The sequence below is a fragment of the Oscillibacter sp. 1-3 genome (assembly GCF_000403435.2).
Classification (GTDB): Bacteria; Bacillota; Clostridia; order Oscillospirales; family Oscillospiraceae; genus Oscillibacter.
Window position 1 is genome coordinate 1,130,369 of record NZ_KE159703.1, and the last position, 114,713, is coordinate 1,245,081.

At 55.2% G+C, this 114,713-nt stretch carries 110 protein-coding genes, 3 tRNA genes and 4 pseudogenes (2 of these 117 running past the window's edge); 59 read left to right on the plus strand and 58 right to left on the minus strand.

The window, feature by feature from the left end:
* The 4 genes from C816_RS05425 to C816_RS05440 form a co-directional block, all read right to left on the minus strand.
* On the minus strand, positions 1-483 hold the 5' portion of the coding sequence (locus C816_RS05425; protein ID WP_016321416.1) for a hypothetical protein. Its footprint begins 495 nt before the window's first position; only the first 483 of its 978 coding nucleotides appear in the window; its start codon is at positions 481-483; the stop codon falls past the left edge of the window.
* A gap of 106 nt (positions 484-589) precedes the next feature.
* Entirely contained in the window at positions 590-2,863 is a 2,274-nt protein-coding gene (locus tag C816_RS21590) for a hypothetical protein (protein ID WP_016321417.1), read from the minus strand.
* A gap of 189 nt (positions 2,864-3,052) precedes the next feature.
* The gene (locus C816_RS05435; protein WP_016321418.1) at positions 3,053-4,309 is read right to left on the minus strand and encodes a DUF4367 domain-containing protein; all 1,257 of its coding nucleotides are present in this window, start codon (positions 4,307-4,309) and stop codon (positions 3,053-3,055) included.
* A 33-nt stretch (positions 4,310-4,342) separates the two neighbouring features.
* Positions 4,343-4,837, minus strand: a complete 495-nt coding sequence (locus C816_RS05440; protein WP_016321419.1) for an RNA polymerase sigma factor — start codon at positions 4,835-4,837, stop codon at positions 4,343-4,345.
* A gap of 299 nt (positions 4,838-5,136) precedes the next feature.
* On the opposite strand from C816_RS05440, the gene C816_RS05445 reads away from it, so the two are divergent.
* The 6 genes and pseudogenes from C816_RS05445 (at position 5,137) to C816_RS25430 (ending at position 9,559) form a co-directional block, all read left to right on the plus strand.
* The gene (locus C816_RS05445) at positions 5,137-5,742 is read left to right on the plus strand and encodes a recombinase family protein (protein WP_040654948.1); all 606 of its coding nucleotides are present in this window, start codon (positions 5,137-5,139) and stop codon (positions 5,740-5,742) included.
* Between the two features lie 64 nt (positions 5,743-5,806).
* Positions 5,807-6,391: an RNA-guided endonuclease InsQ/TnpB family protein gene (locus C816_RS24755; protein WP_016321421.1), complete on the plus strand. Its 585-nt coding sequence runs from the start codon at positions 5,807-5,809 to the stop codon at positions 6,389-6,391.
* Positions 6,392-6,484: 93 nt separating this feature from the next.
* Positions 6,485-6,547, plus strand: a pseudogene (locus C816_RS24760) (hypothetical protein); the annotation flags it as partial.
* Between the two features lie 68 nt (positions 6,548-6,615).
* Positions 6,616-6,936, plus strand: coding sequence for a zinc ribbon domain-containing protein (locus C816_RS24765; protein WP_242832141.1), 321 nt, complete (start codon positions 6,616-6,618; stop codon positions 6,934-6,936).
* 251 nt (positions 6,937-7,187) lie between these two features.
* Positions 7,188-7,538, plus strand: a complete 351-nt coding sequence (locus C816_RS05455) for a carbon storage regulator (protein ID WP_016321423.1) — start codon at positions 7,188-7,190, stop codon at positions 7,536-7,538.
* 167 nt (positions 7,539-7,705) lie between these two features.
* Positions 7,706-9,559, plus strand: coding sequence for a flagellin N-terminal helical domain-containing protein (locus tag C816_RS25430; RefSeq protein WP_016321424.1), 1,854 nt, complete (start codon positions 7,706-7,708; stop codon positions 9,557-9,559).
* Positions 9,560-9,627: 68 nt separating this feature from the next.
* On the opposite strand, the gene C816_RS05465 is transcribed toward C816_RS25430, so the two are convergent.
* The 19 genes and pseudogenes from C816_RS05465 to C816_RS05555 all read right to left on the minus strand — a co-directional run.
* On the minus strand, positions 9,628-10,440 hold the full coding sequence (locus C816_RS05465) for a class I SAM-dependent methyltransferase (protein ID WP_081646285.1): 813 nt from the start codon (positions 10,438-10,440) through the stop codon (positions 9,628-9,630).
* 405 nt (positions 10,441-10,845) lie between these two features.
* Complete coding sequence (gene aepY, locus C816_RS05470; RefSeq protein ID WP_016321426.1) at positions 10,846-11,964, minus strand: phosphonopyruvate decarboxylase; 1,119 nt, start codon at positions 11,962-11,964, stop codon at positions 10,846-10,848.
* Positions 11,934-13,064, minus strand: a complete 1,131-nt coding sequence (locus tag C816_RS05475; RefSeq protein WP_016321427.1) for a phosphonoacetaldehyde reductase — start codon at positions 13,062-13,064, stop codon at positions 11,934-11,936. The genes aepY and C816_RS05475 overlap by 31 nt, the downstream gene beginning before the upstream one ends.
* 5 nt (positions 13,065-13,069) lie before the next feature.
* Positions 13,070-15,079, minus strand: a complete 2,010-nt coding sequence (gene aepX, locus C816_RS05480) for a phosphoenolpyruvate mutase (RefSeq protein WP_016321428.1) — start codon at positions 15,077-15,079, stop codon at positions 13,070-13,072.
* 127 nt (positions 15,080-15,206) lie between these two features.
* Positions 15,207-16,790: an alkaline phosphatase family protein gene (locus C816_RS05485; RefSeq protein WP_155978895.1), complete on the minus strand. Its 1,584-nt coding sequence runs from the start codon at positions 16,788-16,790 to the stop codon at positions 15,207-15,209.
* Positions 16,791-16,977: 187 nt separating this feature from the next.
* Positions 16,978-18,267, minus strand: coding sequence for a glycosyltransferase family 2 protein (locus tag C816_RS22445; RefSeq protein ID WP_016321430.1), 1,290 nt, complete (start codon positions 18,265-18,267; stop codon positions 16,978-16,980).
* An 8-nt stretch (positions 18,268-18,275) separates the two neighbouring features.
* Positions 18,276-19,133, minus strand: a complete 858-nt coding sequence (locus C816_RS05495; RefSeq protein WP_155978896.1) for a hypothetical protein — start codon at positions 19,131-19,133, stop codon at positions 18,276-18,278.
* Between the two features lie 84 nt (positions 19,134-19,217).
* Entirely contained in the window at positions 19,218-19,571 is a 354-nt protein-coding gene (locus C816_RS05500; RefSeq protein ID WP_016321432.1) for a glycosyltransferase family 2 protein, read from the minus strand.
* Positions 19,572-19,596: 25 nt separating this feature from the next.
* Entirely contained in the window at positions 19,597-20,727 is a 1,131-nt protein-coding gene (locus C816_RS21595; protein WP_016321433.1) for a glycosyltransferase, read from the minus strand.
* Positions 20,728-20,754: 27 nt separating this feature from the next.
* Positions 20,755-21,324: a D-sedoheptulose-7-phosphate isomerase gene (locus C816_RS05510; RefSeq protein WP_016321434.1), complete on the minus strand. Its 570-nt coding sequence runs from the start codon at positions 21,322-21,324 to the stop codon at positions 20,755-20,757.
* Complete coding sequence (locus tag C816_RS05515; protein ID WP_016321435.1) at positions 21,324-22,628, minus strand: HAD-IIIA family hydrolase; 1,305 nt, start codon at positions 22,626-22,628, stop codon at positions 21,324-21,326. The genes C816_RS05510 and C816_RS05515 overlap by 1 nt, the downstream gene beginning before the upstream one ends.
* Entirely contained in the window at positions 22,616-23,563 is a 948-nt protein-coding gene (locus C816_RS05520) for an NAD-dependent epimerase/dehydratase family protein (RefSeq protein WP_016321436.1), read from the minus strand. The genes C816_RS05515 and C816_RS05520 overlap by 13 nt, the downstream gene beginning before the upstream one ends.
* A 13-nt stretch (positions 23,564-23,576) precedes the next feature.
* Positions 23,577-24,563: a GHMP family kinase ATP-binding protein gene (locus C816_RS05525; protein ID WP_016321437.1), complete on the minus strand. Its 987-nt coding sequence runs from the start codon at positions 24,561-24,563 to the stop codon at positions 23,577-23,579.
* Positions 24,560-25,684 (minus strand): glycosyltransferase family 32 protein, encoded by a 1,125-nt coding sequence (locus C816_RS21600; protein ID WP_016321438.1) that lies wholly within the window; start codon positions 25,682-25,684, stop codon positions 24,560-24,562. Before C816_RS21600 ends, C816_RS05525 begins: the two co-directional genes overlap by 4 nt.
* Positions 25,681-26,040: a hypothetical protein gene (locus tag C816_RS05535; protein ID WP_016321439.1), complete on the minus strand. Its 360-nt coding sequence runs from the start codon at positions 26,038-26,040 to the stop codon at positions 25,681-25,683. The genes C816_RS21600 and C816_RS05535 overlap by 4 nt, the downstream gene beginning before the upstream one ends.
* A 22-nt stretch (positions 26,041-26,062) precedes the next feature.
* Positions 26,063-27,064: a galactitol-1-phosphate 5-dehydrogenase gene (locus C816_RS05540; RefSeq protein ID WP_016321440.1), complete on the minus strand. Its 1,002-nt coding sequence runs from the start codon at positions 27,062-27,064 to the stop codon at positions 26,063-26,065.
* On the minus strand, positions 27,061-27,768 hold the full coding sequence (locus tag C816_RS05545; protein ID WP_016321441.1) for an IspD/TarI family cytidylyltransferase: 708 nt from the start codon (positions 27,766-27,768) through the stop codon (positions 27,061-27,063). Before C816_RS05545 ends, C816_RS05540 begins: the two co-directional genes overlap by 4 nt.
* A gap of 17 nt (positions 27,769-27,785) precedes the next feature.
* The gene (locus C816_RS05550; RefSeq protein ID WP_016321442.1) at positions 27,786-28,448 is read right to left on the minus strand and encodes a ribulose-phosphate 3-epimerase; all 663 of its coding nucleotides are present in this window, start codon (positions 28,446-28,448) and stop codon (positions 27,786-27,788) included.
* A 33-nt stretch (positions 28,449-28,481) separates the two neighbouring features.
* Positions 28,482-28,913, minus strand: a pseudogene (locus C816_RS05555) (FkbM family methyltransferase); the annotation flags it as partial.
* A 158-nt stretch (positions 28,914-29,071) separates the two neighbouring features.
* Between C816_RS05555 and istA the strand changes: the two are divergent.
* The 12 genes and pseudogenes from istA to C816_RS05605 all read left to right on the plus strand — a co-directional run bounded on the left by istA (position 29,072) and on the right by C816_RS05605 (position 40,405).
* Complete coding sequence (istA, locus tag C816_RS23460) at positions 29,072-30,277, plus strand: IS21 family transposase (RefSeq protein WP_016320838.1); 1,206 nt, start codon at positions 29,072-29,074, stop codon at positions 30,275-30,277.
* A complete protein-coding gene (istB, locus tag C816_RS05565; RefSeq protein WP_016320839.1) occupies positions 30,270-31,067 on the plus strand; it encodes an IS21-like element helper ATPase IstB in 798 nt (265 codons plus the stop codon). The genes istA and istB overlap by 8 nt, the downstream gene beginning before the upstream one ends.
* A 108-nt stretch (positions 31,068-31,175) precedes the next feature.
* Positions 31,176-32,558 (plus strand): serine racemase VanT catalytic subunit, encoded by a 1,383-nt coding sequence (vanT, locus tag C816_RS05570; protein ID WP_016321444.1) that lies wholly within the window; start codon positions 31,176-31,178, stop codon positions 32,556-32,558.
* A gap of 224 nt (positions 32,559-32,782) precedes the next feature.
* Positions 32,783-32,995, plus strand: coding sequence for a helix-turn-helix transcriptional regulator (locus C816_RS05575; RefSeq protein ID WP_040654959.1), 213 nt, complete (start codon positions 32,783-32,785; stop codon positions 32,993-32,995).
* A complete protein-coding gene (locus C816_RS05580) occupies positions 32,992-33,426 on the plus strand; it encodes a helix-turn-helix domain-containing protein (protein WP_016321446.1) in 435 nt (144 codons plus the stop codon). Before C816_RS05575 ends, C816_RS05580 begins: the two co-directional genes overlap by 4 nt.
* A 492-nt stretch (positions 33,427-33,918) precedes the next feature.
* Positions 33,919-34,326, plus strand: coding sequence for a hypothetical protein (locus C816_RS05585; RefSeq protein ID WP_016321447.1), 408 nt, complete (start codon positions 33,919-33,921; stop codon positions 34,324-34,326).
* A gap of 129 nt (positions 34,327-34,455) precedes the next feature.
* A complete protein-coding gene (locus tag C816_RS05590; protein WP_016321448.1) occupies positions 34,456-35,625 on the plus strand; it encodes a tyrosine-type recombinase/integrase in 1,170 nt (389 codons plus the stop codon).
* Positions 35,583-37,016: a tyrosine-type recombinase/integrase gene (locus C816_RS05595; RefSeq protein WP_016321449.1), complete on the plus strand. Its 1,434-nt coding sequence runs from the start codon at positions 35,583-35,585 to the stop codon at positions 37,014-37,016. The genes C816_RS05590 and C816_RS05595 overlap by 43 nt, the downstream gene beginning before the upstream one ends.
* A gap of 361 nt (positions 37,017-37,377) precedes the next feature.
* Positions 37,378-37,653: pseudogene (locus C816_RS24780) on the plus strand (site-specific integrase); the annotation flags it as partial.
* Between the two features lie 9 nt (positions 37,654-37,662).
* Positions 37,663-38,487, plus strand: a complete 825-nt coding sequence (locus C816_RS05600) for a tyrosine-type recombinase/integrase (protein WP_242832142.1) — start codon at positions 37,663-37,665, stop codon at positions 38,485-38,487.
* Positions 38,488-38,622: 135 nt separating this feature from the next.
* On the plus strand, positions 38,623-39,267 hold the full coding sequence (locus C816_RS23465) for a hypothetical protein (RefSeq protein WP_016321451.1): 645 nt from the start codon (positions 38,623-38,625) through the stop codon (positions 39,265-39,267).
* Positions 39,236-40,405, plus strand: coding sequence for a helix-turn-helix domain-containing protein (locus tag C816_RS05605; RefSeq protein WP_016321452.1), 1,170 nt, complete (start codon positions 39,236-39,238; stop codon positions 40,403-40,405). Before C816_RS23465 ends, C816_RS05605 begins: the two co-directional genes overlap by 32 nt.
* Positions 40,406-40,571: 166 nt before the next feature.
* Here C816_RS05605 and C816_RS05610 read toward each other — a convergent pair.
* From C816_RS05610 to C816_RS05620, 3 genes are all read right to left on the minus strand, one after another.
* Positions 40,572-40,648, minus strand: a tRNA-Val gene (locus tag C816_RS05610).
* Between the two features lie 60 nt (positions 40,649-40,708).
* Positions 40,709-40,783 (minus strand) — tRNA-Glu (locus C816_RS05615).
* A 170-nt stretch (positions 40,784-40,953) separates the two neighbouring features.
* A tRNA-Met gene (locus C816_RS05620) sits at positions 40,954-41,030 on the minus strand.
* Positions 41,031-41,966: 936 nt separating this feature from the next.
* On the opposite strand from C816_RS05620, the gene C816_RS24465 reads away from it, so the two are divergent.
* The 6 genes from C816_RS24465 (at position 41,967) to C816_RS05650 (ending at position 45,276) form a co-directional block, all read left to right on the plus strand.
* On the plus strand, positions 41,967-42,152 hold the full coding sequence (locus tag C816_RS24465; protein WP_242832116.1) for a hypothetical protein: 186 nt from the start codon (positions 41,967-41,969) through the stop codon (positions 42,150-42,152).
* Positions 42,153-42,173: 21 nt separating this feature from the next.
* Positions 42,174-42,359, plus strand: a complete 186-nt coding sequence (locus tag C816_RS05630; protein WP_016321453.1) for a hypothetical protein — start codon at positions 42,174-42,176, stop codon at positions 42,357-42,359.
* Positions 42,360-42,670: 311 nt separating this feature from the next.
* On the plus strand, positions 42,671-43,453 hold the full coding sequence (locus C816_RS05635) for a ZIP family metal transporter (RefSeq protein ID WP_016321454.1): 783 nt from the start codon (positions 42,671-42,673) through the stop codon (positions 43,451-43,453).
* Entirely contained in the window at positions 43,437-44,348 is a 912-nt protein-coding gene (locus C816_RS05640) for a ketopantoate reductase family protein (RefSeq protein ID WP_242832117.1), read from the plus strand. Before C816_RS05635 ends, C816_RS05640 begins: the two co-directional genes overlap by 17 nt.
* A gap of 17 nt (positions 44,349-44,365) precedes the next feature.
* Positions 44,366-45,034, plus strand: coding sequence for an L-2-amino-thiazoline-4-carboxylic acid hydrolase (locus C816_RS05645; protein WP_016321456.1), 669 nt, complete (start codon positions 44,366-44,368; stop codon positions 45,032-45,034).
* Positions 45,028-45,276, plus strand: coding sequence for a heavy-metal-associated domain-containing protein (locus C816_RS05650; protein WP_016321457.1), 249 nt, complete (start codon positions 45,028-45,030; stop codon positions 45,274-45,276). The genes C816_RS05645 and C816_RS05650 overlap by 7 nt, the downstream gene beginning before the upstream one ends.
* A 77-nt stretch (positions 45,277-45,353) precedes the next feature.
* Here the strand turns inward: C816_RS05650 and C816_RS24785 are convergent, their stop codons facing one another.
* Entirely contained in the window at positions 45,354-45,497 is a 144-nt protein-coding gene (locus tag C816_RS24785) for a hypothetical protein (protein WP_242832146.1), read from the minus strand.
* On the opposite strand from C816_RS24785, the gene C816_RS22465 reads away from it, so the two are divergent.
* From C816_RS22465 to C816_RS05695, 8 genes are all read left to right on the plus strand, one after another.
* On the plus strand, positions 45,435-45,578 hold the full coding sequence (locus C816_RS22465; RefSeq protein WP_242832143.1) for a class I SAM-dependent methyltransferase: 144 nt from the start codon (positions 45,435-45,437) through the stop codon (positions 45,576-45,578). The two genes, C816_RS24785 and C816_RS22465, sit on opposite strands and share 63 nt — an antisense overlap.
* Before the next feature lie 364 nt (positions 45,579-45,942).
* Positions 45,943-46,212, plus strand: a complete 270-nt coding sequence (locus C816_RS05665) for a hypothetical protein (RefSeq protein WP_040654659.1) — start codon at positions 45,943-45,945, stop codon at positions 46,210-46,212.
* A gap of 1 nt (position 46,213) precedes the next feature.
* Entirely contained in the window at positions 46,214-46,828 is a 615-nt protein-coding gene (locus C816_RS05670; RefSeq protein WP_016321459.1) for an acyl-CoA thioester hydrolase/BAAT C-terminal domain-containing protein, read from the plus strand.
* Positions 46,829-46,840: 12 nt separating this feature from the next.
* The gene (locus tag C816_RS05675) at positions 46,841-47,662 is read left to right on the plus strand and encodes a class I SAM-dependent methyltransferase (protein ID WP_016321460.1); all 822 of its coding nucleotides are present in this window, start codon (positions 46,841-46,843) and stop codon (positions 47,660-47,662) included.
* 102 nt (positions 47,663-47,764) lie between these two features.
* Complete coding sequence (locus C816_RS05680; protein WP_016321461.1) at positions 47,765-48,379, plus strand: TetR/AcrR family transcriptional regulator; 615 nt, start codon at positions 47,765-47,767, stop codon at positions 48,377-48,379.
* A gap of 110 nt (positions 48,380-48,489) precedes the next feature.
* Positions 48,490-49,863 (plus strand): MATE family efflux transporter, encoded by a 1,374-nt coding sequence (locus C816_RS05685; RefSeq protein ID WP_051147034.1) that lies wholly within the window; start codon positions 48,490-48,492, stop codon positions 49,861-49,863.
* A 17-nt stretch (positions 49,864-49,880) separates the two neighbouring features.
* Positions 49,881-51,656 carry an ABC transporter ATP-binding protein gene (locus C816_RS05690; RefSeq protein ID WP_016321463.1) on the plus strand — a complete coding sequence of 592 codons (1,776 nt, stop codon included), beginning with the start codon at positions 49,881-49,883 and terminating at the stop codon, positions 51,654-51,656.
* Positions 51,653-53,386: an ABC transporter ATP-binding protein gene (locus C816_RS05695; protein ID WP_016321464.1), complete on the plus strand. Its 1,734-nt coding sequence runs from the start codon at positions 51,653-51,655 to the stop codon at positions 53,384-53,386. Before C816_RS05690 ends, C816_RS05695 begins: the two co-directional genes overlap by 4 nt.
* Before the next feature lie 169 nt (positions 53,387-53,555).
* Here C816_RS05695 and C816_RS25560 read toward each other — a convergent pair whose 3' ends face one another.
* Together C816_RS25560 and pepD are read right to left on the minus strand one after the other, a co-directional pair.
* Entirely contained in the window at positions 53,556-53,750 is a 195-nt protein-coding gene (locus C816_RS25560; protein ID WP_371254355.1) for a hypothetical protein, read from the minus strand.
* Positions 53,751-54,050: 300 nt separating this feature from the next.
* Positions 54,051-55,574 (minus strand): beta-Ala-His dipeptidase, encoded by a 1,524-nt coding sequence (gene pepD, locus C816_RS05700; protein WP_081646268.1) that lies wholly within the window; start codon positions 55,572-55,574, stop codon positions 54,051-54,053.
* A 96-nt stretch (positions 55,575-55,670) separates the two neighbouring features.
* On the opposite strand from pepD, the gene C816_RS05705 reads away from it, so the two are divergent.
* The 10 genes from C816_RS05705 (at position 55,671) to C816_RS05750 (ending at position 65,875) form a co-directional block, all read left to right on the plus strand.
* The gene (locus tag C816_RS05705; protein ID WP_016321466.1) at positions 55,671-56,828 is read left to right on the plus strand and encodes a DUF819 family protein; all 1,158 of its coding nucleotides are present in this window, start codon (positions 55,671-55,673) and stop codon (positions 56,826-56,828) included.
* Positions 56,829-56,842: 14 nt separating this feature from the next.
* Positions 56,843-57,532 (plus strand): M24 family metallopeptidase, encoded by a 690-nt coding sequence (locus C816_RS05710; RefSeq protein WP_016321467.1) that lies wholly within the window; start codon positions 56,843-56,845, stop codon positions 57,530-57,532.
* Between the two features lie 23 nt (positions 57,533-57,555).
* Positions 57,556-57,927: a nuclear transport factor 2 family protein gene (locus C816_RS05715; protein WP_016321468.1), complete on the plus strand. Its 372-nt coding sequence runs from the start codon at positions 57,556-57,558 to the stop codon at positions 57,925-57,927.
* Between the two features lie 93 nt (positions 57,928-58,020).
* Positions 58,021-58,464 (plus strand): C-GCAxxG-C-C family protein, encoded by a 444-nt coding sequence (locus tag C816_RS05720; RefSeq protein WP_256378387.1) that lies wholly within the window; start codon positions 58,021-58,023, stop codon positions 58,462-58,464.
* Positions 58,465-58,725: 261 nt separating this feature from the next.
* On the plus strand, positions 58,726-59,256 hold the full coding sequence (locus C816_RS21605; protein ID WP_016321470.1) for a C-GCAxxG-C-C family protein: 531 nt from the start codon (positions 58,726-58,728) through the stop codon (positions 59,254-59,256).
* A 28-nt stretch (positions 59,257-59,284) separates the two neighbouring features.
* Positions 59,285-60,985, plus strand: a complete 1,701-nt coding sequence (locus tag C816_RS05730; protein ID WP_016321471.1) for an FAD-dependent oxidoreductase — start codon at positions 59,285-59,287, stop codon at positions 60,983-60,985.
* An 83-nt stretch (positions 60,986-61,068) separates the two neighbouring features.
* A complete protein-coding gene (locus C816_RS05735; RefSeq protein ID WP_016321472.1) occupies positions 61,069-62,457 on the plus strand; it encodes an aldehyde dehydrogenase family protein in 1,389 nt (462 codons plus the stop codon).
* Positions 62,458-62,509: 52 nt separating this feature from the next.
* Positions 62,510-63,712, plus strand: coding sequence for an MFS transporter (locus tag C816_RS05740; RefSeq protein WP_016321473.1), 1,203 nt, complete (start codon positions 62,510-62,512; stop codon positions 63,710-63,712).
* A complete protein-coding gene (locus C816_RS05745) occupies positions 63,709-65,055 on the plus strand; it encodes a butyryl-CoA--acetate CoA-transferase (RefSeq protein WP_016321474.1) in 1,347 nt (448 codons plus the stop codon). The genes C816_RS05740 and C816_RS05745 overlap by 4 nt, the downstream gene beginning before the upstream one ends.
* Positions 65,056-65,116: 61 nt before the next feature.
* Entirely contained in the window at positions 65,117-65,875 is a 759-nt protein-coding gene (locus C816_RS05750) for a DUF108 domain-containing protein (protein WP_016321475.1), read from the plus strand.
* Positions 65,876-65,940: 65 nt separating this feature from the next.
* Here C816_RS05750 and C816_RS05755 read toward each other — a convergent pair whose 3' ends face one another.
* The 7 genes from C816_RS05755 to C816_RS05785 all read right to left on the minus strand — a co-directional run bounded on the left by C816_RS05755 (position 65,941) and on the right by C816_RS05785 (position 73,058).
* Positions 65,941-66,669, minus strand: coding sequence for a maleate cis-trans isomerase family protein (locus C816_RS05755; protein WP_016321476.1), 729 nt, complete (start codon positions 66,667-66,669; stop codon positions 65,941-65,943).
* A gap of 69 nt (positions 66,670-66,738) precedes the next feature.
* Positions 66,739-67,488 carry a maleate cis-trans isomerase family protein gene (locus C816_RS05760; RefSeq protein WP_016321477.1) on the minus strand — a complete coding sequence of 250 codons (750 nt, stop codon included), beginning with the start codon at positions 67,486-67,488 and terminating at the stop codon, positions 66,739-66,741.
* Between the two features lie 43 nt (positions 67,489-67,531).
* On the minus strand, positions 67,532-68,806 hold the full coding sequence (locus C816_RS05765; RefSeq protein ID WP_016321478.1) for a TRAP transporter large permease: 1,275 nt from the start codon (positions 68,804-68,806) through the stop codon (positions 67,532-67,534).
* On the minus strand, positions 68,803-69,306 hold the full coding sequence (locus C816_RS05770) for a TRAP transporter small permease (protein ID WP_016321479.1): 504 nt from the start codon (positions 69,304-69,306) through the stop codon (positions 68,803-68,805). The genes C816_RS05765 and C816_RS05770 overlap by 4 nt, the downstream gene beginning before the upstream one ends.
* A gap of 84 nt (positions 69,307-69,390) precedes the next feature.
* Positions 69,391-70,467: a TRAP transporter substrate-binding protein gene (locus C816_RS05775; RefSeq protein ID WP_016321480.1), complete on the minus strand. Its 1,077-nt coding sequence runs from the start codon at positions 70,465-70,467 to the stop codon at positions 69,391-69,393.
* A 63-nt stretch (positions 70,468-70,530) separates the two neighbouring features.
* Positions 70,531-71,604, minus strand: coding sequence for an NAD/NADP octopine/nopaline dehydrogenase family protein (locus C816_RS05780; RefSeq protein WP_016321481.1), 1,074 nt, complete (start codon positions 71,602-71,604; stop codon positions 70,531-70,533).
* 71 nt (positions 71,605-71,675) lie between these two features.
* On the minus strand, positions 71,676-73,058 hold the full coding sequence (locus C816_RS05785) for an MmgE/PrpD family protein (protein WP_016321482.1): 1,383 nt from the start codon (positions 73,056-73,058) through the stop codon (positions 71,676-71,678).
* 379 nt (positions 73,059-73,437) lie between these two features.
* Between C816_RS05785 and C816_RS05790 the strand changes: the two genes are divergently transcribed.
* Entirely contained in the window at positions 73,438-74,145 is a 708-nt protein-coding gene (locus C816_RS05790; RefSeq protein ID WP_016321483.1) for an aspartate racemase/maleate isomerase family protein, read from the plus strand.
* Between the two features lie 6 nt (positions 74,146-74,151).
* A complete protein-coding gene (locus tag C816_RS05795; protein WP_016321484.1) occupies positions 74,152-75,483 on the plus strand; it encodes a sigma 54-interacting transcriptional regulator in 1,332 nt (443 codons plus the stop codon).
* Positions 75,484-76,206: 723 nt separating this feature from the next.
* Here the strand turns inward: C816_RS05795 and lpdA are convergent.
* The 10 genes from lpdA to iorA form a co-directional block, all read right to left on the minus strand.
* Entirely contained in the window at positions 76,207-77,610 is a 1,404-nt protein-coding gene (gene lpdA, locus C816_RS05800) for a dihydrolipoyl dehydrogenase (RefSeq protein ID WP_016321486.1), read from the minus strand.
* Positions 77,611-77,629: 19 nt separating this feature from the next.
* Complete coding sequence (locus tag C816_RS05805; protein ID WP_016321487.1) at positions 77,630-79,210, minus strand: dihydrolipoamide acetyltransferase family protein; 1,581 nt, start codon at positions 79,208-79,210, stop codon at positions 77,630-77,632.
* A gap of 69 nt (positions 79,211-79,279) precedes the next feature.
* On the minus strand, positions 79,280-80,260 hold the full coding sequence (locus tag C816_RS05810; protein ID WP_016321488.1) for an alpha-ketoacid dehydrogenase subunit beta: 981 nt from the start codon (positions 80,258-80,260) through the stop codon (positions 79,280-79,282).
* Positions 80,261-80,277: 17 nt separating this feature from the next.
* Positions 80,278-81,243, minus strand: coding sequence for a thiamine pyrophosphate-dependent dehydrogenase E1 component subunit alpha (locus tag C816_RS05815; protein ID WP_016321489.1), 966 nt, complete (start codon positions 81,241-81,243; stop codon positions 80,278-80,280).
* A gap of 56 nt (positions 81,244-81,299) precedes the next feature.
* On the minus strand, positions 81,300-82,577 hold the full coding sequence (locus tag C816_RS05820; RefSeq protein ID WP_016321490.1) for a TRAP transporter large permease: 1,278 nt from the start codon (positions 82,575-82,577) through the stop codon (positions 81,300-81,302).
* Complete coding sequence (locus tag C816_RS05825; protein WP_016321491.1) at positions 82,574-83,062, minus strand: TRAP transporter small permease; 489 nt, start codon at positions 83,060-83,062, stop codon at positions 82,574-82,576. Before C816_RS05825 ends, C816_RS05820 begins: the two co-directional genes overlap by 4 nt.
* 155 nt (positions 83,063-83,217) lie before the next feature.
* The gene (locus tag C816_RS05830; protein ID WP_016321492.1) at positions 83,218-84,276 is read right to left on the minus strand and encodes a DctP family TRAP transporter solute-binding subunit; all 1,059 of its coding nucleotides are present in this window, start codon (positions 84,274-84,276) and stop codon (positions 83,218-83,220) included.
* Between the two features lie 317 nt (positions 84,277-84,593).
* A complete protein-coding gene (locus tag C816_RS05835; RefSeq protein WP_016321493.1) occupies positions 84,594-85,925 on the minus strand; it encodes a butyryl-CoA--acetate CoA-transferase in 1,332 nt (443 codons plus the stop codon).
* An 18-nt stretch (positions 85,926-85,943) separates the two neighbouring features.
* Positions 85,944-86,516 carry an indolepyruvate oxidoreductase subunit beta gene (locus C816_RS05840; protein WP_016321494.1) on the minus strand — a complete coding sequence of 191 codons (573 nt, stop codon included), beginning with the start codon at positions 86,514-86,516 and terminating at the stop codon, positions 85,944-85,946.
* Between the two features lie 2 nt (positions 86,517-86,518).
* A complete protein-coding gene (iorA, locus tag C816_RS05845) occupies positions 86,519-88,273 on the minus strand; it encodes an indolepyruvate ferredoxin oxidoreductase subunit alpha (RefSeq protein ID WP_016321495.1) in 1,755 nt (584 codons plus the stop codon).
* Positions 88,274-88,419: 146 nt separating this feature from the next.
* On the opposite strand from iorA, the gene C816_RS21610 reads away from it, so the two are divergent.
* The gene (locus C816_RS21610) at positions 88,420-89,340 is read left to right on the plus strand and encodes a LysR family transcriptional regulator (protein ID WP_016321496.1); all 921 of its coding nucleotides are present in this window, start codon (positions 88,420-88,422) and stop codon (positions 89,338-89,340) included.
* Positions 89,341-89,546: 206 nt separating this feature from the next.
* Here the strand turns inward: C816_RS21610 and C816_RS05855 are convergent, their stop codons facing one another.
* Positions 89,547-90,206 carry a Crp/Fnr family transcriptional regulator gene (locus C816_RS05855; protein ID WP_040654664.1) on the minus strand — a complete coding sequence of 220 codons (660 nt, stop codon included), beginning with the start codon at positions 90,204-90,206 and terminating at the stop codon, positions 89,547-89,549.
* Positions 90,207-91,121: 915 nt separating this feature from the next.
* Between C816_RS05855 and C816_RS05860 the strand changes: the two genes are divergently transcribed.
* The 6 genes and pseudogenes from C816_RS05860 to C816_RS05890 all read left to right on the plus strand — a co-directional run.
* Positions 91,122-91,625, plus strand: a complete 504-nt coding sequence (locus C816_RS05860) for an RNA polymerase sigma factor (protein WP_016321498.1) — start codon at positions 91,122-91,124, stop codon at positions 91,623-91,625.
* On the plus strand, positions 91,615-92,526 hold the full coding sequence (locus tag C816_RS21615; protein WP_016321499.1) for an anti-sigma factor family protein: 912 nt from the start codon (positions 91,615-91,617) through the stop codon (positions 92,524-92,526). Before C816_RS05860 ends, C816_RS21615 begins: the two co-directional genes overlap by 11 nt.
* 443 nt (positions 92,527-92,969) lie before the next feature.
* Positions 92,970-94,187, plus strand: a complete 1,218-nt coding sequence (locus tag C816_RS05875) for a hypothetical protein (RefSeq protein ID WP_016321501.1) — start codon at positions 92,970-92,972, stop codon at positions 94,185-94,187.
* Positions 94,184-94,855, plus strand: a complete 672-nt coding sequence (locus C816_RS05880) for an ABC transporter ATP-binding protein (RefSeq protein WP_016321502.1) — start codon at positions 94,184-94,186, stop codon at positions 94,853-94,855. The genes C816_RS05875 and C816_RS05880 overlap by 4 nt, the downstream gene beginning before the upstream one ends.
* 1 nt (position 94,856) lies before the next feature.
* The gene (locus C816_RS24200; protein ID WP_016321503.1) at positions 94,857-95,012 is read left to right on the plus strand and encodes a hypothetical protein; all 156 of its coding nucleotides are present in this window, start codon (positions 94,857-94,859) and stop codon (positions 95,010-95,012) included.
* A gap of 131 nt (positions 95,013-95,143) precedes the next feature.
* Positions 95,144-95,614, plus strand: a pseudogene (locus C816_RS05890) (transposase); the annotation flags it as partial.
* Here C816_RS05890 and C816_RS22475 read toward each other — a convergent pair.
* The gene (locus C816_RS22475) at positions 95,538-95,885 is read right to left on the minus strand and encodes a transposase (RefSeq protein WP_371254360.1); all 348 of its coding nucleotides are present in this window, start codon (positions 95,883-95,885) and stop codon (positions 95,538-95,540) included. The pseudogene C816_RS05890 and the gene C816_RS22475 sit on opposite strands and share 77 nt — an antisense overlap.
* On the opposite strand from C816_RS22475, the gene C816_RS24790 reads away from it, so the two are divergent.
* The 3 genes from C816_RS24790 (at position 95,847) to C816_RS05905 (ending at position 98,142) form a co-directional block, all read left to right on the plus strand.
* Positions 95,847-96,134: a hypothetical protein gene (locus C816_RS24790; protein ID WP_242832147.1), complete on the plus strand. Its 288-nt coding sequence runs from the start codon at positions 95,847-95,849 to the stop codon at positions 96,132-96,134. The two genes, C816_RS22475 and C816_RS24790, sit on opposite strands and share 39 nt — an antisense overlap.
* Before the next feature lie 147 nt (positions 96,135-96,281).
* Positions 96,282-96,506 carry a helix-turn-helix domain-containing protein gene (locus tag C816_RS05900; RefSeq protein WP_016321505.1) on the plus strand — a complete coding sequence of 75 codons (225 nt, stop codon included), beginning with the start codon at positions 96,282-96,284 and terminating at the stop codon, positions 96,504-96,506.
* Entirely contained in the window at positions 96,478-98,142 is a 1,665-nt protein-coding gene (locus tag C816_RS05905) for an Eco57I restriction-modification methylase domain-containing protein (RefSeq protein WP_016321506.1), read from the plus strand. The genes C816_RS05900 and C816_RS05905 overlap by 29 nt, the downstream gene beginning before the upstream one ends.
* 36 nt (positions 98,143-98,178) lie before the next feature.
* Here C816_RS05905 and C816_RS21620 read toward each other — a convergent pair whose 3' ends face one another.
* The 3 genes from C816_RS21620 to C816_RS05925 all read right to left on the minus strand — a co-directional run bounded on the left by C816_RS21620 (position 98,179) and on the right by C816_RS05925 (position 101,707).
* The gene (locus C816_RS21620) at positions 98,179-99,363 is read right to left on the minus strand and encodes a phospholipase D family protein (RefSeq protein ID WP_016321507.1); all 1,185 of its coding nucleotides are present in this window, start codon (positions 99,361-99,363) and stop codon (positions 98,179-98,181) included.
* A 301-nt stretch (positions 99,364-99,664) separates the two neighbouring features.
* The gene (locus C816_RS05920; RefSeq protein WP_016321508.1) at positions 99,665-100,993 is read right to left on the minus strand and encodes a sensor histidine kinase; all 1,329 of its coding nucleotides are present in this window, start codon (positions 100,991-100,993) and stop codon (positions 99,665-99,667) included.
* Positions 100,994-100,996: 3 nt separating this feature from the next.
* A complete protein-coding gene (locus tag C816_RS05925) occupies positions 100,997-101,707 on the minus strand; it encodes a LytR/AlgR family response regulator transcription factor (protein WP_016321509.1) in 711 nt (236 codons plus the stop codon).
* A 211-nt stretch (positions 101,708-101,918) separates the two neighbouring features.
* Between C816_RS05925 and C816_RS05930 the strand changes: the two genes are divergently transcribed.
* The 3 genes from C816_RS05930 to C816_RS05940 all read left to right on the plus strand — a co-directional run bounded on the left by C816_RS05930 (position 101,919) and on the right by C816_RS05940 (position 105,955).
* The gene (locus C816_RS05930; protein WP_016321510.1) at positions 101,919-102,677 is read left to right on the plus strand and encodes a TraX family protein; all 759 of its coding nucleotides are present in this window, start codon (positions 101,919-101,921) and stop codon (positions 102,675-102,677) included.
* Positions 102,678-102,772: 95 nt separating this feature from the next.
* A complete protein-coding gene (locus C816_RS05935) occupies positions 102,773-103,522 on the plus strand; it encodes an ABC transporter ATP-binding protein (protein ID WP_016321511.1) in 750 nt (249 codons plus the stop codon).
* Positions 103,523-103,813: 291 nt separating this feature from the next.
* The gene (locus tag C816_RS05940; RefSeq protein WP_016321512.1) at positions 103,814-105,955 is read left to right on the plus strand and encodes an ABC transporter permease; all 2,142 of its coding nucleotides are present in this window, start codon (positions 103,814-103,816) and stop codon (positions 105,953-105,955) included.
* A gap of 71 nt (positions 105,956-106,026) precedes the next feature.
* Here the strand turns inward: C816_RS05940 and C816_RS05945 are convergent, their stop codons facing one another.
* Positions 106,027-106,515, minus strand: coding sequence for a DUF4330 domain-containing protein (locus C816_RS05945; RefSeq protein WP_016321513.1), 489 nt, complete (start codon positions 106,513-106,515; stop codon positions 106,027-106,029).
* A 156-nt stretch (positions 106,516-106,671) separates the two neighbouring features.
* On the opposite strand from C816_RS05945, the gene csaB reads away from it, so the two are divergent.
* Positions 106,672-108,900: a polysaccharide pyruvyl transferase CsaB gene (csaB, locus tag C816_RS05950; protein ID WP_016321514.1), complete on the plus strand. Its 2,229-nt coding sequence runs from the start codon at positions 106,672-106,674 to the stop codon at positions 108,898-108,900.
* A gap of 56 nt (positions 108,901-108,956) precedes the next feature.
* Here csaB and C816_RS05955 read toward each other — a convergent pair whose 3' ends face one another.
* The 5 genes from C816_RS05955 to C816_RS05975 form a co-directional block, all read right to left on the minus strand.
* Positions 108,957-110,003 carry a G5 and 3D domain-containing protein gene (locus tag C816_RS05955; RefSeq protein WP_016321515.1) on the minus strand — a complete coding sequence of 349 codons (1,047 nt, stop codon included), beginning with the start codon at positions 110,001-110,003 and terminating at the stop codon, positions 108,957-108,959.
* Between the two features lie 316 nt (positions 110,004-110,319).
* The gene (locus C816_RS05960; protein ID WP_207636891.1) at positions 110,320-110,646 is read right to left on the minus strand and encodes a hypothetical protein; all 327 of its coding nucleotides are present in this window, start codon (positions 110,644-110,646) and stop codon (positions 110,320-110,322) included.
* A 24-nt stretch (positions 110,647-110,670) separates the two neighbouring features.
* Complete coding sequence (locus C816_RS05965) at positions 110,671-111,609, minus strand: hypothetical protein (protein ID WP_016321517.1); 939 nt, start codon at positions 111,607-111,609, stop codon at positions 110,671-110,673.
* Positions 111,606-112,025: an RNA polymerase sigma factor gene (locus tag C816_RS05970; RefSeq protein ID WP_016321518.1), complete on the minus strand. Its 420-nt coding sequence runs from the start codon at positions 112,023-112,025 to the stop codon at positions 111,606-111,608. Before C816_RS05970 ends, C816_RS05965 begins: the two co-directional genes overlap by 4 nt.
* Before the next feature lie 531 nt (positions 112,026-112,556).
* Positions 112,557-113,897 carry an MATE family efflux transporter gene (locus tag C816_RS05975; protein WP_016321519.1) on the minus strand — a complete coding sequence of 447 codons (1,341 nt, stop codon included), beginning with the start codon at positions 113,895-113,897 and terminating at the stop codon, positions 112,557-112,559.
* A gap of 278 nt (positions 113,898-114,175) precedes the next feature.
* On the opposite strand from C816_RS05975, the gene C816_RS05980 reads away from it, so the two are divergent.
* Positions 114,176-114,511: a hypothetical protein gene (locus C816_RS05980; RefSeq protein WP_016321520.1), complete on the plus strand. Its 336-nt coding sequence runs from the start codon at positions 114,176-114,178 to the stop codon at positions 114,509-114,511.
* Positions 114,512-114,556: 45 nt separating this feature from the next.
* Here C816_RS05980 and C816_RS05985 read toward each other — a convergent pair whose 3' ends face one another.
* Positions 114,557-114,713, minus strand: the 3' portion of a protein-coding gene (locus C816_RS05985) for a YgeY family selenium metabolism-linked hydrolase (RefSeq protein ID WP_016321521.1). Its footprint extends 1,028 nt past the window's final position; the window shows 157 of its 1,185 coding nt (coding positions 1,029-1,185); its start codon lies beyond the right edge, outside the window — the gene reads right to left on this strand; its stop codon occupies positions 114,557-114,559.

Here is a 114,713-nt window from a genome sequence, read left to right on the forward strand (position 1 = left end):
ATGGAGCTCCCAGGTCTCCTCCGTGGCGCCGCCTTCGCCCTCCAGGGCCTTGGACATCCAGCCGGGCATGTCGTAAAAGGCGCCGGAACCAGTTTCCACGTCCTCCTCCAGGGCCGCCGCCATGGCGGCGTGAAAGGCGTCGTAGTAGTTGGGAGCGGCGAGGGTGACCTCCACCGTGCCCCAGGTCTCCTTGCCCTCCACCGCCTTGGCGGCACAGGTGAGGGCGCCGGTTTTCTCCAGACAGGCTTTATACACCGGGGCCATCTCTCCGCCCACGGCCTCGTCCGTACCGGAGAAGAGCTGGTGGAGGGGGTTGTCGTCGGATATGTAGGGCTTGATTCCCTCGTAGTCCCCCTGCTGGAAGGCCTGGATCAGAGTGTTCACGACTTCCTCGTCGGAGAGCTCCTCCGTCTTGGCCATAGGGCCGCAGGCGGTCAGCAGAAGGCACAGAACCGCCGCGGCTGTAATCAGATATTTTTTCATCAATATTCTCCGTCCTTTGCGTGTTTTATTGGACCATGTGTGATAAATGGCAAAATCCTCAACAACGAGAGATTTTTTTGCCAATCAAGGCGATCTGACGCCGCCGTCAGGGGGCCAGGGGCTCGATCTCCGGCAGGGTCAGCGCGTAGGCGCTGCTGAGCTCCAGCCGCAGGGCGGGGTAGTCCTCGTCCATCTGCTCCGGCAGATAGGTGATCTGCGCAGAGAGGTAGTAGCCCTCCTGCTTGCAGTCCGCGTACAAGATGGCGATTCTGGGAGCGCCGGCCTCCAGATACGCCGCCTGCTTCACGGCGGTGTCATACTCCGGGAAATACGTGGTGTCCGACACGCTCTCGGGGTAGAGGTCCGCGCCGGAAGCCTCCAGCGCGGCATAGGCCTGATCCACCACGTCTCTGGCGTCTTCGCCGGCGGCGATGGTGACGGTGGCCTCCATGCCGTGGGCCGCGGAGCGGAGCGTATAGCCGTCGTCCAGATAGACGGGGGAGCCGAAGGGGACATGGGCGTCCACAAAGGCGTCACGGCCGAACATATCATGGGGGGCCTTGATGTACCCCGCGGCGGTATATTGATAGTCCAGCTCCTCCGCCAGGTGGAACAGGGACTGGTAGTTTTCCTCTGTAATTTCCACCTGGGCGGAGCCGGTGCGCTGGAGATTTTCCAGCATGAAGAGGATGGTCCCCCGGACATCTTCGCTCTTTTTGCCGCTTCCGCCGCTCTTCTGCCGGGCCTCTACCGTCACCAGCAGACCGTCCTCCGCCAGGGCCGTGCCCACATGGACGGCGCTTCCGTCCTTCAGGTACAGCGTGAGGATCTCGTATCGGTACTCCGTGCCGTCCGCCGCCGTCAGGGGCACCAGGGTCTCCTCCGCTCCGGCGTGGGCGAACTGGAAGTAGTCATACTGGGGTGAGGTGCGGTAGTCGCTGATGGGCTGGAGCAGCGTGTCAACGGCCGCGTCCTCGTCCGCGCCCGTTTGGACGGTCAGCGTGAAGTCCGTGTTTGTGACGGAGTCGTGGAAGGTGTTGATGTCGGTGACCTGGAACGCGCCGTCCACCAGGTAGTACACGCCGTCCGTCTCATAGCGGTGGACCTCGCTTTTCGGCGTGCGGGCGGTCACAGCGGCGGAGCCCGTCTGACCGGCGGACCCTGTCCGGCCGGGGGAGGCTGCGCCGCCGGAGAGGGAGCCGTCCAGCAGGGCCCCCAGGCCGTATCCGGCGGCGCCCAGCGCCAGGGCCAGGACCAGCGCCAGGACGCACAGTCCCCAGCGCCAGGGGGCCGGCTCCTGGGGAGGCTCCAGACCGTAGACCGGAGCGAAATTGGGATAGACCTTGGCGATGCGGATTTTCTTCTGCCGCCCGTTTTGCAGGGAGTACTGCCCCTGCCAGCTCCACTGGTCCTCCTTGATAAGCTCGAAGTCCGTAAGGGGGCGCACCACCAGGCTCAAAGAGCTGCCCGGCAGCACCTGACCGCTGGTCAGCAGAGAGACGGCCCGGAGGATGGAGGCTTTGGCCCGCTCCTGCTCCGTCTGGGAGAGGTTTTCCCATCTCAGGGCCCGGAGGCGGGCGGCCTTCTCTGTGAAGCGATATGTATCCATGACGTTGAGGGCGTTGAGATTCACCTGCCAGAGGTGTCCTGCCGTCCGGACGAAGAGGAAGGCCTCTGCCTGATTGATCCGGCTGATGGGCAGGGCGAAGATCATGGCTACGAAAGAGCTGAGAATGGCCAAGAGGGCGGCCATAGTCAGGGGAATGGGGGCGTCCCGTCTCACGGCGATTATCAGCAGCGCCACACCCACCGCAAGCCCTGGCAGCAGGGCGAAAAGGAAGCTGAACCGCAGGGGCCGCAGCCACCCCTTGCCCGCCGGGTAGAAGTCCGCCTCGCCCGCCGCCGCAGATGCCTCCGGAGAGGCGGGAGGCGGAGGAAGCTCCGGCGCGCCGGTATTCCGCAGGCCGCCCAGGATGGTGGGCACTGCGCCCAGCAGGGTGAAGAGGTACAGCATGACCAGGTCGCCCCAGTAGGCGGCGCTTTTCAGCATCCCCCGTTCCAGCAGGAAGGAGATGGACCGGTATGCCTCCAGAATCCCCCAGTCCAGCTCCGAGGAGACGGCGATGGCCCAGGTGAGCCTGTGGGCAAAGAATGTCATCAGCAGGATCAGGACGGAGGAGACCGCCGCGCCCTTTTTGCTCAGCATGCCGCCCAGCATCTCGTAGCCCTTCAGGGCACAGACCGCCATGACGAGTCCGGATATAGAGGCCACATACCCCATCTGTCCGATAATGACTGTGCAGACGACGCCGATCAAAGAGCCCAAAAAGGCGCCGACTATGCCTGCCGCCACATTTTCCCGTCGTTTTTTCTGTTCCACATGAACAGCTCCTTTCTAAAAAATCTGTCTCTCTATATTCAATGAGGCTGAGAACCTGCAGCTATAACCGGAGAACGCCGGATTGGCAGGGAACGCTGCCGTCAGCCGAGGCTGTTGGACTTCAAAAATTCAACTGCGGGCGGCGGCAAAGGGTCTTCCAAAACGGTGTGCAGCGGCTGTGAACAGGCCCTAGGACCCCATGATTACGCTCTCCGCCATCTGGATAAACTCCTGGGCGGTCAGGGGACCGGAAATCCAATAGAGATCGCCGAAAGGGTTGGTCCAGACCAAGTGGCCGGTGCCGTCAGGCTGCCGATACAGCTGGGCGGGAAGGCCGTTAATCAGGACCTCCTCTGCCACAAGACCCGCCGCGGCCTCTGTGATCTCGGCCCAGGACTTTTCCCGGTCGGCGGAGCCGGCGGTGGCGTATGTGTAGCAGAGCCTTCCGCCGTCGTCATTGGTGCAGAGAATCCCGATGCGGGAGATGCCGTCGCCGCTGTTCAGCAGGGTATAGCTGTCCGGAAACCAGAGGGGGCGGTTGGGCGGCTGTTCGCCGGAGACGGGCCGGATGCTCTCCGCAATGCGGAGCAGGTCCTCCCGGGGCAGATCGGCAAAGATGGACATCAGCAGCTCCGCCTCCGTATCTCCCCAAACCAGACCGTTGGTATTTCCTTCCACCAGGCTGAGATACAGGTCCGCCGGATTTCCCCGGACAGTCACGGTCTCCGACGGGCCCTCCATATAGATGGAAAAAGCGCCGGAGGAGGTCGGGAAATACTGGAACACGAGACCGTATCCGTTGGCGGTCTCATAGAGCAGCGAGACTGAGGCGCCCTGATCGGAGATATTGGTCAGCCGGCAGCCCTCCGGCACCCAGGCCGGGCGGTATATGACAGCCTGATTGTCTGTGCCGGCGGCTTCGTCGGAAGATGCGTAGCGGTATTCGAGGTGGTCCCCGCAGATCTCCCGGACCCATCCTGAGAAAACCGCCCTGGCCTCGGGGCTGAAGGTCAGCAGCAGGCCGCCGCTGAGGAGCAGGCACAGCGCCAGACACGCCGCCGTCCGGAGAAGCCGATACCATATGGGATGGCTGGCCTGCCGGGCCAGCCGCCGCATCCGCCGGCGGAGGGAGGGAGACGGGGCGGGCCGTGGCTGTACAGCCACGGCCGAGGCGCTGGGCGCCTCGGCGCTTTCATAAAGGGAGCTGCCGCCGGCAAAAGGGCGGTATTTCTCCAGAAATTCTGCCCAGGCCCGATCCGCGCCGCCGTCGCCCTGCCGGTGCTGCCGCGCCGCCAGAATCTCCGCGGCACGGAGGATCTCGTCCATCTCCGTCTCGCCGGTCTCCTGAGACTGGAAATCCAGCAGGAGCAGCGCCTCCAGGTCGGCGGAACTGGTCCGCTCAAGGGCTTTCAGACGTTTTTGCCGCACCTTTTCAGACTGTGTCATCCTGAATCCCTCCTCTCAAACAGACGCGCCGCGTCAAATGCAGGCCTCGATTTTTTCCTGTAACCGCTTTCGGGCCCGCTGGACCCGCTTTTTGCAGCTCTCCACAGAAATCCCCAGTTCCTCCGCCACCTCCAGCATGGTGCAGCGGTCCAGGGCGATGCGCTTGAGCAGCCGGAAGTCCTCGCTGTCCGACAGATCGCCAAACAGAACGTCCACGCTCACAAGGTCCGTCGTCCCGGCGGCCAGGCATCTGCCGGGATCCAGGGACAGCAGGAGCTTTTTCAGCCTTGCCTGGGTGCGGAGCATGTTCTGGCAAACGTGTTTCAGCGTACACATGATCCAGCGACGGGGGTCGGAGCTGGCGAGGAACTGTTCCCGCTTGGCGCAGGCGATACAGAAGGCGTCCTGAATGGCCTCCTCCGCCAGGGCGGATTCCCCCAGGACCCGCAGGGCGTAGATATGGAGCGCCGGATAGAGCTCCTTATACAGTTGTTCCACCGCGGCTTCCCACGTGTTCCGGTCCTCCATTGCCTCACCTCCTGCCGGACTGTGCGGGCCTGCTTTACATAATTCGGCCGTCCGTAATATATATGTCGAAAGAGCGTTGCCTGGGGACACCTGAATGAAAATTTTTCAAGGGGCCAAGGGGCGGGTTCTTAACTTAATCTTATAACCTTTACCGCGAAAGTCAAGGGACTATTTTGCCGTATTTTTCGCGCTTTGCGAAAAATACTATTGGCATTTTGTTCCGTCTCCTTTATGTTCAATAGTAACTATATTGAGGAAATCAGTCGTTTTAGACCGTGCCTCAACAGGAGGTGGAGAACATCGCGGCATCAACTTACGGATACATCCGGGTCAGCACAAAGGAACAGAATGAGGACCGGCAGCTCATCGCCATGCGTGAGCTGTCTGTCGCAGAGAAGAACATATTTATGGACAAGCAGTCGGGAAAGGATTTCCGGCGGCCGCAGTATCAGAGGATGGTAAAAAAACTAAAGCCGGACGATCTGATCTACGTCAAGAGCATTGACCGGCTGGGGCGCAATTACGAGGAGATCCTGGAGCAGTGGAGGATTCTCACCCGGGAGAAGCGGGTGGACATCGCCGTTTTGGATATGCCGCTGCTGGACACCCGCCGGGGCAAGGATCTGATGGGGACGTTTCTCAGCGACATTGTTTTGCAGGTGCTGTCCTTTGTGGCGGAGAATGAGCGGAGCAATATCCGACAGCGTCAGGCGGAGGGCATTGCAGCAGCCAGGGCCAGGGGCGTTCGGTTCGGCAGGTCGCCGCATCCCCTGCCGGAGAACTTCCGACAGATCCACCGGGACTGGAGGGGGAAGAAGCTCACTCTGAAAGAGGCTGCGGACGCCTGCGCCATGCCGGTGGGAACATTTTACGCCAAGGCCGTCCGGCTGGAGAACGACAATTGAACGGTTGAAAACCGCCGGTTTGTAAAAGTACACCATTGCACATTTAACGGATGGAGGCGCGGGGATGAAAGAGTATACCACCGTCAAGCTCCGCCTCCATCCCACCGCGGATCAGGCCGTGCTGATGGAGAAGACCTTTGGCTGCTGTCGCTGGCTCTGGAACCGGATGCTGGCGGACGCGGGGGAGTTTTACGCCGCCTCGGATCTGCAGTACATTCCCACGCCGGCCCGCTATAAAAAGGAGGCCCCTTTCCTGCGGGAGGTGGACAGCCAGCCGCTTTGCTGCGTCTACCAGAATCTGCGGCAGGCCTTTCTGTACTTCTTCCGGAACCCCGGGGCCTTTCAGTGCCCGCGGTTCAAGGCCAAGAAGGACCGGCGGGACGCCTTTACCGTCTATTGCCGTCAGTACTGCACCGGGCCCTCCATCCGCCTTTTGAAGGACAGCATCCAAATGCCGAAGCTGGGCCTGATCCCGGCTGTGGTCCACCGCAGGCCCCTGCGCCAATGGAAGCTGACGTCCGTGACGGTGACAAAGTCCAGGACCGGGAAATACTTTTGTTCCATTGTCTTCGGCTATGAGGCGCCGGAGCGGGAGACGGCCGTGCCGGCCGCGGAGCGGACCCTGGGTCTGAACTGCTCTCCGGCCTGATTGTATGTGGACAGCCGGGGCGGCAGTCCTGTCCTGCCGGATCTGGCAAAGTCTCGGGAGAAGCCGGCCCGGATGCAGAGCAGGCTCTCCCGTATGGAGTCCGGCTCCCGGAACTATGAGGAACAGATGCAGAAAATCCGGCTCCTGCATGAGCATATCGCCAACCAGAGAAAGGACTTCATTCACAAGGAATCCCGGCGGATAGCCAACGCCTGGGACGCCGCGTGCGCGCGGGACAGCGACCTGGTGGAGTTATCCCGGAGACTGAGGGGAGCGGACGTGATGAGCGCCGGCTTCGGGATGTTTCGGGACTGCCTGAAATACAAGCTGGAGCGGCAGGGAAAGGCATACATCGTGGTGGACCAGTACGTCCCGCGGCAAAGACCTGCCATGTCTGTGAATGCGTCAACGAACAGCTGTCCGCCCGTGCGCGGACCTGGGCCTGCCCCGCCTGCGGCGCGTCCCTCACACGGAAGGTCAACACCGCCCGGAACCTCCGGGAGTTTGGATTGAAGGAGATTGGCGCTTTGAGCGCTGTTTCATAACCCTCAGCATGTGCTGGCCGGGACGCCGGTGAACGCCCAGGAGCGGCGGGAAGCGCTGATTTGACCGGCAAGCCTCTTTGCCTGTGAAATCAGCGCTCCCCAAGGCCGCGAAATGGGAACAAGAGAGGGCGGCTCCCTTCGGGGACACAGCCTGAATCTCGCAAGAGAGGTCCACTCAGCATAATATTGTGACTTTGTCACACCGGCGCAGTCAGGAGGACGCGCCGCGAGAACGGTTTAAGGAGATTTCTATGCTCTGTATTTCCATGAAGCCCGGCGAGTATTTCACCGTGGGTGGCAGCACCGTGGTCCAGCTGGACCGCCTGACGGGAGACCGGGTCCACCTGACCGTCAACGCACCCAGAGAGGTCCCCATTCTGCGGGGGGCGGTGCTGGAGCGCAGTGGCGGGGAGCGGCCCGCCTGCGTGTTCGATCCGCCGGCCCGGCCTGTGCGCCAGCTCCCCTGGAACGGCGCGAAGCGGGCGGCCCTGGCGGACCTGCGCCGGACGCTGGAGGGGATGGAGGACGCCCCGGAGGTCCGAATCCTGCGGGAGAAGCTGGACCTCATTTTTTCCTGGCCGCCGGAGGGCGGCGGGGAGTGACTGATTTTTGGTTTCGACCGGCTGACGAGCCGGCTGAAATATAGTCCCTGCGCTGAAAGTTCCGGGCATCGTGGCCACATACCCGGGGCGGACGGCGCGATTGAGAACTGTGCTCTGGTAAAAGGATGCTCCGGGGCACATTAAAAGACTGAAAGGAGTCAACTACTATGCGTATCCAGCACAATATTATGGCATTGAACGCCTACCGCAACTACAACACCAACACCTCTGCTCTGAGCAAGAACCTGGAGAAGCTGTCCTCCGGCTACAAGATCAACCGCGCCGGCGACGACGCCGCGGGCCTGGCCATTTCCGAGAAGATGCGCGCTCAGATCACCGGCCTGAACGCCGCCCAGAAGAACGTCAAGGACGGCATCTCCCTGGTGAAGACCGCTGAGGGCGCCATGCAGGAGATCCAGGACATGCTTAACCGCATGGACTACCTGGCCACCCAGTCCGCCAACGGCACCTATGACAACGAGGTTGACCGCGCCAACCTGCAAAAAGAGGTTGACCAGCTGCTGGACGAAATCGACCGTATCGCCGAGAGCTCCAACTTCAACGGCATCAAGCTGCTGGATGGTTCTCTGGATACCGGCGCCAAAGCGGCCAGCACCACCTGGAGCGATCCCGCTGACGTGTCGATTGGCAATGCGGGTCAGGCTCACCAGCTTGCGACTACCGCCGTTGGTCATGCGCTGCGCACGGACGGCGTGGATCGGCAGGATCCTACCTTCACCGTAGATCTGACCAATGTGGAGTTCAATGCGGAAACCGCTAATGGTTTTACGATTAATATTGGCGGTGTGGATATTGATGTTACCAAGGGTGCTGACGGCACTACCGCGTTGAAGAAGGGTGACAAGCTCTCTGGTGAAAATTTGGCAAAGGCCATTGCTGCGGCAGTCAATGCGACCGCAACCACTGTCAAAGGGACAAAGGCGGCAGACGCAACCGAGAGTGCGGTGTTGAATGGTCTGGAAATTGATGGTCTGGTCTATAAAGCAAGTGTGGAAGGCAGCTCTGTGAAGTTCGAGCTTCAGACTGCCGATAAGGATGGTGCGGCCATTCTGGACCAGGAGCTGAAAAATGACGGCACCGCCACCATTGAGCAGCAGGGCGTTACCATCACCGATAAGGCTGGCGATGGCACTGATGGAACGTTCACCGGCCTGGATGCTATGGGCCATGCCAATACCAAGATTAACATCGGTGTTGCTGAAAAAGCCGGAGATCTGGCCCACGCCACCATTGACCTGACCGGAAAGATTAAGGACGGCACAAAGCTGACCATTGGTGACAAGACCTATGTGTTCCAGGTTGGCAAGGATAGCAAGGTGACCGAGGCCGGCGACGGCGAGGTCCTCATTGACATGAAGGATGTGGAGGCCGATGATGCCCAGCTGGTGGATAAGGCCATTGCAAAGCTGACCAATCAGGAGAATACCTGGTTCCGTCTGGAATCCGGTAAGACTGGCCTGCTTACTGCCGTAGAGAAAGTTGGCACCGATGGCAAGCCGGTCTACGCGGGTACGGGCGACATCACCACCACCGCTGGACTGCAGTCAAACTTCCAGATTTCTCAGATGACCTATACCGCAGCCGATCCGGGCGATGCGTCTAAGAGTCTGCAGCTGCAGATCGGCGATACCAGCGATTCCTACAACCAGCTGCAGGTCAAGGTGGGCGACATGCACAGAACCGCTCTGGGCCTGAACGGCCTGAACATCGGCACTGCGCAGGACGCCTCCAACGCCATTCAGAAGATTAAGGACGCCATTAACCAGGTCTCCTCTGTCCGCGGCGATCTGGGCGCCACCCAGAACCGTCTGGAGCACACCGCCAACAACCTGAGCGTCATGGCGGAGAACATCCAGGACGCCGAGTCCACCATCCGCGACACCGACGTTGCCGAGGAGATGATGGCCTACACCAAGAACAACATCCTGGTTCAGTCCGCCCAGGCCATGCTGGCCCAGGCCAACGCTGTTCCCCAGGGCGCGCTGCAGCTGTTGGGCTAATCAGCACGGATTGTTTTTGGAACAATCCCATAGGACCCAAAAGAGGGACGGCCCATCGGGCCGCCCCTTTAACACTTTTCAATCAGCACAAACCACCCCAGATTCATCAGCTCGCTGCTGGATTCGGCCCGCTCCGCCAGACGGTCCATGATGCGGTTGGTTTCCTTTATTTGCAACAGATCGAATTCGCGGATATGGTCTCCTGTGTGTCGCTTGTATACGTACGCCGCGCGCTCGAGCTCCAGCTGTATGTGCCTGAAATAGTTTCCGTTTGCACACATTTCCAGTATTTTCATACCATACCGGAGGCACATTTCCTCGTACCAATATTTATTGATGCCTGGATAGTAGTGATAGGGGGCAAAATGCGTCACGCTGGTAAACGGGGCGGAGAGGATCAGTCTTCCGCCCTTTTTCAAAATCCTTGAGAGCTCTTTCATCGCCAGCTCCGGATTGGGGATGTGCTCAAAGACCTCTGTACAGAGTATATAGTCAAAGCTCTCGTCCGGTACCGGAATATCAATAATATCCGATATGATGTTTATCTGGCTGACATCCCATTCCTCGGTTTGAAGCCCTTCGCCGTTTCCTGTCCCGTCATATTGGCAGAGATCCTGTGAGACATAGCGGAGATGGGAGCAGTACTTTTTGTACCGCTGGTCGCCCGCGCCCGCATCCAGCAGAGACTTTCCCGCCTCGCACTGCTCCAGCTGCTTTTTTACCCACAGATCCCGCATGAGCTGTTTGCCGAAGTGGGTGTAATCGTCTATTTCGCATAGGTTGGCCTCACTCAAAAAGCGCTTTGCCAGCTGGTAGTTTTCCTTGTATTTTGCCGCTAACGCGTCGGGCAGCCGGGAAAAGCATATTTTGTCTTCCGGCATGTGGTAAGCTTGAATGGTCTCATAGATCTCCGCAGAGTATATGCTCGCCACATAGATGACATCGTATTCTGTGCCGATATGGCCGGGGGTAAATATGGGCTTTCCGCAAAAAGTAGCTTCTGTTGGCGGCGATGATTTTATAAATCCTACAATTTCTCCATAGATACCGTTTTCGAGGACCGCTTTTGCTGTATTGCCGGTTCCCCAGATCAAAATCTTCATCAATACCTCATTTCTATCGTGTGGACAAAGGGAATTCGTTGTTTCCTTTGGAAACAACGACCCACGGCCGTGGGTCGGAAATTTTTTTAGCCCTCTCTGCCGCGGCTTGCGGGCGTGTCTATCCTTGCGGACGTTTCATAAATGCCGCCTTCATTTCCTGTTTTGGGATTGTCATCTCCTCCCTCATCCTTGCAGACGCTCCATAAATACCGCCTTCATTTCCTGCGGCGTTGTAGTGGGCCGCCCCAGATCGTCCCTGGCTCCCATGGCGCACTTCACCTCGATCAAACAGAGCGCCCGCCGCGCTTTTGCCCTTGCCAGCGCGGCGTCTAATGCCGCAAGATCATTTACACATTCTGTATAGGGGTATCCGCAGGCCCGCGCGATTCCCGGCAGATCGATGCCGTTTGCCGCCGTCGGCATACCGCCCACGGTTTCATGGGCGCCGTTGTTCAGCATGATATGGATCAGGTTGCCGGGGCGGTTGGTGCCGATCAGCGCCATCGCGCCCATATGCATCAATACCGCGCCGTCGCCGTCTATGCACCAGATCTGTGCCTCTGGGCGGTGCAGGGCAATCCCCAAGGCGATGGAGGACGCGTGTCCCATGGCTCCGACGGTCAGAAAATCCCGTGCATGGGTCTGGCCCTTGGCGGTGCGGTACTCAAACAGTTCCCGGCTGGCTTTTCCTGTAGTGGAGACAATGAAGTCCTCCCCGGCCGCCTCCGCAATATGACGTACAGCCGTTTCCCGGCTTATGTGATAGGCGTTTTGGTAATCGGCTTTTTCACGATTGACCAGGCCGCCCTTGCGGATGATAAACGCGGCGCTGCTTCCTTGATTCAGCAGGGGCCTGAAACGCTTCATCGCCTCTTGAACCGCAGCTTCCGGCGTCTGCGGGCCTATAATAAAGCTGGGGATTTCCAGATCCTCCAAAAGTCTTTTGGTAATGGCGCCCTGATAGATGTGCTGCGGCTCGTCATGAATGCCCGGCTCGCCGCGCCACCCTATGATGAAAAGCACGGGAATGCCGTATACCTGCCGGTGCAGCAGGGACGCCGCCGGGTTTATGAGGTTGCCCTCTCCAGAGTTCTGCAGATAGACGGCCGGTATTTTTCCGGTAGCCAAGTGGTATCCCGCCGCTATCGCGGCGCAGTTCCCCTCGTTGGCTGCAATTATATGATGTCTGGCGTCCACACCATAGGTCTTCATCAGATAGTCGCAGAGCGGTCTCAGCAGAGAGTCCGGGACGCCGGTGTAGAACTGGGCCTCTAGAATTTTCGCAAATGCCTCTGCCTGCATTCAGCAGCGCCTCCTTTTGATAATATTTGGCGGTACAATGCAAGAATGTCCTCCATTCCTGGAACAATGGGGGTGTTTTGCAGGCGCGCCGGATTGACTGAATTTTGTAAGATCAAAAAATCTTCTGGCCGGGGGATTGGCGTTTCCAAATGCAGGCTGCTCAGAAGCCTCTCAAATTTTCCAATGGATTCCGGAATAGTTCCGCACCCCATAGCGGCGGCAAGCTCGGATAAAGTATCCTCCAGCTCCGTACCCCGGCTCCGTTCCGCCAGATAGGGCCATAGCTTGGAAACACAGAGCGCCGCCGCGTGACCGTGGGCGATCCTGTACAGGGTGGTAAGCTTGTAGCACATGGCGTGGCCGGCGGTGGTCTGCGTCAAATCGATGGCCTTTCCGGCCAGATATGCCGCCTCCAGCATCCCGGCATTGCCTTTTGGGTGGTTTTGCAGGTACAGCTCCAGATTCTCTAATATTCCGCAAATCGCTCTCCGGGAGAACTCCCGGCTTTTTTTCGCGGCGTGGACGGACCAGAAGGATTCAATTCCGTGGCAGAGAGCGTCCAGCATGGAAGCTTTACGGTGATAGTCTGGCAGGGACTCCAATAGAGACGGGTCCAATAAAACGGCAGAGGGGATGCACTCCTCACAGGAGAGCGACTGCTTTTCGCCGTGATAATAAATAACGGCGTACCGCGTGGCCTCGCTGCCAGTTCCCGCCGTGGTAGGGACCGCCAGCAGCGGAAAATCATTGGGATATGGTGTTTGATTCAGGAAACCATCTTCCGCTCTCAGCGCCGCCCAGAGCTTTACGCATTTGGCAATATCCATGGCGCTTCCGCCGCCCACAGCTATGATTGCGTCGCAATTCGATCTCCGGAAAGCCTCCACAGCCCTCACGGCGTCCTCATACTTTGGATTTGGCGTAAAGCCGGAAAAACGGATGACCGGGATTCGCTTGTTCAGCGCATCAAAACAGCCGTCGACGCGCAGCTTTTGAATCGAGCTGCCGCAGACCAGAAAAAGGCGCCGGGTTCCGATTTTTTGAAGATACTCTTCCAGGACCCGGTAATCTCCGTAAGTCCGCATCATTGTCTGTTCCATATCATCTAAAGCTCCGCTGGAATCATCCGGATAATTTCCTGGAATGGCATCAGAGTCTCGTCGGCTTCCAGAGCCCGGTGGTGTTTCAAAATTGACTCCGCTGTTCGCCGCATAGCGGGAACCTGGCTCCGCATCAGCTGGTTGGCGTAAATTACGACGTTTACGCCCCGGCGCTTGAACTCCGCCTCGGTGACAGCGTGAAAAGAGGTTGGAACAACCACCAGCGGTGTGTGTCCGTCCTGTCTGCGGAAACGTTCCGCAAACTCGAAAATCTCATCTGGCTCCTTGCGGCGGGAGTGGATCATGATTCCGTCTGCCCCGGCTTGAACGAAGGCCGCGGCCCGCGCCAAAGCGTCCTCCATGCCCTGCTCTAAAATCAGGCTCTCGATCCGGGCGATAATCATAAAGTCTGCGGATTTCTGCGCCCGTTTGCCGGCGGCAATCTTTTCGCTGAAGCTGGCGATGGAATCCTGCGCCTGAGCCGCCTCTGTCCCAAATAGCGAATTCTTTTTCAGCCCCTGCTTGTCCTCAATAATTACTGCGGAAACCCCCAGCTTTTCCAGAGATCGGACCGTATAGACGAAATGTTCGGCCAGTCCGCCGGTATCGCCGTCGAAAATGATCGGTTTTGTGGTCACCTCTGTCAGGTCGTCAATCGTTCGGAAGCGGGAGGTCTTGTCTACCAGCTCCATATCCGGCTTTCCCTTAGCAGTGGAGTCGCAGAGGCTGGAAACCCATATGGCGTCAAAGGAGTAAGACCTTCCGTTTTCATGTACGGCTGTATTTTCCACGATCAGCCCGGAGAGGCCGTCATGGGCCTCCATAGCGGTAATCAGTCCCTTCATGGCCAGCAGCTTCCGCAGCCGGCCCCGGCGGTTGTCCGGAAGAGAGAGCTCTGCCCGAAACCGGCGTTCCAGGTCCTCATACCGCGTCTCCTTAGAGTATGGAAATTCCACAAGCCTGCCGCCGTACGAGTTCAGTACGTCCAGTACCTCCTCGCGCAGAGGCCGCTGGAAGCCCTCCCGCCAGTCGTCCCCGTGGACGACAATATCAGGCTTCCATTCCAGCAGGATCTTTTTATAGCTGAGTTCCGGCTGCTCGATTACCCGCTCTACGCCCTTTATGCTTGCAAACAGGGCTTTCCGCTCCCGGCAGGGCAGAAGAGGGAAGCGCTTGTAGGAGGCGACCGCCTCGTCGGAGAGGACGCCCACGGTCAGCCTTCCCAACCCGGCGGCACGCTGGAGAATGGACATATGGCCGCCATGGAGCATGTCCGTGGAAAAACACATATAGACGTTTCGGTTTTCCGCCGCTTGAAGCCTGGCGCGCATGACCGCCAGATCCTCCGGCTGGTCCACCTCTCCGCAGAGCATATTCCGAATATCCAGCGGACGGAGCGCAATGTCTTTTGTGATCCTGTTCAACGCTTTTTCCGCATAGCAGGTCACCTGGCCAGTCTGGCAGAACCGGCTGATTTGTTCCAGCCATACCAGCCAGTCGCCCTTTTTCAGATAGTACAGGGGCTGTGCGGCCAAAGCGCTGTCAAAAAACTCTACCCCCACTTTTTCGACGCGGTTTTCGAGAATTACCGCCTTAAAGTCCTTCTCCGGCAGCGGCGCCGTGGAACTGGTGACGATACAGCTCTCCCGACTTTCCAATACCTGCCGCAAGACCTCCTGTTCAAATATCAGATCTCCGTGAAGCAGGAGAATATCGTCCTGCAAAGCCTCCTGCGCCAGGTAAATCGAGTATATGTAGTTTGTCGTCCGGTAGTCCGGATTGGATACAAACGTATATTGCAGCGGCAGTTTCAGCTGGGTGCAGTATTCCTCCAGCACCCCTGGAAAGGGGCCGGTAGTGATGACCGCTTCTGCAATCCCCACAGCCGCCAGCATTTGCAGCTGACGGCCCAAGATAGTCGTGCCGGGAGATAATTCCGTCAGGCATTTGGGCTGGCGATCTGTCAGCGGGGCCATGCGGGTTCCCATGCCGGAATTCAATATCAGCGCTTTCATCGCGTTATGCCTCCTGCGTCAGATCAATTGGCCGATCATAGTTCCGTGTGCGCGCAGGGCGGTCCGGCAGGCCTGCGGCCTGCCGGATGAAAAATGGCAATTGCCATTTTTCAAGTTCCCTGACGCATCATTCCTGCGTCGATTTGAGGTATTCATACAATTTTCTGGTGTGTTGAAACCGGTCAAGCTGATAAATATCCAAAAAATTCGTTCCGCATTTTTTTTGCAGCTCCGCCCGCAGACGGGGATCTTCCAGCACGGCCGGCTCCTCCGTCCCATCTTCCGCATAGCGGAAAAAGGTCTCCTCGCCCAAAGCGTTGACCGTATACCGGCACGTGTCATTTAAGACGCCCCGGATGGCGAGTCCCTCTTTTGGTATTCCATGGCGGATAAAGAGGCTGATGCGGACCGGGTTATAAAAATCGGTGTCCTGAAAAATGACTTCGTCCGCGCAGGCGTCCTCCAGTGGGTATTTCTCCGGTTCCACCAGCCATTTTGCAAAGCAGTCAAAATTCCGATAGGGGAAGAAGCGGGAGACGGTCCTTTCCGGGATATTCTTCCCAAGCGCGAAGCAGTAGGCGTGCAGCCGTTCCTCCGACCAGTTGGGCAGCGGAAAGATATATTGTCCGTGATCGCTGAGAAATACCTGGACAGTATCGCCGGCCATTTCGCTATAGAGCGCCAGGCACTGGTCCAAATAGGCCAGCGCGGTCTGCCGCTGCCGCTCCTGCAGGGGGCTTTTGAAGCGGGTGTCGGTAAAGGCTTGTAAATCCGGGGAGATGTTTGGCTCATGGGACTCTTCCAGAATATGAAAGATATAAAAGCAGGGCTTTTCAGAGCTCAGCCAGCGTTCCAATCCAGCCCACCATTTGACATTGCAGGAGGCGGACAGAGACGTTTCCAAAAAATAGCGGGAATCCATGGAGCTTTTGAGGTGCGCGATGAATTTTATATCGTAGTCCCTGTCCTCCAGATATTGGATCAGAGGGCTGTTTTCCCTGCAGACCGGCCCTTTTGCCCGCTCATAATCGTCTATGGGAAGCATCTTTGTGAATATGGCGCTCAGGCTCTGATGGGTAAAGGGCGTATGCGTATAGGCGCGCCGGAAGAAGCAGCTGTGCTTGGATTTTTCCAGCATCAGCGGCATCTGCGGCAGCAGATAATAGGAAACCGCATCGGTCCAAAAGACCATCACATCCTTTTGCTTCCGATCCTGAATCCGCCTCCGGATTGTCTGGAGCAGGTTTTCCGTCTTGGCCTGCACTTCCAGGAGCAGAGGATCTTTTGGGGCGGCGTTCTCCGCGCAGATCCTGCGGACCATCACAAAATCCTTCAGTTCCACAGCGGCCTGGAGTACGTCGTGGAGCGCCCGGTTCCTTCCCGGTCCATCCCGGCTTTCCAAATATTTTCGATAGAAATGGTTTAATGTCAGCGAACTCTCCGGGCTGTATTGGTCAAGGGGGGCGATCAGCTCGATCCCCTGTTTCTCCAGTTCCTCATAGGGATCGATGATACGAAGTCCAAGGGGACGCAGTTCCGCCAAAATCTCCTCCCGGTAATAAAAGGACGAGAGAATTACAACGCCGCATCCCGCGTTCGGCAGTTCCTTTGCCGGAAAACACGGGTATCCGCACTGGGAATCCATCGTCACCTGCCGGTCGAAGATGCCTGTGATCTGTTTCTGATCGAGTGAAAAATACGCAAACAACACATTGGTGTGATCGCCTCCGCCGCGAATCGCAGTCCGCGCGTCTGGCGGAATGGCATCAAGCGCCTCTTGAATGGTTGTTCGTATGTTTTCGCAGAATGACTCACACAAGTTCCCTGTGCCGAAGACGTCATGAAGTTCACGGTACAGCGCTAAAATCTCTTCCAAAATTGGTCTCTCCTTTGTTTGACTATTGATCCAGAAAAACGGCTTCCACCGCTTTCAAAACTTCCGGGGATGCTGTGGCATATCGTATTTTCTCCGGATCAATCCCCATTGCAATCAGATCCTGCTTGATCTGTTCGCAGATTTCCTCATTGACAAGGGCTGTGACGACCACATCATATTCCTTGCTTTGCAGCGCCTGCACCGGTTCTGCCGGCAGCCCGTTCATTCGGGCGGATTCATAGTCCCTGTCAACCCACAGAGTAATTCGATTGGGAAACACCTGCGATGTTTTGCGGTAGATTTCCTGCCCGAATCGTCCCGCTCCGTACAGTGCGACGCGGCGGCCATCCAGGCTGCCAAAGAGGACATCTGAAAATCTTCCTGTCAAAAAGCGCTCATACCGGTTCAGCAAAACCCGGTCCATCAAATAGCGGGATAAGCGCATCCGGTAAAGGCCGGTCAATGGGCGCTTTGACAGGGCCGCATGCAGAGAGCGGAATAATAATTGGTGCTCCTGGTAAGGCCGGCCATGATCTGTTCGCGCCAAGGAATCAGTGCGGAACCGATAGTGGTATGGCGCAAAATCCGTAACCATGACCGAATGAGCTGAAAATAGCGTATGGACGGTGCATACCAAATCCTCGCCCTCTGTCAAATCGTCCGGAACTGCCATTTGGCTTCGTTTCAAAATATTCCGTTTGAAAACCTTGCTCCATACGCCGGAGTAGATATACAGCTGAGGCGCCTGCAGGGCAGGGCCGCGTCTGGTTCTGTCATGACCGTTGGCGCGCCAATATCCGGGAAGCAGTTCCCACTGATAAGGGAAACGGATTTCCAGGAGATGCGGATAAATTTCAGCGGCGATACCGTTTTCGTCATAGTAGCCGGAGGGAAGTCCGTATTGGCACACAACGCCCTTATCCGCGTATTCTCTTATAAATCCATGGACCAATACATCCGGCGATTGATCGCCCATGGACTCCAGTATTCTTTCATAGGCGTCGGCGTCGATCCAGTCGTCGCTGTCAACATAAGCCACATATTCTCCATTTGCGGCTGCGACGCCGGCTTTTCTGGCGGCAGGAAGCGTTTCATGCGGGCGGTGAAGCACTTTTATCCGTGCATCTTTTTCAGCGTATTCCTCACAGATTTCCGTGCTGTTATCCGTGGAACCGCCATCCGCCATTAAAATGATCTCCAGGTTCTCATAAGTTTGATGGAGGATACTGTCGACACATTCCCTCAGATGCGGTGCGGCATTATAAACCGGAACGATTATGCTCAGCAAAAAATTTCCACTGTTCATTTCCATTTCGCTTTTCAGTCCTTGGTCTTATTCAAGCGATTACGCTGTTTTTGCAAAATCCGCTTTGTTGCATCCAGCAGCTCCAAAGAGACGGAGACGTACCGGATTTTCTCGCCATCAACTCCGACAGCTGTCAAGTGTTTTTTAATTTCTTCGCAGAGCGCCTCGTTTATAAGTGCTATAACGACGATGTCGTATTCCGCCTCAAGGAGGCGGCTCACCGGCTCCACCGGCAAATCCGCAGCCTGATAGGTTTTATAATTTTGGTCGACCCATAGTGTGATCCTGTCGGGAAACAGAGCCTTGGTTTTTCGGAAAATCTCCCGCCCGAATTTCCCTGCCCCGTACAGCGCCATACGGCGCCCGTTCAAATTCCCGAATGGGAAATTGGAAAACTCGTCCTGCAAAAACGCCTCGTACTGTGTAAGCAGCACATAATCAAGAAGCACAGCATACAACTGCATCAAATGCGTCTCCCGCATGGGGCTATTTTGCAGGGCGGAGTCAGCGGCCTCAAACATTGCCTGATACGGCTGAAACGACACATTGCTTAAAGACGCGGAATCGTCCCGCATTTGATAGTGATAGGGGGCGTAGTCCGTAACCGTGACGGAGCGGGCAAAGAGCAGAGTATAGACTGTACAGACCAGATCTTCACCCATTGTCACATGGTCCGGGACCATTTCCTGTGTTTGCCTCAAAAGCTCCCGCTTTACGAGTTTGCTCCACACGCTTGAATAAATCTCCGGCTGATGGCAGCGTCTGAAGCCCTGTCCGGTTTTCACAGCGGCATCATAGCCGGTCCCGGGTGAGACCGCCAGCTGGTCCGCATACCGCAGGCTCAGCAGGCGGGGATATACTTCCCGCATCATTCCGTCAGCGTCGTAATATCCGGCGGGAATCATGCACGGGCATACAAACGCCCGGTTTTGATACTCCTCTATGAACCCATAGATTCACACGTCCGGCTCATGATCCGTTACAAGAGAAAGCAGTCTCTCATACGCGTCCGCGTCGATCCAGTCATCACCGTCCACATAGGCAGCATACTGACCGGAGGCGGCTGCGACGCCGGCTTTTCTGGCAGACACAAGCCCCTCGTGAGGACGGTGAAGCAGCTTTATCCGTGCGTCTTTGGCGGCGTACGCCTCGCAGATTTCCGTGCTGCCGTCTGTGGAGCCGCCGTCCGCCACCAGTATAATCTCCAAATTCCGGTATGTCTGGCAGAGAATACTGTCAAGACACTTGTGCAGATATGGCGCGACATTATAAACGGGGACGATCACACTGAGAAGGAGGTCGTTTTTCATGATGCTTTTATATCCCTTTCCTGTTTCATAGAGCTGGATTCCATAATCGTTCCAAGCGGTCTTTTATCAGCAAAAAGAGTGAATAATTCAGAACGCCGATGCGTTCCATCTGCTCAATGATTTCTGCCGACTTGCTGTAATCGACTGCGATCATTACGTTGTACAGATGCTGGAGGTCTTTCACCCGTTCCGCTGAAATGACCGCAATTCCATCGACTGTTTGTCCGTACTTCAAATTATCCGCAAAATAGGACACCCGTGTCCGTCCAATCATCCTAAGCGCCTGCTGTCCGATCACTCCGGCGCCGAAGATAATAAACTTTTTGTCCGCGTCAAATGCGCTGTGGCTTAAAATTTTTGCCGCGTCATACTTTAAGCCGCGCCGGAAGGCGATCTCCTCAATTTTTGGACCCGCGTCCGGCTTGTTCAATAAAAGTCCTGTGCAGTACAAAGAAAATTCACGCGCGCTCAAATGCTCCGAGATCCTGTCCAGATATTCCACACGGAGATTGAATACGTTGTCCGCAATCTTTTTCTCATAGACGGAGGTCATGTTCCCGCTGTGGTGCCGGTAGGAATACAGAATTTGGGGAATCCGTTCAACCGGGTACTGAAAGCTGATTCTCAGCCAATAGTCATAATCCTCCACCAAAAATTTGTCGGGATCATAGCCGCCGACGGTATCCGCAGCCTCTCTGCGGTACATAAAGCACGCGCCGATGCAGTTGCTTAAATAAAAATTATGGCTTGTATTTTGCGTGTTGGAAATTACGTTTCCGTCTGCATCGATGTAATCCATGTCGCAGTAGACCATGCCGCACTGCTCGTGGGCGTCCAGATAGGAGGCCATCGTTTCCAGCGCCCGGCTGTGGAACAGATTGTCGTCGGATGTCCAAGTAAAATACCTGCCGGCCGCATTCGCAAACCCGATATTTAATGAACGGGGAAGCCTCTGGTTTTCGCTGTTGCTGAGTATCCGAATCCGGCGGTCCTTTTGCGCGTATTTTTCCGCGATTGCGAGAGAAGAATCCGTAGAGCAGTCATTTACAATAATCAGCTCCCAATTTTGGTATGTCTGCGCCAGAATGCTCTCTATGGACAGCGATAGATATTTGCTGCCGTTGTACACTGGCAGTACGATTGAAATATCTGTCATTTTTCCTCCTCCCGCGGCTGCCGCCGTCTATGACAATGCCCTGCTTAACGTCCGCATCATGAGATGGTTGAAGATCAGATGAATGTCCTCCGTAATCTGCATGCTCTCTACCGGAGCGTGGAGGGAAATGTCAGCCAGCTCCTTCAGTTTTCCGCCCCGGAAGCCCGTCAGGCCAATTACCTGGCTGCCTTGCTCCTTTGCGTATTCTACCGCGTTCAGAACGTTTTTGGAGTTGCCGCTTCCGGAGATGGCAAGGATCAGGTCGCCCGGTTTCAGGTGGCCCCGCAGCTGAAAGCGGAAAATTTCGTCATATCCGATGTCGTTGGCCACCGCCATGACGGTAGCGACATTGTCGTTCAGGCACAGGAAGTTAAACTTTTTCGCGGTGTGCTCGGAGACGCCCTTGTTGAAATCATTTTGGAAGTGAGAGGCTGTGGCGGCGCTGCCGCCGTTTCCAAACACGTACACGGTGTTTCCGTTTTCAAAAGCCTCCATCAGCAGGTTCAGCGCCTGATTGAGAGACTCCACATCCAGCGCCCGAAGCGTGTTCATTTCATCTTCCAAGTATTCGTGAATCGCCTTTGTAAAGTCCATCATCAAAGCCCCTTTCCCAAAATCCGTTCTGCCGCATCCAGAATATCCGCACAGATGAGATCTGGCTCCGCGTTGTATTTTTTGTCCCGGCCCGCATCGCCAGTTAATACCAGGGCGGTTTTTGTCCCGGCATTTTTGCCTGTCTGTATATCTACCGTAGTGTCGCCGATCAGCCAGGAATCCGCCAGACTGATATTGTATTTTTCCGCGCAGTCCTCCAGCATCCCAATATCCGGCTTCCGGCAGCGGCACGGGATTTTATACGCTGGATTTTCCTCCGGGTATCCTTTGTCGGGATGGTGCGGACAATAGCGGACGGCATCCAAAAATACGCCCTCCCGCCCCAAAAGCGTCTGCATTTTTCGGTGGATCTTCTCAATTTCCTCCACGCCGCACAGTCCCCTTGCCACGGCGGGCTGGTTTGTGACCACAATCGCAAGATAGCCGGACTGGTTGATCTTTCGGATGGCCTCCGCCGCGTTTTTTTCCAATTCAAACTGTTCTGTGCCGGAGATCAAGCCCTTTTTGACATTCACGGTGCCGTCGCGGTCTAAGAAGACAGCCCGCTGAGGGCGTTTGAGATTCCGCGCCGCAGCAATGCCGCTTTTTATATCCGCTTCCGCCGCCCGAATGCGCTCCACGGTCCCGATGTCTTTGATGTATTCAGGAGAAGGATAGGCGTAAATCGCGCCTTTTCGCCGGCAAAGCGGCATCAGTACATCCGCCTCCAAATCGATGCGCTCCTGATCCGGCAGTTCATCGCAAATGCCGCGGTCCATCAGGTACAGCCCGGCATTGACGCAGTTGTCGTACCAGCCGCTGCGCAGATTTTGCTTGGAGTCAAACCGCAGTACCCGCTGTTCCGCGTCCATTTCCACCAGGTCGGAGTCAAATGGATGGGAATTTGGGTGGACAAACAGGGTTGCGGCAGACTGCTTTTGACTGTGAAAGCGTTCCATGCGGGACAGATCGATGTCAAAGAGCACGTCGCCGTAGATCAGGAAAAAGGTCTCCTCCAGCATCGGGCGGATACGGGCCAGCGCGCCCGCGGTTCCCAGGGGCACTTCTTCGTGATAATATTGAATATGCAGGCCGAATGTTCTGCCGTTTCCAAAGTAGTTTTGAATCACGTGGCCCAGATGTCCAATTACCAGGAGAATATTTGTGATGCCATGTTGTTTCAAAGCGTCCATTTGCCATAGAAGCAGCGGTTTTCCCAAAATCGGAACCATAGGCTTTGGAATTTCGTCTCTGGTCAGACCGGACAAACGGGTTCCTTTGCCCCCGGCCATAATCACTGCCTGCATGATAAAATGTCCCGTACCGTCTGCGTTACCGCTTCATCGCTGGTCATTGCGGCGCTCCAGCCCGCGCTGTGGATTTTAGAGAGGTCATAAGCAAATATGGGCACGTCGCCCTTCCAGCCTCCCCGCCCGCCGGTATAGTGAAATGCTACATCCGGCAGTCCCATCTCCCGGCACACGATTTCGGCGATTTCCGAAACCACGCTCTGCGTTTCGCCGCCGACGTTATACAGTGTAACGCCTTCCGGAAGATTTTCCGTGAAGCGAAGAATGCAGTCCACCAGATCCGCAACGTAGAGATAGGGCTTGCGCTGCTGTCCGTCGCCAAGGATTGTAAGCGACTCTGAATCTTCCCGCAGACGATTGACAAAATCAAATATGACGCCGTGGGTCAGCCGGGGGCCGATGACATTCGGAAATCGAAACACCAGGGAGTGAAAGCCGTTCATGTGGGAAAACGCGCTGATTAACCCCTCACAGCCCAGCTTGCATGCACCGTAATAGGAAATTGGCATCAGCGGCGCGTAGTTTTCGTCTGTTTTCTTCCCCTGCGTATCGCCGTATACCGCGCTGGTGGAGCAAAAGAAAAGGTTTTTTACACCGGATATGCGCATGGCTTCCAAAACGTTGAATGTTGTCGTGTATGTGTTCCGGTACTCCACTTCCGGCGCTTTTGCGCTGGCCTGAATGTCCGAATTTGCCGCCATATGAAAGACAAAATCAACCGGCTCCTTTTCAAATATGTGTATCAGCGGTTCTAACTCGGACAGGTCCTGCTCATAAAACTGAAATCGCGGATGGTGCTCCAGGTGCGCTATATTTTGCCTGCTTCCAATAAAAAAGTTGTCGATACAAATAACGCTGTGTCCCGCCGCGAGCAGCGCGTCGATCAGATTGCTTCCGATAAATCCCGCGCCGCCGGCCACCAGTGCCCTCATAGATGATCCTCCTTTAACGCCAGTATTTGTCCCCGATAAAGACGACGGAAGCGCCGTCCTGCTCGAAACGGAAGTGAAACGGCTTTAGCGGCAGCGCGTTTTTCAGCTCTTCCTGCCGCTCTTCGGGACAATAAAACAGCAGAAATCCACCGCCCCCCGCGCCAAGCAGTTTTCCTCCGGCCGCGCCGTGTTCCAGGGCGGTGGAGTATAACTCGTCGATTGCCGGATTACTGATTCCGCCGGCCAGCTCTTTTTTCAGCTGCCAGCCCTTGTGCAGAATTTCTCCAAAAGCGGAGAGTTCGCCCCTGAGCAGGGCTTCCCGCATCTGTTCTGCGAGCGTGCACATTTCCTGCAGGTTTCGCCTTTTTGCCGTCTCTTGAATGCTTTGCTTCTGCTCCGCGAGAATAAGATTTGCAGAACGGGTCTGCCCGGTATAGAACATCATCAGACTGCGCTCCAGCTGCCGGTATGTCTCCACGGGCATCATCACCGGCTCTACTGTCACGGAGTCGTCCCGGTTGAAACGGATAAAGTTCAGTCCGCCATATGCCGCCGCATATTGATCCTGTTTTCCAATGGGGTTGCCCAGTTTTTCAATTTCAACCTGACAGGCCAGTTCCGCCAGCTTTCCTTTGGAGACGTATTTTCCCTGGTAGCAGAATAGGGTGTGCAGAAGGCCCACCGTAAACGTACTGGACGAGCCCAGGCCCGTACCTCCAGGCACATCGGCGGTGGAGCTGATTTCCACACCGTGAATCCCCATGTCCGTCAAAACCTGGCGGAAAATTGTATGACGGATTTCCGAGGGCGCGCCGACCAGCTCGTTTTCCGAGTATTTCAGCAGCGTTTTTGCCTCGTCAAAATAGGGGTGGATGGAGATGTACATATACTTGTCGATGGATGTACTCAGCACGCACCCGCCGTATTTCTCATAGAACGGGGCCATGTCGCTGCCGCCGCCCGCGAAGCTCACACGGAACGGGGCTTTCGTAATAATCATATGCTCTCTTCCAATCTGCCTAAAAGCTCCCGATAGTTTCGCCGGGTCTCCGCGCGCTTTTCTGCGGCCTCCGGTCCCAGCCATGTCCCGCTGAAGTGATGGATTGAAAAAGTGTTGGGAGTAAGTCTGATCTCTCCGCTCATGTAGTCAAACGGCTGGAAATATTCCGAAGCATATACGGTCATCATTCCGCCTGCAATTTCCTGCGTTGTATTGTTGATTTCCAGGCCCTCCCTGACCAGCGGGAATGTCTCATAGTAGCCGCATGTGGTCAGATTCAGCGCTTGATCACCGTGGACAAACGGTTCGTCTTTCCGGTTGTCCAGCATCGCTTTGATGACGGGATTCTGGGGACACGCGCCGGAGCCCCCTCCCATGTTCACCGTTCCCCACTTCTCCACTCCGCAAAAGGCCGGCTGATACAGCAGTTCATCCATATTTCGGATCAGCTCCACGTCAACATCCAGATAAATTCCGCCGTTTTGATAGAGAATGTCCAGGCGGGCCACATCCGCAATAAAGCCCCATTTGCGAAGTTCATAGGCCTGTTTGGTATATTGATATTTTGACACATCGTAATTGCCCGTATCCCAGCGGATGATCTCATAGTCCGGGCAAAACCGCTTCCAGGAATCGATGCAGGCCTGCAGGCTTGAGGGGATCGGCTCGCCGGAAAACCAGGTGTAATGGATTTTTTTAGGAATCAGTGGCGTCTCACTGGTTCGCACAGCGCCGCCCGCCTTTGGCGTATGGGCATTTTCCACCAGCATAACAGGCAGGAAATAGGCTTCCGCCTCCTCCGTTCCCGGAATTTGCTCCAGGGACGCTATAACCGGCATAAACGCGCTGACAGTGATTAAAAGGATGTACGTCCCGCGGTGCTCCTCCAACGCGTTCAAAGATCTTACCGGCACGGCGCGGGAACCCAGCGGAATGGTCGTTCCCTGCTTGCGGACGTCGGCGTCCACATAGCACAGCACCGCCTCGTCCAGCTGGCAGCGGCGCAGCCAATAGGGGGCCGCCACTCCGCCGATCACACCGGCGCCATAGACGATAATGCCTTTGCCGCTCTTTCTGACTTGCTGCGCCAAGGATGACATAGAACCCTTTTTCAGCTTCATTTTCCGCCCGCCTTTCGTTTTGCATCCGCCCGCCGCAAAACGTTACGGCAGCTTTTCTTTTGTCCGGCTGCAAAAGACGGCAAAGCGCTTATCATCCCAAAATGGCAAATATCTTTTTGTGCATTTTCCCGCTCCATACAAAATAATCGGTTTTCTCTCCGGTATAGAGCTGAACAGACTCTCCGACGTTTTCCGCAGTAAAATCCCGCTGTTTCGATATAATTTTTTTCGATACTGCCGATATATTTACTGTCGCCGGAAACCCGCCAGTTCAGGCAGTCTATATAGATGTCCTTCGATTCTTCATCCGCCAGCATCTGATACACCTTTTGATAGTTCTCAAGCGTGCTTTGCATAAAATATTGCCTCTCTGCGTTCCTAAAATTTTACGACAACTTTGCAGAAAGCCTCCGTATGGCCGCGCATGACGGCAAGCCGGGCCGCAAGCGCTTCCCGCTCCAAGACATGAGAGACGACTGCCTCCGTTTGCAGCGTTCCCTCTCCCATGGCTTGTACTGCCGCCGCCCAGTCGCTGTTCTCCCCGCCGTAAGAGGAGTTCCAAGTACCAGTCAACGTCAGCTGTTTGCGTAGAATGCGCCAGTAGAGATCCTGTGAAAGGGTGCGGGGGCCGTCCGGATTGCCCATTAAAACCAATTTTCCGCCCGGGGCGGTCAGGGACAGGCTTTCCTCCAGCGCCTGCGCGGAGCCCACCGCCTCGATCACGCGGCCAAATTCTTCGCCGGTGCGGCTGTCCGCCGCGTATTCCAGCCCGCACCGCTGGACGATCTGCCGCTTTGCTTCGCCGCGCCCCTTTATCACAACCCGGCCCGCGCCGAAGATTTTTGCCCATTGCCCCGCCAGCAGACCAATGGCCCCGGTCCCAATGACACACATGTCGTCTCCGGGGGAGATTTCCGCCCGTTTTACTGCGTGGAGGGCTACTGCTGCAGGCTCCAGCAGAGCGCCCTGTATATCGCTGACAGTTTCCGGAAGAGCAATCAGATTCCATACGGGAACCGCCGTGAACTCGGCAAAAGCGCCGTCGCGGCGGGAGCCGATATAATCGTAGTTGGAACAGGTTTCATACTGTCCCTTCCTGCACGAAGGGCAGTTTTTACAGGGAATCAGCGGAAAAATGCCGACACGCCTCCCGATCCATTGGCGGCCGCTGCCGTCGGCCGCCGCCTCTACCAGGCCGCTGAACTCGTGGCCGGGAATCGTAGGGAAGTGATAGGTCCCCTTTTCAAAGATCCTGGGAATATCCGAGCTGCAAATCCCGGCGGCCAGTACGCGGACCAGCGCCCAGCCGGGGCGCAGTTCCGGGAGGGGACGCTCCTCATAGCGGAGATCTCCAATCCCGTGGAGCACATATGCCTTCATGCCGGGCCCTCTCTTTCCAGCAGCTTCCTCTCGCACGCTTCCAAGTCGGCGGCGTAGGTGATTTTGAGATTGTCTGGATCGCCGGGGATCATTTTCACCCTCCACCCCCTGCTGTAAGGCAGCTGGCAGCTGCCGCTCATAGCGCTCAGAGTCTCGGCGGGGGTGTCCCGATAGAGCTGGAAATAGGGCTGGTAATGGAATGCCTCCGGGGCTTGACCGGCGTAAAGCGCCGTCCGGTCCAGAAGGCCGTCCACCCATTGGCCGTCATGGCTGGTGTAGGTAGTATCCGTCACCGGGAGGACCGGCATGACGCAGGGCGCCTCTTCAAGGCCGCGGAGCAGGCGTCTCAGCAGCTCCTGAGACGTGAGCGGGCGCACCGCGTCCTGGATAATGACGCCGCCCGGCGCTTCGCCAACAAGCGGCTGTGCCGCCAGGAGGCCGCTGCGGATAGATTGCTGGCGGTCCGGTCCGGCGGGCGCGACGGCCCGGAGCTTTGTGAGACGGTACGCTTCCTTCCACTCCAGGATGCGGGATTTCCACTCCGGCGCGGCCACGGCGACGGTGAAGTCAACTCCGTCACAGCGCTGGAACTGCTCCAGGGTATGGACGATAACAGGCTTGCCGGCGATGGTCCGATATTGCTTTGGCGCCTGGGAACCCAGCCGTTTTCCAATGCCGCCGGACAAAACCAGAGCAATGTTCATAAAAACCTCCGACACACTCAAAACCGCAGTTCCCGTATATCCTGCAGAATGTCCCCGTAAGGGCGGCCCTTCCCAAAGAGAAGGGAGGTCCCCAGGACAAAGCCGTTAACGCCCCGGGGGGCGTACTCCTGGATCTTGTCCGCCGTACAGGCGCCGTCCCAGTAGAGCTCAAAATCCATGTCCTTTTTCAGCGCCAAGAGCTTTGTGATTTTTTTCCCTACATAGGGAAGGAACATCTGTCCCGCGTTGCCGGGATTTACCGACATCACCAGAACCTTTTTCACGATCCGCAGCATCTCGGTAATGGTTTCCGCCGAGGTGCCGGGATTGATGGCGATTCCAGGGATCATTCCGGCGTCAATAATGGCCTGTAGGGTGGTGGAGGGATGGTATTCCGCCTCCAGATGGATGTACACCGTATCGCCCGGCCGGAGATTTTTCAAAAACAGGCCGACGCGGTTGTTGGGATGCTCGATCATCAGGTGGACATCCAGAGGTACAGAGGACGCCGAGGCGATATAGCGCATATCGTTCAGAGACATGGCGAAATTGGCGACAAAGCGCCCGTCCATAATGTCGATATGAAAGGAGTCGATGCCGCCGTCCTCCAACTCCCGGACCTCCTGTTCCAGATGTCCGTAATTGGCGCACATCATAGATGCCATCAGTTCAAACTGCATAAATGTCCCCTTTTCATATTATCTTTTAGTGGTTTACGGCCGCACCGCGTAGAGAACGGTTTCCACGTTGCTGTTGGAGTGGTGACGCACATACAGCTTATATTCTGGAACCAACGATTTGATATATAAGGGAATTTCCAGCATATCCTCCGGTTTATGATAGATACATATTGCCAGCTTTGGTTTGTTACGTTGGATTGTCTTTTTCGCACCTTTCAACGCCTCCAGTTCAGAGCCTTCAATATCCATTTTGATCATGGTGACTTTCGGATTTTCCTTTTCGACGATCTCGTCAATGGTGGCAACAGGCACAACGATTTCGCCATCGTCACACACATGAGAAACACCGTCGTTTGTGGCCTTAAAGTGAAGTGTTGTCCGTTCGCTCCAGGCTCCAACAGGAAACAGCTCTGCTTCGTCTACGTGGAATCGCGCTTTCTTTTCCTGGCAAACCGCATAAGATTCTGGATCTGGCTCTAAATGTCAGCGCCAGTGATAAAATGTAAGAAAACGCCGAGGAAAAAATGTAGTTTAGTGGCGGAGGTGAAGGGAAAAAGATAGACTCCCAATCAGGGCGAGAAAGAGCCCGGAAAGGGAGTCAGAAAATGAAAGGAGCACAGTGGATGGATATCCGAAGCGACAGACAAAAAGGGCTGAGCTATGTGGAGCTGGGACGGAAGTACCACATGGACCCGCGGACGGCAAAGCGGTACGCGGAATCGCCGCAGAAGCCGGAGTACACATTGAGCGAACCCAAGCCAACAAAGATGGACCCGTACAAGCAGATCGTGGACGAGTGGCTGGAAGAGGCGCCGTATTCAGCGTTGCGGATACTGGAGAAGCTGCGGGAGATGGGGTTTGACGGAGGTTACAGTATTGTCAAGGCGTATGTGAGCAGCCGGAAGATGGACTTGAATGAGAAAGCAACGGTGCGGTTTGAGACGATGCCAGGAAAGCAAGGGCAGATGGACTGGGGATTCTTCGAGGATCACCTGGTATACGAGGACGGAAAGTGGAAGAAGCTGTACTGCTTTCTCATGATTCTGGGGTACTCAAGGATGCGGTACATCGAATTTGTCACAGATATGAGCACAAACACGTTGATACGGTGCCATCAGAACGCGTTTCGGTATTTCGGAGGCTACCCGGAGGAGATTCTGTACGATAACATGAAGCAGGTAGTCATCAAGCGGCTTTTGAAGCAGGAGGACTCCACACTAAACCGGCAGTTTGAGGACTTCGCGGGATTCTATGGATTCAAACCCATCCTGTGCCGGCCATATCGTGGTCAGACGAAAGGAAAAGTGGAGCGGACGGTGCAGTTTGTGCGGGACAACTTCATGGTCGGGATCAAGTACAACAGCCTGGCAGATTTGAATGGACAAGCCTTGGCTTGGTGTAATAAGGTCAATGGCAAAGTCCATGCCACCACCAACGAGATTCCCTTTGAGCGGCTGCAAAAAGAGGGGCTGAGTCCTCTTTCCCGTGAGTACATCATCGACAAGATCAACCTTAGGCGGGTACAAAAAGACTGCCTCATCTCATACGCCGGGAATCAGTACTCCGTGCCAGCGGAGTACATCGGCAAAGATGTGGCAGTCGTGGCCCTCGACAGTATGCTGGCCGCCTACTATGAGGGAAAGCAGATCGCTCTGCATCGAATATCGTATCAAAGGAAGGACATGGTTGTCAATCCTCAGCACTATAGAAGGATTACGCTGAAACAGACAATAGATGCGGAAAATGTTCTGCTGGAACAGGGCAAAGTAATAGATTTCCCCTTGAAGCCCTCCGATTTATCCAGATATGACGAGGTGCTGTATGACTGAATTTACTATGGACAGGCTGAGGGAAAACCTGGAAGCCCTTAAAATGAAAAACACCCTGGAGATTCTGGACAACTACCTGGAACGGGCGGTGGCGGACAAGCTCAACATTGTGGAGGTTTTGGATCACATTTTCTCAGAAGAAGCCAAATCCAAGCGGAGACGGGCCTATGAGAAGCAGATCCAGATGTCTGGCTTTCCCATTAAGAAAACCCTGGACGACTTCGATTTCTCTTTCCAGCCCTCCATCGACAAGCGCCAGATCGATGAGTTGGCTACCATGCGCTTCCTGGAAAACGGGGAGAATGTGGTCTTCCTCGGCCCGCCCGGCGTGGGCAAGACCCATCTGGCCTCCGCTTTGGGCCTGGTGGCGGCACAGCACCGTTTCTCCACCTACTACATCAACTGCCACCAGCTCATTGAACAGCTCAAGAAGGCCCATTTTGAGAACCGTCTGCCGGACAAGCTCAAGGTTCTGGCCAAGTACAGGATGCTCATCATCGACGAAATCGGCTACCTCCCCATGGACATCCAGGGTGCAAACCTGTTCTTTCAGCTCATTGCCAGGCGGTACGAGAAAACATCCACCGTCTTCACCTCCAACAAAACCTTCTCCCAGTGGAACGAGGTCTTTGCCGACGTCACCATCGCCTCCGCCATCCTGGATCGTGTACTGCATCACTGCACCGTTATCAACATCAAGGGTGAGTCTTACCGCCTGAAGGAGCGCAAGGAATTTATGCGCCAGAAACAGCAAATCGTAAATACTCTTTTCCTGCAAGGAAATAACTGATTCTGTTACCCCCCCCCGCCGAAAAACTACAAAATTTCTTCGGCGTTTTCTTACAATTTCAAATTGGCGTTGACACTCCATCGGTCAGGTATTCAAAGACACGACAGTATGTATTTTTTCTTCCCGTTCCTGATGATATTCCTGTTTTCTCTGCTGTTGGAGGCAAATCAGGGGGAGCGGCGCGGTTTACGTCAGTTGACAACCGTAGTGTATCTGATCCATCCCTGGTGTCTTGTGCTGGTGCGGAGAGCAGCAAAAATTGTCGGGCTGACCGGCCTGCTGGTGGAAAACACAGTTGTGCTTTTTATCCTGATCTTGGTATCCAGCTTTTTGCTGTCGCAGATGATATTGCTGATCCAGCCGCCCCGTCCTGTTCAGACTGGACGGGCCTGGATTGAACTGGATCGGGCCGCGCTACGTCACAATGTTCAGCAGTTACAGTCTATACTCCCGGAGGGCTGCGCCCTTATGCCAGCGGTCAAGGCTAACGCTTACGGACACGGAGCGGTGCTGATTGCAAAAGAACTGAACCGCCTGGGTATCACAGCTTTCTGCGTGGCAACAGTGACGGAGGGGGCGGAACTGCGGCGGGGTGGTATCAAGGGGGAAATCCTGGTGCTGGGCTATACCCACCCGGAACAGTTTTATATGCTGCGAAGATACCGGCTGACACAAACAGTCGTTGATTTATCCTACGCCCGACTGCTGAACACCTACGGAAAGAAGATCAAAGTCCATTTGAAAATTGACACGGGTATGCACCGATTAGGGATACCGGCAGACCGAAAAGAAGAAATTGCCCGTGTATTCAGTTACAGAAACCTTGTCATAGCAGGTATCTTCACCCATCTGTGTGCCGCTGATGTGAGGACAGCGGAACAGGAAAAATTCACGCTGGGACAGGCGGCGGCGTTCGACCGTGTGATCTGCGATTTGAATAAGCGGGGTCTTAACTGTGGCAAAATCCATCTGCTGTCCAGTTATGGACTGCTTCAATACCCGGAGCTGGCGGGGGACTATGCCAGAATAGGGATTGCCCTTTGCGGTGTGTTGAGCCAGGGAGCAGATATGGAAAACTGCCGGATAGACTTACGGCCTGTTCTGTCGGTGAAAGCGCGTGTTGCGCTGGTAAAAGATTTGTATGCAGGGGAAACCGCTGGTTATGGATTGGGCTATATCGCCGAAAGCAACCGAAAGATTGCCGTCCTGTCTATCGGGTATGCGGACGGGATCCCCCGCGACTTGTCCTGCGGAAAGGGCCGGGTCTTAATTGCAGGATCGGAAGCTCCCATCATCGGCTTGATCTGCATGGATCAACTGCTGGTGGATGTTACGGACATTCCAGATGCCGCGGCAGGTGATACGGCGGTGCTGATTGGAACGTCCGGCAGTCGGCAGATTACCGCCTGTGACCTTGCGGAACAGACCGGGACAATCACAAATGAAATATTAAGCCGATTGGGGAATCGATTGAATCGAATTATCATCTGAGCCGCCAAAATAAAGAAGAACAACCACCTATCAGATACCCCTCAAATCTTCCGATACGATCACCCGCCAAACTCAGCTCTGGCGGGTGATTTTTTCACCGCAAAACTTTTTCTGAAAAGAAAATGTCGCTTTCAGCCGCTGGAGGTTGTGGTAGAAGGATGAGGGAGTCAGCGCATAAGGGCAGAGGAAAAACTGACTCAACAGAAAGGGTTGGCAAGTACAACATGAAAGAATCTAGCTACAAGAACTACGATGAACTGCCTCTGTTCCTGAACGCAGCAACGGTGGCAAAGGTGCTGGGTGTCTCACCGTCCAGCGGGTACGAGTTGATGCATGAGCCAGATTTCCCGGTGCTGAAAGTTGACAGCAGGCTCGTAGTACCCAAAGAGAAATTCGTGGAGTGGGTGTCACAGCACGCTCAGGGAGGTGCAGATTGAAGTACACACCGTGGCCCAAGCGTGATCCGATCAAGAACTACTTCCAGCTGCCCAACGAGATATTCCTGTTGGGTCTGTCACCCGGTGCTCTGGCCGTCTACTCTTATCTGATCTGCTGTGAGAACCGAAACACCTACCAATGCTGGCCCAGCTACAAAACTATCGGCAGAGCGGTGAGGATGAGCGCCAACACCGTCCGCAAGTATGTGTGTGAGCTGGAGGAGCGCCAGCTCATCAGTACAGAAAGCACGACCGTCACCACCAGGGATGGTCTGAAGCGCAACGGCAACCTGCTCTACACCATCCGTCCAATCCAACTGGCGCTCGATCAGTTCTACGAACAGCAGCTGACGCAGATGGACATGGCGGCTGAACGTCAGCGAGTCACAACGGCACTCGCACTCCGCAGCGATAGCGCGCACTCAGCGTGACAGCCTGTGCGCCGCTGTGTGGCCTCGCTGGTACCCAGAGGGTAACAAAGCCGCCGCTCACCGCAGATGCGGTTGTGTCCAAAGCGTGTGGCCTGTGTGCGCCATCCAACAAATTCAGCACAGCCGAAAGTGGCAGGTGAACCGGGGGGTCGAAAAAAGTGCAGGATAAAGGCCGGGGGTCGCTTACGCGCCCCCCGGCCAGCCACACCGCCCCGCAGAGCGGGTCGAGGCTTTTCCATAGGTGGTCGGAATTTCAACTTTTTGCTGTGGCAGATGGTCGTTGTCAGAAAATTCAGAGAGGAAATCGCCTGGTTTCAGCATCCCACAAGATGGCTGTCACAGGTGGTTTTCAGAAATTTTGCGGGAGTCAGTGCGGGGGTCATTTTTTACCCCCTGGGGGCAAGTCGGGGGTCAGTTTTTCCTCTGTCCTTACAGCCGCCGCAAAATCGGCGGGTCAAGGCGGGGATATTTGCGAATTTCAGGAGGAGCATCATGCCGAGAGAGAAATCAAGTCCTCACCGCAAATCTCTCCCTGAGACACAACAACTCGTCAAAGAGATGTGTCCTCGAGACAACTACCGTACACAAAACGAGTTCATCGAGAAGGCCATCCGGTTCTACGCCGGCTACGTCTCCGGTCAGGATACCACCGCTTATCTCCCGCCCGCACTGGCGTCCGTCCTGCGCGATACGGTTCAGGATACGGAGAACCGCGTCTGTCGTCTGCTCTTCAAGCTGGCGGTTGATCTGGACATGATGATGAATGTGCTGGCGGCAGGAATGGAGATTCCCGATGAACAGCTCAAGGCGCTGCGGGGACGGTGCGGCCAAGACGTGAAAAAAACCAGCGGCAACATTTCGCTGGACGACGCTGTCCGTTACCAAAGAGGTGGTCTGTGATCACCCGTACCCTGTTCAAATTCTGCGCCGCAAAACAAAGAATAAAAGTCCTCGAAAAAAGTAGTAGCTATTCCCCGCGAAGTGTGGTATGTGTTGGTGTTGCAGAATCGGAGAAAGGAGATGATACTCATGGCAAAGCGCAGACCATCCGGCGACGGTATGGTTCGCAAGCGGGACGACGGTCGGTGGGAAGGACGCATCGTGGTAGGCCACAAGGAAAACGGCGACTCTATCTTCCGGTACGTCTATGCTCCCACGCAGAAGGAACTGTCCGCGAAGCTCCGCCAGCACATCGACAGCTACCAGGGTGCCGACCTGACGGAGCAGAGCAGGATGACCTTGAGTGAATGGCTCAATCAGTGGCTGGAGAACATGGCGGATACTCTGCGGCCCAACACGCTGAGGAACTATCGCAGCTACATCGAGAACCACATCCGCCCCAACCTGGGAGACAAACAGCTGGCTCGAATTACACCGAAGGATGTGCAACGGTTCTACGAGAAGCTGAGTGATTGTCTGGCCAGCAGTACGGTGCGCCGCATCCACACCACGCTCCACGGTGCGCTGAAGGCGGCACAGCAGGCTCACCTGATCGCCAGCAACCCGACTGAGCAGATCATCGCTCCCAGGTTCAGCTATGGAGTAAAGCAGATACTGACGGACGAGCAGCTGGATGTGTTCATGAAGGTCATCGCAGAGGATGAAATCTGGTGTGACTTCTTCTATGCCGAGCTGACCACTGGTCTGCGGCGGGGTGAGATCTGCGGGCTCAAGTGGGAGGACTTCGATGAGGTCAATGGTACACTGAAAGTCTGCCGTACCGTCTACCGGGAAACTGGTGGCGGGCTGACTGCCGGGGATACCAAGACCAGCGCCGGCGTCCGGAAAATCATGCTGCCAGCCAGCACAGTACAGGTCTTCCGTGAACGAAAAAAGTCCGCACTGACCGAGTGGATATTCCCCAACCCGCTGAAGCCGGAGCAGCCTGTCAATCCTGGCTCAGCATACCGCCGGTTGAAGATTCTGCTGAAGCGGGCTGGCCTTCCGAACATTCGCTTCCACGACTTGCGTCACACCTTCGCCACTCACGCTCTGGCGTCGGGCGTGGACGTGAAAACCTTGTCCGGCATCCTCGGTCACACCAGAGCAGCGTTCACGCTGGACACCTACACCCACACCACTGGCGATATGCAGAAACGAGCCTCGGAAGTGGTAGGAGATTTTCTGACAGACATTTTTGGAGAGGAGTTGAGACCGTGGGAAGAAAGCGCAAAAGCGGCGAGGGTACAGTCCGTCTGAGAAAGGACGGGCGCTGGGAGGGGCGGGTGGTCGTCGGTTACGATGACAAGGGCCTGCCAAAAACAAAAAACGTGCTGGCCATGACCAAGACGGAGTGCGTGGCGAAACTGGAATCGCTGAAAGAGTCCGTGACTCCCGCAACCGCCGTTAAGATCAGGGCGGATATGCCCTTCGGCGAGTGGATGGAATTCTGGTACGAAAACTACAGCAAGCCAATGCTCCGCCCCAGTTCCCAGCGATCCTATGAGGACTTTATCAGGCTCTACATCCGCCCCAAATTGGGCAGTGTTCCTCTGAACAAGTTAACGATGAATGACCTCCAGCGGTTCTTTAACTGGATGAGAAAGGATGGACGTACGCTACATGGAGAAACCAGAGGCGGTGGTCTCTCGGACAATATGGTGCGCAACTGTCACAGTCTCTGCCGCAGGGCGTTGGAAAAAGCTGTGGCAGAGCGATTGATCGTAAAGAATCCAATTGAGGGATGCAAGGCCCCGCCCATCAGACGGGAGGAGATGCAGCTGCTCACCAGGGAGGAGCTGCAAAGACTGCTCATCCAGGCCAAAGACGAAGGTTACTACGAGGTGTTCCTGCTGGAACTGACCACTGGCCTCCGAGTAGGAGAATTGATGGCGCTCCAGTGGGACGATCTGAATTTCAAGACCGGAGAACTGAGGATTGAACGGCAGGTTTATCGAACCAAAGAGGAACTGCTGATCCAGGAACCCAAGACCAAGGCATCTATCCGAACCGTGATTCTTCCCCCGCCTGTGGTCGAGGCGCTGAAGGAGTACAAGAAAACCGTCTCCTCCCGATGGATGTTCCCCTCGCCCAAAAAGGAGGACGCTCCGCTGGCTCCAGCAGCCGCCAGCCACAGGCTGAGCAAAATCCTGACTCATGCGGGGTGCAAAAAGGTTCGCTTCCATGACCTCCGGCATGTTTTCGCCACCAACGCTTTGGAACATGGGATGGACGTGAAAACGCTGTCCACCATCATCGGTCACGTCTCCTCCGCCACCACGCTGAACGTCTATGCCCATGTCACTGATGATATGCAAAGGCAAGCCGCCACAAAAATCGACCGGGGCATTGGTAGAGCGGAGACTCCCACAGAAAGCTCCCAGGCAACAACCAGCCACACCATGACGGCCTTCAAGGCTCAGCGGGGCAAGCGCCGTTACTGGGGCAGCGGATACTTGGGGCGGACCAAAGGTGGGCGCTGGAACGGAAGGTACACGGTGACCTGGCCCGATGGAACAAAACGCACCCGGGACATCTACGCTGACTCAGAGGAAGAATGCGAAAAGTTGCTGGCGGTAATGATAACCGAGATGAAAACGGAGGTAGCCGCCGAAAGGGAGCGGCTGAGGGCAGAGAGCAAGGCTGGTTGAGAACTGCGGCCCACCGGGACACCCCCGGTGGGCCAGTTTTTCTCTGTCTGTGGGCAAATATGTGGTCAGAGAGTGTTCAGCCGTACCCAACAAGCAGAAATTGTCACGAAAATGGCAGGACTGAATCAGATAATGCAGATTTTCATGGCCATAAATCAGCCCTTATCCTCAGAGCAGCGTGTGCGCTGGTACAGACAAAGATAAGAGCTTTTTCCTCTGAGGCAATTTCAAACTTTTTGATAACTGTAAGAAACCCGCTGGATATTGAGGCCAGCAGATGGTAATATGTGTCGTTAAAGGAGGCGATGCAATATGGCGAAGCGCAGAGCTAACGGCGAAGGGAATATTCGTAAACGTTCCGATGGGCGCTGGGAGGGCCGATACAGCCGCTGGCTATAATCCCGAGTCCGGCAAGCGAATCATCAAGAATGTTCTAGGCCGAACCCAGGCTGAGGTCAAAGAGAAATTGAAAGTAGCTATTGCTGAGGGCCAGCGCTTAGATATCTCCAAAACTGGAAATTATACGGTAGCATCGTGGGTGCGAACGTGGTACGAGGTATACGCAGAACCCCGTATCCGTCCAAACATACGGGAGTACTACACAAACTATATTGAGAACCACATCGTTCCGGGCATCGGCAGAATCATGCTGGACAAGCTGACGACCATTCAAATCCAACGGTTCTACAACAACCTCCAGAAAAATGGCCGGGTTCAACGAAAAGGATATCCAGAGTTGAAGGATAAAAGCCTCAGTCCTCGGGTGGTTTGCGGCGTCCACACGCTGCTGAGCAATTGCCTGGACCAAGCAGTAGCGGAACACCTGATTTTATCCAATCCCGCCCAGGGCTGTAAGCTGCCGAAGCTGGAAAAGAAGGAGATGCGCATTCTTCCGCAGGAGAAGATCGGTATGTATCCGGCAGAAGCAGACCGGCGGGGCCTTTTGGCCGCATTCTATCTGGAGCTAACCACCGGCCTTAGAAGGGGAGAGTTGCTGGCCCTCTGCTGGACAGGCTTGAATGCCGAGACCAAGACGATTTCCGTTACAAAACAGGTTAACCGTATCAAGGGAGAGTTGGTGGTCAGCCCTCCGAAAACGCAAAACTCTGTTCGGACGCTGGCGATTCCTCAGCAGGCTGTGGACCTCCTGATAGAGGAACACAAGAAGCATCCAGGTAATCCGTATATGTTTCCGTCGCCAAAAACCGGAACGATGTACGACCCAGATGCATTCCGGCGGACTCATGACAAAATCCTGAAAGCAATAGGTGCAGAACATGTGCGTTTCCACGATATGCGACATCTTTTCGCAACTCTGTCCTTGAAGAACGGTGTAGATGTAAAGACCCTCTCTGGTGCCCTGGGACATTACTCAGCGGGCTTCACGCTGAACACGTATACCCACGCCACGGCACAGATGAAGCAGGATGCGGCGGACACCATTGGAATGGTCATCAGTGGAGAAATGTAATTTTTTACATAGCATGGAAAAAAGCGGGACAGATTGTAATCTGTTCCGCTTTTAAGATGTGATTTTTGAAGAAGTACTTTACAAAAGCGGGATATTAGTGTAAAATGATTTACATTCAAAGAAAGGAGCTTACTCATGCCTTCGATCTACGACGATTTCTTAGCGCGAATTCCTAAGAAGCTACTAGTGAGCCTCAGTAATGGTTGTACTCTAGGAGATAAGGCCTTCCAACAAGTGATGGAAAGTGATGGATCCTTACTGAATAGTCCGTATATGTATGGATTGAGGTCTAGAATCCATGATAAAGCTGTTCAAATGTATATGCATGATCGTGTAGAAGGTGGTGGCTTAGCAAGGGTTTACTGTAAAAACACGGGATTTGGAAATAGAGTTGCGACGATATGCGGAGATGGATACTCTCTGATGCCGTGTCACATTTCGGAAAGGAATACCTTGCCGCCATCAGCGAAGTATAAAATTAAAGCGTGTGAGAATAATCCTGGCCACGATTATGGGCAGTTGAATTTGTTCACACCGCCATATGCAAAGTCGTTTTCGTCTGTGAACTTTTTTGTGACAACATTTTTCGACGGAATGGTAACAGAGCCGACAGTAATTTTACCGGATAGAGATTTTTCAAAAATATTATGTAGTTGGTCAATACCTGCAATAATTGCAGCTGAAATGCCAAAAACTGAAGAGGTTTATCAGGAGAGAATAATGCCTAAACTTCTTTCTGAGGTGCAAAATGAAATTAAAAACAGTCAGGGAGAAATGTGAGTTTTTGCCTATTCCCATTCGAATAAAAGAAGCAAGAGAATATAATCGCCTGCGAGTAACAGAACTCGCCGATATGATTGGCAAAACACGACAGGCAGTATCTCAGTTCGAAAATGGTACGACAAAACCTACACCTGAAGTCTTATCTAAAATTGCTGAGGTGACTGGCTTCCCGATAGCGTATTTTTTTAAATTGCCGAGACCTCAGCAGGCGACCATGTCGCAAATACCCTTGTATAGAGGATCCAAGACAAAGACGGAGAACTTGAAAAGATCATACGAAATAGCTGCAATGTGGTCTGCTGATATCATTGAGTATCTTAAAAAATATGTTGTACTGTTAGATGTCAACTTACCGAAAGATCTTGAGTTTGATCCATTTTCTAAAATTGATATTTGTCAAAGAATAGAGAATATAGCTGAGGATCTAAGAAACAAATGGGGGCTTGGAAAAGGGCCTATTCACGATTTAGCTGGAATTTTGGAAAACAACGGTTTCATTTTTTCTAAAATTCCTAATAAGGTGAAGGAAGTAGAGGCATTTTCCTTATGGACAGAAGGAGTACCTCATATTTTTTATGAAGGAAACCGGAATACTTCTGCCAGCTATATGTTTAGTATTTGTCATGAACTTGGTCATTTGCTTTTGCACACGGCTTTGCAAAAAGAAGAGATGGACAAGATGTATAAGGATTTAGAGTGGCAGGCTAGTTTTTTTGCAGGGGCTTTTTTGATGCCTGCAGAGACTTTTGGAAATGAATATATCACTAGCAATCTTAATTCCTTTATACAGATTAAAAAAAGATGGGGCGTATCTTTAGCGGCGATGATTATGAGAGCTTTTGCGTTGGGTGTAATTGACGAGCAACAAAAGAGTTACTTGTTCAGGCAATTGTCATCTCGGGGGTATAGGAGACACGAACCATATGATGATGAGTTAGTATTTATGGAGCCATCAATCATTTGTAATTCCATAACATTACTTATCGAAAGTAATGTTATAACTTTTGGCGATTTTATAGAAGATATTACGATTCCGATGGATGCCTTAACTGCTATATGTGTTTTGCCAGAAAGTTTTCTTAGAACGTATCTGGAGCCAATCAGATATCCACCCCATTTGCGACTGGTAAAGTAAAATTGGTTACATGAACTGCTACCGGGCAGATTTTCCTGCCCGGTACTCTTTTATTTCCCGTGTGGGTCAACTTGTGGGTCGGCCTGGTTACTAGCAAATTACTAACAAACAAAAAGTTGCGAAAACAAGAGAAAATCCTGAAACCATTGCGGTTTCAGGATTCTCTTGGTGGAGACTACTGGACTCGAACCAGTGGCCTCATGCGTGTGAAGCATGCGCTCTAACCAGCTGAGCTAAGCCTCCATTTTCCATATTTGGTTTTGCTGTCCCATAAGACGCCGCGCGTCACGGCATCTTATGGAATGGTGACCCGTACGGGATTCGAACCCATGTTACAGCCGTGAAAGGGCCGTGTCTTAACCACTTGACCAACGGGCCGTTATTAGAGCGAAATCCGCTCTATTCCGTATCCGCTCTTTGGCGAAAACTGTGTTGTGCTCTCTTGCTCCCCTCTGCTCTAACCCCGCCTTGTCAGGATCTCAACGCAACAGGTACAGAAGAACATTTTTTATAGAGTCCATGAAGCGCCCAGCGGCGCTCCATGGATTTGGTAGCGGCACCTGGATTTGAACCGGGGACACTGCGGGTATGAACCGCATGCTCTAGCCAACTGAGCTATGCCGCCATAACTCGCCCGTAACGGGCAAAAATTACTATACCAGAAGAGGCTGCTTTTTGTCAAGTCCTTCCGGCAAAAAAATCAAAAAAATTTTCCGTTATCTCCGACAGGCAGAAACATCCGGCAAATCCAGCCCCGCTTGACTAGGCCTTGTTTGAAAAAAGGCGGAATGCCCAACGGCGAGAGATTTTTTCGCCAGTTAAGGCAAATTTTTGCAGGCGGACTGACGCCCGGTAAGAAAATTTAACGCAGAGTGGCGGATAAAGATCCACCGTTTGGGCGTTTTGTCTTTTTTCAAACATGGCCTAGGGGTTGTTTGAAAGAATGAAACAGTAGTGCTAAATCAACAGGACGGCAATAGCGGCCATATAGACAAAAACGAGAAGAGAAGCATCGAGCTCGTTGTAGCTGGCAGCAATTCTGCAAAACCATTTGATTTTCTGGAAGAAGCACTCGACTAAATGACGTTCCTTGTATAAATGCCAATCCACAGGCCAAGGGTCAGAAACATTGATTTTGGGCGGAATCACATAGCTGGCCCCATGCCCTCAAAATATAGGTTTGGATGGACGCAGCTCCATAAACTCGGTCTGCCAATACGCCGCTGATGATGTTGACCTGTTCCAGCGGTTGGAAGGCATGAGTAGAATCGTGGTCACTTCCTGCTGAAGGAAGAAAAGCCACCGGATTTCTCAGGACATCCACGATCGTGTGTAACTTTGTATTCAGCCTGCTTCTTCTGCGGCCGATGCCTAAAATATCCTTTTCAGCGTACCGCCATCTTGTCGTTTGGCAAAAGGACATACACGGGCTGCCAGGGGCCACAAGCCTCCAGCAATTCCCGCCATTGTGCGCTACTCCGGACGATCCGGAGCGTCCCCTTCAACATTGTCCGGTATCCTTCCTGGGACGGCCTTTCTGGTGGTATCTGTGTAGATGTTTATGGTCGTGGCAACATCCGAAGTATCCCAACAGGCAGAGAAGACGGTCATGTTCTTGCAGGAAAACTGCCAGTGCGAAAATAAAGGAGATTTTGAACTGCAAAAACACATCGACGCTTACAGTCAGACACGGGAGATTTATGCAAATTATCGAAAATTGACCGGCCGAAAGCAGGCTGAATTTTAAGAACAGCATACCAGAGAAATCATGACCTGCCAAGCGGTGAAGCGGTACTTTGATTCTCTGAAACAGGAATATGCCGCTTTGCAGGCTGAGAACAAAAAGCGGTATCCAGAGTACAAGCAGGCCAAGGCAAACATGATAGAACTGCTCACTGCCCAAAACAACGTGGAACGGATTTTGGGTGTGGCGGAGAAAGAGAAAAATTCGTAACCGCCAGCAGGAGGTACATTGATTGATGATTTTTCTCTTCCTGCGGGTAACAGCAGACGTCGGAGGCGGCTTAAAAATCCGGGCGCAAGCGCGCCCGGATTTACAGGGATTTGGGGACAGTTAGCCACCAACAAGCACGCGCTGGGTATATACCGGCGCCTTGCTTGCCGGTACCCGGTACCAGTATGAGAACATTTGGCGCCAAGGTGATTCTTGTGGGGCATTTTTCTTGCGTGTTGGATTGACAACAGTAAGGGTTTGTTATAATATAAGTATAGTTAGTAATATCTAACTTTTGAATTGGAGGAAACATGACAGCAGAATTGATGCAGGGGATTTTACTTCCATTCTTTGGAACAGTGTTGGGAACTGCTTGTGTGTTTGTGATGCGCGGCACACTCCATATAACAGTCCAACGCGGCTTAACTGCTTTCGCGGCTGGGGTCATGGTGGCAGCATCCGTATGGAGCCTTTTGATCCCCGCTATGGAGCAGGCATCTGGCATGGGACACTGGGCATTTTTCCCGGCTGTGACGGGTTTCTGGTTCGGTATTCTGCTCCTGCTGGTACTGGACAGAACAATCCCTCATTTGCACCGGAACAGCGATGAACCGGAGGGGCCTCATACACAGTTGAAACGAACCACTATGCTGGTGCTGGCCGTCACCCTCCACAATATCCCGGAAGGTATGGCAGTAGGCGTGGTGCTGGCGGGTTGGATGGCTGGAAATGAGACGATCACCGTCACCGGCGCATTAGCCTTGTCGATTGGCATTGCGATTCAAAATTTTCCGGAGGGGGCCATTATTTCCATGCCGCTCCGGGCAGAGGGAGCCAGAAAGGGGAGGGCTTTTCTCTATGGCGTCCTGTCCGGTGTGGCGGAACCGCTGGCCGCTGTGCTGACCATTTGGGCGGCTGGCCCGATTCTCCCAGCGCTGCCTTATCTGCTCAGTTTTGCGGCTGGGGCTATGATCTATGTTGTGGTAGAGGAACTGATCCCGGAAGCATCTGCCGGGACGCACTCCAACATTGGGACGCTGTTCTTTGCGGCGGGATTTACCATTATGCTGGCGCTGGATGTGGCGCTGGGATAAGCGGGAACGCATGATGAGATTACTGATTTACGGTGCCGGGGTCATCGGCAGTTTCTATGCGGCGCTGTTCAGCAGAGCTGGATACAATACGACTGTGTATGCGCGGGGGAAGCGGCTGGAGATGCTGAAAAGGGCCGGTTTGCTATATGAACATGAGGGCCGACTTCATTCGGCTCATGTGGAGGTCATTGACCGTGTCGCGAATGAGGAGCACTTCGATTTTATCTTTTTAACAGTCAAAGAAAATCAGGTGCATGCTGCGTTAAGGGAGCTTCGTTCCAATTGCAGCCCGAATATCGTGACCATGGTAAATACCCTTGAGCCATATGGCAAATGGGAAGAACTCTGCGGGACGGGACGCATTATTCCCGCTTTTCCAGGCGCTGGCGGCAGCTTTCAAGGAGATGTTCTGAAAGCCGCGCTGACCCCGAAGATCATCCAGCCTACGACCTTCGGGGAAATAGACGGAAAGAAAACAAAGCGACTGCAGGAAATATCCCTGCTATTGAGAAAAGCGGAGATCCCTTATCAGATCGCAAAAAATATGCACGATTGGCAGCTGTGCCACCTTGCGATGGTAGTCCCGATTGCCGACGCTTACTATGTGGCAGAGCATCCCAAAGAGGCATGGCGGGAGAAAGCGGTGATGCTCAATACGGCAAGGCGGCTGAAACGCAACTTCAAGACGCTTCATGCTCAGGGAATCCACCTCTCCCCTTGGAAGATGAACCTGCTTTGTCTTGCGCCCGTGTGGCTTTTGAAAGCCGGGATGACTGCGGTTTTCAAAAGCAGTTTTGGAGATGTGTTTATGTATCAGCATTCCATGAACGCGCCCGATGAAATGCGGCAGCTGCACACGCAGTTTTATCGGTATATTGCGGATGCGGCAGAGTGAGGAACGGGGGGAGCGTGATGAAATATACCTGTTGCGAGCGGCTCATGTGGCACATCATCGCACCCGCCTCCCTCCGCTTTCTCTCGGCGCAGGGCTGGGATGTTTCCGATCTGAAAAAGAAGGCCAAAACGATTTACCGCCAAATGGCGGCACACACACCGGGCATCGGCGGGCTGAGCGGCAATTCCCTTCACATCTGCCTCGTGGCCGGGATGATCTGGCTGTCCGTCTATGAGGCGGCGGAGGGCAGAATGGGCGAGTCGTGCTTTGCAGGTATGGTGAAGGCCGGGATGGAAAGCCCCATGGTCAAAGCGTCCTTTACCGGAAAAGCAAAGACCTCCTTTACACGGACGGCACAGCAAAAGCGGGCAGTCAAGGCGGTGCGGGACAACGCCGCCCCCGGCGGGCCGTTCAACTGGCAGGCCGAGGTCATCCTGGGCCGGGACGCGGAGGAATACACCATCCTCTACCGCCAGTGCGGCTTGTGCGCCCTGGGCCGACAGGAGGGACTGCCCCACCTGGTGCCTTATCTGTGCGCGCTGGACACACTGTCCATCGACTGGATTGGAGGAAAGCTCCGCCGCACCAAAACGCTGGCCTCAGGCGGGGACTGCTGCGATTTTTATATCTGCAAAAAAGGTTCAAAATGGGACAGAGAGCATAAAACAGGAGGAGTATCATGCTGAAAATCACTGTGCAAGTAGACGGAATGATGTGTGGAATGTGCGAGGCCCATGTGAACGATGCCGTTCGCAAAGCGTTTCCGGTGAAAAAGGTCACGTCCTCCCACAGCAAGGGACAGACCGTTATCCTCACGGAAAACGACATTGACGAGGGCGCCCTGAGCGCTGCGATCAACGCCACTGGTTACGCGGTCAATGCGGTATCTAAGGAGCCCTATGAGAAGAAGGGGCTGTTTCACAGATGATCCGCCGCGTTGCGATTCAACACGACTACCAAGGTTTAGGCAAAGACGCTGCTCCAGGCGGATATTACCTGTCTGGACTACTCCCCGGACATGATGTCCACCGCCCGGCAGCGGACAAGGCGGCAGACCTGAACAATGTGCGGTTTCGGCAGGGCGATGTGAGAGCGTTGCCCTTTGAGAATGATAGCTTTGATCTGGCGCTGTCCCTCAATGGCGTTCATGCTTTTCCGGACAAAGAGGCAGCTTACCGGGAAATTCATCGCGTTCTTCGTCCGGACGGAATATTCTGCGGCTGCTTCTAGATGATATGGGCAGCCGCTGCCCCCGTTTAATCTCCAAAGCTCTTTACCTCGGCGCCAGAGGATATTCAGGCTGCGGTAACGGAACATAGGGAGCGGTTTCCAGGAGCAGAGCATTGGGGTTGTTTTTGCTCTGCGTTTTACTGTTTTTGGAAATCTCGAATTGGTATGACAGAATTGTGATTGGCCGGCTATGGGTGGCCGCAGTATGTTCTGGATTCTGCCCGGTATAGAAGATATTCCGTTTGTGAAGTCGTGGAGAGAGATTTTAGTGAAGCGGACGATCTTGTCTGTGATCTGGTTCGTTGTCGCGGCGGTGATTACACTGCTGGGTATTCTGATTTTCTGAGGAATGGGTGTGAAGCTAATGAATCGGAACGCAGCATATCGCGTCAAGACAGACGGTTTTCACGGTGATCTGTTTTGTCCTGTCCGGGACGCATATCCGGGAAAAGCGCTGATCTGCTTCAGCGGCAGCGATGGGAGGCTTGAGCTGACCCGGATGCTGGCGGCAGTCTTTCAAGCCCACGGGTTGACGGTCCTGGCGCTGGCCTATGTGATGGAGGAAGGGACTGCCCGATCAGTTTTACCATGTCCCCATCGACACGTTGGAGGCGGCGGCAAAGCGGCTGCATGATATGGGCTATGAAAAGGTGGGGCTGTGGGGAATCTCCAAGGGTGCGGAGCTGGCGCTGACGGCGGGAAGTCTCCTGCCGGGGCTTGTCAATGCGGTGGCAGCGGCAGCGCCGATCAGTACCGTTTGCCAGGGCTTCACAAAGAAAAAGGGTATCACGCTCTTGCCGGGGAGCAGTTGGAGGTTTCACGGAGAAGAACTCCCCTATACCAGCTTCGGGCTGAAAAAATTCCCGCTCGGCCATGTACTGCAAAAAAGCCTCATTGCGCGGGAGTTGACCATGTATGACCTCTACCTGCCCGTAGTACAGAAGCCGAACCCCGCTGCAGTAATCAAAGCGGAGAAGATCACCGGCCCCGTCCTGCTGATCTCATCCGGGATGGATACGATGTGGACCTCTGAACTGGCCGCGGAACAGGTGATGGACCGGCTGCGGCAGCATAGCTTTCCATACTTCTGCCAGCATTTGCGTTATGATTATGGCGGCCGCCTGTTTGTCCCGGTGGAATTTTGGATGACAAAACTTTTCAAGGGTGATCGGGGACAGAATAGGGAGCCAGGGCGAAAGGCCCGGATGGATTCGCTCACAAAAACGCTGGAATTTGTTTCGCAGTGGTAAGGCAGTGAAAAAATGGAACTAAAAGAAAATACAGTCCAGCAGACCCTCTGTTTGCCGCTCTGCGGACGGATGATCGCGGCACGAAAATACCCCGACCTGTTTCCGGATCGGGACGCGGAGCGTATTGTCCGCGAGTTGGGACAGGATATTTCCGGGCGGGCGATGTACCGTCTGCAATATATGTGGATCAACTGCGTCATTCGCCAGTACAATCTTGCGTGGGAGATCACCGAATATCTGAAAAAACACCCGAGGGCCGCTGTAGTGGAGCTGGGGGCGGGCCTTTCCTGCCTGCGGCGGCAGATGAGCAGCAACGCAAATCCCTGGTACTGCCTGGATATGGAGAACGTGATTGCCCTGCGGGAAAAACACATTCCCCCGGGAGAGCATGAACATAATGTGGTCTGTGACCTCGACGATTTTTCCTGGTTTGATAAAATCGACTTCAACCCAGCGGAGGGTATCGTCTTTACCGCCGGAGGGCTGTTCTACTATTTTGAGAAGGACCAGGTGCGCCGTCTGCTGTGCGCTATGGCGGAGCGGTTCCCTGGAGGCATGATTACCTTTGACGCAGTAAATTCCTTGGGACTGAAGGGTGTCAATGCAGAGGTAAAGCTGGCGGGAAATAACCGTACAAAATCCTTTTTCTCATTAGAACATCCTGAGAAGGAGCTGGAAAGCTGGTCTGACCGTATCATCAATGTGTCAGAGAAGGACTATGCGGACGGTTATCTGAAGGGCGGCTACCGAAAATCATTCATCACCCGTGTGTTCAACTGGACTATGCGGACATTCCATATGGGCTTTATGCTTCATGTGGAGTTCAAGCAGTGACATCCATAAAGACAAGAAGCTCTGTCATTTAGACTTGACAGAGCTTCTTGATTGTGCTAATATAACACTGTTATATACGGGCGTTATACGGGAGGCAGGTACATGGAAGAATACAGTGATACTTTGGGGCGTATTCAACAGGCGGCTATGGAGGAGTTTTTAGAAAAAGGTTTTGCGGACGCTTCCCTGCGGCAGATTGTCAAGAATGCCGGTGTGACCACTGGAGCCTTTTACGGCTATTATTCCAGCAAGACAGCCTTGTTTGCCGCTTTGGTGGAGCCTCACGCCGCCGCTGTGATGGGGATGTTTATGCGGGCGCAGACGGCATTTTCTGCGTTGCCGGAACAGGAGCAGCCCGCCCATGTGGGAGTAGAATCAAAGGACTGCGTGACAGAAATGCTCGACTACATCTACCAGCATCCAAAGCCGTTTAAGCTGCTGGTCTGCAAGGCTCAGGGAACCGGCTATGAAGACTTCATCCACAACATGGTCGAGATCGAGGTGGAGTCGACCCGGCGATTTATGGATGTCCTTCGCAGGCAGGGACAAAGAATGCCTGATCTGGACGATCAGCTCTGCCACATTATTGCCAGCGGAATGTTCCATGGGATATTTGAGGTCGTGGTTCACGATATGCCCTATGACCGGGCAAAACAGTATGTTCAGCAGCTCCAGGATTTTTTTCTTGCAGGCTGGCACAGCCTGATAGGGGTCTGAGACCCCTATCAATTTGCCAAATAGTTAGTAATAACTAACTATCGGGTATAAGAGAGTGTCCGCGGCGCTCTCTATATCATATATCATTTGCTTACAAGGAGGTTGTCATGATGACGCAGAAAACAGATACACGCACAAAATTGCTGACGGCTCCGCCGTTTCGGCTTATGCTCTCTCTGAGTATTCCCGCCATCATTGGGATGGTAGTCGTTGGTCTGTATAACTTTATGGATCGGGTTTTTGTGGGGCAGCTTATCAGCGAAGTGGCGATGGGGGCGGTTTCCGTTTCCTACCCCTTTACGTTGATTAACACCGGTGTTTCCACGTTGATCGGCGTTGGTTCAGCCTCGGTCCTGTCCCGCGCCATTGGGAAAAAGGACCAAATGACCGTTGACAAGATCATGGGCAATCTGATTGCCATGAATCTGCTCCTGGGAGCGGTTATCACAGCTCTCGGTATGATGTTCACCCGGCCGCTTTTGTCCCTGAGCGGTGCGGAGGGCGAGATTCTGAACCATGCGGAGCGTTATCTCCATATCATTTTCGCGGGTTCTCTGTTTGTCAACTTCGCGCAGTCTGCAAACATGATTATGCGCGGAGAGGGCATTTTGAAAAAAGCGATGCTGATTACCGGCACCGGAGCGGTTCTGAATATCATTCTTGATCCAATGTTCATTACGCTGCTGAATGCCCAGGGCAAGGGAATTGAGGGCGCAGCCTATGCCACCGTCGCCTCACAGATTGTAACCGCTGCGATTACACTGTGGTATTTTCTGATGAAAAGCAAGGTTGTCCGTATTCACGGGATTCGGCTGGAAACCTCTCTGATTTCTGAAATTTTGGGAGTAGGCTTCTCCGCCATGCTCATGCAGGTCATGACAATGGTCCAACAGACCACCCTGTACCATGTTGCGGCCAGACACGGCGGCGACACCTGGCAGATCATTTTGGGCGCGGCGCTGAGCATCCAGTCCTTTACGATGATTCCTCTGTGGGGAGCTGGTCAGGGGTTCCAGCCTGCCGCCGGAACGAACTATGGAGCAAAGCAGTATGACCGGGTGAAACAAATCACAAGGGCTTTTATGATGGGTGTTACAGTGCTTAGTTTGATTTTCTATATCCCCATCCAGCTTGCGCCGGAAACCATTCTATCCTGGTTCATCAAGGATGCCGGAATCGTCAGCCAAGGCGTGACGGACTTCCGCATCCTGTTCAGCACCTACATTGTGCTTGGCTTTGTCCTGATGGTGATTACCCTGATGCAGTCCCTTGGAAAAGCGTCCAAGGCAAGTGTGTTGGTCATAATGCGTCAGATCATTCTGTTTGTTCCCCTGGCCATCCTCCTGCCCCGGATTGGCAGTCTGGGTGTGCATGGCGTATTCCTCGCCCCGGCTGTGACTGATTTGATTATTTTGGTTCTGGCAGTCGTTATGCTGACTGGGGAGTTTCATGGCCTGTCCCGGCTGGCAGCGCAGAAAAAATAACTTGAGGAGGGATTCACTTGAAGAAAAACAGCAATCTCAAAGAACTCATGGGCTATGCCGGTGGACACAGGTATCTGACTTACTTATCCCTGCTGCTGTCCGCTGCCAGCGCGGTTCTGGCCCTTTTTCCTTTCGTGTTCTTATTTCGAATCATCCAAGAGGTCATTGCGGTGGCTCCCAATTATGCGCAGGCCACCCATATTGTCCGCAATGGCTGGATGGCGGTGGGCTTCGCATTGGTGTCCATCGTGATCTATGTCTGCGCCCTGATGTGCTCCCATCTGTCGGCGTTCCGCATTGCCGGAAATATCCGCAAGGCGCTGATGGCCCACATCGCCCAGCTCCCCCTGGGCTTTATCGGAGAGATGGGCAGCGGGAAAATCCGCCGCATCGTCAATGACAGCAGCGCGGCCACGGAAACGTATCTTGCCCATCAGCTCCCGGATATGTCGGCGGCAATCACCACGCCGGTCTGCATGGTTGCCATGCTGTTCCTGTTCGACTGGCGGTTTGGTCTTGTCAGCCTCCTGCCGATCGTCCTGGGGTTCGCCGCCATGTTCAAAATGGCCGGTCCCAGCATGGCGGTGGACATGAAAAATTTTAACAACGCCCTGGCGGATATGAACAATGAGGCGGTGGAGTATGTGCGGGGAATCCCCGTAGTCAAAACCTTTGGTCAGACCGTCCACTCCTTCAAACGGTTCAAAGGCACCATTGACAACTATTACAGGTTTTGTGTGGGCTATTGCAAAAAATGCCGCCCGCCTATGCTGATGTATACGGTGTTCATCAACAGCGCCTTTGCGTTTCTCATTGTGCTGGCGCTGATCCTCGCGGGCGGCGGGCCGGTGGCACAGCCTGTCCTGCTGAATTTCATCTTCTATGTGATCTTCACGCCTATCATTGCCACGGCCATGTCCAAGGTCATGTACATGAGTGAGAACGGGATGATTGTGGCGGACGCGCTCTCCCGCATCCACTCCATTTTGGATGCGGAGCCGCTGCCGGAACCCTATCGGGGTAAAGTGCCGGCTGACAACTCGGTTACTCTTGAAAACGTAACATTCCGCTACACAGGCGGGACATCAGACGCGCTCCATGATGTGACCATCCGTGTGGGCGCTGGGGAAACCGTGGCCCTGGTAGGGCCTTCCGGCGGCGGCAAGACCACTGTGGCAGGGTTAATTTCCCGGTTTTGGGATGCAACCGGCGGAGCCATTCAAATCGGCGGCGTCAATGTGAAGGACATCCCCAAAGAAGAGTTAACGGACACCGTGGCCTATGTGTTCCAGGACAGCCGCCTGCTGAAAACCTCCATTCTGGAAAATGTACGGCTCTCCCGGCCCAACGCCTCCCGGCAGGAGGTGGAGCAGGCGCTGCATGAGGCACAATGTGATGACATTATTGCCAAACTGCCCCAGGGTATTGACACAGTGATTGGCACAAAGGGCGTATACCTCTCCGGCGGAGAACAGCAGCGCATCGCCATTGCCCGCGTCATGCTGAAAAACGCGCCCATCCTCATTCTGGACGAGGCCACCGCTTTTGCAGACCCGGAGAACGAAGCGCTGGTACAGCGGGCTTTTGAACGGCTCTCCAAAGGAAAAACCGTCATTATGATCGCGCACAGGCTGACCACCATCAAGAACGCCGACCGTATTTTTGTGCTGCGGGAGGGCCGTGTGGAAGAGAGCGGGACCCACGATTCTCTTGTGGCCGGGGGCGGCCTCTACGCCAAAATGTGGAAGGATTATCAAACCTCTGTGAGCTGGAAGGTAGGTGCGGCAAAATGATTGATAAGCTGATGAAACGCTTTGCCCTCTCCCGCGAGGGAGCAAAGGGGCTGGTGCGGGCCGTTGCCGCCTGCACTGTGGCTGACCTGGCGCTGATGTTCCCCGTTGGGCTTCTCTATCTGCTGGTCAGTGATTTTCTGCGGGCCGGCCGGTCCTTCGGCAGCTATGGACTTTATGGCCTTGGAATCGCTGCGGCGCTGGTTTTAATTTGGCTCACCGAGTTTTGGAAGTACAACGCCACCTATTTTTCCACTTACCGGGAATCCGGGGCCTGCCGTATCCGGCTGGCGGAAAAACTGCGGCAGCTTCCGCTGGCCTTCTTCGGCAAGAAGGACTTGGCCGATCTGACCAATACCATCATGGGAGACGTGCAGACAACCGAGCAGATGTTTTCCCACTATGTCCCGCAGTTCTATGGTTCCATCATCTCCACTTGCCTCGTGGCGATCAATTTGCTGATTTATGATTGGCAAATGGCCCTTGCCGCGCTATGGGTGCTGCCGGTGGCGCTGCTGCTGGTTGGCCTGTCCAAAAAAACACAAAATTATTTTTCCCGCCGTCAGAATGACGCCCTGGTCGCTGTGGCAGATGGCGTGCAGGAGTGCCTGGAGACCATCCGTGATCTGAAAAGCAGCAAAGCGGAGAGAAAATACCTTGACGGGTTGGGAGAGAAAATTGACGCTCTGGAGGTGCGGCACATCAAGAGTGAGCTGGGCACGGCCATGTTTGTGGTGCCGGCGCAGATGGTTTTGAAGCTGGGGATCGCCTCGGTCGCACTGGCGGGCAGTATGCGCCTGATGAGCGGGGAGCTGTCCCTCGTGACCTTCTTCCTGTTCCTGCTTGTGGTTTCCCGCATCTATGAGCCGATGAACTTCTCCCTGCAAAATCTGGCGGCTATGAACTCCCTGCAAATCAATATTGACCGCATGAACGAAATCAATGAAACCTCATCTCAAAGCGGCGAAATGGCCTTTTCTCCCAAGGGCTGCGACATCGCCTTTGAACATGTGGGCTTTGCCTATAACAGCGGCGAAACGGTGCTGAAGGACGTCTCTTTTATCGCAAAGCAGGGCGAGGTCACAGCACTGATTGGTCCCTCCGGGGGCGGCAAGTCCACCGCTGTAAAATTGGCAGCGCGGTTCTGGGATATAGACCGGGGCCGGATCACAGTCGGCGGCGTGGATGTGAGCAAGGTTGACCCGGAAAAGCTCCTGACTGCTTACTCCATTGTGTTCCAGGATGTGACGCTGTTCAACAACACCGTGATGGAGAACATCCGCATTGGCCGGAAAAACGCCTCCGACGCAGAGGTCATCCAGGCGGCAAAAGAGGCCATGTGCGATGAATTTATCGCCAAGCTCCCCCAGGGGTATCAGACCATGATCGGGGAAAACGGTTCTACCCTCTCCGGAGGCGAGCGGCAACGGATTTCCATAGCCCGCGCACTTCTGAAAGACGCGCCCATCATCCTGTTGGACGAGGCCACCGCCTCTTTGGACGCGGAGAACGAGACGGAAATTCAGCAGGCCATCTCCCGGCTGGTAGAGCGAAAAACGGTGCTGATTATCGCTCACCGTATGCGGACAGTGGAGAACGCCGACAAGATTGTGGTGCTGTCCGAGGGAACGGTGGCCGAGATGGGGACCCCGGAGGAGCTGATGCGGAAGAACGGGGCCTTTGCCCGGATGGTAAAGCTGCAAACCGAGAGTCAGAATTGGGCGCTGGAATAAAGTTGGGGAGAACTGTCAAATTTTATAGCATCTGAATATAGAAAAAGCTGGGAAATAAGCAGTCGTTTCTTATTTCCCAGCTTCTATTTGTATGAGATTCCACTCGCATCTCCGAATAAAAGACGAAGATGACAAGAGAAAAAACTCACATTCCCCCTTGACAACATCTTTAGAAGCAGTATATCTCAGATTTCAAAATTCGCCCAAAGCCCTCCATAGGCGCATTATCCAGACATTTGCCTGGACGAGACATGCTTCGACAGATTCCGGCCTCTTTCATTCTCCTCTGAAAAGCGCGGCTGGTATATTGAGCGCCTCGGTCAATGTGGACCAATGGACACGCATCATGATACCGTTGGAACACCTGCTTGAGACAGAGTCCAAGTGTGGGCTGAATTTACACATCGAATGTATGAGAAGCCTGATACCATGTCAGACAGAGGAGAAACCCATGAACCGCAACGGCAGCAGGGGTTCAAATCCCGCATTTTACACGTTTTGCACCTTGATCTTGAACTGTCTGCTTTTGGCCGGTGACATATGGTGTCCTGAGTTGAAAAACTGTAACCCTTGACATACAAGGGCTGCAGGTAAAGAATGCCCCCACCTGGGCCATGTTTGAACAACTGACAACTATTTGTTCAGATTGGGCAGGGTCATTCAATTAAAGCGCCTTTAGAATCCTGCGAATCAGTTTGTCCGCCGTTCCCACGGAGGTGATGCTCAAATTCTCCCGCGGGGAATGCGGATCGTTCAGCTCCGGTCCATAGGAGATGGCGTCCGTAAATCCGAGCTGCTCCATGAGAATTCCGCATTCAAGTCCACCGTGGAGAATTTTGAACGACGCGGGAGACCCGGTAACAGCCTGATAGGCCTCCATGGCCAGCGTACGAATGGGAGATGCGCGCCGGAATTCCCATCCTGGATAGAAATCCGCCTCCTCCAGCTCTGCGCTGCATAAGCCGGCGAGTATACGCAGCTGAGGAAGGAGCCAGGAGGTAAGATGCGCAGGGATTGTGCTGCGGACGCTGCAGCGGACGGCCAGGCAATCGTTTTCCACACGGCAGGAACCGATGTTCATGGAGGTCACGGTAAAATCCATAGCGTGGTCCCGAGCCAAAACTCCGTTGGGAAGCAGTATGAGAAATTGCTTGACGCAGGCAGTGGAGGCAGAAGTCATTCTGAGCGCCTCGGGTTCGGAGCTGGTAATACAGATCTCCAGTTCTGGGTCCACAGATTCATATTCCCGCCGCAGAGCGTCGTTTTGCTGTGCGATCTGGCTGTGAAGCGCGGATATATCTGCGCAGCTCAGTACGGCGTATGCATTGCGGGCAATTGCGTTATCCTTGCCGCCGCCTCCCATGGAAATCAGCCGCCACTCCGCAGTCAGATTGTTTAGAACACGTGCCAACACCTGATTGGCGTTTGCGCGGCCAAGGTGGATCTCAGCGCCGGAATGGCCGCCCAAAAGGCCGCGCACATCGATGCGGAAGCAAGGGTCCGCATTGCTTTCCCGCTCAATAGGGATACGGAAGACCGTGCGGCCGCCGCCGGCCGCGCCGGCAATAAAAACGCCTTCCCAGCCGCTGTCGAGATTGATTAGGGTTTTTGACTCGAATGCCCAGCCGGAGCTGGACAGCTGCCGGGCGCCGGTCATACCGGCCTCTTCCCCGGCGGTAAAGAGGACTTCCAATGGAGGGTGCTCGGCATTGGGATCGTCCAGAACAGCCATAATGAGGGAGACACCGATTCCGTTATCGGCGCCGAGTGTGGTGCCGTCCGCGACAAGGTATCCGTCACGGACTTGAATGGAGATGGGGTCGCTTTGAAAATCATGAGCGGACTCCGGTGTTTTTTCGCAGACCATATCCAGATGAGCCTGCAAAAGAATCGGGGGATGATTCTCTTTTCCTGGAGAGGCGGCCTTCTTTATAAAAACATTATTTGCAGAGTCCCTTTCCGCAAACAGATTTCTGGCGGACGCCCATGAAATCATGTGCGCTGCAATTGCCGCCTCGTTGCCGGAACCGCGGGGAATTGCGGAAATCTCCTCAAAAAATGAAAATACAGCCTGAGGCTCCAACGATAATGCCATATCGATACTCCTTTCCTGACTGAGCGGGGCGCCCAATAAGCGCATATGAGCAAGAAACGCGCCAATATTAATATTGGCGCGTTTCTTGCTCATATATCCTTCAGCCGAATGAGTGTCTTTTGAAAATGCGGAGCACCGTTGGCAAAATAACTGAGGGCAAGTCCTTCAACAAAAAGGAGAAGAGAGAAAATGATTACAACGGGTGTGGGCTTCTTGGCGTTTATCACGTTTTATACGGCCATAATTCTATGGCTGGCACGGAAATACCCACTAAAACTTTACAAAGTATTTCCGCCCATTCTGATGATCTATCTGCTGACGATGGTGCTTTTTACCTGCGGCGCATGGACAATGACGGAATCCATCACCGCGACAAAAACAGCGTTGGTTAACAACATGGTTCCCTGCATGGTATTTTTGATGTGCCTGAACTGCAATGTCAAGAGCATCTTGAAGCTGGGGCCGAAACTGTTGGCGGGCTTTTTCTGCGCGACCGCTACCATCTGCCTTGGATTCGTGGTTTCCTATCTGCTGTTTGGCCGCGCTTTGGGCTTCCCCGCAGCCGAGTTCGGCGCGGTGTGCGCTTCCTGGGTTGGCGGCATCCAGAACTTCCTGGCGGTCAAACAGTCCATGAATGTCCCTGACTCTGTGATGTCCAATATCATTTTGATGATTAATATCAACTATTCCTTCTGGATCATGATTCTGGTGGCAATGTCTTCCCTGGCCCCCCGATTCAACAAGTGGACCAAGGCGGACGTGGCACAGATCCACGAGATTTCCCGCAGACTGGAAGAAGATGAGACAGAGGAGAGCGGCAGGATTGATAGTCTGAGCGTTTTGATGGTAATTGGCATCGGTCTGATGGTTGTGGCAATTTCCAGATTTGCAGCTGTCAAAATGCCCACCATTGCGTTTATCAACGCCAGTGTTTGGGAATACGTCCTTGTCAGCATTGCCGGCCTGGCATTGGGGGTGACCAGGCTGGGCGGACTCCGCGGGGCAAACCTGGTTTCCGATGTGATGCTGACTCTGGTCATGACCCTGCTGGCAACCGAGCTCAATCTCCTGCAGATTGCGGACGCATGGCTCTATATCGCTGCCGGCGCAGTGGTACTGATCGTTCACGCGGTTTTGTATATTCTGCTGGCAAAGGTGTTCAGGCTGGATTTGCACACCTGCGGCACCGCGTCTATTGCCAATGTCGGCGGTCATTCGTCCGCCCCCATTATTGCGGCCACCTATCATCGCTCCTATGTGTCGATCTCTGTCATTATGTCCACGGTGGGATGTGTGACCGGTACCTTTATTGGTCTGCTTGTCTCCCAGCTGCTGGCAATGCTCTAAACTGCAAGCGGCTTATGTACGAAGACGAAAAAGTTTTCGGAGTCCGGTATGCTCAGCGCCATGCCGAGCGTGCCATTTCCGAGATGGAGCAGTATCTGCGGCCCGGAATAACGGAGCGGCAGGCGGCCGCGAGGCTGAAAGAACTCTGCGCAAATATCCCCGGCGTGGAGCAAGCGCTCACGGATATGGTGATTTCCGGGCCCAACAGCGCAGAATATCACAATTTTGCCTCGGACCGTGTGATTGGCAGAGGAGAACTGATCCTGATCGATTTCAGCATCGTGGTCAATGGCTGGTACAGTGATATGACCCGGATGTTCTCGCTGGGCGAGCCGGAACCGGAGGCACGGCGCATTTGCGGCATTGTCGCTGCGGCCAAGGAGCGGGCTGCGGCCGCGGCGTATCCTGGTGCGCCGGCCTCGGCTCTGCACCGGGAAGCCGCCGGAATTATCGAAAACCACGGATACGGGAACTGTTTTCCCCATGGACTTGGTCATGGAATCGGCCGTGAGATGCACGAACCGCTCCGGCTGAATGAGGAGAGCCGGGACTGTCTGACACCGGGAACGGCATTCTCCATAGAACCGGGAATTTACCTCCCGGGACGTTTCGGAGCACGGCTTGAGGATCTTTACTATATGAGCGGGGAGGGGATCGTCTGCTTGAATGAAAGACCGGCAGTCCTGAAAATATTGCCTGTATAATTTTGAAAAAAGGAGACGTTGTCATGAACAATTCAGTTGAAGAAGTGCGCGAAGTTTTGGAGCGGTATATCAAGGGAACCTATACCGCGGATATTCCCATGCTGGAAAGCGTTTTTCACATAGAGGCCCGGATGACGGGCTATCTGGGGGATCAGCTGTTAATCGGCACTCCGGCGCCCTTCATTGAAGATATGGGTTCGCAGGCTTCCATGAAGGAGCAGGGAATCCCCTATCAGGCAGAGGTCCGTGATGTGGAGGTGAATGGCAGTGTGGCGAAGGCGACCGTTCACGAGACCGGCTTTCGCGGCTCTGCGGAGCTGGTCGATCATTTCCACCTGCTCTGTGAGAATGGAGAGTGGAAGATTATTTCCAAAACCTTTACCACGATAGGCTGAATCTGCATTTCATTTCCGCGCCGGACGATCCGGTCTGAATTGGCGCAGACGTCAAGGAGAGAGACTATGAGCAGTATGGAAGAATTAAAACGCATGGATGAGGCGGAACAGCGGGGACGGGAATATTTTCGCCAGGGCCTGAATTGTACGGAGTGCGTTTTGCGCACATTCATGGATATGCACGAGACAGAGCTTCCCGATTCTGTTGTGAAGCTGGCTTCCGGCTTTGGACTTGGCATAGGAAATACGAGAAACACCTGCGGCGCCGTTATCGGAGCGATCATGGCGCTGGGTGCTGCAAAAGGGAGAGACCCCCTCCCAATCGGGACGCCTGCCGAGCGGATCGCCCAGCTGAACGAAGAGGTATATCCCCCTGCCGGTTCCTTAATACATGAGGTTGAGCGGGACTTTGGGACGATTATCTGCAGGGAATTCAGCGCGCCGCACGGTGATTTTGACGGCCGTATGAGAAAGAAAGGCTGTCAGCAGTTTATCGGCTATTGCTGCCGTTTGGCTGAAAAATATAGCGCAGATTGATTGTCACAGAAGAGATTGCCCAATCAGATTATCCGCAGACGAATACAGATCTTTTTGCCTCAGGCAGCACGGCTTCACACCACGCTGCCTGAGGCGCTTATTATGCCGGCCGGAGCGGGGGCGGCCTCCCCTGGGACATGCGGCTGAACTTCGCGCGGAATATAGCCAGATATTAATATTGGCACAGTCTTTGCTATTGTAAAAGACTGTGCAACAGATGCAAAAGAGATCTCAAAACGGTATTTTAAGGAGGATATTGTTATGGAAAACACCAACACCGTGAGCAAAAAAGAGGCCTGCAGAAACGAGCTTGTCCAGCGTGCCGGAGAACTGGCCATGTACTATTACCGCGAGAAAGGCTTTCACTGCCCCGAAGCGACAATCCGCGCCTGCTCCGATGCGCTGGATCTCCGGATTCCTGAGGATGTGATTCGCGCCGCGTCCGGCTTTATGGGCGGCGGCGGCGGTATGGGAGAGCGCTGCGGCGTCGTGGAGGCCGGCTGCATGATTCTCTCGTTCATCTTTGCCCGTGTGGCCCCCTTTCAGGAGCCCTGGCCCAATAATCATCTGATCCGTGTGATGCATGGCCGTTTTGTGGAGAAAATCTCCTGCCTGCGCTGTGCCGATATTCAGGCCAAAGAGGAGGCGGAGGGAATCGCTCCCGAAAAGATGTGCGACCGCACCATTGCGGAGGGCGCCAAAATCATTGCCGGTGTGATCTTTGACTCGGACGATATTTTCAAGGCCGTCACACCCGCGGATTATGAAAACGACCCGAAGCCCTTTGAATAACTACATTTTTCAGAAAAGAGGACTCTATATGAAGGTTGTCATTGTGGGCGGCGTTGCCGGCGGCGCCTCTGCCGCGGCGCGAATCCGCCGCTTGGATGAGCAGGCTGAAATTATCGTTCTGGAGCGCGGCAGGCACGTCTCCTTTTCCAACTGCTCCCTGCCCTACTATCTGGGCGGCGCAGTAGAAAACAGCGACTGGCTGGTGATGATGGGGCCGGACGACTTCAAGTACCGGCACAACATCGAGGTGCGCACGCAGAGCGAGGTCACAAAGATCTGCCGGGACAGGAAAGAAGTGGTGGTGCGTGATCTGAACAGGGGCACGGAGTACACGGAGTCCTATGACAGGCTGGTGCTTGCCACAGGGGCGTCCCCTGTCGTTCCCAAGAGCATTCAGGGCGTGGACGCCGGACATGTTTTCACGATCCGCAGCGTTACGGATGTCTGCGGGGCGAAGGATTATATCGACTCTTCCGGCGCGCAGAACATTGTGGTAGCCGGCGCGGGCTTTGTCGGCGTTGAGGTGGCGGAAAACCTGAGGTCCGCAGGGAAAAACGTCAGCATTGTGGAGGGCGCCGATCAGGTTATGGCTCCTTTCGACTACGATATGGCGCAATACCTCCATAAGGAGCTGACCGACAAGGGCATTCACCTCTATCTGTCCAGCATGGTCACAGCCATTACTGCCGGCGCCGTGACAGCGGTGAGAAACGGAAAAACCGTGGAGATTCCGGCGGATGCGGTCATCCTTTCCATCGGCGTGGCGCCGGAAACCGGACTCGCTGTCCAGGCCGGCCTGGAGCTGGGTGCGTCCCGCGCCATCCGGGTGAATCACAACTATCAGACCAGCGATCCCGATATTTATGCCGTGGGTGACGCGGTTGAGACCTTCAGCCGTGTTGGCCGGGCATACGGCTCCTTCGCGCAGGCAGGTCCCGCCCAGCGGCAGGCCCGCGCCGCGGCGGACCATATCTGCGGGATGTATCATAATAACAAGGGCTACATCGCCACATCCTGCCTGCGGGTGTTTGAGCAGAATGCCGCCGTCACCGGCATGAATGAAAAAGCCCTGAAAAAAGCGGGGATTCCCTATGACGCCGCATTTGTGCTGCCCTTTGATAAAGTGAGCATCATGCCGGACGCCCACTACATGGCCTTCAAGCTGCTCTTTGAGGTGCCGACCGGCAGAATCCTCGGCGCGCAGGCCATCGGCCGGGGCGATGTGGTGAGGAGAATTGACGTCATCGCAGCGCTGCTTACCATGAACGGCACGCTGGATGACCTGAAAGAGATGGAGCTGTGCTACTCCCCGGTCTATGGCACTGCGAAAGACGTGGTAAACATGGCGGCATTAGTAGGTCTGAACATCCTGTACGGCCGGGTCAGACAGGTGCGGATAGAGGAGGTAAGAGGCCTGGTGGAATCCGGGGCCTGCATCGTCGATGTGCGGGAGCCCGAGGAGTTTGAGAGCGGGCACCTGAAAAACGCCGTGAATGTGCCGCTGACGCAGTTCCGGGCCCGGATGCATGAAATTCCAAAGGATGTGCCGGTATATCTGCATTGCCGGACTGGCCAGCGCAGCTACTATGCGCTCTGTGAGCTGCTTGGAAACGGGTACCGCAATGTATACAATATCAGCGGTTCCTTCCTGGGAATCTGCAGCTATGAGTATTATAACGACATTACAGACGGCAGAGAGCCCATTGTCACCGCCTACAACTTTTCCTGACCGGGACAAGCAATGGACTTGAAAGGAAAGGACATGGCCGTCCGCCGTGTCTGGAGCCGTGACTTTATATGAGGAGAATTGATATGGATAATCAGACATTGGTCAACCAGCTGGTGGCAAACGCACGCAGGGCTCTGGCCGAGCTGGAGCCGTACACCCAGGAGCAGATCGACGAGCTGTGCCGGGTGTGCTGCGAGGCGTTCCGGGAGCACGCGGAGGAGCTGGCGGCGGAGGCCGTGGCGGAGACAGGTCTGGGCAATGTGCCGGATAAAATTGTCAAGAACACCGGCTCCCCGGACGGTGTGTGGTATGCCGTCAAAAACAAGAAGTCCGTCGGCGTTATCGGGCATGACGAGCGACGGCACCTGACTTTTGTAGCCCACCCGAAGGGGATTATCTCCTGTGTCATCCCCACCACCAACCCCAATATTACCATCCTCTTCAACGGCGTGTACGCCCTGAAGGGCCGGAACGTCATCCTCTGCGCCCCCCATCCCCGGGCCAAGCGGTCCACGGTCCATACCTGTCAGATCTTCAACGAGGCGCTGAGAAAGGCGGGCGCTCCGGATCATATCTTCCAGTATGTGGAAGAGCCCAACATTGAGCTGACACAGATGATGATGGCCGCCTCCGACACGGTGCTGGGCACCGGCGGTCCCAACATGGTCAAGGCCGCCTACTCCAGCGGAAAGCCCGCCTACGGCGTGGGTCCCGGCAACTCCCAGACCATCTTTGACCCCGCTTATGACAATCTGCCCATGGCCGTTGGGCAGACCGTGTTCGGCTGCAAGTTCGACAACGGCATTATCTGCGCGTGCAACCGCTCCTTTATTACGCCGAAATCCATCTCTGCGCAGGTGGTGGAGCTGATGAAGGCGGAGAAGGTCTACTACACGGACGACCCCGCCGTCCGGGATCGGGCCAGGGCGCTGCTGTTTCCAAACGGCCTGGGCGCCATCAACGGAAAACCCGTAGGGCAGAGCGTCCAGGATATTGCCGGGATGCTGGAGCTGGATATTCCCGCGGACACTTCCATTATCGTCGTCAAAGTAGACAAGTACGGCCCGGAAGAGCCTCTGTGCCGGGAGAAGATGGTGCCTCTGGCCGTCCACATCGAGTGCGAGGACGTGGAGGAGGCGATCCGGATTGCTAAGGCCAATCTGCTGATGGAGGGCGCAGGTCACTCCTCCGTCATTCACACCAACAGCCAGGCTCTGGTTGAGAAGGCCGCCTGCACGCTGCCGGTGTCCAGAATGCTGGTGAACTGTCCCGGTGTGTTCTCCGCCAATCCGGCGCTGGCAAACGGCCTGTGCCCCACGGCCACCCTGGGCTGCGGCTCCTGGGCCGGATGCTCCGTGTCCGAGAATCTGGGCTTTGAGCAGCTGATTAATATCTCCCGCGTCGCATATGTGTACCCGGAGGGCGAGATCCCGGATCATGCGGCGGTTTGGAACGGCGCCGCGGAATTTTGAGTGACTGCGCGGGGACGGCGTGCTGTCCCCGCGCTGATTCTAGGAGAACGATATGAATGTAGAACGAGCAAAGAAGGCCCGTTGGGGATATTTGATTCTGGGCGTTGCCCTGCTGCTCTGCCTGGGACTGATTTACGCCTGGAGCGTGTTTCGCGCGCCGCTGGAGGAGGAGTTCGGCTGGAGCAAGGCCCAGACCTCCGTCACTTTTTCCGTCTCCATGACGATGTTCTGCCTGGGCGGGCTGGTCAGCGGCGTGGTTACGGGGAAGCGGGGGCCGCGCTTCACGCTGGCGGCCTGCGCCGCCTTTTTGCTGGCGGGATTTTCGGCCGCCTCCCAAATCCATACCTTGCCGGGAATCTATGTGACCTACGGAGGCTTTTGCGGCTTCGGCGTGGGCCTGGGCTACAACGCCGCCATTTCCACCGTAATGCGCTGGTTTCCCGACAAGCAGGGACTTGTCTCCGGCATCACGCTGATGGGCTTTGGTTTTGGCGGGATGCTGCTGGGTACGTTAGGAGCCGGTCTGATTACGGCTCTGGGCTGGCGAACCACCTTTTTGATCTTTGCCGCTGCTTTCGCGGCAATCATGCTGACAGGCGCCCTGCTGCTGCGGACGCCGGAGGAAGGCTTTTTGGCGGCGCTGTCCGCCGGTGGAAAAAAGGGAGAGGCCGTGGAGGAGATCCCCTGGCGGGAGATGCTGCGCCGAAGAAACTTCTGGCTTTGCTTTATCTGGGCTGTGATCCTCTCCGCTGCCGGCCTTGCCATCATCAACGAGGCCACAACCTACGCCGCGCCCTTTGTGGGCGGAGATTTGACCCGGGCCGCCGCTCTGGCGGGCATGGTGTCGATTGCCAACGGCATGGGGCGGGTCCTATCCGGGCAGATGTTTGACATGGCGGGCTATCGGACCGCCATGCTGAGCGTCAGCGTGATCTATGCGGCGGCGGCCGCCGCCCTCACGGCATCCCTGAAAACCGGGAGCGTCCCTGTACTGGCGGCCGCTTTTTTGCTGGTTGGGCTTGCCTATGGCGGCGTACCGCCCACAAACTCCGCGTTTGCAGCCCATTTTTTTGGCCGGAGACATTATGCGCTGAATTTCAGCATCATCAATCTGAATCTGATCGCCGCCTCCTGTCTGGGCCCGCTTTGCGGCGGCGGAAGCTACATGGGTATTTTTGCCGCGATTTTTGCTTTTGCAGCCATTGGCGCGGCGCTGACGCTGCTGGTAAAGCGGCCTGAGAAAGGAGCGGCATGAATATTTTTGAGGAGTATCAAAAAAAGCTGGTCTCTGCGGAGGAGGCCGTCCGGCTGGTGAAAGATGGGGACTGGGTGGATTACAGTCAGACCTGTTCCTTTCCGGAGGCTCTGGATGAAGCTCTGGCGGCCCGGAAAGGGGAACTGCGGGACATCAAGGTCCGCAATGCCATCGCCATGAAGCCCATACAGGTGGTGGAGCAGGACCCGGAGCATGAGACCTTTACTTACAACGCCTGGCACTGCTCCGGCCTGGACCGAAAGTACGTGGACAGGGGCTGGGCGTATTACTCGCCCATGCTGTTTCGGGACTGCGGCTCCTATTACAGCCGCGGCTACGCGCCGGTAAATGTGGCGATGATCTCTGTGGCGCCCATGGACAAGCACGGCTATTTCAGCTATGGCCTGACCAACTGCTGTATGCAGGAGATGCTGGACGCGGCGGAGCATGTCATTCTGGAGGTTAATGAGAACATGCCGGTGATCTATGGTGTGGAGGGCGACCACATCCATATCTCCCAAGCGGACTATGTGGTAGAGGGCCATCGGGATATTTGTCTGGCCCCCGGCGGTGACGCGGGGGAGGTGGACCGAAAGATTGCAGCCAACATCTTCCCGTATCTCTACGACGGCGTCACGCTCCAGATCGGCATTGGGGGAATGCCCAACGCCCTGGGCGGCCTCATTGCGGAGTCTGATCTAAAGGACCTGGGAATGCACACGGAGCTGATGAGCGACGGCTATCTGAAGCTCTATCAGGCCGGGAAGATCACCAATAAAAAGAAGAAGCTGAACCGGGGCAAGGGCGTGTTTTCCATCTGTTCCGGTTCCCGGGAGCTGTATGAATTCCTGGACCGGAACATGGACATTCTCTCCGCGCCCATGCGGTACGTGAACAGTCCGGAGACCATCCGGCAGCTGGACGACTTCGTGTCCATCAACGGCTGTATTGCCGCGGACCTGTATGGGCAGGTGTGCTCCGAGACCTCCGGCACCCGCCATATCAGCGGCACCGGAGGTCAGCTGGACTTTGTCACCGGCGCATATATGGCGGAGCACGGCCAGGCGTTTCTGGCCATGCCCTCCACCTTCCGGGACAAGCAGGGGGTTCTGCACTCCCGCATTCTCCCCAGATTTACCGAGGGAGACGTCATCACCACGCCGCGGACGCAGACGCCGAGTCTGGTAACGGAGTACGGTGTGGCCCGGCTCTCCGGCCTTTCCACCTGGGAGCGGGCGGAGAAGCTCATCAGCATCGCCCATCCGGACTTCCGGGAAGCCCTCGTCGCGGCTGCGCAGGAACAGAAGATCTGGAGAAGATCCAACAAGCGGTGTGTTGGATAGGGCGATATGACGCTTTGCAGCCTGGCTGCGCCGCGGACATGGGGATCAAGGGGGATGAGATATGAAAAAGGTGTGTCTTTTAGGCTGCGGGCGGCTGGGGCGCATCATAGCCGAGGCGCTGCTCGCCGGCGCTGTGGAGGGCGCAGAGCTGGCAGCTGTGTTTACCCGTTCTGCAGACAGGGCGGACAGGCTGCGCGGGGAGCTGTCCTGTCCGGTGAGTGCTGATATTCACGCTCTGCTGGCGGAAAGGCCGGACTATGTTGTAGAAGCCGCCGCAGCAGCCGCGGTAAAAGAATACGCCATTCCCATTATGGAGGCGGGAGCGGATTTGATTGTTCTCTCCACCAGCGCCTTGGGCGATCCGGAATTCTATGGGCGGGCCCTTGCGGCGGCGGAGAGCTTCGACCGGCGCATTCATTTGGCGCATGGCGTAACCGGCGGTCTGGATGCCGTGGAAGCAGCGGCCATGATGGGCGCTTTGTCCGCGAGCATTACAAAGCGGAAGTTTCCCAAGGGCTCGCCGCAGAGCGATCCGGCGCTGGATATGCTGGCGGACGGCTTCCGCGGCACGGCAGAGGACGCGCGTCTGCGCTATCCGAACCAGCTGAACGTGGCGGTGTCCCTGGGGCTGGCGGCGGGAAGCATGCGGGGGACAGATGTGTTTGTAGAGTCCGGCAGCTGTGTGGATTTTACCATTACCTGTGAAGGGGCCTTTGGAAAAGGCGTCTTTCACACAGAACTGGGGGCATATGGCCCGGACTTTGCCGCCTGGAGCGCCCTTGCGGCGCTGCGGCGGCTGACAGATAGAATTGTTTTCTGAAAAGATACCAAAAGATCTGGATGTGTCCATACACATCCAGATCTTTTGGCATAAATGAAAATGTCCTAACCCGCTTGATAAGGCGTTCGGCCAAGAGTGCCAAGGCCGGGCAGGGGCTCCTGATAACCCATATGCCGCAGAGCGCACCAAATCGTGGCCTGGTTGCTGGTCAAAACAGGGATGCCTTTGATTTTTTCCAGGGGCTCGATCAGATCCATGGCACAGATGCCCGTGCAGCTGATGAAAAGGGCGTCTGTATCCGGAGAGGCGTCCTGCTCCAGCGCCAGCCTGAAAAGCTCTTCAGGCCGGACAAAAGGGAGAACGGATGTATCCTCAATGCCCAGGCCGCGGATAGCGGCGGTGTCGCAGCCTGCGGCGGCGAGAAACTCCGTTTCCAGCTTGTTCAAAGCGTCGCTGTACGGAGTTATGATGGCCAGCTTCCGCAGGCCCAGAAGAGAAAAGGCCTCCAACAGGGCGGTGCTGGTGGTAACCGCGGGAATGCCGCTGGCCTCCTCCATCTGCCGGACCAGCGTTTTGTCAAAGCCGGGTCCGCCGACCATGCTGCCGGTAGTGCAGGCAAAGACCAGGATATGAAACGGGAATCCGCGGTACATCCTGGCGTATTCCGTTACCTGACTGGACATTTTGGAGAGCCCCTCCAGCGTGACCTGCCCATATGGAAGCGCGGCGGTGGCCAGGGCCATACCGTCAGGCAGGTGTCTGTGAAAATCCATTTCCGGCGAAGGCGTGATGCCGGGCCGGATTAAGCCGATACGGCCCTTATCGCCATACATGTAAAAATGCCTCCCTTCGCTTTGCCTGTAAATACCTGGGCAGCGGGGCTTTAGCTGCCGCAGTCCGATTCATGCGCTGTTTATGGGAGAGGGCTCCTGCCGGAAAATCCATCCCAGCGAAGGAATCGGGCGGTACTGTCCCAGATATTCCAGAGCATATAAAAGCGTAAATTGTTCGGAAATCAAAACGGGAATTCCGAGGATTTCCTCCATCTGCGGGATTTTATCCACGCCCTGAAGGCCTGAGGACCCGAAGAGCAGAATTTCCGCGCCGGATGCCTTCACCTCCCCGGCATCCAGCTGACGCCAGAGCTCCTCCCAGCGCAGATCCTGTATTTCGCGGATAGACTGGCAGGCGGTTCCGTCAGACTGGACGAGCTGCTTAGTATAACACACGTCAATCCCATGCTTTAACAGCGTCGCCTTGAAGAGGATGTTCAGTTCCTCCTGATAGGGGGTCAGCACCGCCAGCCGGTGCTTCCCGCAGCGGTTCAGCAGGTTCACCAAAGCCAGAAGAGATGTTACGCAGGGAATGCCCGTGCGCTGTTCCACACAGTTTTGCAGCATGGCGTCCCGGAAGCACCCCAGCGTCAGACTGCTGGAAATCAAAACATCTGGTTCGGCATGACAAAGATCTACCGCAGCCTGCTCGGTGTGGGGCAGCAATTCCTCCAGCGTCTGCACGGAGAGCCGGTTGAGAGAGATGCGGTTGGTCGCCACCGCGATTTCCTCGGGCATAAACTGGTGATATGCGGCTTCAATGTTGACGTCAGAGGAGGGCACAATCAGGCCGACGGTCTTGACGTAGTGATGATACATAGCAGCGCTCCTTTCCGCTGAATCGGAGTTCCGAAAGAATGCCTCACACGCCCATCATCAGATTCGGCAGCCACAGGGACAACTGGGGGACAAACGCGATGAGCAGCATGCAGAGAATCAGAATGACCATGTAGGGCAGCGTAGAGGACGCTACGTCGCCCAGGCTGCGCTTGGTCATGTTCATGGTGACAAACAGGTTCATGCCAAAAGGCGGCGTCACATAAGAGACCTGCGCGGCCATGATGCAGATGATGCCGAAGTGAATGGGGTCGACGCCATAGGAGGACAGCGTGGGAGCCAGAATGGGGCCGAGGATAATCATCAGCGCCACCAGCTCCATGAAACAGCCGGCCACAAAGAAGATGCCCATAATGGCCAGCAGAAATACAGCGGGAGAGCTGATCGTCTCCACAATCCATCCGCTGATAATGGAGGGCAGGCGCTGGGTGGTGATAAACCAGGTCAGCAGCTGCGACGCGGAGATGATAAAGGTGATGCCGGCGGAGTTGGTCAGGCTCTTTACAAAGGCCTCAAACATCTCTTTCGGCGTGGAGGTCCGGTAGAGAAACAGCTCGATAAAGACCACATAGATGATGGAGACAGCCGCGGATTCCGTGGGCGTTGCCAGTCCGCCGTAGATGCTGCCCAGAACAATAACGGGATACATCAGGGCGGGGATGGCTTTCACCAGAACGGCGCGCGCTTCCGACGCGGTATATTTTACGGGAACTCCGTATTTCTTGAAAGAGCAGATGAGGAAGGTGTACACGCCCCAGGCAAGCGCCAGCACCAGGCCGGGAATGACGCCCGCGATAAACTGCCTGCCGACAGAGGACCCCAGCGCCACGCACAGGGCGATCATAGGCGCACTGGGTGGAATCAGGACGCCGATGGAGCCGCCCGCTGTAATGACGCCGACGGACATCTTGTCCGGGTACTTCTGCTCCGCCAGAGCCGGCAGCATGATGCTGCCGATTGCAACGATGGTGGCGAAGGAGGAACCGGAGATCGCCGCGAAAAACGCGCAGGACGCAATGGTGGCAATTACGCTGCCGCCGCGCATACGGCCGAAGATGATGGTCATGACCTGGGTCAGGTATTTGGCGGTGGAGCCTCTGGAGGCGATGGTGCCGGAGATGATGAAAAAGGGAATGGCCAGCAGCACGTAGTTGTTCAGGCCGCTGAACATCTGCTGGACAACGATCTGCAAAGGCGTGGCGGAGTAGCACAAAACGCCCAGCGTAGAGGCGCCCAGGACCACCATGGAGATGGGAATTCCCAACAGCAGCAGGATAAAAAATGCAGCAATTACAATCATTCTGCAGCGCCTCCTTTTTCAGCTGTGCCGCTCAGGCTGCGGACGCTCTGGCAGACCAGACAGAGGTAGCGGATGCCGGACACCAGCATCCCCAGGGGGATAATCAGGTAAGGAACATACAGGGGCACGGGTAAGGAGGACGCCATGGCGCCGTTGGCGATCATCCTCAGAATCTGTTGGCAACCGTAATAGGCCACCACCAGGCTCAAACCTGCGCAGAAGAGATTGCCCACGATCTTCAGGACCAGACTCGCCCCGGCGGGGACCGCGTCGGTAACGGCGGTCATTTTGGGATGCTGGTCGCTTTCGACGGCAATGCTGGCGCCAAGGAAGGTGCTGAATACAAAGGCGTAACGGCTGAACTCCTCCAGCCAGGAAATACCGCTCTGGAAAAATGCGCGCATCAGGATATTGATGAAAATGCAGATGCACAAAAAGGCCATGGGAAGCACCAGAAGGACCTTTTCCAGCGTGCGGAACAGATCAAGCGCTTTTTTCATAAGTGAATCAAACCTCCCAACAGGTCGTACAGGGCTTGCGGCAGAGCCAGGGCGGCAGGCATCCTGCCGCCCCGGCCTCGTCAATCAGCTGCGATAGGCGTCGATTCTGCCGCAGACCAGCTCATAAACGGAAGCGTCAATCTGGGGGACGTAGACATCATATACAGAGCTGGTCGCGTCCTTGAACGCCTGGAATTCGCTGTCACTCAGCTCGACGATCTCCACGCCGGCCTCCTTGGCGGACTGCACGGAGGAGGCCAGCTGATCCTCCATAAAGGTCAGATAGTTGTCGCCCCAGGCGGCCTCGGCCTCGCGGATGGCGCTCTGCTGGTCGGGAGACAGCTTGTTCCAGACCTCGGTGCTGATCATCAAGGGATTGCTCTGAATCATATGGTTCAGCATGGTGTGATATTTTTCCACCTCGGCAAACTTCATCTTTGTCAGCATATCGGCGCCGTTGTCCTCGGCATGGATGACGCCCTGCTGCAAGGCGGAGTATACCTCGCTGAAAGCCATGGTGGAGGGGACGGCGCCCAGCGCTTCAAAGGTATCCACATAGATGGCGCCGGCCTGGATACGGACCTTCTGGCCGATAATATCGGCGGGGGAGTGGACGGCATGCTGCGTGTTGGAGTAGCCGCGGCACTCGCCGGTGGGGAAGCCGATCAGGGTGATTCCCTTGGTATTCATAATCTCGTTGGCCTTGGCGGTGACTTCTGCCTCGCGGGCGACGGTGATGAATTCGTCCAGACCGCTGAACAGGAAGGGCAGGCAGAAGACATAGAAGTCAGGCAGCATGGTGGCAATTTCGTTGCAGCCGACCATGGCCATCTCCAGCGTGCCGTTGGACAGGCCGTCCAGCATGACGACGGCGTCGCCCAGCTGAGACTGGGGATAGACCTCAATGACGACCGCGCCGCCGGTTTTGTCCAGAACATCGGCGGCAATGGCCTCGGCGGCGATCTGCAAAGAGGAGTTGGGAGGGCCGACATGGCCCAGCTTCAGGGTAACGGGCTTTTCAGCGGTGGGATAGTCGGCGCTGTCGGCGGGCTTGCCGGAATCAGCCGCGGGGCCGGAGGAATTGGAGCCCGGGGCGCCGCCGCAGGCGGCCAGCGTGAAAACCATTGCCAATGTAAGCAGGAGGGCAAAAAACTTTTTCATGGGTATCTTCCTTTCTTTTATACCTCTTTTTCCGGATTCTATGTGAGAAAGCCGCGCTTGGGATTACAGAGTGCCCTCCTGCAGATACCGGTTGATCTGCTCGGCGGTCATGCCGGCCATGCCCAGCTTGTCCATGGTGCGGCCGGAGGCATAGAAATCAGTGCCGTTAATCGCGGAGGCGATGGTAACGAACGCGCGGGCCAGCGGGGCGGACAGGCCGATGGTCTCAGCCAGGGAGTGTAGGAACGCGGCGCCGTTCTGGGCATCTTCAAAGATGTAGCGGTCCTGCATGGTCAGGGGACCCTCCAGACTGCGGAAGCCGCTGAACTGTGGGAACTGCTCCTTGTCGGCCAGCTGCTGCATGAAGCCCACGGAGGACCGGACGGTGTAGCCCAGCTTATGGGAGATCGCGTCGCGCTCATTGCCCAGCGCTTCAATGACCTTCAAAACGGAGGGAGTCAGGCCCTGATCGTAGAAGCAGAAGTTCTCCGTATTTTCCACGGCGCCGGTGTTCAGGATAGAGCCGCCCAGATGAACGATGATGTTGGAGGCGTTCAGCGTGGTCTCAAATACGTTCACGGCGGGCACACACTTGTAGAATTCGCCGATGACCGCACACAGCTTTTCCGTGTCCTTGGCGGGGAAAGCGGCGATGGTCTTGGGCTTGCCGCCAGGCATGCCGATGAAGCCGGAGGCATTGGGGCGGATGCGGCAGGGGAACATATTGCCCTCCAGCTCGCCGGCAACAACGCTGGCCCCACAGCCCTTTTCGGCCATTACCCTGCGCAGAATCATGGAACCGCAGCTGCCGGCGGAGAACAGGATCGTCTGACCATCCCGCAGGTAGGGAACCATGGCCTCGGCAAGAGCCTCGTGACGGGTGGAGAGGGCGGTGACAAAAATAACCTCGGCGCTGGAGACGGCCTTTTCAAAATCATTGGTCACCTCGGCAATTTCGGCGTAGCCGGTGGTGGCAAGGCCAGTCAGTTCAAAGCCGCCGCGTGCCCTGATGGCAGCCAGATTCTCCTCGCACCACCCCTCCTGCTCACACAGTGTAACCTGGTTGCCCAGCAGGGTCAGTTCGGCGGCCGTGCAGCAGCCGGTGCCGCCGGCCCCCACAACAGTGATTTTTCTCATTGCAAATACACTTCCTTTCAAAATTTTAATCTCATATATTATCCGCTGATCTGCCGGTTTGTGCGGCGGGCTCAGTACAGGATTTCACCGACGGCAGTCATGTCCTCCAGATTTTCAATATTCATCAAGGTATTCAGCACCGCCTCCGCCTTCTCCGGGCTCAGGGCGTTGCGGGTCTGGACGCGGAAGCGCTCGCAGACCTCTTCCATTGTGAGCTGGTTTTTCGGATGTCCCTTGGGATAATACAAAGAGCGGCTCAGCACACGGCCGTCCCGGCACTTGACCGTAATGGTTTTGCTGACAAAATCGCCGTCCTGGAAGGTATTGAAGGATTCCTGCAGGTCCTGTTCAGCAGAGGGACCGGGTTTCACCTTGGAGGCCAGAGCCAGCAGCTCAGGATCGTGCATCCGCTCAGCGGTGTACCACTGGGGACCGGGGGTGGGGTCCAGCAGCAGGGCGGCAATGCAGTAGGGAATACTGTACTGGGCCTCAATGATCTTATCGTAACCTTCGGGACGCAGGGTCATGCGTCTTTCCGTGGGGGGATCGACGATAATCTCCTCAATGTCGGCGGCAGTGACGCCGTCCTCCTTCATGAAGGCATCCATAATATCCAAAGACGCCTGCACCCACATATTGGTGGGCCAGTGTTTCAGCAGAGTCTCCATGATGAGCCAGCGGCTGCCCAGCTCCTTCTGATACCACGCAGTCTCCTGGGCGGACACCAGGTGGTGTTCTCCGAACCCGTTAGGGCCGTCAAAGGCGCCGTTCATGCCGTCCACGCCGTGCTCGGCCAGCATGGCGCTGAGGACGCCGTCCTGTGCGCAGAAGCCGTGCTGGTAATGGTAGACATTGGACATGGTGTAATGTACCAGGCTGTTGGGAACTGCCATCAAAACGCCCGCAATGCCCAGGGCCTGCTCGTACTGCTCCGCGGTGAGGTCCATCATTTTGGCGGCGGGCGCGCAGCTGGCAAAAATCTGCCAGCTGGTCAGGCCCCAGCCGATGTTGGACTTGAAGCCCCTGGGCGGCTGGATAACCATGGCGATGCGCTGATAGACCTCAAAGCCGGCGACAATGGCCGTCAGAAAATCCTTGCCGGACTTCCCGCGGGATTCGGCCAGCGCCAGAGCGGCGGGGATCAGTCCCGCGGAGGGGTGGCCTGTCCAGCTGCAGTCCTCCCAGTCAATGTTATCGGCGATGATGCTGTTGGCAAATACTGCGCCCAGCAGAGAAGTCTTTCCTCCGTCAAGCATTAAAGTGGCGTCGGACGGGCCGGTGCTGTACTTTTTGGAAAAGTCCAGAACACTCTGGGTGAAGTCCATTTCCTTGCTGGCCAGAGCGGCGCCGATGGTCTGTATCGCCATCTTTTTGGCCATTTCTGTGACTTCAGCGGGGATGTCTTCGTATTTCAGATTGACCGCAAATTGAGAGAGGGCCGTGCTGTTGTTCATAAAACAACCTCCTTGTGTTTAATTCATGCGGCAGTTTTGCATGTTGATATTTTACGAAGCAAAAAATCTGCCAATATGAATATTACGGCCTGCGGTCCGAGCAAGGAGCGCATTTTGCGCTGCGCCCGTGCGCTTCATAAAGACAGCGGACGGAACGCCGCGCCTTTTGCTTTCAGCGCATGGGGGGGGGGATAACAGCGTTTTGCGGGTACGGCGGCATGAGGCGGCAAACCGGATTGGAGTATTCACAGTGCTGAAATCGCAATTTGACAAAGTCCATTGCCCTATGTTATAACGGGAATAAAAGAAGAAACTGCGACCCGCAAAATTCTAAGAATTGAATATGCGGGCATCGTATACAAGAGTTCGGAGAAACGATATGGGATACGAGAAACAAATTGGCATTATCGTGCCGTCATCGGGAATAGTCACCGAGATGCTGTTCCACCGCTATGCGCCGCCTTATATCGGCATTTCCACGGCGCGCGTAAAATTCAACCACATCTCTTTTCAGGGCTTGAGTGATATGCTGGAGCTGGTTGGCGGTGTAGCGGCAGATTTATGCTGCGTGGAGCCGAATATCATTGTTTTCAGCAGCATTATGGCGGGAGCGATTAATGGAAAATCGATCACGAATATTGTGGAGCAGTCCTCGGGCACCCCTTGTATTACGGGGTTTTATGCGATGCTGGAGGCAATCCATATGCTTGGGATCAAACGCCCTGCCGTCATCTCCCCCCACACCGAAGAGCTGAATTTGCTGTTTAAGCGGAAGATGCTTCAAAACGGGGTGCGAATTGGGAATATATACCAGCTTTCGCATCCGGGGATTGAGAGCAGCATCCGCATGATGGAACAGATTTGTATGGAGGATATTCTGAAGTCCTTGCAGAATGTGAACCTTGCCGACGCGGATGCGCTGATTTTGAACACGGCCTGTACGCAGGGGATCGACAGGCTGAAGGATATAGAGTCCTCTCTTGGCATACCGGTTCTTCAAGGCGATCAGGTCTCTTTGTGGAGCGCTCTGCGCGCAATCCATGACACGACTAATATCCCGAATCTTGGACGAATTTTTGAGGTATAGAAGTCCATGGAAAATAACAATAAATTATCAAGGCGGGAGCGCGTATACCAGCAGTTGTCTGAACTGACACAGCAGATTACGCTCAAACGCATCAACAGCGCTGACTTCCGGGAATATGACGCTGCCGGCATCGGAAAGTGTTTGAATATCACTATGAATAACACCTGTATGGAGTTGAACGCGCTGGTAAAAGACGGTCTCGTAGTGAAAATTTTAGGACGTCCGGTCTATTTCTTTGCCAAGGAGGATTTGGAAAAGGTTACCGGCGTTAACGTCTCTCAATGTATTTGGGAAAATTACGCCCAATTTAAGGAGGCCCTCAATGCGCCGGAGCCCCCATATGCGGAGGGAAAATATCAGCGGCCGGAGGCGGACAGCCGCAGGCAGCCGTTACTGGGCAAAAGCTTTGCCGGCTTTGTTGGCGCGGATCAGAGTTTGAAAAAGTGCATTGACCAGGCAAAATCGGCTATTTTGTATCCGCCGAATGGTTTGCATACGCTGATTACCGGCGAAACAGGAACCGGCAAGTCGCATTTTGCGGAGGCGATGTATGACTTTGCCGTGGAAACAGGCCTTTTGGACAGCGGCGCAAAGTTCGTGATCTACAATTGCGCCAGTTATTCTGAAAATCCGCAGCTGCTTCTCTCTCAGCTTTTCGGCTATAAAAAGGGGGCGTTTACCGGCGCGGACAAGGATACGCCCGGAATCATCGACCAGGCGGATGGCGGCGTCCTGTTTCTGGATGAGGCCCACCGGTTATCTCCGGAGGGACAGGAAAAAATGTTTTTGCTGATCGACAAGGGAATTTTTCAGCGCCTCGGCGAGACCCGGGATTACCGGCGGGCAAAAATCCGAATTATCGCAGCGACCACAGAAGATCCCCAAAACGCGCTGCTGTCTACGTTTTTGCGGCGCATAGCGGTAGCAATCAATATTCCTCCCCTGGAAAAACGAAGTTTTGATGAACGGATACAGTTTGTGTTTCGTTTTTTGTGGGAAGAGTCCGAAAATATCGGAAAACCGTTCTGCGTAGATCTGGAGGTTATAAAGGCGCTGACTCTATACAAGTGTCAGGGAAATATCGGACAAATCCGGGGAGATATACGCTGCCTCTGTGCCAGCGCCTATTTGGACTATTATTGTCAAGATCCCAAGGCGGAACAAGTGGTGATCGAGCTGACACATCTGCCGGACAGCGTAGAGCGCGGATTATGTGAGGTGTCTTTTTCAGGAAACGCTCTATTCCGGCGATATGTGTTTTATCAAAATCCTTTTACCATTGTGGATGCGGCCAAAGGCGACTATGAAAGTCTGGTATGTCAAATTGCAGACGTCTAGGCCTTGTTTGAAAAAAGTCAAAACGCCCAAACGGTGGATCTTTATCCGGCACTCTACGTTAAATGTTCTTGCCGGGCGTCAGCCCGCCTGCAAAAATTTGCCTTGATTGGCGAAAACATCTCTCGCCGTTGGGCATTCCGCCATTTTTCAAACATGGCCTAGGGAGGAATAGCGGCGGCAGCGGCTGCGGGCATGACAGTAAAGCACCTGCCCGGTCTTCAAACAGGAAAACTCCGACTTGCCGGCGCCAGTGTCCGTTTCAAAACCGGCAGGATGGCGGATTGACGCTCGCGGCGTATTCCGGCGCCGTTCCGCCGGCTTGTGCATGGGATGACCAATATTTGTTCCGGCGTTCCAGCAGACCTACGTGAGCATCCATTATGGTCCGGATTGCAGGACGGTATCACCGGATGAATATGAACGAAAACTCCGTCGCGATAGCGGACTGGATTACAGACTGTTACGGCAGACGGGACTGCGCGTATGTTTATCGGCTGCGTCTCTGGCACAAACTGTATTTGTCGCCTCCCGGCTGGGTACTGCCCTGGCGAGTGATCTGCGTGCAGCCGGCGCCCCGTAAGATGTCATGATGCAGTCAGGAAGCAAGCTTACAGCTTGCTTCCTGACTGCATCATTTTGACTGGAAAGAATTCTTTTGTTGATAAGGAGGAAAACGACAAGGCCGGCAGTCCGCTGCTGTTCCATTGCCGCAGCGGATTTCGCTCAGCGGTGCGAGACAATATGTACTGCCCGTCCCAACACATCCAGCGCGGCTTCCCGCATGGTCTCGCTGACGGTGGGGTGGGAGTGAATCGTGGAGATCAGTTCATCCATCGTGGCCTCTACGCGGATTGCTAAGGCTCCCTCGGCGATCAAATCGGTCGCCCGGGGCCCGATAATGTGCATGCCCAGCACTTCGCCGTACTGTTTCCCCGCAATGATCTTTACAAGGCCCTCTCCGCCGTTAAGGATCAGCGCCTTGCCGTTTGCTGTCATGGGGAACTTGCCCGCGATGTAGTCAATGCCTTTGGCTCGCGCCTGCTCCTCCGTGAGACCCACAGAGGCCGCCTCCGGTTCCATATATACACAGGTAGGGTTTGTGCTCTCATCGTATACGGCAGAAATCCCCATAATATTCTCTGCGGCCACCTCGCCCATTGCGCTGGCCGTGTGGGCCAACTGGGCATACCCCTTCACGCAGTCGCCGATAGCGTATACGCCGGAGATATTGGTCTCCATCTTCTCATTGACCAGGATATAGCCTTTTTCATGCCTGATGCCGCAGGCATCCAGATGCAGAGAATCGGTATTCGCCCGCCGGCCTGTCGCCACAAGGACCTTCTCCGCCTCAAAGCTCACTGTTTCACCGGCTTTGTTCCGGCAGACGACCTTTGCGCCCGCGGGAGAGGCCTCCACAGCCTGCACGGGACACTCCAGATGAAACTCCATCCCCATCTTCTTCATATGGGCCACGCCCACCTTCGTCAGATCGCCGTCCAGCATGGGCAGCATGTGGTCCATTGCCTCCACCACGGTGATCCTGGTGCCGAAGGCCGCATAGGCGCAGGCCAGCTCCAGGCCGATGACGCCTCCGCCAATCACCACCATGGACTTGGGCAGGGTCTCCAAAGACAGCGCGCCGGTGGAGTCGATGCAATTGGGGTTTTCCCTCATGCCCGGGATGGGGGGGACCGCGTTAACAGAGCCGACAGCCAGGATATACGCGTCCGCAGCCAGATCCTCCTCCGTCCCGTCGCTTTTCAGGACCTTCATCCGGCGCGGCCCTCCAAAATAGGCCTCGCCGTCGATCTTTTTGACCTTGTTGGCTTTCAGAAGCCCGGCGACTCCGCCTGTCAGCTTTTGGGAAATCGCATTCTTGTGCCGGATCACCTGCGGAAAATTCACCCGTACGTCAGATGCCTCGACGCCGATTTCCTCTCCCTGCTCCTTAAGCGCAGAGACAAGCTCGGCGCTGTGCAGCAGGCATTTGGTGGGGATACAGCCAACGTTCAGACACGTTCCGCCAAGATACTGCTTTTCCACCAGCACCACATCCGCTCCCAGCTGAGCGGCACGGATTGCGGCGACATACCCGCCGGGGCCGCCGCCGACAATTGCAATTTTCATGATCTGTATTCCTCCATACTCAAGCCAGAATCATCTCCGGATGCTCAATATAATACTGGGTATCCTTGAGAATCCGGCCGACCTCCAAGCCGTCCAAAATCTGATGATCAAAGGTCAGAAACACATTCATCATAGAACGGGGAACAATGGAGTCATCCGGCATCACAACCGCTTTGCGCACCGTTCTGCCAAATCCGAAGATGGCGGTTTGAGGCGGATTGATCACAGGCGTTCCAATATCGATGGGGAACATGCCCACATTGGTGATTGTACAGGTTCCGCCGGCCTGCTCGTCAGGCTGCAGCTTCCTTTCTTTTGCGCGAGCCGCCAGATCCCGGACCCTCTCGCTGATCTCACGCAGGCTCAACTGATCGATGTTCTTTACCACCGGCACCAGCAGGCCGTCCTCAGCGCCCACAGCCACGCAGAGGTGGACATGCTTATGTGTATAAAGGGTCTTTCCGTCAAATGTGGCGTTTGCGTATGGATGCTTCGGGAGGATCTTGCCAAGCATTTTGCACAGCAGATCGTTCACCGTGATCTTGCAGCCGAGCACATCCTTGTCCTCCACCAGCTTTGCACGCAAAGACAAAAGCTCGGTTGCGTCGACTTCGCACACACAGGTGCTCTGCGCCATTTGCTGCATACTGTTGAACATATTGCGGGCAATCGTCTTGCGGACCCCGGTCCAGGGGATCTCCGTCACCTCATCCTCGACAGAGGGAACCGCAGCAGCAGCCCGGGGGCGGTCCAAATACGCTTTGACGTCTTTGGCGACAATGCGCATACCGTTTGGCCCGCCGGAGGGCGCAACAGCCGCCAGATCGATTCCCGCTTCACGCGCCATCTTCTTCGCCAAGCCGGAGGCGCGGATTCTCCCTGTCACAGGCGGCGCCTCGGGGGCGGCGGCGCTTGTGTGCACACAGGTGGGGCAGTTTCTTGCGCAGCCCTTTTCCGCTTCGCCGTCTTCCGCGGAGGAATGAGCGGCCGCGGCGGCGCCGTTGGAAGCGATCAGCTGTTCATACTGCTCTTTGGTGTCCGTCACATAGGCAATGGGAGCGCCCACCTGGATGGTCTCGCCCTCCTGAGCGACAATGTGCAGGAATCCGCCGTGCACGATCTCGTATTCAATGGAGTTCTTCTCATTTTCATACTCCATGACGGCCTGGCCCTTGACCACCTCCGTTCCCTCTGGAACGATCCACCTTGTAATCGTGCCCTCCACCATAGTTAAGCCGGCGCGCGGCATCTCAATCTCGGTAACAGCGCCGTCGGCTGCGGCGGCAGGCGCCGGTGCGGCTGGTGCGGCCGGTGCGGCAGGCGCCGGCGCAGCTCCGCCTTTGACGATTGCGTCATATTCCGCCTGATCGTCGGCCAGAACAGCAATGAGCGCTCCGACCTTGACAGTGTCGCCTTCCTTGGCAAGAATGTGAAGAGTTCCGGATGACAGCGCCTCGTACTCGATCATATTTTTTTCATTCTCGTACTCCATGATCGTGTCGCCCTTGTTAACATGTGCGCCCTCGGCGGCTTTCCAGGTGCCGATTGTTCCTTCCACCATGGTCAGGCCAGCCCGGGGCATTACGATTTCAACGCTCATAATTCAAAATCCTGCCAGGACCCTTCCGGGTCCTGAACATGCTCCTCCTTCTCAAATGATTTGATCCGATCAAAGCATTCCACGGATCGTCTCCACGATGTTGTTGGCGTCCGGAATGGAATAATGCTCCATAGAAATGTTGTAAGGCATGGGGACATCCAAAGCGGCAATCCGCGCTACAGGACCGTCCAATTCGTCATACAACTCCTCCTGGAACTGCGCCGCCAGTTCCGCTCCAATACCGGCTGTCTTATTGCCCTCTTCGACAATGGCCGCCCGATGGGTCTTGCGAATAGACTGGTAGATGGTGTCTTTGTCCAGGGGAGCAATGGTGCGGGGGTCGACCACTTCCACCGAGATTCCCTCCGCAGCCAGTTTTTCCGCTGCCTCCAGCGCCCGCGGAACCATCAGGCCAATCGCAACCAGAGTAACGTCCGTCCCCGCGCGTTTGACATCGGCCAGCCCCAGGGGGATGGTGTAATCGCTGTTATAAATTTCGTCAGGGATCTCCTGCTTGGACTGATAGAGCAGCTTCGGTTCACAGAAAAGCACGGGGTTGTCGGACCGGATCGCGGACTTCAAAAGGCCCTTCGCATCGTAGGCGCAGGACGGGGTCACAATCGTCAGACCGGGGGAGTGCATGAACAGGCTCTCCACGCAGTTGGAGTGCTCGGAGCCCGCGCCGTTCGCACTGCCGGAGGCGTTGCGGATCACCAGCGGCAGCTTATACTCAGGCCCGTGCATATATCTCCATTTCGCAACGCAGTGGTAAATTTCGGCGAAGCAGACCGTCGTAAAGTCCGAGTACATCAGCTCAATGCAGGGACGCAGGCCGGTCTCAGCCGCGCCGATGGCGCTTCCAATAATTGCCGTTTCGGTAATGGGGGTGTTGCGGACCCGCTTGGGTCCATATTCCTCCAGCATTCCGCGGGTGAGGCCAAAAATATTGCCGAACTCAGCGACATCCTCGCCATAAATGATGACCTTGCTGTCTCTGCGCATCTCCTCATTCAGCGCGTCGCTGATTGCTCTGCCAAATGTGACTTTCATATTTTCATCCTCCCCTATCAGACATAAAGAAAATCATAAATTTCATCAGCTGTCATCTCAGGAGCAGCCTCAGCATGCGCGATGGCCTCTTCCATTTTGCTGTCGAAGTCCTCTCGCATCTTCTTCGCCTGTTCTGCCGTCAGGACCCCCTGCTCGATCAAGGTCTTTTCAAAATTCTTGACGCAGTCCTTCTCCTGAATCCACTTCTCCGTAACCGCCGGGTCCCGGTAGGCGCACTGGTCGCCCTCAAAGTGGCCTCTCCAGCGGTAGCATTTGCACTCGATCACCGCCGGGCCGTTACCGGCGCGGACGCTTTCAACGATTTTGGACGCGCCCTCATAAGTCTGCAAAACGTCTGTGCCGTCTACCACCACAGAGGGCATATTATAGCCCGCCGCCTTGTCGGCCAGGACATTGGGAACCGAGGAGGAATAGACGGCCGGCGTAGAAATAGCGAATTCGTTATTGACGCAGACGAAGACCACCGGCAGCTTCCAGTCGGCAGCCAGAACCATCGCCTCGTAGACGGGGCCGCGGTTTGCCGCGCCGTCTCCTACGAAGAAGAAGGCGACATTGTCCCGTCCTTCCGCCTCAATCGTCATTGCCGCGCCGACGGGAATGGCCGCGTCGCAGCCAAGCGTACCGGACATGCCCAGGACGCCGTCGCACAGTCTGCCCAAATGGTTAATGCCGCCGCGTCCCCCGGAGTTGCCGGTTTTCTTCGCCAGAATTTCGCCAAAGAAGGTGTCAAGAGGATCGCCGACAAGATACGCCGAAGCAACGACCCGATGGGGCAGCTTAAAATAGTCTCCCGGTTTTCTTGTGGCCAGCACGCCCGCGAAGGCGGCTTCCTGCCCTGTGCCGCTGTGGATATGTCCGGGCACTCTGCTCTCGGCATAGAGGTCCGTCATCTTTACCTCTAACAGCCGTGTCTCCAAAATGTCTTTGTAGAGCTTCAGAAGAAAATCATTTTCGTATTTCATAGTAACCTCCTCAATTCCGTAAAATTTTTAATGAAAAGATCGGATGTAACAGGCGCTTAGCCGGCCAGATGCAGAATTCCAACCGACAGCTGAGGGACAAATGTCAGCAGAAGCAGGACGATGATTCCGCCGAGCACAAAGGGGATCACCTTCTTCACCAAGCTGGAGACCGTGACGCCCGCAATTCCCGCGCCCACATAGAGGTTGATTCCAATCGGCGGCGTAATCAGGCCAATCGCAATGTTCACTGTGATGAAAACGCCGGCCTGTACCAGATCCACATCCAACGCCTGCAGAATCGGCAGAATCACGGGCAGGAAAATGTAATAGGCGGAGCTTCCGTCCAAAAAGCAACCGGCGATCAAAAAGACCACGTTTACCAGCAGGAGCAGAATAATTTTATTATTGGAAATAGACATCATCGCGTCGGACAAGTCCGTCGCCACATGCGAGGTCGTCAAAATCCACGCGAAAACCGACGCGCAGGCGACCACATACATGACTGTGGCGGAGGAAATCGCCGCGCTCCGCAAAACTGTCAGGATATTTTTCATCGTAATCTTTTTGTAGATAAAGATACCCACAATCAGTCCGTAAATCACGGCTACCGCGGCCGCCTCCGTGGGTGTAAAGATGCCGCCGTAAATGCCGCCCAGGATGATAACCGGCATCAGCAGTCCCCAGAAGGCATCCTTGAAGGCGTCCCATCTCTCCTTTCCGCTGGCCGGCTCGTGACGAATGATCTCGTGATTGTTTCTGGAGAGCCATACGGCGACAACGATATAGGAAACCCCCAGCAAAATGCCGGGAATGATTCCGGCGAGGAACAAATCGCTGACGGACACGTTCACAATCGAGGCGTACACCACATAACCGATGCTCGGCGGAATGATGATGCCGATTGCTCCTGACGCGCTTACCAGGACAGAGGACATTCCCCTGTCGTATTTCGCGTCCACCATGGCGGGAATCAGAATTCCGCCCAGAGCGGCCACAGCCGCCGCGCCGGAGCCGGAGATCGCCGCAAAAAAACAGGAGGTTATAACGACCACCGTAATCAGGCCGCTTTTCCGATGGCCCACACAGGTATCCGCAAAGTGAATCAGTTTTTCGGAGATACCCGCGTACTCCATAATGGCGCCTGCCAGCACGAAAAAGGGAACCGCCAGCAGGGCATACTTACAGACGGAGGCGTAGATCGTATCCGGAAGCATCCCCAAGTCGAAGCCGCTGGCCAGCAGCCCGACAACGGAGGACAGTCCCAAAGAAATACAAATTGGAACACCTAAAATCAACAATACGGCAAAGGAACCAAATAGTAAAATTCCAGTCATGTGTTCTGCCTCTCTTTCCTCAGGGTTGCCAGAAATCCCTCAACCGAGCGTATAATCATGAAAAACGCTCCAATCGGAACGGCGGCCCCCTGAAGGGCTTGGGGGATATGCAATGTCGGCAGTATTCCATTGAACGAGATCTGGTTTGTTACCATTTTAATTCCGGTAACAAAGAGCAGAATGCTGAACAGTACATTAAAGATCAGAATTACCGTACCCAGGATAATATGCCGGGTCTTTCCTCCGGACTCTGAGAGCAGGCCCATGTTAAAATGGCTCCCGCGCTTAAAAGCAATGGCGGCGCCCGCCATGGTGGCCCACAGAAACAGCAGCAGCGTCAGCTCATCCGCCCAGGCGAGAGGGTGCCTGAACACAAATCTGCCCACCACATTGGCAAAATTGATGACTGCCATAATCAGGATAATGACTGCCGCGGCCGTCTCCTCGAGATGCTCCCAAACATACTTGAATCCCTTTTTGTCCATGTACATCTCCTTCTTATACTCTCAACCTATTCAAGGTGACATATTGCAGGCGGGACTGTTGCAAAGCCAGCTTTCGCAACAGTCCCATCATCGGTTACTTTATTAATGAAAACCTGCGAAAAATGAAACTATTTGATGATAGGAGGAGATCTCTGTCAGTTGAATTCATAGCCAAAAGCGGCATAGACGTCCTCGCCCATGGTGTCCCGGTACTTTTCATACACAGAGGCGCAGGCCTCCGCAAAGGCCGCCTGCTGTTCAGCGGTCAGCTCTGTAATCTGCACGCCGGCATCCTCGACGATCTTCCTGAAGCCGTCGTCGGCCTCGCGGGAGGCGGCAATCTCAGCCGCGCAGGCCTCCTTGCCGCACTCTTCGAAGATTGCCTTGTCCTCGTCGCTCAGGCTGTCCCAGACCTTGCCGCTGGCGTTGATTACAAAAATGTCGTAGGAGTAGTTCCACATGGTGACATACTTCTGCACTTCCTCGAACTTGCCGGTCACCATGGCGCTCAGGGGATTCTCCTGACCGTCGATGGTTCCCTGCTGCAAAGCCGTGTAAACCTCAGAGAAGCTCATGGGAGAGGCGCTGGCGTCCATCGCGGCGAACGCGTCGATCAGCATGGAGGTCTGCGGAACACGGAACTTCATGCCCTTGATGTCGTCCGGGGTGAGAATCTCCTTTTTGGAGTTGGACAGCTGCCGGAAGCCCTGCTCCAGAATGCCCAGCGTGTGGACGCCCTTCTCTCCCAGCCAGCCCTCAATCAGCTTGTAGCCCTCGGACTCGGGGTCCAGAACCAGCTTGTCCGCCTCATCATAGCTGGAAAACAGGAACGGCGTGCTGACCACCTGAATTTGGGGCACATACGTCCCCCAAAGGGAGCCCGCGTGCATTCCAATATCAATGGTGCCGTTCATGGTCATTTCCACGGCCTTCATCTGCTCGCCGGAGGAAAGCTGGTCGTTGGTATAGATCTCGATTTCATAGCGGCCTTCCGTCCGCTCCTCTACCAGCCGCTTAAACTCCGAAAGAGCGACATATGTAGGAGACGTCTCGTTGCCGCTCATGCCGGCTTTCAGAGTGATCGTCCCCGCGCTGCCCGAGCCTTGTCCGCTGCCGGAGTCCCCTCCACTGTTAGAATTGCCAGGACTGCCGCCGCATGCCGCTAAAGAGAGAAGCATGAGGAAGACCAACATCATTGCTAAAAACTTCTTCATAAAAATCCTCCGCTTTTAGATTTTTTGAGCATTGCATATACAGCAATGCTCAAATTGTATTGTGTATTATAGCATGGTTCCCTTTTTTTATTTGTATAATTTTATTCATTTCAAATGGAATAAATCCAAATTTTTACCCCAATCTCCGTCACTTTTCACAATGGCACATCCACAGCCCTGGGCCGCCGCGGCAGCGGACGCCCGGCTGTTTTTAAGCGGATTTTCAGCTCGGACCGACATACATTTCAAACGGGTCCGGCGGCAGTTATCTGCCGCCGGACCCGTTTGAAATGTACGTATTCCCGGTGCCTCCGGTATTATCGTCTGTTGGAGTTCCGCCAGATCTTCTGCCGCTCGGCGGCGGCGATCAGCTCCTCCCGGAAATCCGGGTGAGCGATTGAGATGAGCCGCTCCGCCCGCTCCCAGACAGAACGGCCCGCCAGATTCACAGCTCCATATTCCGTGACAAGGTAGTAGGCCTGGCTGCGGGGATCGGTGACGATGTCTCCGCCGAAGTGAGGAAGGACGCGGGAACGGCGGACGCCGGTCTTATCTGTAAAGGAGGACGTCATACAGATAAAAGCCTTTCCCCCCTTTGACATCGCCGCGCCGGTGAGATAATCCAGCTGGCCGCCGGTTCCACTGATCTGCCGCAGTCCCGCGCTTTCAGCGCAGACCTGTCCATAGAGGTCCGCGGCGATACAGCTGTTGATGGAGATCATGTTGTCCAGCTGCGCGATAACCTCCGGCGCGTTGACGTATTCCAGCGGGGCGGCCACGACGCCGGGATTCTGATCCACCCAGTCGTACAGCGCGCGGGACCCAAAGACAATGCCGGTCATTCCCTTGTGGCGGTGAATGTTTTTGCGGGCGTTTGTCAGCTTTCCGGCCCGGAAGAGTTCATAATAGGCGTCGCCGCACAGCTCTGTGTGCATTCCCAGGTCCTTCAAATCCGACTGGGCCAGCAGGGAGCCTACCACATTGGGCATACCGCCGATGCCCAGCTGCAAGGCGGCGCCGGAGGGAATATGCGGAATCAGGAGCTCCGCGATCTTTCGATCCTCGTTTGTGGGCGGAGCAACCGGAAACTGCGGCAGGGGCGCATGCTCGCCCTCCACCACATAGTCCACGTCGCTGAGGTGAATGGACTCGTCGAAGCCGCCCAGAATGCGGGGCAGGTGCTCGTTGACCTCCAGAATGACAATATCCGCCTTTTCCAGGATGCCGCGGGCGATGCCGGAGGCGCAGGAGAGGTTGAAATACCCGTGCCTATCCATGGGAGGGACGCACATCATGGCCACATTCACCGTGAGAAAATGCCGGTAATAGGGCACGACATTGCGAAAAATCATGGGGATATAGCTGCACTGTCCCCTGTCGCAGAGCTTTCGCTCATAGGCGGAACAGTGCCAAGAGTTGTAGGTGAAGTGCTCCCGGCCGGGATCGCACTCCACGATCCGGATCGGGCCAAAGCACAGGTTGCCCCGTACCTTTACGTCGGTCAGCTCGTCCCTGCGCGCTGCCAGAGCCTGGTCCAGCAGGGTGGGAAAGCACACATTGGAGGTGTAATCCACCCAGTCGCCGCTTTTCACGGCCTTGACGGCCTCCTGCGGGGTCCGGAGCTTCTGCCGGTATTCTTCAAGCAGCATTCTGTGCACCTCCGTTTATCAAACGGCTTCCCGGCCCGCCCGGTATGCCGCCAAATTCAGCTCCAGAGATCGGGGGGGCACGGTATCGCGGATCACGGCCTCCCAATCAATGCCGTCCATCTCAAGGGCCCGCGTCATGGCGCCAAACAGCACTACGTTCATACATTTGGCATTCCCCAGGCCGATGGCAATCTGCCCGGCGTTCAGGGTAAAGCACTTAAAGTTGGCCTCCATGGCCTCCAGACAGCCCTCCGGGTACTGGCACAGCCCTGCGGCGATGGTGGAGGAGGGGATCTCATAGTCGTTGATGACGGCTGCGCCGTCGGGTTTGAGAAACGCGGCGCAGCGGACAGCCTCCATCTTCTCGAAGGCCACCACGATGTCCGCGGCGCCTTGGCCGATCACAGGGGAATAGACCTTGTCGCCCCAGTGTACCTGGGTGGAGACGCTTCCGCCCCGCTGGCTCATTCCATGGACCTCGGACATTTTCACATCGCAGCCCGCCCGCATCAGGCCCGCTGCCAGGATCTTTGCCGTAAGAATGGCTCCCTGACCGCCGACGCCTGCCAAAAGCGCACTTTTCCGTTCCATACTCAGCTCTCCTTTCTGGTGATTGCGCCCACAGGACAGACCTGGGCGCAGACGGTGCAGCCTACGCACTGGGTGGGATCGATAAAGGACTTGCCGCTCTTCATCATAACAGCGGGACAGCCCACCTTCAAACACTTTCTGCAGCCGATGCATACGCCGCTGTCCACATGGCAGAGGCCGGTGTCATGCTTGATCCGTTTAATCAGCAGGCAGGGGCGGCGGGTGATGACAGCGGCCGGCACCTGAGAGGCCAGCGCGTCGTCTATGGCCTTCTGCATGGCGGCCAGATCCTGCGGATCTACAATGATAATATTCTGATAGCCATAGGCCCTCAGCACATCCTCGATTTTGATGGCGGCAGCTGTGCCGCCCTGGAGAGTATAGCCGCTGCCGGGGTTATCCTGGTGGCCGGTCATGCCGGTGATGGAGTTATCCAGCACTACGGGAATCATATTTCCCTGATTGTAGAGAATCTCGGCGGCGCCGGTCATGCCGCTGTGAAAAAACGTGGAGTCCCCCAGAACGCCAAAGACCTTTTTTTCAGTCTGCCCGGTCACCTTAAAGGCCTTGGACATCCCCATCCCGACGGAGAATCCGCCTCCCATGCAGACGCAGGTATCCATGGCGTTCAGCGGAGGCGCCGCGCCCAGGGTATAGCAGCCGATGTCGCCTGTAATAACAAAGTCTTTCCCCTTGGACATAGTGTAGAAAAATCCCCGGTGCGGACAGCCCGGGCACAGAGCCGGCGGCCGGGATACCGCCGATACCGGCAGCTCCTTGACCTGCGGCTTGACGCCGAATACCATCTCCCGCAGCCGCTGAGGATTCAGCTCATAAAGACGGCTGACCAGCTCCTTTCCGGTGCAGGGGATGCCGGCGGCCTTGATCTGTTCCTCCATGAAGGGTTCCAGCTCTTCGATGATGTACAGTTTTTCCACCTTTGAGGCAAACTCCCGGATCAATTTCATTGGGAGGGGATGGGTCAGCCCCAGCTTCAAAAACGAGGTGTCCTCCGGAAAGACATCCTTGGCGTACTGATACGCGACGGACGCGGTGATGACGCCCGCCTTGGTTCCTCTCAGCTCCATCCTGTTGAGCGGGGAGGTGCAGCCATATTCCTCCAGCGCCGCCAGATTCCGCTCTGCTTTTGGGTGATTTTCATAGGCGTTGGCGGGAGAGGAGACGAATTTCTTTTCATTCCGGCGGTAGGGAACTGCCGGGATTTCCTCCCGCGTGCCAAGGGTCACGATGCTCTTGGAGTGAGAGACGCGCGTGGTGGTACGATACAGCACGGGCATATCAAATCGCTCGGAGATACAATAGGCCTCTTTCAGGAAGTCGATGCATTCCTGGGAGTCGGAGGGCTCTATCAGCGCCAATCGGGCGGCCTTCGCGTAATATCGGTTGTCCTGTTCATTTTGGGAGGAATGCATACTGGGATCATCGGCCGTCACTACTACAAACCCGCGGCCCACGCCGTTGTAGGCGGCGGTAAAAAGAGGATCGGCCGCCACGTTCAGACCCACATGCTTCATGGCGCACAGGCTGCGGACGCCGGCAATGGCCGCGCCATAGGCCACTTCGGCGGCGACCTTTTCGTTGGGCGCCCATTCACAGTACAGGGCGTCTTGATATTGGGGAAGATTCTCAAAGATTTCTGTGCTGGGAGTGCCGGGATAAGCGGAGCACACCTGGACGCCCGCCTCGTACGCGCCGCGGGCAATCGCTTCATTTCCGGAAAGCAGATAACGTTCCATCTCATTTCCACCTTTCTGCAAGCGCATTCCGCCATGGGGGACGCTTGTTTTTATGCTCCTATTGTACAAACAGACTTGCAAAAATGGAAATATCATTGTAAAATGCATCCATAAGCGTTGGTTATGGATGAGGGAGATGAATCGGCATGACCATTACACAGATATTATACGTGCTGGAGACGGCGCGGCAGCATAATGTGTCCAAGGCGGCTGAGAACCTGTATGTCTCTCAGCCGGCCCTGTCCGCTCAGATCAAAAAATTGGAGGAAGAGCTGGGTTGTGAGCTGTTTCGGCGGGAGCACCAGGGCGTGTCCCTCACCGCGGCCGGCAGAACGTTTTGTGAGGCCTCCAAATCTGTGGAGGCGGCGTGGAAGAAGCTGCAGGAGGAGACCAAATATCTGCAAAATGCCGTTTGCCGCCAGGTGCGGATCGGCGTGGGGCCCCGGGCCTTTTCCACCGGGCTGGTGGATGCGCTGATCTTTTTTTTCAATCAGCACCCGGATACGGAGGTCGCCTTCATCACCGACAGCGGCGAGAACACGCTCGCAGCCCTGGAGAAACGGCAAATGGATCTGGCGATTGACCGCTTGCCGCCCGCTCCGCTGTTTCAGCACCAGGAGCGGTTCTCCGCCTTCACATTGCTGAAAGAGCGGCAGTGCGTGCTGCTTCCCCTGGAGGATTCGCGCTCTGGCTGGGAGAGTTTTCCCTTTCAAAAATTGCAGGGGGCAACGGTGGTGTCGGGCTCCGAAGGGTCCTTGGATGATCTGATCATGCGGGAAAACTGCCGAAAATACGGTGTGCAGCCCGGCAGAGTCTACCGTGCGGACAATCTGGACGCGGTGATGTCTTTGATCCAGCGCGGGAAGGGCATTGCCCTGGGGCCCCGGTCCTTTGCGAGACGGTATCAAGTTGCGGCCGTCCCCGTTCTGCCCGCAACAGAAGTTGATCTCTGCCTTATCTGCCTGCGGCAGAATCAGCGGAACTCCCTTGTTGTGCGTTTGAAACGGTACCTGCACGGCTATCTGTCCGCAAACCCCATGGAAGATCATCAGGAGGGACGGAAATAAAATGAGAGCTGCCAGCATGAGGAGCTGGTCAGCTCTGGAAGAAAGCGTACGCTTGTCCATAGGTTCTCCATAGGTTCAGCGGCGCTTTGACGGTTTGAAAGCAAACTCCGGCGCCCTGCCGGTAAGACCGTCCAAAATGTCCGTGCTCAAAAGCGCAAATATCCCGCCTGAGAGATGTCCGGACTTTTGGGAAATCCGGTGAGAGCTCAATCCGGCTTATCTGAAAAGAATCCGACGGAATTAAAAACCTCAGCCAGGCGGGAGGCAGACAGGATCTTGATGTGCCGGTAACCCAGCGAGAGGATCTTTTCCTTGGAAAAATCGTTGAGAATGCGGTTGACAGAAATCCGGTTGACCCCGGTGATGGCGGCAATCTGCTCGTGGGTATACGGGACGACGGTGCCTGAGCGCTTATAACAGGTATACAAAAAATATGCGATGCGTTTATTGCTCTCATGAAAATGGGAGCACAGGATATATTCATGATATAGAATAATTCGATCTATGACATGAGAGAACAGGGTTTCAAAGACCAATTCTTTAGACGGTACAACCTGCAAAAACTTTTCTGCCGAGAGTGTATAGAAGTCCAGAGGGGTGATTGCCTGCCCGTCCTGAATGATGACGGAGTTTGGAAGAAGCGCTTCATTATATATAACGTTGTTTTCGGAAATATAAAAGAGAGTAATGTCTTCACCGTCATAGCCGGCGCAAAAGGCTCGAATAATCCCTTTTGTAATGTACCAGAGTTCTGTTGCGGGACTCCCGCGCTCTAACAAATACTGATTTTTATCCAGGTGCCTCTCCGTGCCGTATGTCAAAAAAATATCTCGATATTGACTGGACGGACCCATGTTCTCTTCCATTCCAATTTACACCCCTATAAAACCATGTGATTAGAATTGCGGCTGACCGAAAAAACGCTTCAATGACCGCGGAATTTGCGATAGATCACCTTATCGTTGAGCTTACAAATATCTTTTTCCCGATGGTCTGTTCACGTTTAGCGTATGTAAACAGGCCCTGATATGATACGCCCATGACATATGCAGGGCGGGATCCGCATATTTGAAACAAAGCCTGCGGATGTTCGGAGGGCGCTTTCTAAAGAGCCTGATCGACAAAAGCAATAGGTGCAATTTTCCGCAGACCGTTTGGAAGAGGCGTGTTAAACGATTTCGCTTTTGGAGATTCTCGCGCAGAGTTACTTTCACTTCTTTTATCAGCATAGCATATATTGGCGGGTTTGTCGAGAATATAAGTCGTCCATAAAACACAAAAATTTCTCCTCATATTCCCATGCCCATGTCAAAGCGGCTGTTCCCTGTTAACGGGGCGGCCGTTTTTCTTTTCGCTCCAATCATTCAAATTTCCATCAAATTGCGGCTCCTCCGCAAACGGCCAAAGGGGGAAGGGCCCCGCTGGCAGCTATACTTGCCCAGGCGGATTTTTTCGCACTGACCTGTGAAAAGGAGGATCGAGTGGAGCTAGGGCTTAGGCCTTGTTTGAAAAAAGACGAAACGCCAAACGGTGGATCATTATCCGCCACTCTGCGTTAAATTTTCTTGCCGGGCGTTAGCCTACCTGCGAAAATTTGCCTTGATTGGCGAAAATATCTCTCGCCGTTGGGCATTCCGCCTTTTTTCAAACAAGGCCAAAATGTGCCATGAGGGGTATCCGCTCTACACAAGCCTATGTGGGAAAAATTGTTTTCAAAAATATTTCAAAAACCTTGTAAGATTTTTTGAAATGCGAAGTCTTATAAGGGAGGAGGTGAGAAAGTGGCAGGTTCCAAAGATGAATTTGAGGAAATCTATATAAGGTACTTTAATGATGTATTTCTCTTTCTTAAAAAGCTATCAAAAGACGAAGGTCTGGCGGAGGAGATCACAAGCGAAACATTCTTCAAAGCAATGCGCTCAATAGATGCTTTTTGCGGCGATACAGATATTCGCGTTTGGCTTTGTCAAATTGCAAAAAACTGTTACTTTTCTCACTTGAAAAAGCAACAAGGGCTTGTAGATATTGATGATATTGAATTTACAGATAACATAGACACCATTGAGGAACAGATAATAAACCGAAGTGATGCTATGCGAATACATCTGCTGTTGCACAATTTAGCCGAACCATATAAGGAAGTTTTTATGCTGCGGGTTTTTGGAGAGTTGAGTTTCAAGCAAATCGCAAAAATTTTCCAAAAGACAGATAACTGGGCCTGTGTCACTTATCACCGGGCAAGAAACAAAATATCGGAACAAATGGAGGCCAATAATGAGCGATAAATGCAATTTAATCAAAGACATACTTCCGCTTTATGTAGAAGATATGGTAAGTGCAGACACAAGGGAATTTGTTAGCAAACATCTTGAGCATTGCGCGGAGTGCCATGCGGAGTTTGAGCGTATGCAGAAAGCTACGCATTTCATCCCTGATGCTGCCCCTGATACTGATATTGTGCCGTTAAAAAGGGTAAAGAGGGACTTATTTATCAGGCGCTTGCAGACTATTTGCTTCACGGCGATCTTGGCCTGTGCTATCGTGACGATTATTTTCGGGATTTTGACATCACCTAAATTTTTCCCCTATTCTGATAACCTGCTCAATGTGATTGATGTCCCTGATGGGAGCGTTATCATCACCTTTGATAGCGAGGTGACAGGGTATAGCTGTAATGAAGTGTTTGACAATAAAGCAGAAACGGCAATTTATCGCATAAATGCTTGGACTACCACTTGGGACTTACATTTGTCTAATCGAGGAAAACAAAATATGGTGATACCTTTTGACCGTGAAACTGAAATTCAGATTTTCTATGCTCAAAATGATGGCTCCGAGGATGTACTGATCTATGGGGCAAATCAAAACACGGAAGAAAACGGCGTAACCCTGCCAAGGCTGATCCTGATGCCGTATTTCCTATTAGCTTTTCTTGCCCTACTTGTCCTTGCAATTCTACGAGTGCTATTAAGAAATAAGCAAGCAATCGCTGTTTGGATTGACAGGGCTATACCGTTCCCGATTTCCTATATGGCAGCGCAGCTTTGCACAAAAGGATTTAACTTCACGACATATTCATCGCAACGAGATTTTTGTATTATTATCCTGGTTGCTATACTGCTTTATTTTGCAATGCTGACGGGAAAATCTCTTTATAAAGCAAAGCTGAACACTTCGAGGCGATAGAGGAAAAGGCATGAAAAAATCTCTGTTTAGGTTAACGGATATGTTCGAGCTAAGTATTGTATATATTTTTTGCTTTTCTCTCAATTTGCTTTTGGATTATGCAAGGGCTTTGGATTTGGACGCCTATATTCTAAAGGCTTTTTTGAAAAATTTCATTGATTACCAGCCATTGATTGTTTTGCTGTTTACATTCATTGTGATAGTGTTCCATTATCAAATGCTGGAGAGGAAAAAGACAGAAATATTTTGCAGAATACTTGTAGGCGGTACTGTGTTTAGCATCACCATTCGATATGTGCTGGACTGTCTCACAGTACTAATTTTCGTTAATCTTTTATCGGCTTTGGTAAATCTCCATTTTGGTTTCAATTTAGCCAACAATTTTTATTTAGTCCCTATTTTTGTCACATACATACTAATCAGCGCAAGGCGGGTACGGAAATATGAAAATATTTAAGTTCATTGTTTCAAAGATATTTTTGAGAAAAGCGATACTTGGTATCGGTATCATGCTGTTGCTTCTCATGGCGAATTACATAACCTTTACTGCTGCTCGTTCCATTTTGTCAACATTTCAAGGGTATCAGGAAACAAAGTATGTAAATCAAGAGGGAGTTTACATCGCCAACTTAGACCCAAACAGTCATATTGATATGAGCATAGTTCGCGAAAGCGGAACACAAGCAGTATACGACTATTTGAACAGCAGCTTTAAGTATGCTTTTTATACAGACGGGTTTATCGTATCTGTTCCCAACGGCGATGATATGAAAATATCATTGGGCTATCTGAACGAGCAGTATTATAGATTAAATGAATTTGAACTTTCACAAGGGACAGATTTGGGCTTTGATTACCAATTAGACGGGGAAATCCCTGTTTTAATAGGAAAAGGGTTAAGCAAAACATATCCCGTTGGAGCAACAATAGAACTGGAAGAATCTGTTCTTGGTCGGCCTTTGACGCTAAAGGTTCAGGGCGTGTTGAAGCAAAACGCCTGCCACTCTAATTTCTATGCCCTCAACTCTAAGGCATACTATAATTTCTCAATCCTCTTTCCAGTGAATGAGGAATTTATCAATCATGCGAACATGGACATCAAATTTAATGGCCTCATGGACATTATACTTTTGGACACCTCAAAAGAAGAAATAGCGGATTTGAGTGAGGTTATCAAAGATAATTTGGGTCTAAGTTTCAATTTCTTTAGCCAAAAGGAAAACTACGATTATTTCAACGAATACTATCTTCACTCACTAAAAATTATATTCATAACGACCATTATTCTGCTGATCGTCATAACTTGTCTTTCTGTTTGGAACGCATTGGTTAGTGTTCGCTTAATGCTGAAAGACTTTACGATCAATCTGTTGGTTGGATTAAGCTACTCAAAGCTGAAAAGAATTTTTTATGGTTACTTTGGGATGCTCTCCTTTGTTAATGTAGCACTGATTGCCACATTCACCGCTTTTAACCGATACGGGTGCTGGTTAAGGAAAGACGCTACCTTTGCCACTTACGGATTGTTTGGTTTGATAGGAATGGACTGGCTGGCTTTGTTGCTGGTTGTCGTTTCTGATATTGCTATCGGAATAATTGTTGTCGAAAGTATGTTGTGGAAAATCAAAAAGGTTCCAATCTCCTTGGGGGTATTGCAATGACGAAGATTATTGATCTAAGCGTTAAAGAAAAAATCTATAAGAGCAAAAAGGCGCAGATTTCAATACTAAATGATTTTAGGCTTGAAGTCACCGCCGGTGAAAAAATCGCTATTGTAGGAGAATCGGGAGCAGGCAAGAGTTCTTTGCTCAATATCATGGGATTGCTTGATCGAAATTATTCCGGTGAATATACGCTTTTCGGTTCTCCGACAGATCAGTTACATACAAGTCAGTTGGCGCAATGGCGAAATCAACGGATTGGCTTTGTTCTTCAAGAGTCAGCGCTCATTAACTCTTTGACGGTTGAAGATAACATCAAACTGCCGTTTCTTTATGCCAGCCCTGACAAAAAGGGTGCCGGGGAGATTGAGGATTTCGATACTGTCGTCAGCGCGATTGGGATCAGATACATACTAAAAAAGAAACCTCTTGAATGTTCCGGCGGAGAAAGAGCCAGAGCCGTATTTGCCAGAGGAATCATCATGAAACCTCAAATTATTTTGGCAGATGAACCTACGGCATCCCTGGATGTGGAGAACAGAGAAAGAATTGTAACCTTGCTTTTTAGCATGAACAAAGAGTTTAACACCACCATCATTACTGTAACTCATGATTTGGAAATAGCCAATCGCCATAATAGAGTAATCCGTCTTGAAAGGAGTAAATAAAATGGGATTTTTTGCAATGATTGCGTCAATGCTGCTGGGGATATTGTTTGTTGCAATCGGGATTTCCCGCAGAAAGCAAAAGGGGTGGCCTATCATCCTTATCGCACTCGGAATTGTGTTTGTCCTCATTGCGGTTTATTTGGGATGGCCTAAATAGAAGTCAATAAAAACCAAGTCTGCCCAGCGGCAGAAAAGAAAAAAACGCTGCTGGGCAGGCCGATTCCTCATGTCCAAACGCTCTTTCCAGCGGCGGTTTTGATTATTCAAAGCCGCCGTTTTTATATCCACCGGCGGGAGAGCAGTGTAGAGGAGGCTCTCATCGAAATGTACCTGGCCGGCGTCTCGGTGCGCCGGGTAGAGGACATCACGGAGGCTCTGTGGGGAAGCAAGGTGTCCCCGGCCACCATCAGCGAGCTGAATAAGAAACCATATATCCACATTGAGGATTGGCGGAATCGTCCCTTGCAGTGTGGCCGCTACCCTTACGTCTATGTGGACGGCATCTACCTGCGCCGCAACTGGGGCGGAGAGTACGGAAATGTAGCTATTCTGGTGGCAATTGCGGTAAATGAGGACGGATACCGTGAGGTTTTGGGTGCTGCTGAGGGTATGAAGGAGGACAAGGCCAGCTGGGTGAACTTCTTCCAGTGGCTCCGCAGTCGTGGCTTGGATGGGGTGAAGCTCATTGTTGGGGACAAGTGCCTGGGAATGCTGGAAGCGGTGGGCGAGGTGTTCCCCGAAGCCAAGTACCAGCGCTGCCATCCGGGAAGCAGCCCACCACGCGGGTGCGGCGGCGGATTCCCCGGTTGAGCCGTTCTATGACGTTATTGGTACGGATGCGCGTCCAGTGTTCGCGGGGAAAATCGCAGTAGGTAAGCGTCTCTTCAATACCATCTTCTACCTTCTTGGCGGCTTCTTTCAGTTTCGTGGAACGAAGTTCCTCTACGACTGCTTTCACTTTCTCCCGGGCAGCTTTCGTGTTCTCTTGAGCATGGATTGCCTTGAGCATCTTAGCTGCCAGCTTTACCATTCTGTGAACAGTATTAAAAAGTCCTTGACAACTCGTCACAGGGTCAGCGCGAATTTGCAGATTGGCAGGGAGCACATGGAAAAACTGAATAAATGGGTAAAAACATCAGAGCCACACCATCACGGTGAAACCGTCTTTGAAATAATAGGTGTTCGTCCAATGTCCATCTGGAGCAAACGCCCACTTTCGAACCTTGGCCATGGAGGGGGGAAGATTTCATTTGCAGCAGAAAAAACTTTATTGCACTAAGGTTTCCTGAGTTTTCCCAGTTTTTATTGGGTGATCCTGACCCGTAAAGAGAATTATATATTCGTTCTCGTATTTTCTATCCGAAAACGCAGAGATTATGTTGCTCTTCTGGAGTATCTATGTTATCATGGCTTATGAGGTGACTATATGGCTGTCAGCTATAAAAAGCTATGGAAACTGTTGATCGACAGAGATATGAAGAAGAAAGATCTTCAAAAATTGTCCGGTATCAGCGCATCTTCTGTTGCCAAATTAGGGCGAAACGAAACCGTGACAACACAAGTCCTTGAAAAAATATGTGTTGCGCTGAACTGCGAACTTAGCGATATTGCGGAAATTCGTAATGACCGCAAAGAAGGTACCGGTGAATAATATGAATTTCAAAGCAAATGAAGATGAGAAAAAACTGAAAGGCAGTTATTATACACCGGATTGGTTAGCAGGCTTTGTCGCGCGTTGGATAAAATATTATAGCGTTTGCTCTGTCCTTGAACCCAGTTGTGGAGACGGTGTTTTTTTTGACGCGGTCATAAGAGAATCGTCCGTTAAAAAATTAGAATTACTCGGTTTTGATATTGACTCTTGTGCTCTTGATACATGCCGCAGGAAATCATTTGTGTCGAACGCCACGCTGTCTTTACATCATCAAGATTTTCTTGCGTGGGCAATTGATAATATACAGTCTAAATCACCGCAAAAATTTGATGCGGTTGTGGGCAATCCTCCTTTTGTAAGATACCAGTATCTTGAAAAGGAGCAGCAGGCAAATGCTCAGAAGATATTTGACTTGCTGGAGATGAAGTTTACCAAACACACAAATTTGTGGATTCCCTTTGTGGTCAGTTCTATAGAGTTTCTTGTTCCGGGCGGTGTGATCGGAATGGTCATTCCATCGGAAATCCTCCATGTGCTATATGCGCAGGGCCTTCGAAAATATTTATTGTCATCGTGCAGTAAAATACTTCTGATTGATCCAGAGGATCTTTGGTTTGATAACACCCTGCAGGGCGCTATGCTGCTTATGGCCCAGAAGAAGGGTGACCCTGGCGAGGAATCCCATGTTGGTATTATTCGCACAAGGGGAGTTGATTTTGCAAATGGCAATCCGTATGAGCTTTTTGAACATGCGGAGTATATTCCCGGACATTTACTGCCTGAAAAGTGGACGTATGCACTCTTGTCCAAAGAAGAATTTGCCGCTTACAAAAGAGTATGTACATCTGATGCAATGTTTGCGTTCCGTGAACTTGCCAATGTAGACGTGGGTATTGTGACTGGAGCCAACAAATTTTTTCTCGTATCTGATGCAGTCGTTCAACGGTACTCTTTATCTGCAAAGGCCCATCCCATGTTTGGCCGCAGCGAACACTGTCCGGGAATTATTTATGATTATAATCAGCACAATGAAAATAGAGAGAAGGGATACCCAAGCAACTTTTTATACTTTGACAGTGAGCAGGATGGCGATGTATATGGGGAGTATTTAGCGATTGGCATCTCCCAAAATATTCCGTCACGGTACAAGTGCCGGATCAGAAGTCCCTGGTATAAAGTGCCCTCCGTGTTCTCCACTCCTGTGAGTATGCTTAAGCGGAGTAATGGAATGCCCAGATTAATATTAAACAGGATGAACGCATACACAACGGATACCGCTTATCGCATTACGCCGGATGTAGATGTTGACGCCGCAACACTTGTGGTCTGTTTTTTGAATTCCGTTACTGCTTTGAGTGCGGAGCTTGAAGGCCGTTTTTATGGCGGCGGGGTTCTGGAACTGGTCCCCTCTGAAATTGAACGCCTAACTGTACCGTATATGGAGGGTGTGGGGCAAAATATTGATGAGCTGAATAAAGACGTCCGTCAGATGGAGGGAAGGACACTTTTAGAAAAACAAGATGAACTCTTATTTTCAAATATTTCTGACATAGACATGGCTGACATCGCTATTTTGAGAAAAGCACTTTTTAGATTGCAGCTGCGCCGTCAACGAATTGCCACAGATAGATAATAAAATGATGCTGCCGCTTTAGGGCAGCATCATTTGTTATTCATCGTCGTCAAATATCAAGGTATAGACATTGCTTCCTTCTTCTGGCGCATAAAGCGTAAGAATGCAGCCCAGCAGATCCTCGTGTGCAATTAACGGTTTAACGGTTGTGCCCCAATGGATTTGCGTCATACTATTGTGCTGTTCGTACGCCCGGGTGTCTGTTCTTGAATTGTGGGAGAGCCGCAGCTCGTGGACCCCGTAATCGACACCTTTAATGATGATGTTAAATCTGCACAGACAACGTTCCATGTGAGCGGTAGCTGGGGCAGTATCATGTACCCAATTTTCGCTGGCAAATACAATTCCTCTAAAATAACTCCGCGGATCAATGTCCTGTGTTTCATCTCCCTTTTTGAATAACATAGATCCTGTTGGATTCGTTCCTGCCGCTGTTGGGATATTTAGATCCCGCCGGGTCAAGCCACGGCTTTTCCAAAGAAGCCGGTCATTTCTAACCGTGACAATTCCTGTTGGAGAACCTTGAATTTGGACTCTTTCGGTATTCTGCCGCACGGTGCGGGTGATTCCTGGAAGGGTTCTTGTGCGCAGCTGCATTCTCCTGCGGATATCTGTCCGTGCGAAACCGGTTGCCCTCATTCGGGTACGATACTGTGTATTATTTTGGTCAATTAATATTCCCTGCGTCACAAATGTGTCCAGGTCAGTTTCGGGAGAAATTTGAAATACATTTTCAGGAAACCTTGAAAGCAATTCTTCAAATGAATTCAGTATCTTATCTGTAACGTTTACCTCATTGGGGTCATGCATATTCAATTCCGCGTATAGACTGGCTTCAATGTTCCTGATCAATCCCCCTGTCGTCGCGTTTGCGCTGCCAATGATCAAACGGGCCTGTTCAGCATTGCGAGTCAAATATACTTTGGGATGGAATATAAAAGCCTGTGTTGCCGTATCAACCAGAATGGGACAGATGCCGTCACTGACAAGCGTTTGGATTGCCTGTAAAGTTGTGACATCGTTCCGGACGCCTACAAACACCTTTATGCGATCAGAAAGCGGCGCTACCATTTCCGCGATGATACTTGCTCCGGCCGCGTTCATAAATGCAGAAGCAACAATGCCGGTCGTTACATTGGGCAACGAAAAAACATGATGTGTAGACGCAAAGTGATCTTCTGTAGCGGATAATCCTTGAAGAATAAAATCTAAGTCTGCCATATATGTCCCCGCCTTCTATATAATTTTTAACATAAGTATAACATGGAGAGAAGCAATAGTAAATGATTATCTCGTTTTCTGTGTTCAAAATCCCGCATTTTCAAATTTTATTTTCACTTTTTACGTTTTTTATGATTCCAACCTAAATAACCGGTTTTTCAAAGGCCTTGATTTGCAAGGCTTTAAGCAAAAAAAACCAGCGTTGATTCTCGATAAAACAGTTCGAAAATCAAGGCTGGTTCATTTTTCTCCGCGTTTTTTGCATTTTATCACTGACACTGCCGCTTCGTCCGCCACCATCCTACCTCCCGCTCAGGGGAATGCAGGCCACCAGCTCGAAGCGGCCGCTTCCCGTCCGGGTTTCCAGGCTGCCGCCGCAGCGCTCGGCAATCTCCCGCATGCCGGCCAGACCAAAGCCGTGGACGGACTTGTCCGCCTTGGTGGTGGCAAGGTCCGGGCGGACTTCGCCTTCCACTGCGTTTTCCACCCGCAGCATGAAAAGGCCTTTATCCACACGGCAGCGGATGGTGATCTGCTTGTCCTCCGCCTGTACCGCGGCCTCTATGGCATTATCCAGGGCGTTGCCCAGCAGGGCGCACAGGTCCATGTCCGCGATGGGCAGTATCTTGGGAAGGGAAACGGCAAAGTCTCCTGTGAGCCCCGCCTGCTCCATGGCCTCCGCTTTGGAGGCCAGGACAATATTGGCCGTCTCATTCTCACAGAGGATCCGTCTCCCGCCCATGGCGGGAGACGCCGCTATCTCTCCGAGATAGCGGGCGGCTCCGTCGGTCTCCCCCTGCTCCAGCAGGCCCTGGACCACCGTCAGATGGTTGCGCAGGTCATGGCGGAGGGTCTGCACCTGCCGCTCCTCCCGCCGGAGGCCCTGGTAGTAGCTCTCCCGCAGGGAGGCCAGCTTATCCGCCTCCTCCAGCCGCTCATGGTCCTCCAGAACCCGGATGGCGTACAGCAGGGCCAGGGAGGTCAAAAACACAAAGGGCAGCACCACCAGTCCCAGGTTCATAATCAGGCCGTGGAGAAGAAAATCGGAGTACAGATAATCCTCTTGAAGAAGCGGCAGGAGCACCACCGCCAGCAGGGAACTGAACGGCATGGCGGCTAAAAGCAGCACCAGCTTCCACAGCCGGGGGGAAAGCCGGGGCGGGCGCTCCGGCAGGCGTTTCCGGGAAGTCAGGTACAAGAGGCCCCAGCTTCCGCTCCGGATTAATTTTTCAGAATAATAGTACACATTGTCCAGATCAAAATGGGCCATGGCGGGGGCGTAATAGGTATCCAGCACGGCGTTGACAGGCATGATGAGGCAGAAGAAAATGACTGTCACCGCCAGCCGTCCCACCCGGTCCCCCTTGGAGGACAGTAAAAGCACGGGGAAAAACACCAGCAGAGTGAACAGTAAATTGGTATCCCCCAGCCAGATAATCGTGGCGGAAACAGGGCCCAGAAACAGGGTCAGGGCAACCCGCCAGCCCCGCCGGGGCCTCAGCGGCAGAAACGCGAACACAAGCCGGGAGAGAAAAAAGCCGCTGACAAGCACCGGGATGAACCAGAACCAATTCTGAAGCGTGATCAGCACATATTCCGCCGTCCGGACGAGGACCGTCATCAGAGACATGGCCTAGCCCTCCAGCGCCGTCCGGGCCAGGGCGGCCAAGGCCGCTGAGCGGTGAGCCCTGCTGACGGGCAGGACCTCCTCTCCCAAAAAGATCTGGCCTCCATCCATCCGCTCCACGGCTCCGGCCCGCACCAGATACCGCTGGTGGACCCGGACAAAGCTGTCTCCCACCGTGCGCTCCACCTCGTCCAGCTTGCCGTAAAAGGTATAGGTCCTGGCGGTGGAGACGCAGGAGACCTGCCGCCGGTCGGAGGAGAAATAGAGGATGGCCTTTTTGGGAATGCGGTACATCGTCTCGCCGCTGCGGCAGAGAAAGACCTTGTCCTCCTCCCGGAGACGGGCCTCCAGCCCCCGGTCCAGCACCTCGTCCAGCCGCTCCGGCTGGGCCGGCTTCATGAGATACCCCAGCGCCCCCACGGAATATCCGTCAAAGACGTAATCCGTGTATCCGGTGACAAAGACCAGCTGCAGCCCCTCGTCGGCGGCGCGGAGGCGGCGGGCGGTCTCCATGCCGTCCAGCTCTCCCATCTCAATGTCCAGAAAGACCATATCCAATTCCCCGGCGTGCTTCTCCAGCCAGCGGAGGAGTCCCTCGCCGGAGGAGAACTCGAAGAACGTTCCCGCTCCCCGCCGCCGGTCCAGGGCCCGCTCCAGGGCTGCCCGGAGGGCAATCCGGGCGTCGGCGCTGTCGTCGCAGATGCCGATTCGCAGCATCAAATCACTCCTTGTTGTTTGCTGTGCCCATTGTACCATATCCGGCGGGATTCTCCAAACCAAACTTGACGGCAAAGCCTCCAAAAATGACATCGCGAACCCTCCCGCCGCCAAACTTTACAACAAAACCGCCAAAGGATACGGCCCCGTTTGCGGGGGCCGTTTTTTTGCGCTAATCTGGACCCAGAGAAACAAAAGGAGGAACTTTCCCATGAATATCCCAGCCATCCGGCACGCTTTGACCACTCCGGCGGCGGTCCCCGAAACCGGGCCCCGGCTGAAAACCAACCTGGACACGGACCTCTTGAAGCTCGTCGCCATCGTCTCCATGTTTGTCGACCACATCGGCGGCGCTTTCTTCCCGGAGGTTGGAGCCTTCCGCTGGATTGGGCGGCTGGCGTTTCCGATTTTCTGCTACTGCATGACCGTGGGCCTGCTGTACACCCGGGACGTCAAGCGGTATTTGGGCCGCCTGGCGGTGTTCGCCCTGGTCTCCCAGCCCTTCTACGTCCTGGCCTTCCACCCCCATGACTGGATGGTGGACCGGAACTGGACCAACTGGAACATCTTCTTCACGCTGTTTCTCTCCCTGCTTGCCATGTACGGCTTCAAGGAGCGGAAGTGGTGGCTGTTCCTGGGGGCCTTCTTCGCGGTGAGCTGGTGGAACTTCGACTATTCCGGCATCGGGATTCAATTGATGCTGATTTTCTTCCTCTGCCGGAACCACCCCAAAATTGGCGCGGCCCTCTATGTGCTGACCTACCTGCCCTGCCTCTGGGGCGGCTATCTGGAGGACCCGCTGGCCTTGAAGCTGGGCGGCTTCGCCGTGGACTGGGCTGTGTTTGCCCTGCTGGCCGCGCCGCTGATCTTCCTCCCCACCCGCTCCGGGCTGAAAATCCCCAAGTGGTTCTTCTACGCCTTCTACCCCGCCCATCTGGCAGTCATCGCCGTGATCCGCTTCCTGCTGTGAGGCGGTTCCCGCGGTTCCATCCAAGCGGCTCCCCGAATCTCTGCGGCAGTCCCTTCCATCATCTTTACGCTGTTGTTCAGAAAGGAATGAATGCTATGTTAACGGTTGAAAATCTGCGCAAATCCTATCAGGTTGGAAAAATCTCCTACGAGGTCCTCAAGGGCGTGTCTCTGGCGGTGGATAAGGGAGAGTTCGTGGCGGTCATGGGCCCCTCCGGCTCCGGCAAGACCACCCTCCTGAACTGCATCTCCTGTTACATCCCCGCGGACTCCGGCAGCATCCGCCTGGGAAAGACGGAACTGGCCCGCCTGGACGAGAACGCCCTGGCAGAGGTGCGGAACAAGCAGCTGGGCTTTGTCTTTCAGGACTTCCTCCTGCTGGACGGCCTGACGGTGCGCCAGAACATCCTCCTGCCCGCTATCATCGGCGGACAGGTCTCCGATCTGGTGGAGAACCGTGCGGACCAGCTGTGCGAGGTCTTCGGCATCCCGAACATCCGGGACAAGTATCCGGCGGAGATCTCCGGCGGCGAGAAGCAGCGCACCGCCGTGGCCCGGGCCCTCATCAATCACCCCCTGCTGATCCTGGCCGACGAGCCCACGGGAAACCTGGACAGCAAGTCCACCCGGGCCGTCATCCGCTCCTTCGAGCAGGCGAAAACCGCCCTGGAGGCCACCATATTCATGGTGACCCACGACTCCTACGCCGCCTCCTTCTGCGACCGGGTGGTGATCCTCCGGGACGGCGTGGTGTGGAAGACGCTGGAGAAGGGCGGCACGGAACGGGAGAAATTCCAGGACCTGCTGCTGGACGCCATCCGGGAGATGGGGCGCGGGGAGAATTAGGAATGAGGAATTATAACGGGATTCAAAAGTGCCGATCACTGGGCGGCCCGCTGTCCGCAAACTGCAGACTGCTATAGGAATTTTCTGGGACCGAACGTCCCAGGGCCTGTTCACAGAAGCCCAAACGCAGGGCTTGCCGGAAAATTTTTTCAGCTGCTGCGTGAATGATTTTTGACGTACGCCAGTACACCTGCAAATTTTGGCATTGCATCCGGCAAAATTCGTCCGGAAATCCCCATGTTTGTCTTCTGCGAACCGGCTCTGACTCCTAATTGAGGAAAGGTGATTAAAATGAAACATTTTTCTGAGGTCTACGCCCTGATGCGCCGGAAGAACAAGAAGCAGTACGCGCTTCTGGCCGGCTGCTGCTTCTTCTCCGTGCTGCTGATTACGGCCTACGTCTGCATGATGCGGGCCCCCACCATCCTGAACGTCCTCCCTGAGGGAGGCGACAGCCGGAAGCAGATCATGATGATTTTTGCCCTGGCGGTTCTGGGCTGCGCCGTCTTCACCACCTACGCCTCCGGCCTCTTCTTCCGGCAAAAGTCCCGGGAGACCGGCGTATTCCTGGCCCTGGGGGCCTCCCGGTCTCAGGTCCGCAGGGAGCTGTACCGGGAGCTGGGGGTGATCTCCCTGGGCTCCTGCGCCGCCGGGGCCGCCCTGGGCGGGCCCCTGGCCTGGGTGCTGTGGCAGGTGTTCCGCCTCTGCGTGGTGGATACGGAGGAGATGCGCCTGGTGTTCAACCCCGCCGCCTACGTCTGGTCCCTGGCCTTCTCCGCCTTTGTGATTGTCATGATGTTCCTTCTGGGGAGCCGGTCCGTGAAGCGGACCAACATCATTGACATCGTCCAGGAGTCCCACAAGTCCGAGCCCATCCGGGATGTCCCCCGGTGGTACGGGCCCGTTGGCATCGGCCTGCTGGCCCTGGGGGGCTTTCTGGGCTATATGTCCTCCTTCTTCTTCATAAGCGTTCTCCACTGGTATCCCCCCGAGGGGCTGACCGCGGTCTTTTACGTCCCCGCTTTGATTGGTCTCTATATGATTCTCCTGCACACGGTGGTCAACGGCTGGAACGGGAAAAAGAGGCTCTACAAGGACCTGATCGCCACCAGCCAGATGCGCTTTCAGGGCCGCCAGACAGTGCGGAACATGCTGGTGATGACCCTGCTGATTGCCGGCGCGTACTTCGGCAGCTTTTACACCCCCATGCTGGGCACCGGGTCCATGATCTCCTATGACCAGCGTCCGGTGGATTACGTCTATAACTTCCGGGCGGACCTGGACATCCCCCTGGAGGATGAGGTCCGGGCCCTGGCGGAGGAGTACGGCGTGACTGTCACGGACTTCGCTGCCGTCCCCATGCTCCGCCTGGCGGTGGACGGCGAGGACCACATTGAGGAGGAGGGCCCCATGGGCACCACCTGGCGCGCGGAGTACAATGAAGTCATGAGCACCGAGCTGTTTCTTTCCACCTCCGGCTACGAGGCTTTGACGGGGGAGCATGTGGACCTGGCCGGCGGCGAGATTCGCGGCGTCGTCGACACGGAGGGGAGCAGGCTGGGCTTTGCCCCGGACAAGAGCCTCGTGACCAACTATCTGACCGGGGAACAGCTCCCCGTCACGTCCCTGGAGCCCCTGCGCTATGACAGTCTCTTTGCCCGCTATGTGATGAACGACGCCGACTTTGCCGCCCTGGGGGCGGGCCTGACGGAGGAGTGGCGGGAGACCCAGGTCTGCTTCAACGTGGAGAACTGCGAGGAGACCTATGACTTCGCCAAAGCCCTGTTCAACGAGATTGTGGACCGCTCCACCATCGAGGTGGCTCAGTTCAGCGGCTGGGACCCGGTGGTCCGGGACCGGTACCTGGCGGAGGAGGGCGCTTACTTCCTGGACCGGGAGAACTGCGCGGAATACGGTTTTACTGTCATCGACTACGCTCAGCGGGACAGCTCCGCCTTTCGGATGAGCTGGCAGTATATGCCCCAGTTCCGGGTGATGGACAAGGCGGACTTTGTGAAGACCACCGCAGTGTTTATTATGCTGTTTGTCTTTGTGGCCGTGGTGTGCTTTTCCGCCGTGTTTGTGATTGCCTATACCCGGTGTATGACCATCGCTCTGACAAACCGGAAGGTCTACGACGACCTGCGGCACCTGGGGGCCTCCAACGTCTACCTCCGCCGATCCGTCCGGGGGCAGATCAAGCGGGTGTTCCTGGTGCCGGCGCTGACGGGCACGGGCCTCATCTACGCCTTCTACATTATGATTATGTACTTCAACGGCAGCCCCGCGGGCATCACACCCAGCGAGGCGGCGGGCCTCCTGGCGGCGCTTATGGTGGTGGCGGCGGTGTCCGCCCTGATGTACGGCGTGTACCGACTGACCCTGGCCCAGGTGTGCCGGGCCCTGGACATCCGCCCGCAGAGACAGAAATAGCCGCGTCTCCGGCGTCAAAAGAGGGACGGCGCGAAAGCGCCGTCCCTCAATCTTTCAGATTATCAAATCTCTCACTCGCCCCAGCGGACGTCCACAATAGTGCCGTCGGCAAACTCGATGAACTCGCTTTTGAGGATGTAGTCCGTTTTGCCGATGCGGACCTCCTGATCTCCCACCTTGGTGGTCATCACCGCCGCCGTAGGGGTCTCCGTCTCCGCGGTGAAGAGCAGCGTGGTGTGGCTCTCGTCCAAAATCCACTCTCCGTTTGCGCTGAGGACGTAGTAGGGCTCCTGGTCTACGGCCACGATCTTGCCCCCTACCAGGGCTCCGGAGGCCATCAGCGGCGAGGGCAGGTGAGTGACGCAGTTCTCATACAGCTCCGCCGGGACGCCCTCCACCTTCACCACATAGGTGACCTTGGTCATCTCCCGGGGCGCGCCGGCGGTGTCGTCCGGCCCCAGCAGCTTCCAGCCCAAAAATGCCGCCACTGCCAGAATCAAAATAACGGCGATAATGTCGATGATGTTGAATTTTCCAACCCGTTTTGCTTTTTGTTCCATGTGTCTCCTCCATATCTTCTGGACAAGGTTTCCAAAGTATTATATAATACTTTGCGGCAATACACAAGAGACAATTCGGAATTTCCCAAAGCGGAAAGCCGCGCATTTGTCTGATGTGAACAGGCCCTCATTCCTCATTTGAAGAAAGGCTCTTTTATGAAGGTCATCCATCTCATCAGCGGCGGAGACTCCGGCGGGGCCAAAACCCACGTCCTCAGCCTGCTGCAGCATCTGAACAGAACCATTACCGCCCAGCTGGTGTGCTTCCGGGACGGCCCCTTTGCCCAGGAGGCCCGGGCCATGGGCATTCCCACGGAGATCATGGCGGGAAACCACATCTTCCGCATCCAGCGGCGGCTGGCGGCCTATATCAGGGAGGGCGGCTACCAGATCATTCACTGCCACGGCTCCCGGGCCAACATGATCGGCGCCATGCTGCAAAAATCCACCGGCCTGCCGGTGGTCAGCACCATCCACAGCGATTACCGCATCGACTACATGGGCCGTCCCCTCAGCCGCCTGACCTTTGGCACCATCAACGCCCTGGCCCTGCGGCGGCTGGACTACCGCATCGGCGTATCCGACGCCATGGTGGACCTTCTGATCTCCCGGGGCTTTGCCCCGGACCGGTTCTACGCCATCTACAACGGCATCGACTTCACCCCCGCGCCGATCCAGGGAGACCGGCTGGAGTACCTGCGGGGGCTGGGGGCGGATGTGGACGGGGATTCCGTGGTGGTGGGCATCGCCGCCCGGCTGAACCCAGTGAAGGACATGTCCACCCTCATCCGGGGCTTCGCCGCTGCGCATCGGGCGTGCCCCCGCCTGCGGCTGGTCATCGCCGGGGACGGTGAGGAGCGGGGAAAGCTGGGGGACCTGGCCCGGGAGCTGGGCGTGGAGCGGCAGGTCACCTTTGCTGGGTGGATCTCCGGCGGCATGGACCGGTTTTACAGCGCCCTGGACATCAACACCCTCACCTCCTTGTCCGAGACCTTCTCCTACGCCCTGACGGAGGGGGCCCGGTTCCATCTGGCCACCATCTCCACCGCCGTGGGGGGAATCCCCAACCTCATCGACACCGGCGTCAACGGCTATCTCTTCACCCCGGGAGACTGGGAGACCCTGGGCCGCCGTCTGGCGGAGCTGGGCAATGACGACGCCCTGCGGCGGGAGATGGGGGAACGGCTCTATCAGAAGGCCTCCTCCCAGTTCTCCATCCAGAAGACCGTGGACACCCAGATGCACATCTACGGCGAGATCCTCCGGCGGCACAGCCGTCCCCGAACCGCCCGGGACGGCGTGGTGATCTGCGGGGCCTACGGCCGGGGCAACGCCGGGGACGACGCCATTCTCGAGGCCATTTTGCAGGAAATGCGCTCCATCGACCCGGATATGCCGGTGACTGTGCTGTCCAGGAACCCCCGGGAGACCCGGCTGCGCTGCCGGGTGCGCGCTGTCAGCCGGATGAACGTTCCCGGCTGGCTGGGGGCCATGAAACGGGCAAAGCTCTATATCAACGGCGGCGGGAGCCTCATTCAGGACGTGACCTCCCGGCGGTCGCTGTGGTTCTACCTGCTGAACATCCGCTCCGCCAAGCGGGCGGGCTGCGCCGTGCAGATGTACGGCTGCGGCATCGGACCCGTCACCCGCGGAAACCACCGCCAGCTCTCCGCCGGGGCGCTGAACCGGTATGTGGACGTCATCACCCTGCGGGAGCCGGACTCCCGGGAGGAGCTCAAGTCCATGGGGGTGACAAAGCCGGAGATCCTGCTGACGGCGGACCCGGCCCTGACCCTGCGCCCCGCGGGGGACGATGTGGTGGACAGCGTCCTCCTGCGCGCCGGCATTCCGCCCCGGGGGCGGTATCTCTGCTTCGCCCTGCGCCAGTGGCCCGGCTTCGCGGAGAAGGCCCCCCTCTTCGGCCAGGCGGCCCGGTACGCCTATGAGACCTACGGCCTGACACCGGTATTTGTATCCGTGGAGAGGGGTCCGGACTCCGCCGCCAACCGGACGGCCGCCCGGGGACTGGAGGACATCCCCCACTATTTCCTGGACGACGCCGGAAACGCGGGCTCCATCATCGGCGCTCTGGCGCGGATGGAGGCGGTGGTGTCCATGCGGCTCCACGCCCTGATCTTTGCCGCCGGGCAGGGCATCCCTCTGGCTGGGGTGGTGTATGATCCCAAGGTCTCCGCCTTCCTGCGGTATATCGGGCAGGAGCTCTTCACGGACTTGAACGCCCTGACGGCGGAGAATCTGAGGGCCATGGTGGACCGGGCGGCAGCCCAGGCCGCCAACCCGGAGGCCCAGGCCGCCGCGGTTGCCCGCCTCCAGGAGATGGAACACGGCAATGTATCCACCGCCCGGCGGCTGCTGGGCATGTGACGGCGGGAGAACGGAAAACGCCCCGGAGGCTGCGGCCTCCGGGGCGAAACTGTACATTATTGCAGGATATAGACCTGGCAGCTGCGGCGGCCAAAGTTAATGCACTCCTCGTAGGTGTTGAAATAGAGATCCACTTTGTTGCCCCGGACGCCGGTGTCCTCGGCTACGGCGGTGCCGTAGACAATGCCGTCGTTGGTGACGATATACATCCGGGTCCCCAGGGGAATCACCTTTTTGTCCACTGCCACGGTGCCCACCCGGACGGTGGTGCCGGTGGCGGTGCAGTAGTCCGCGCCGCCGTGTCCGGCGGTGTAGGCGGTGGCGGTCATGTTTTTGACGCTGGAGAAGCTCAGCTTTTCGCCGGAGGCCAGAGTCAGGACGCCGCTGCCGTCCGCGTTGGTGGAGACGCTGGCAATGGGGGAGTCGTTAGAGGGGAAGGCCGCGGGAACGGGCTTCGCGGGGGCGGCGGTGCCGTATTCCACGATTTTGTCCACAGCTGTGCTGTCCAGCTCCTCCACAAACTGGCGGGCGATCTCCTGTCCGTTGGACCAGACCACCTCGTAGATGGAGCTGCGGATGCCGTCCGCGCCCTCCTGGACCACCTTCTCCGTGCCCTGCTCCATCTGGGGATTGGCCACCCGCACGGTCTCAAAGGCGACCTCTTCCACCACGTGCTCGTAGTAGGCGAGGTCCGAGGACACCGTAATCTCCACGCCGCTGTCGGTGAAGTCGATGCCCACCATCTCCAGCGGGCCGGGGACGATGTTCAGGCGCTGCAAGGTCTTGAGGATGGATTCCTGCCGGGATTTGGTGGTGAAGGTCTCGCCGTCGTGGCGGACGGTGACCACCTGGCCCAGGCGGAGGCACACGTCGTAGCCGCGGCTTCCGTTGGAGGTGTAGAGCAGTTTGCTCTCCAGCTCCGGGGCCTTCCCGTTTCCGTCCAGCACGATAGCCGCGTCGTCCACGCCGCTGATAATATAGATGCCCGCGGCCTGGTTCGTGAGGACCAGGGCGGTGCACAGGACGATGGCCGCCATAAAGAGATTGACGCCGCTGCGTCTCCAGAATTCGTACAGTTTTTTTCGCAGAGTCTGTGCGCTCACAAGCATACCTCCTGAAAAAGATTCCCGGCCCAGGGGCTCCCCGCAGGGAGCGGAAAATAGACTGTAACTTTTGTTACCGGCAGGGAAACTGCATTTAGTATACACACAACTCCCACTTTTGTCAAGGTTTTGGCGGTAAAATAGGATGTTGAGACCCACTTTCGGCGAAAAAAGACCACCTGCGACAGGAAAGTCCTGCATGGGAAAATGTGAAAAGTTACAAAACGGTGACAAAGCGGGCGGCGGATTCTGCTCTCGGAACGGGAAAAAGCGTCCCGGAGAGGACCGTCTCCGGGACGCTTTCATTCTGGCATTGCTAGGCCTGCCAGTCCCAGGCATAGGGCTGCCACAGACCGCTGGTATCCTCGTAGGGGACATTTTGCAGATACACCCGGAGGGCGCCGCCGTCGGGGCACTGGAATTCCGCCGCCCACAGGCGGTCGGTTTTCAGCAGGAGCTCATAGCGGAAGCCGTCCTCCCAGCGGACGGGCCGGCCGCTCTCCGTCTCCAGCCGGGAGGCGAAGGTGAGCAGGGTGTCCTGGGGGTCAAAGGAGCCGGTGCTGTGGCCCTCGGCGACTTTCGCCAGCTCCGCGCCGGAGAAGGTGTCCCGCAGGGGAAAGGTCACCCGCCAGCGTCCGTCCACCCGGGCGGCGGAGGTGCAGAGATCTCACCGGAGGGTGCTCTCCGCCAGGGCCTCCCGGGAGACCTCGAAGACAAATTCCTGGTAGTCCTGCCGGTCCAGTGTGCCTGGGGCGGTAGCAAAATAAGCAGTATAAAGGGATTCTACCGGTTTTCCATCTCTGTCTGCCAGCCACAGCCAGCCGTGGTTGTCTTGCTGGCTGGCATCGCCCCGGCAGAGCTGGATGTGGAACAGGCCGTCTACAAATCCGGCGGCAGTGACAGTCAGTCCCTCCGCCGGAACAGCCAGGGCGTCACCGGGAACCAGGACCCGGCTTCGGCCGTCAGAAGAGCCGTCAGTGAAGGCGAAGCCTGCGCTGTCCGGAGTCATTGCCGCAGCGTCTCCGGCGTAGTCTTTCAGGCGCAGGGGAATTTCCACATCCGTCTGCTCGCTCTTGCCGGTGAGGAAGCAGCCTGCGGAGAAGGTCATCTTTCCGCCGGTGGGGATGGGGGAGCCGTCCATGGTTTTGGCGGTGCAGAGGAAGGCGGCGGTGTGGGCCTCCTCGTTATACCCCACCTGCTCGCAGGAGCCGATCCGGTCAAAGGGGAGATGGAAGTTATAGCTGTCAAAGAGGTCGCAGGCGCCGTCCACTGCCTCGCCGGAGAGGGTGATGTACGCCTCGGCAGTGTCGCCCTCGATGCGGACAGCGGCCACCTCCATGGTGACGCCGCTGCTTGTGCAGGACCGCCGGACCGGCTGGAAGAACTGGGCGGCGGCGGGGGAGATGGCGTAGAGCAGCTGGTAGCCGGGCTCCGTCCGGGCTGCCAGGGCGGGGGCGGACAGGAGCACCGCCGCCGCGGCGGCCATGGCGGCCAGGCGGCGGAGGGGAAGGCCGTGGCGCCGGGTTCTGGTCAGGTTTTTTTCAATCAGATCCGGGGAGGGGGCGATGGGCCGGCAGAGCCTCCCGTAGGTCTCGGTGATGTTCATAGCTCCTCCTTCAATAGTTGGGCCAGCATTTGGCGGGCCCGGGTCAGCTGGGCGCGGACGGTGGAGGAACGGCGTCCCAGGATTTGGGCGGTCTCCTTCGTGCTGCAGCCCTCGAAATAGCAGAGGTGGATGACAGAGCGGTACTGGGGCGGCAGCTGGGCCAGGGCCGCGTCCAGGCCGGACTCCTCCGGGTCGGTGTAGGCGTAGACGTCCTCCAAGGGAACGGTCCGCCTGCGCCAGGGAGAGGCGGCCAGGCTTTTGGCGCAGTTGGCCGTCACCCGCAGGAGCCAGGCCTTGCGGTGTTCCTCGCCGGCAAAGGACGGGGCGGCGCGGTGGTAGCGGAGGAAGACCTCCTGAAAGATGTCGTCGGCGTCGCGGCGGCTGCGGAGCTGGGCGTATGCCAGCCGGTAGACCATTGCGCCGTATTACTCCACGGCGGATTCTGTGTCCATCCCCTCCGCACCTCCTTCGATTTTTATACGGTTTGCAGAGCGCTCTGTAATGAATACTTTTCAAGGGGGGAAATTGCTGCAAAAAGTAAAAATATTTCCAAAAGACGATGTGCGGCCCCTGCTTCTGCCAAAGCAGGGGCCGCACACCTACAAGAAGGAAAGGAGAAACAAGCGCGGACTGCCGCGCACGGAAAAACAGGAGGAGGGGGCCCGCGCCGCAGGAGGGAGGCGAGGGCCCCGCCATACAGGGTAAGCTTACACAAAATAAGAGCCAAAAGCGCAAACGTTTTCGGATGGAGAGAAAAGAAAACGTCCCGTCTCTGCTTCTGGAGTGATATTATTATGGGATAATGTGTGCAAAAAGTCAATACTCTTCCATCAAATTCCACATTCACCACAAAAAATAGAAAATAATGCTGTGCGCTTTCACGATATAAAGCGAAAGCGTTTGCGCAAAACGGCGAAAAAACCGCCCCGGCAGGGGCGGCGGGGCGGTCAGGACATCTCTTTCAGGGCCTTTATGGAGAGGGGGATGGCGCAGAGGACCGCCAGACAGTCGGCCACGGACTGGGTGATCTGGACGCCCACCAGACCAAAGCAGTGGGAGAGGAGATAGATCAGGGGGATGAAGAAGATTCCCTGCCGGGCCATGGCCATGAAGGTGGCGGAGCCGGTTTTGCCGATGGTCTGGAGCATCATGTTGCTCATGACGGTCCAGCCGGTGGTGAAGAAGGTGACGCACTGGAAGCGCAGAGCCGCCGCGCCGCAGGCGATGACCTCCGGGTCATCCCGGAACAGGGCGATGAGCCGGGGAGCGAAGATAAAGCCCAGAGCGCTGACCGCCAGCAGAAACACGGTGGAGGACTTGACGCAGAACCAGAAGCCGTCCTTCACCCGCTGGTAGAGCTTCGCGCCGTAGTTGAAGCCGCACACCGGCTGGAAGCCCTGACCGAAGCCGATCATGGCGGAGCCGCCGAACATGGTGATGCGCTGGACCACGCCCATGGCGGCGATGGCGGCGTCCCCGTAGGGCCGGATGGCCCGGTTGAGGCAGATGGTGGCCACACTGGCAAGGCCCTGCCGGGCCAGGGAGGGCAGGCCCCCCTTGACAATCATCTCGTAGTAGGACCATTTCCGCTGGACCTGAGAGATGTGGATGTGCAGGTTGCCGCCCCGGGAACACCCGATCACCAGCAGGCAGAAACTGACGAACTGGCTGATGATGGTGGCCCAGGCCGCCCCGGCAACGCCCAGTCCGCAGGTGAAGATCAGCAGGGGGTCCAGGGCGATGTTCAGCACCGCGCCGCTGGCAATGCCCACCATGGCGTAGGCCGCGCTGCCCTGGTAGCGCAGCTGGTTGTTCAGCACCAGAGAGGAGGTCATCCAGGGCGCGCCGAAGAGGATGACCTGGAGATAGGCCTTGGTGTAGGGCAGGATAGTGGGGGTGGAGCCCAGCAGGGTGGCCAAAGGCTCCAGGAAGATCTGGCCCAGGACGCAGATCAGCGCGCCCGCCGCAATGGCGGAGAAGAAGCCGGTGGCCGCCATGTTGGAGGCCTCCTCAAAGTTCTGCCGCCCCAGCTCCCGGGAGATGAAGTTGCCGCTGCCGTGGCCGAAGAAGAAGCCCACGGCCTGGATGATGGCCATCAGGGAGAACACCACGCCCACGGCGCCGGTGGCGCTGTTGCTCTTTAGCATTCCCACAAAAAAGGTGTCCGCCATGTTGTAAAAGGCGGTGACCAGCATACTGATGATACAGGGCAGGGCCAGGCGGCAGATCAGCGAGCTGACGGGGGTCTCCGTCAGCTGATGGAATTTTTGTTCCTGTTTTTCGTCCATAGGTTCCTCTTTTCTGTACGGGGGCCGCTCTGGGGCGGGCCCGGGCGCTTTTTTACAAAATTATAACACAGTTGGGAAAGCGGTGCAAAGAGTTTTTCGCAAAGACCCGGTGGCACATGAAGCCCTGGAGGCATAGGATGGGGTGTATCCGGGAGACGCCGGATCGGGTTTCCGCACGAATGCGGGGACCATACATTTGACCAGAGCCAGTTTGCCCGCCGCCGCGGCGGCCGGCGCAAAATATGGCATATTCTATTTAAGGAAATGAGGGAGCTTCTTTGCGCATCAATGAAGTTTATGAGCATACGCCGCTCCAGCCCTGTCCGCCGGAGGAGCCCTGCCCGCCCGCCGGCTGCAATAAAGTGGCTACCCAGTGCGTGGATATTGCCGCGCCCCTGACCCTGAACCCCACCGCCGTCATGGGGACGCCCACGGTGACGTGCCAGGGCAGTCCCTGTGTCACCTGCACCACTGATTGCGGCGGCACCAGCTGCACGCTGACCTTCAAGCAGCAGGTCTGCGTATCCGTGCCGATCCGCTATGGCGTGACCATGGCCAGCGGCGAGCCCAGCATCGAGTGTACCGATGAGGGCTGCTGCTGCAGCTGCTGCTGAGAGAGAACGCCCCTGCCGGACATCCGGCAGGGGCGTTTTTGTGAATTACCGCAGCAGGGCCCGCATGACGGCCTGGTCGCTCTCGCAGGCCAGATACAGCTGCTCCAGCTCGATGTACTCGCCGTCGGTATGGGCCAGATTCTCCCGGGAGGGACCCAGGCCCACGGTGGGAATGCCCGCCTCGCCGGCGTAGTGGCTGCCG

Bases quoted from the DNA above. Each gene is read 5' to 3' on its own strand.
- C816_RS05435 (WP_016321418.1), bottom strand. From the start codon at position 4,309: ATGACACAGTCTGAAAAGGTGCGGCAAAAACGTCTGAAAGCCCTTGAG.
- C816_RS05440 (WP_016321419.1), bottom strand. From the start codon at position 4,837: ATGGAGGACCGGAACACGTGGGAAGCCGCGGTGGAACAACTGTATAAG.
- C816_RS24755 (WP_016321421.1), top strand. From the start codon at position 5,807: ATGAAAGAGTATACCACCGTCAAGCTCCGCCTCCATCCCACCGCGGAT.
- C816_RS05455 (WP_016321423.1), top strand. From the start codon at position 7,188: ATGCTCTGTATTTCCATGAAGCCCGGCGAGTATTTCACCGTGGGTGGC.
- C816_RS25430 (WP_016321424.1), top strand. From the start codon at position 7,706: ATGCGTATCCAGCACAATATTATGGCATTGAACGCCTACCGCAACTAC.
- C816_RS05465 (WP_081646285.1), bottom strand. From the start codon at position 10,440: ATGCCGGAAGACAAAATATGCTTTTCCCGGCTGCCCGACGCGTTAGCG.
- aepY (WP_016321426.1), bottom strand. From the start codon at position 11,964: ATGCAGGCAGAGGCATTTGCGAAAATTCTAGAGGCCCAGTTCTACACC.
- C816_RS05475 (WP_016321427.1), bottom strand. From the start codon at position 13,064: ATGGAACAGACAATGATGCGGACTTACGGAGATTACCGGGTCCTGGAA.
- aepX (WP_016321428.1), bottom strand. From the start codon at position 15,079: ATGAAAGCGCTGATATTGAATTCCGGCATGGGAACCCGCATGGCCCCG.
- C816_RS22445 (WP_016321430.1), bottom strand. From the start codon at position 18,267: ATGGAAATGAACAGTGGAAATTTTTTGCTGAGCATAATCGTTCCGGTT.
- C816_RS05495 (WP_155978896.1), bottom strand. From the start codon at position 19,133: ATGATGCGGGAAGTATATCCCCGCCTGCTGAGCCTGCGGTATGCGGAC.
- C816_RS05500 (WP_016321432.1), bottom strand. From the start codon at position 19,571: ATGAAAAACGACCTCCTTCTCAGTGTGATCGTCCCCGTTTATAATGTC.
- C816_RS21595 (WP_016321433.1), bottom strand. From the start codon at position 20,727: ATGACAGATATTTCAATCGTACTGCCAGTGTACAACGGCAGCAAATAT.
- C816_RS05510 (WP_016321434.1), bottom strand. From the start codon at position 21,324: ATGATGGACTTTACAAAGGCGATTCACGAATACTTGGAAGATGAAATG.
- C816_RS05515 (WP_016321435.1), bottom strand. From the start codon at position 22,628: ATGCAGGCAGTGATTATGGCCGGGGGCAAAGGAACCCGTTTGTCCGGT.
- C816_RS05520 (WP_016321436.1), bottom strand. From the start codon at position 23,563: ATGAGGGCACTGGTGGCCGGCGGCGCGGGATTTATCGGAAGCAATCTG.
- C816_RS05525 (WP_016321437.1), bottom strand. From the start codon at position 24,563: ATGATTATTACGAAAGCCCCGTTCCGTGTGAGCTTCGCGGGCGGCGGC.
- C816_RS21600 (WP_016321438.1), bottom strand. From the start codon at position 25,684: ATGAAGCTGAAAAAGGGTTCTATGTCATCCTTGGCGCAGCAAGTCAGA.
- C816_RS05535 (WP_016321439.1), bottom strand. From the start codon at position 26,040: ATGCAAAGCACGCTTGAGAACTATCAAAAGGTGTATCAGATGCTGGCG.
- C816_RS05540 (WP_016321440.1), bottom strand. From the start codon at position 27,064: ATGAAGGCATATGTGCTCCACGGGATTGGAGATCTCCGCTATGAGGAG.
- C816_RS05545 (WP_016321441.1), bottom strand. From the start codon at position 27,768: ATGAACATTGCTCTGGTTTTGTCCGGCGGCATTGGAAAACGGCTGGGT.
- C816_RS05550 (WP_016321442.1), bottom strand. From the start codon at position 28,448: ATGCAGTTTGAACTGATGGCATCTATGATGTGCGCCAATTACGGACAT.
- istA (WP_016320838.1), top strand. From the start codon at position 29,072: ATGGATATCCGAAGCGACAGACAAAAAGGGCTGAGCTATGTGGAGCTG.
- istB (WP_016320839.1), top strand. From the start codon at position 30,270: ATGACTGAATTTACTATGGACAGGCTGAGGGAAAACCTGGAAGCCCTT.
- vanT (WP_016321444.1), top strand. From the start codon at position 31,176: ATGTATTTTTTCTTCCCGTTCCTGATGATATTCCTGTTTTCTCTGCTG.
- C816_RS05575 (WP_040654959.1), top strand. From the start codon at position 32,783: ATGAAAGAATCTAGCTACAAGAACTACGATGAACTGCCTCTGTTCCTG.
- C816_RS05585 (WP_016321447.1), top strand. From the start codon at position 33,919: ATGCCGAGAGAGAAATCAAGTCCTCACCGCAAATCTCTCCCTGAGACA.
- C816_RS05590 (WP_016321448.1), top strand. From the start codon at position 34,456: ATGGCAAAGCGCAGACCATCCGGCGACGGTATGGTTCGCAAGCGGGAC.
- C816_RS05600 (WP_242832142.1), top strand. From the start codon at position 37,663: ATGCTGGACAAGCTGACGACCATTCAAATCCAACGGTTCTACAACAAC.
- C816_RS23465 (WP_016321451.1), top strand. From the start codon at position 38,623: ATGCCTTCGATCTACGACGATTTCTTAGCGCGAATTCCTAAGAAGCTA.
- C816_RS05605 (WP_016321452.1), top strand. From the start codon at position 39,236: ATGAAATTAAAAACAGTCAGGGAGAAATGTGAGTTTTTGCCTATTCCC.
- C816_RS24465 (WP_242832116.1), top strand. From the start codon at position 41,967: ATGGTCGTGGCAACATCCGAAGTATCCCAACAGGCAGAGAAGACGGTC.
- C816_RS05630 (WP_016321453.1), top strand. From the start codon at position 42,174: ATGACCTGCCAAGCGGTGAAGCGGTACTTTGATTCTCTGAAACAGGAA.
- C816_RS05635 (WP_016321454.1), top strand. From the start codon at position 42,671: ATGACAGCAGAATTGATGCAGGGGATTTTACTTCCATTCTTTGGAACA.
- C816_RS05640 (WP_242832117.1), top strand. From the start codon at position 43,437: ATGTGGCGCTGGGATAAGCGGGAACGCATGATGAGATTACTGATTTAC.
- C816_RS05645 (WP_016321456.1), top strand. From the start codon at position 44,366: ATGAAATATACCTGTTGCGAGCGGCTCATGTGGCACATCATCGCACCC.
- C816_RS05650 (WP_016321457.1), top strand. From the start codon at position 45,028: ATGCTGAAAATCACTGTGCAAGTAGACGGAATGATGTGTGGAATGTGC.
- C816_RS24785 (WP_242832146.1), bottom strand. From the start codon at position 45,497: ATGAACGCCATTGAGGGACAGCGCCAGATCAAAGCTATCATTCTCAAA.
- C816_RS05665 (WP_040654659.1), top strand. From the start codon at position 45,943: ATGAATCGGAACGCAGCATATCGCGTCAAGACAGACGGTTTTCACGGT.
- C816_RS05670 (WP_016321459.1), top strand. From the start codon at position 46,214: ATGGGCTATGAAAAGGTGGGGCTGTGGGGAATCTCCAAGGGTGCGGAG.
- C816_RS05675 (WP_016321460.1), top strand. From the start codon at position 46,841: ATGGAACTAAAAGAAAATACAGTCCAGCAGACCCTCTGTTTGCCGCTC.
- C816_RS05680 (WP_016321461.1), top strand. From the start codon at position 47,765: ATGGAAGAATACAGTGATACTTTGGGGCGTATTCAACAGGCGGCTATG.
- C816_RS05685 (WP_051147034.1), top strand. From the start codon at position 48,490: ATGACGCAGAAAACAGATACACGCACAAAATTGCTGACGGCTCCGCCG.
- C816_RS05695 (WP_016321464.1), top strand. From the start codon at position 51,653: ATGATTGATAAGCTGATGAAACGCTTTGCCCTCTCCCGCGAGGGAGCA.
- pepD (WP_081646268.1), bottom strand. From the start codon at position 55,574: ATGAGCAAGAAACGCGCCAATATTAATATTGGCGCGTTTCTTGCTCAT.
- C816_RS05705 (WP_016321466.1), top strand. From the start codon at position 55,671: ATGATTACAACGGGTGTGGGCTTCTTGGCGTTTATCACGTTTTATACG.
- C816_RS05710 (WP_016321467.1), top strand. From the start codon at position 56,843: ATGTACGAAGACGAAAAAGTTTTCGGAGTCCGGTATGCTCAGCGCCAT.
- C816_RS05715 (WP_016321468.1), top strand. From the start codon at position 57,556: ATGAACAATTCAGTTGAAGAAGTGCGCGAAGTTTTGGAGCGGTATATC.
- C816_RS05720 (WP_256378387.1), top strand. From the start codon at position 58,021: ATGGATGAGGCGGAACAGCGGGGACGGGAATATTTTCGCCAGGGCCTG.
- C816_RS21605 (WP_016321470.1), top strand. From the start codon at position 58,726: ATGGAAAACACCAACACCGTGAGCAAAAAAGAGGCCTGCAGAAACGAG.
- C816_RS05730 (WP_016321471.1), top strand. From the start codon at position 59,285: ATGAAGGTTGTCATTGTGGGCGGCGTTGCCGGCGGCGCCTCTGCCGCG.
- C816_RS05735 (WP_016321472.1), top strand. From the start codon at position 61,069: ATGGATAATCAGACATTGGTCAACCAGCTGGTGGCAAACGCACGCAGG.
- C816_RS05740 (WP_016321473.1), top strand. From the start codon at position 62,510: ATGAATGTAGAACGAGCAAAGAAGGCCCGTTGGGGATATTTGATTCTG.
- C816_RS05745 (WP_016321474.1), top strand. From the start codon at position 63,709: ATGAATATTTTTGAGGAGTATCAAAAAAAGCTGGTCTCTGCGGAGGAG.
- C816_RS05750 (WP_016321475.1), top strand. From the start codon at position 65,117: ATGAAAAAGGTGTGTCTTTTAGGCTGCGGGCGGCTGGGGCGCATCATA.
- C816_RS05755 (WP_016321476.1), bottom strand. From the start codon at position 66,669: ATGTATGGCGATAAGGGCCGTATCGGCTTAATCCGGCCCGGCATCACG.
- C816_RS05760 (WP_016321477.1), bottom strand. From the start codon at position 67,488: ATGTATCATCACTACGTCAAGACCGTCGGCCTGATTGTGCCCTCCTCT.
- C816_RS05765 (WP_016321478.1), bottom strand. From the start codon at position 68,806: ATGATTGTAATTGCTGCATTTTTTATCCTGCTGCTGTTGGGAATTCCC.
- C816_RS05770 (WP_016321479.1), bottom strand. From the start codon at position 69,306: ATGAAAAAAGCGCTTGATCTGTTCCGCACGCTGGAAAAGGTCCTTCTG.
- C816_RS05775 (WP_016321480.1), bottom strand. From the start codon at position 70,467: ATGAAAAAGTTTTTTGCCCTCCTGCTTACATTGGCAATGGTTTTCACG.
- C816_RS05780 (WP_016321481.1), bottom strand. From the start codon at position 71,604: ATGAGAAAAATCACTGTTGTGGGGGCCGGCGGCACCGGCTGCTGCACG.
- C816_RS05785 (WP_016321482.1), bottom strand. From the start codon at position 73,058: ATGAACAACAGCACGGCCCTCTCTCAATTTGCGGTCAATCTGAAATAC.
- C816_RS05790 (WP_016321483.1), top strand. From the start codon at position 73,438: ATGGGATACGAGAAACAAATTGGCATTATCGTGCCGTCATCGGGAATA.
- C816_RS05795 (WP_016321484.1), top strand. From the start codon at position 74,152: ATGGAAAATAACAATAAATTATCAAGGCGGGAGCGCGTATACCAGCAG.
- lpdA (WP_016321486.1), bottom strand. From the start codon at position 77,610: ATGAAAATTGCAATTGTCGGCGGCGGCCCCGGCGGGTATGTCGCCGCA.
- C816_RS05805 (WP_016321487.1), bottom strand. From the start codon at position 79,210: ATGAGCGTTGAAATCGTAATGCCCCGGGCTGGCCTGACCATGGTGGAA.
- C816_RS05810 (WP_016321488.1), bottom strand. From the start codon at position 80,260: ATGAAAGTCACATTTGGCAGAGCAATCAGCGACGCGCTGAATGAGGAG.
- C816_RS05815 (WP_016321489.1), bottom strand. From the start codon at position 81,243: ATGAAATACGAAAATGATTTTCTTCTGAAGCTCTACAAAGACATTTTG.
- C816_RS05820 (WP_016321490.1), bottom strand. From the start codon at position 82,577: ATGACTGGAATTTTACTATTTGGTTCCTTTGCCGTATTGTTGATTTTA.
- C816_RS05825 (WP_016321491.1), bottom strand. From the start codon at position 83,062: ATGGACAAAAAGGGATTCAAGTATGTTTGGGAGCATCTCGAGGAGACG.
- C816_RS05830 (WP_016321492.1), bottom strand. From the start codon at position 84,276: ATGAAGAAGTTTTTAGCAATGATGTTGGTCTTCCTCATGCTTCTCTCT.
- C816_RS05835 (WP_016321493.1), bottom strand. From the start codon at position 85,925: ATGCTGCTTGAAGAATACCGGCAGAAGCTCCGGACCCCGCAGGAGGCC.
- C816_RS05840 (WP_016321494.1), bottom strand. From the start codon at position 86,516: ATGGAACGGAAAAGTGCGCTTTTGGCAGGCGTCGGCGGTCAGGGAGCC.
- iorA (WP_016321495.1), bottom strand. From the start codon at position 88,273: ATGGAACGTTATCTGCTTTCCGGAAATGAAGCGATTGCCCGCGGCGCG.
- C816_RS21610 (WP_016321496.1), top strand. From the start codon at position 88,420: ATGACCATTACACAGATATTATACGTGCTGGAGACGGCGCGGCAGCAT.
- C816_RS05855 (WP_040654664.1), bottom strand. From the start codon at position 90,206: ATGGAAGAGAACATGGGTCCGTCCAGTCAATATCGAGATATTTTTTTG.
- C816_RS21615 (WP_016321499.1), top strand. From the start codon at position 91,615: ATGAGCGATAAATGCAATTTAATCAAAGACATACTTCCGCTTTATGTA.
- C816_RS05875 (WP_016321501.1), top strand. From the start codon at position 92,970: ATGAAAATATTTAAGTTCATTGTTTCAAAGATATTTTTGAGAAAAGCG.
- C816_RS05880 (WP_016321502.1), top strand. From the start codon at position 94,184: ATGACGAAGATTATTGATCTAAGCGTTAAAGAAAAAATCTATAAGAGC.
- C816_RS24200 (WP_016321503.1), top strand. From the start codon at position 94,857: ATGGGATTTTTTGCAATGATTGCGTCAATGCTGCTGGGGATATTGTTT.
- C816_RS24790 (WP_242832147.1), top strand. From the start codon at position 95,847: ATGGATTGCCTTGAGCATCTTAGCTGCCAGCTTTACCATTCTGTGAAC.
- C816_RS22475 (WP_371254360.1), bottom strand. From the start codon at position 95,885: ATGGTAAAGCTGGCAGCTAAGATGCTCAAGGCAATCCATGCTCAAGAG.
- C816_RS05900 (WP_016321505.1), top strand. From the start codon at position 96,282: ATGGCTGTCAGCTATAAAAAGCTATGGAAACTGTTGATCGACAGAGAT.
- C816_RS05905 (WP_016321506.1), top strand. From the start codon at position 96,478: ATGACCGCAAAGAAGGTACCGGTGAATAATATGAATTTCAAAGCAAAT.
- C816_RS21620 (WP_016321507.1), bottom strand. From the start codon at position 99,363: ATGGCAGACTTAGATTTTATTCTTCAAGGATTATCCGCTACAGAAGAT.
- C816_RS05920 (WP_016321508.1), bottom strand. From the start codon at position 100,993: ATGTCTCTGATGACGGTCCTCGTCCGGACGGCGGAATATGTGCTGATC.
- C816_RS05925 (WP_016321509.1), bottom strand. From the start codon at position 101,707: ATGCTGCGAATCGGCATCTGCGACGACAGCGCCGACGCCCGGATTGCC.
- C816_RS05930 (WP_016321510.1), top strand. From the start codon at position 101,919: ATGAATATCCCAGCCATCCGGCACGCTTTGACCACTCCGGCGGCGGTC.
- C816_RS05935 (WP_016321511.1), top strand. From the start codon at position 102,773: ATGTTAACGGTTGAAAATCTGCGCAAATCCTATCAGGTTGGAAAAATC.
- C816_RS05940 (WP_016321512.1), top strand. From the start codon at position 103,814: ATGAAACATTTTTCTGAGGTCTACGCCCTGATGCGCCGGAAGAACAAG.
- C816_RS05945 (WP_016321513.1), bottom strand. From the start codon at position 106,515: ATGGAACAAAAAGCAAAACGGGTTGGAAAATTCAACATCATCGACATT.
- csaB (WP_016321514.1), top strand. From the start codon at position 106,672: ATGAAGGTCATCCATCTCATCAGCGGCGGAGACTCCGGCGGGGCCAAA.
- C816_RS05965 (WP_016321517.1), bottom strand. From the start codon at position 111,609: ATGAACATCACCGAGACCTACGGGAGGCTCTGCCGGCCCATCGCCCCC.
- C816_RS05970 (WP_016321518.1), bottom strand. From the start codon at position 112,025: ATGGTCTACCGGCTGGCATACGCCCAGCTCCGCAGCCGCCGCGACGCC.
- C816_RS05975 (WP_016321519.1), bottom strand. From the start codon at position 113,897: ATGGACGAAAAACAGGAACAAAAATTCCATCAGCTGACGGAGACCCCC.